Here is a 113,649-nt window from a genome sequence, read left to right on the forward strand (position 1 = left end):
ATAGTTCCGTTGTTGAAAGGTTTTGGTGGGCTTGCGTAACCCGGAAGTCCCCGGTTTTTGCCCCGCAAAGGGTTGGGTCACAATCGTATGAATGTTCATGGTGCCAGTACCTCAAATGAGTTTCGGTGAATTTAGGATTTGGGCGTGTAACGAATCTCGTGGGGGCAAGGGCGACCCGCCGCAAAATCGCTGATATTACTAATGGTTGTTGTAGCAATATCCGTGAGGGCTTCCTGGGTAAAAAACGCCTGATGCCCCGTGACCAAAACATTGGGAAACGTCAGCAAACGTTGAAATATATCATCCTGGATAATTTTGAAGGATAAATCTTGGAAAAATAAGTCCTCTTCCTCCTCATAGACATCCAACCCCAAAGCCCCAATTTTTTGGGATTTTAACCCCTCAATCATCGCCTCCGTATCAATTAAAGCCCCCCGACTCACATTGATTAAAATCACCCCCGGTTTCATTTTTTCCAGGGCAGAAGCATTGATCAAGTGATGGGTTTCCGGGAGCAATGGGCAGTGGAGCGAAATAATATCCGCCTGGGCATAAAGTTCATCCAAGGTAACGTATTCCGCCCGGTTAAACTTCGGAAAATTGGGATTCGGATAGGCATCATACCCCAACAACCGACAGCCAAATCCCTGTAAAATTTCCGCCAAGACCATGCCAATTTTGCCCGTGCCAATGATCCCTACCGTGCGGGCGTGCAGGTCAAAACCCAACAACCCATCCAGGGAAAAATTCCCCTCCCGTACCCGGTTAAAAGCCCGATGATATTTGCGACTCAAACATAAAATCAAACCCACGGCGTGTTCCGCCACCGAGTAGGGAGAATAGGCCGTCACCCGCACCACCGTTAACCCCAATTCCCCAGCGGCTTGTAAATCTACGTTGTTAAATCCCGTACACCGCAGGGCGATTAATTTTACCCCGCATTGGTGGAGAATTTCTAACGTAGCTCGATCCAAAACATCATTCACAAACACGCACACCGCCGGGGCATTTCCCACCAAAGGTGCCGTACTGGCATCTAATTTAGAGTCGTAATATACCAACTCATGCCCCACCGCCTCGTTGGCCGCATTGAGGAACGTTTTGTCGTAGGATTTACTACTAAATACCGCCACTTTCATACCTGATTTTCTCCCGAAAAGAATCACACAAAGAGGGGAGTTAGCCCTGAGCCTCCTCCCCCAATGTTACGGAACCCTAGTAAGGCCAGCGCCAATTTACAACCTCGGGAATATCCACCCCGTATTTGTAGGCATAGTTGCGGCAATCAATCTGCATATTCAGGAATTTCTCCTTCGCATGGGCACCCGCCACCTTGAGTTTGGGCACCCGATTGATCACATCCATCGCCAGGGTAAACCGGTCAATATTATTGGCAATCGCCAACTCCATCGGCGTGTTGATATTCCCCTCTTCTTTGTAGCCCCGCACGTGCATATTGTTGTGGTTATGCCGCCGATAGGCTAAGCGGTGAATCAACCAGGGATAGCCGTGGAAATTGAAAATGATCGGCTTATCCAGGGTGAATAAACTGTCAAAATCATGGTCGCTCATGCCGTGGGGATGCTCCGTATCCGGTTGTAGCCGGAACAAGTCCACCACATTGATAAACCGGATTTTCAAATCGGGAAACTCCCGGCGCAGCAGATCGGTCGCAGCCAAGGCTTCCTGGGTGGGAATATCCCCGCACCCCACCATCACCACATCCGGTTCACTGCCCTGGTCATTGCTGGCCCAATCCCAAATGCCCAGCCCCTTGGTACAGTGCCGAATGGCATCGTCCATATTCATATATTGCAGGTGCATTTGCTTATCGGACACGATCACATTCACGTAATCCTTGCTCCGCAGGCAGTGATCCGCACAGGAAAGCAGGGAATTCACATCCGGGGGCAAATAAATCCGGGTGACCCGGGAACTCTTATTCACCACCACGTCTAGGAAGCCGGGGTCCTGGTGGGTAAACCCATTGTGATCCTGCCGCCAAACCGTAGAAGTGATCAACAAATTCAACGAAGAAATGGACTGCCGCCAAGCAATGTCATGGCAAATATCCAACCATTTGGCGTGTTGGTTGAACATGGAATCAATCACATGGACAAACGCCTCGTAGGTGGAGAAAAACCCATGCCGCCCGGTCAACAAATACCCTTCCAACCACCCCTCTAAGGTATGTTCGCTCAGGTATTCCATCACCCGCCCGTCGGTGGACAACTCGCCCCCATCCGCATCCTCCGGGAAATATTCGGCAATCCAGAACTTTTTACTCACCTCATAAATCGCATCCAGCTTATTCGAGGTATTTTCATCAGGGCCAAACACCCGGAAATTGGTCATATTGCGAGCCATCACATCCCGCAGAAACACCCCCAGGGGCTTGGTGTTCATCGCCTCGATGGTGCCCGGTTTGTCAAAGTGGATGGCATATTTCGGGTCACGGAAATCCGGCATCCGCAAATCCCGCCGCAACAGCCCGCCGTTGGCATAGGGGGTCGAACCCAGGCGTTTGGTGCCCGTGGGAGCCGCCGCCATCACCTCCGGTTTGGGTGCCCCGTGGTCATCAAACAGTTCCTCCGGTTTGTAGCTCCGCATCCATGCTTCTAAGATGCGTAAATGCTCCGGGTTATTTTTCATCCCCCCCATCGGCACCTGGTGCGCCCGCCAAAACCCCTCGATTTTTTTGCCATCCACATAGGCAGGACAGGTCCAGCCCTTGGGGGTACGCAGGACAATCATCGGCCAGCGGGGGCGGGTCACATTGCCGGTCGAACGGGCTTCGGTTTGAATCCGGTGAATCTCCGTAATACAGTGATCCATCGTGGCCGCCATCGCCTGGTGCATACTTTCCGGGTCGGAGCCTTCCACAAAGTAGGGCGTATAACCATAGCCCCGGAACAGGGCTTCCAGTTCCTCATGGCTGACCCGCGCCAAGACCGTCGGGTTGTTAATTTTGTACCCATTCAGGTGCAGGATGGGCAGTACCGCCCCGTCCCGGATCGGATTGATAAATTTATTGCTGTGCCAGGAGGTTGCCAGAGGCCCCGTTTCCGCCTCCCCATCCCCAGCCAGCGCCACCACAATCAGGTTCGGGTTGTCAAAAGCCGCCCCGTAGGCATGGGAAATGGAATAGCCCAACTCCCCCCCCTCATGGATGGAACCGGGGGTTTCCGGCGTACAGTGACTGCCAATACCGCCCGGGAAGGAAAACTGTTTGAAAAACCGCTTCATCCCCGCCTCATCCAAACTGCAATTAGGGTAGAACTCGCTGTAGCTCCCCTCCAGGTAACAGGGGGCAAGAAATCCCGGTGCCCCATGCCCCGGCCCGACCATGTAGAGCATATCCTGGTCAAATTTTTTGATGATCCGGTTCAGGTGCGTATAGACAAACGCAATCCCCGGACTCGCCCCCCAGTGACCCAACAGGCGATTTTTAATATGGTCACTATGCAGGGGTTGCCGCAGGAGGGGATTGTCCTGTAAATAAATCATCCCCACCGCCAAATAGTTCGATGCCCGCCAATAGGCATCCATCTGGTGCAGTTCCTCGGGGGACAAAGGCGTACCCGTGATCGTGGCGCGGGCAGGCCCAAAGGCACTGAGATTCCCCACTTCTGGCTTCGTCGGTGTCGCTACCATACCGAATTCCTCAAAAATGTTTCCCGGTAACAGTTTTCCTGGCGAGCTTGTCCCAATGACCAGCTACCCTTGCTAACACTCTAGCCCCGCTTGCCGGGAATCGGGATGTAATTTATACGGGTTTAAGGTTTCTGGCACCCAGGGTATTACGCCTATCCCCTAAACCGCCATTTTTACCGCTTTGCCAATATAAATCACGTCCGTATCGTCATTAATTTGTACTTTTAACGCCCTGCGGGTTGCATCACTTTGTAGCCCAGATAACAAAAGGGAAACCAAAGTTTTTAGATTGCCGCCATCCGTGAGGTCGAAGCCCCGGCAGGTGATGTCCCCGAAACCATTCTGGGTTAAAAAAGCAGTGAGTTCAGCGGGGGTAATGAATTTTTCCCAATCGTGAATCCCCTGGGGAATTTGCTGTAAAATGTCTTCCATCAGCCAAATCATCAGGATTTTGGATTTCCAGGTGCGGTTAATCGTATCAAATAAAAACAGCCCCCCCGGTTGCAATACTCGCCCGCATTCCCGCACCACCTGCCCCACCTCTTGCACGTGTTCCAGCACATCCACGCAGACCACCGCCTGAAACTGCTGGTCCCCAAAGGGGAGGGCTTCGCCGGTGCCTTCCCGGTACTCAATGGTCAGCCCCTGGGTTTGGGCGTGTTCCCGGGCGGTGGCGAGGGAGCGGGGGGAGGGGTCCACGCCAGAGACAATGGCTCCCCGTTGGGCAAGAAATTCGCAGGTCAAGCCGCCCCCACAGCCCACATCTAAGACCTTCAGCCCCCGCCAGTCGGGCACGTACTGGTCAAAAAATTGGAACCGACCGGGGTTAAGGTGTTGCAACAGGTTAAGGGTACCCCCCGGTTGCCACCATTGGTCGGCGTGCCGGTCGTAGTAGTCCAGGTCGTTGCGGATCACCATTGGGAATGATTGGCGGGATAATAATGCAGGTCGTTTTTATTATCAAAAAACTTGGGTCTAAAACCCCGTTCTTTCTTTAGGACGGCTTTATGTTCTGTATGCTAACATAAAAGAATGCTAGTCCTAGAATTCAAGCTAAAAGGAAAAAAAAGCCAGTTCGCATTAGTGGACGAGGCGCTCCGAACCGTGCAGTTCGTGCGGAATAAAGCCTTGCGGTTTTGGATGGACGGACACGGCAAATCGCAATACGACCTAAACAAGTACTGTGCAGTCTTGGCAAAAGAGTTTGAGTGGGCAAAAAAGCTCAATTCTCAAGCACGACAAGCGGCGGCAGAACGGGCATGGTCAGCCATTGCGAGGTTCTTTAACAACTGCAGGAAAGCTATTTCTGGCAAAAAAGGATACCCCAAGTTCCAGAAAGACAATCGCTCGGTGGAGTACAAAACTTCCGGGTGGAAACTTTCAAAAGACAGGACTGTCCTTACCTTCACCGATGGATTTGGCATAGGTAGTTTCAAGCTCTTGGGTAGCCGGGACTTGAACTTCTATCCGATTGACCAAATCAAGCGGGTGAGAGTTATAAGACGGGCGGATGGGTATTACTGCCAGTTTGGCATTCTAGTTGAGCGTAAAGTGGCGACTGAACCGACAGGAAAGGCTTTGGGGATTGACCTGGGGCTTAAGTATTTCTTGGCTGGTTCAGATGGTCAAACGCTCCAAAATCCTCAATATTTGCGGAAGTCTGAGCAACACATCAAACGGTGGCAACGGCAAGTGTCCCGCAAGCAGAAGGGTTCAAAGAACCGTATCAAGGCGAGAAAAAGACTAGCCAAAAAACATTTGCAAGTAGCAAGGCAACGCAGAGATTTTGCAGTAAAGACTGCCAGAGCGTTAATCTTGTCTAACGACCTGATCGCCTATGAAAACTTGCAGGTGCAGAACATGGTCAAAAATCATGTGTTAGCTAAATCAATCTCTGATGCAAGCTGGGGGATATTTGTGCAATGGCTTGGCTATTTCGGTCAGGTATTTGGCAAGGTTGTTGTGCCAGTACCACCGCAATATACTAGCCAAGATTGTGCAAACTGTGGGCAGAGAGTGCCTAAGACCCTGAGTACCCGTACCCATACTTGTCCTAAGTGCAATTACTGCGAGTGTCGCGATGTTAATGCCGCCCGAGTAATCTTGCAAAAGGGATTGAAATTAGCCTCTGAAAAGTACCCACGGGCAGTGGGAAACTTAACGCTTGGGGAGAGCTTGACCGCTACTTTGAGCAATGAGAATTGCTTGAAGCAAGTCATCTCGCTGAACCAAGAATCCCCGCACCTTTAGGTCGGGGAGTGTCAAGTCAGTATGTGGGTCTGGGTGATGGGTGTGGCGTTGCTGGGGTGGCTGGGGCTGTGGTTGGGACGGGGTGGGTTTTGGCGGGCGGACCAGGTGTTGCCCCCTCCGTCGGAACCGTTGACCGATTGCCCAGGGGTGGCGGTGCTGATCCCCGCACGCAATGAAGCCAACGCTTTACCCCAAACCTTGCCTTCTTTATTACAACAGCAGTATGGGGGGGCTTGGGAAATCTGGTTGATTGATGACCAAAGCGAGGATGGGACGGGGGCAGTGGCGGCGCAAATTGCCCAGGCGTTGGGGGGTACGGAACGATTACATATTCTCACGGGCAGGGCGTTACCGGCGGGCTGGTCGGGAAAACTCTGGGCATTGGAACAGGGCTGGCAAGCAGTACAAGCGCAGGCGCAAACACCGGATAAATTTAAGTATCTTTTACTAACGGATGCGGATATTTGCCATGCCCCGGACAGTCTGGCGCAGTTGGTCACCCAGGCGGAACGTCAAGGGTTGGGGCTGGTGTCCTGGATGGTGCGGTTGCGCTGTGAATCCGTTTGGGACTGCCTGCTGATTCCGGCGTTTGTGTTTTTTTTCCAGAAACTTTATCCCTTTCCCTGGGTGAATGACCCAACAAAACGGACGGCGGCGGCGGCGGGGGGCTGTATTTTGTTAGCCCAAACAGTGCTGGAACAACTGGGGGGCTTTGGCAGTTTGCAGGGGGCGTTGATTGACGATTGCACCCTGGCGCAACGGGTGAAGGGGTTGGGGGTGCCCATTTGGCTGGGGTTGACCAGTAGTACCTTCAGCGTGCGTCCCTACGGCACTTTGGCGAGTACCTGGGGCATGGTCAGCCGCACGGCGTTCACCCAATTGCACTATTCCCCCTGGCTGTTGCTGGGGACGGTGCTGGGGATGGGGTTGATGTACCTATTCCCCCCACTGGGATTGGGCTGGGGGCTGGTCCGGGGCATTCCCTGGCTGGTGGCGGTGACTGGCTTGACCTGGGGCTTGATGGGAGCTTTGTATCGTCCCACCTTACGTTGGTACAATTTACCGACAGTGTGGGGATTAACCCTACCCCTAGCCGCTGGACTTTATACGCTCATGACCCTGGATTCCGCCTGGCAACATTGGCGAGGACGGGGGTCAGCCTGGAAAGGGCGGGTCTATCCCAAGGGGAGTTGAGGCTCTTTGGGACGGGGGGGCAGACCATTCGCCGGGGCGGGGGCGGTTTCCGGCGGGTTTTCGATGGTCAACGCCTGGGGGCGGGCTTGACAAATTTCCCAGGTGATCCCCTCCGCCTGTTCCCCCATTAGGTCTTCGAGGTAGCCCGGTTGCGCCATCATCGCCTCCTGTCGGGTCGCAAAGGGTCCAAAGTAGTATTCACAGGCAGGGCGGGTCGTGCGAATCTTCACCCACCAAGCCAACCCCACCCGCTCCAACACCGAGGTAAACAATTCGCGAAACGAATCTTGGAATCTCATAGGAAAATACCACCAGTAACGCCACTGCTCGAGCCGCCCAACCCTTTGTCAAAATGGTTTTACCTAGATTCTACCGAAAGTGATACTAAATTTTTGTAATTATCCTTAAAGTTTTGTAACGATTTTCAGGAGCGAGACTCATATTGATGCGCTATATCAGTCTGATATTTTGTCCACCAACCGGGCGGGGGGGTGTTGGCGGCGCACTTCGTAGAGGGCAATGGCACAGGCGACGGCGGCGTTGAGGCTAGGGGTTTTGCCCGCGAGGGGGATGCACAGGGAAACGTCACAGTGGCGGCGCAGGTTGAGGGTCAGACCCGTGCCTTCGGAGCCGACGACCAGGGCGACCGGGCCGGAAAATTGCACCTGTTCCAGGCGGGTGGTGGCTTCGGGTACCAGGGCATAGCTCCAAAACCCGGCGGTTTTCAGTTCTTCGAGGGTGCGGGTGAGGTTGACGACCCGGACGATGGGCAGATGGCTCAAGGCTCCGGTTGCCACTTTGGCTACGGTGCTGGTGACCCCCACACACCGCCGTTGGGGAATGATCAGCCCTTGGCCGCCCAGGGCTTCGGTGGTGCGGATGATGGCACCCAAATTTTGCGGGTCCATAATGCCTTCAGCGACCACCACCAGGGGATGGGGATGGGGGCGGAGCCGTTCCAGAAATTGGGCTAAATCCCAATAGCGATAGGGGGCGACCTGGGCAACCACCCCTTGGTGCCTGGCGCCTTGGGTCAGTTGATCCAGACGGGTGGCATCCACCTGGTCAATGACCGTGCCCTGCCCTTGAGCTTGCGCCAAAAGGGTTTGGAAGCGATGGTCATAGCGCAGGGAGGGAATGATCCAGATGCGATTCAGGGTTTGTTTTTGTTCCAAAGCGGTCAGTACGGTATGCCGCCCATAGATATAGTCCGGGGGGTCGGGGATGGGGGTCAATTCCTGGTCGGCTGGGAGGGCCGATGGGGCTTGCGGTGCTGATTTCCGCACGGGACGGGGCAGGCGGGGGGCGGGCTGGGGACGCAGGTTTTTTTTGGACAGGACAGGGCGTTTCCGGGGGCGGGGCGGGGAAGGCATGACAACGGGCAAGCAACGACAGAATTTATAGTTTAACGGTTGGGCTGGGGGGGGCGGGCAAGAACTTTATACTGTCTTATGCAGAGGGGGCTGGGGTGGTTCCCTGGAGTGTTGCCGCCAATTCCAGAGCCGCTGTGGGGGTACAAATTCGCCCTTCGGCATGGGCAAGCGCCAGCCAGTGCAGGAGTTGACCGACCTGGGGGCCCGGGGGCAGGTGGAGCCGTTCCATCAAATCATGGCCGCTGACCAGGGGCAGGGCGTGGGCAATGGGGTCCTGGGGATTGGTAAATCGTTCCAGCCAACCTGCCACCACCGGCCAGCCGTAGTCATGGACTAATGCCACCGCTACCAATCCAGGGAGTGCCTGCCCTGCCTGTTGAAACAGGTCAAATTGCGCCGGGATCGGTGGGTTGGGCGAGGTGATTAATAGCTCGAATACGGGCCAAAGGGCAATCAATTTATCAATGTATTGCATTTCTGCACGGCTATAGCGCAACCGGGTCAAAATTTGCTGGGCAGTTTCCCGATGTTCTGGGAGTAAACAACGTAATTTGAGTTGGTGCAAGACGGAACGATCCTGGCGTATTTTTCGTTCTAATTGGGGTGCCAGTGCTGGATAAGCAGATAATCGTTCATCCCAGCGGGGAAGTAAGTGCAACCAATGGGGTTGAATCTCGGGAAACCAAGGGGTTAAAATCCCGTCCGCACTAGCCTGGATTAAATGGTTACTCCCCCGATGGGTATCGAATAATAAATGTAATTCATTTTGAACTCGTTCCGGCGCAACATTGATGAGTAATGATGCTAAATTTTTAATGGTTTGATGGGTCTCAGATTCAATGGTAAAGTTTAGTTGTGCCGCCAACCGATAGGCGCGCAATAATCGTAGGGGGTCATGGCGTAAATTCTGCGGCTGGATCATGCGAATGATTTGATTTTCCAGGTCGTTTTGCCCCTGATGGGGATCATGGAGTTCCTGGGTGTGATAATCCCAAGCAATAGCATTAATGGTAAAATCCCGCTGACTTAAATCCGTAGTAATATCCTCACCATACATTTGGCATAAATCTAATGTTAACTCTGGAAAAACCAGTCGAGCAATCTGACGTTCGGCATCTAAAATCACAAAACCAGCGTGATATTTTTGGGCAAGTTTCTGGGCGAAAGGAATCACATCAACGGCTAAAATAATATCCAAATCCCAGTGTTTTTTATGGCGGTGCAAGAGGCCATCTCGGACTGCCCCTCCCACCAGATAGCCTCCTGGGGGTAGATCAGTGAGGTGAAAAGGCCACGTTTTGGGTTCAAAGGGATGCAGATCAGACATATAGCAATCCTAAATGAATTGAGAATATCGGTCGCAGGGGGGCACCCCCGTCCTTGGTTCTGGAAAATTTCTGTATGCCTATGGTACGCACGCTAACGAGGAGGATTGCCCTATTTACTTAGACTTAATTTATTTTTTTTAATTTATTTTTATAGGTAGCTCTATTAATTTAAGCCAGCCAACCATCTCATCGTTAGCATACCCATTGCTGTTGGGAATTCGATGCAGGGTATTTTATAGCAATCCTAAATGAAATGAATTTAGAACAGGGGTCGCAGGGCACCGCCCCGCATTTGGTTCTAGGGAATCTCACTCCTCACTTCTCGTCGCCGGGCACCGCCCCCGTCCTTGGTTCTGGAACATTTTTATTTGCAAATCAAGTAGGATTGCTATAGGTACTGTAATAAGAATTGTGCCGACGCTTGACCTTGTACTTGAGTACAATCTCGTAGTGTAGTTGTAATCTCAACCTCACCCACCGATGCGCCCTGGAGGTATGGACAATGGCTAACGATATGATTGATGTTAACCATCCCGTGATCTGCCAAGTGCTGACCCTTAAACCGATCCAACGGCGGACGGAACACCTGCGGCGACTCTTGCAAATCCTGGATGCGGGGATCATTGAACGCAAACCTTCGTCAGCCCGTGGTTGAACTGGAATTAGACCTAACCTGGCACCAAGTTGACCCGACCGCCTGGAATTTACCCTGGCAGGGATGGTTGACCAACTGGCTAACGGCGTTGAACCCACCCCCGGCCCCCCGCTACGAATTGGGCTTGCGGTTCACCAATGACCAGGAAATCCAAACCCTCAACCGGGATTATCGGGGTCAGGATGCGCCGACGGATGTTTTAGCGTTTAGTGCCTTGGAAACGGGGGTACCCACCGCCCCGGATGCGCCCCTATTTTTGGGGGATATTGTCATTTCCCTCCCGACGGCCCAACGCCAAGCTACGGCAGGGCAAGTGACCCAGGAATTGGCCTGGTTGACGGCCCACGGGTTATTGCACCTCCTGGGTTGGGATCATCCCGATGACACCCGGTTAGCCCAGATGTTAACCCAGCAACGGCGATTATTAGAACAGGTTGGCCTGACTGCCCCACAGCCCGACCGCCAGGAGACCCCCCCCCAAAGCGTGTAACCCGACCGCCAAGGGCATGGCTCCGCCGCTGGCTGGACCTTCGTAGTGGTGCCACAAAAAGCTGACCAACCGCCAGGCTAGGGGAACACTGACCCAAAAGAGCAAGGCCGTCAGGGGTAAAATGCCCATGCCTACCCCCACCAGCGTCACCCCATAGGCAGGCAAAACCACCCAGGGATAAATCCGACTGGCTCGCCGGCCGCCCCATTGCACCACCGGGGAGCGTTTCCCCGCCCGGGCATCATCCTCCGCCTGGGGAAAATGGTGGGCAAAAATGATCCCCGTCACCAAGCACCCCACCACCAGGGAAGCCCAGAATGCCGTCAGGCTAAACCGTCCCAATTGGGCATAGCTGGCCGCTAGGGTTGCCAGAGGACCAAAAGCCACAAAAGTCATCGGTTCCCCCCAGCCCCGATAGCTGAAGCGAAAGGGTGGCCCCTGGTAGCAATACCCCAGTGCAATCCCCAGCCCGGAAATTCCCAAAATCCAGTTGTCCGCCAAATTTGCATTGACAATATAAATACACATCGCCCCCAAAGCCAAGCACGACCACGCAATAATTTGTAATAACATGGGTTGACCCGTCAGATTGACCAGGGACGAGGGTTTGTTCACATCTACCCCGGTGGCCGCATCATAGACATCATTGGTGATATTCAACCAAGCCTGCAGTAGGACGACCCCCGCTAGAACCCAGAGAAAAATATTTGTTTTAACCAATGCCGGGGCTTCGGCGTAGCTGGCGGCTGTCCCCACGAGGACGGGAATAACGGCGGCGGTATAAATCAGGGGATTCAGGGCTTGGAACCACAGGTCAGCACGGGCAGTCATCGGCGGGGCATGGGTAGGGGCATGGTGGAACTAACGCCTTCATTGTACGTGCAGGTGACCACCCGCTTCAAACCCTAGCCGGTTTCCCCAGGGCAGGATTGCTAGGGCTACAGAGAATGACCATATAGCAATCCTAAATGAGAATAGAATATTTTAGGGAAAGCAAATTTCTGATGACTTAAAGCAAAATTAAATAGCCATTTGACAGTGGAAAAAAATTGGAGTCGGTACCAAAAATTTCTCAAAAAATTCTTGCCATGTAACCACACATCTTCAACAGGGTTTGGCTCAAGACAATTTGGTGCAAGTAAAATACAAGTCAACTCCCACTCATTTTCTGCTTTGCCTTGGTTTACTGAGGCAAAAAATTCTTTTATCTCCCGTGATTTGTGATAGGTGGCTCCATCCCAAATTAACCCAATCCTTTTCCCACGAAACTTACTTCTCAGGTACTTCACAAAGGCGATAGTACTTGCTCCATTCGCACCATCATATTCCCGGAGAATAAATTCTTTTGTCGGATAGTTTAAAGCTCCAAAATAAGTTTGTCTATTGCGTTCATTTACGATAGGAATTTCTATCCTAATATCTGACCGCCCCCACACATAACCACAAACATCGCCCCAACACAAATGACACTCATCTGAAAATAGAACTACCAACCGTCCTGACCGGATTTCAGACTGATTGACTCGTATAAATTCTTGAATTTCTTCTGGTTTTTTTTACGACTTCTAGCTCGGTTTTGGGGTTTACTTTCTGAGACCTCTTCCAGGCAATTCCTGCTTCTGAAAACAAGTCATAATAACTTTGTTTAGATTGATAAATTACATCATAATTCGCGTCAATATGAGTTATTAGTTCATCTAAATTCCAGTACCCCTTTGTTTGTAGCCAGTCAATTATTTCCTGTCTTTCTTCTTTTAATAGGTGGCTTTTTCTACCATGATAACCAAGTTTAAGTCCCTCAATTCCTTTTTCATAAAACTCTTGTTTCCAGCGAGTAATAAACGACTTATAGACTTCTAATAATTCGGCAATTTCACTATAAGGTTTACCTTCTATAGCCATTTTGACTGCCAAGGCGCGTTTCAGTTCCCTTACATCAGAAGTACTGCGGATAAATTCCCCTAAAAGAGCAACCATTTCTGGCTTTGTACAGGTCAGCATTCTTAGCTCCTCAGTGGTGCCTCTCACAGTTTAATTAGTTAGTATAGCCCACTTAACCGTTCTAAATCAAACTAGGATTGCTATATGTTTTAGGATTCCACGCCAACGGGAATTTTCAAAGCATCCGGGAGCAAATTGGGAAAGAGGGGCAGCACCTCACGGGTAAAGGTTTCGGCGGCACGGGATTGGTAGCGATTGGGATTAAGAATTAACCAAAGAATCCGGCGGATGCTAATGTTTTCAATCCGTACCCGTTGTAATGTTCCTAGTTCTAATTCTTTGCTAATGGCTGAGTTTGAGACAAAAGCCGCTCCCAACCCGGATTGCACCGCATTTTTAATTGCCTCAATCGAATTTAATTCCATCTCCACTCGAAACCGGCTGGTATCAATACCGTACTGGCTGAGGATTTTATCAATCACCTTGCGGATGGTGGACTGGGCATCCAGGGTGATAAAACGCAGTTGGTACAGTTCGTCCCGGGTGATCACATCCCCCCGACTGAGCAGATGTTTTGGGGGCAAAATCAATACCAATTCATCCTCCGCAAAGGCGCGCACGTCCAGGGAATCCTGCAATTCCGGGGGCACTTCGCCGCCAATAATCGCCAAATCCAATTGCCCATTCGCCACACTCCAACAGGTACGCCGGGTGGAATGCACCTGCAGTCGCACCGACACCTGGGGATACCGCTGGCGAAAAATACCGATCAACCGGGGCATGAGATAGGTGCCCGTGGTCTGGGATGCCCCCACGATTAAAGTCCCCCCTTGCAGGTTTTGCAAATCCTCCAACGCCCGACAGGTTTCCTCGCACAGAGCGAGAATTTTATCCCCGTAGTGCAGGAGTAAATGCCCCGCCTCCGTCAGTTGCGCCCGCCGTCCCCCCCGGTCAAACAGGGGCACATTCAACTGCCGCTCCAAATTTTGCACCTGCAAACTCACCGCCGGTTGGGACACATAGAGCGTGTCGGCGGCCCGTTTGAAGCTCCCTTCGGCGGCAATCGCCTTGAGGATGCGGAGTTGGTCCAAAGTAAAGGGTAATTCAGTCATGGACGTTGAGCGGCAATCACTTATTCATACAGTACGGGTTTCGGTATCCGTTCGGGACATTTTTGTAAATTTTTTGGCATATAAACTGGCTCAATTCACCAAAATCCCGCTTGTTACCCCCTCGGTAAAAGCCACCCTGATGGCCCGCTCATAAACGCCCAAATCGCCGTTGCCGTTGCTGAAAAGCGACGAGGGCTTGGTGAAAACTCGCCCGGTCAAAATCCGGCCAGAGGGTCTCCGTGACGTACAACTCGGCGTAGGCAATCTGCCACAGCAGAAAATTACTCAGGCGCATCTCACCGCTGGTGCGGATCAACAAATCCGGGTCGGGACTCGATGACGTGTACAACTGCTGGGCAAACCGGGTTTCGTCAATGTCTTCCGGTGCCAGTTCCCCCCGTTGCACCTGTTGCGCTAGGGCTTGACAGGCACGCACGATCTCCTGCCGCCCGCCGTAATTGGTCGCTACGGTCAACCACACCCGCTGGTGATGTCGGGTCAACGCCACCGCTTCGCTGATTTGGGTCTGCAAACTTTGGGGAAGCGCCTGCAACTGCCCCACAAATTCAATCCGCACCTGCTCCCGGATCAACTCCTGCAATTCCTGGCGCAGTACCCGCTCAAATAGGGTGAGCAAAAATTCCACCTCCAAGCCCGGTCGCCCCCAGTTTTCTGTGGAAAAGGCGTAGCAGGTCAGGTGGGGAATCCCCCAATCCCGACAACAGCGCAAAAGTTCCTTGAGGGTTTCCACCCCCTGTTGATGCCCCATGACCCGGGGTAAATGCCGTTGCCGGGCCCACCGCCCATTGCCGTCCATGATCACCGCCACGTGCTGGGGCAAACGCTGGGGGTCTAAATCCGCAGGCAAGGTCCGCAGAGGGTGGGTAGCGGTGCTGGGTTGGGAATGGGTCATGCGCTGGTGCTAAAAACTAAAAACAAAATTAAGGGATGATGTGAGCATCATAGGCGATTTTTCCCCCGTTCCAGTTGTTCCCGCAGTTGCTCCAGGGTGAGATTGGTCAAGAGTTGACCCCGGCGCGCTAGGGCGACCTGCCCGGTTTCTTCAGATACCACAATTGCCAGCCCGTCCGGTTGGTATTCCGTTACCCCTAGGGCGGCTCGATGACGGGTGCCCAAGCCCAGAGCCATTGGTGCGGTCGAGATGGGGACAATCACCCCGGCGGCTAGCACCATGCCACTGCGTACCACCACTGCCCCATCGTGGAGTGGGCTGAGGGGAGAGAGCAAACTGAGTAGGAGTTCCGCCGAAAGTTGCGCCTGGAGTTTCACGCCGGGCAGGGTATGGGGCATATCCGCTGAGGGAGCCAGCCACACCACCAACGCGCCCCACCGTCTTTGCGTACATTCGGTAACCACCTTGAGAATCACCCCCGTATCCTGCGCAGGCGGTTGCCAATCCGTTCGTCCCCACCGCCACCGGGGGAGTACCCCCACCAGGATTGCCCCCAACCCCAACCCCTGGGCGGTCCAGGGCAGATGGTGCGCCTCCGCCCATAGAGCTAGTCCCGCCACCAGGGCTACAGCCAGCCCCCGCCACCCCAACAACAAGGGCAGACAGACCAACACCCCCACCACCAGCAGGGCATCCCAGGGTTCGCTCATCACCGTTGTGACTGCCCCCTGCCGGATGGGTTGACCGAACTAACGGGGCAAACAACCCGCACTGAACTTAAATCCCGGCATGACCAGGGGAAGAAGTTCATCCACAGCCGCCAATACCTGGGGTAAATTTTGGGCATCCGCCTGGATTTGCTTATAGATCGCCATTGCCTTTTGGGCATCCACGGTCATATCACCGGGGTAGTTTTTGATCAAATTGATGAGGGTGATGGGATTATTCTGGGCGGACTGACTCAACCCCGTTTTGATCGCCGCCACCCCGTCGCCCCCATTCACCGGTTGGATAAAAGTCGCCACTTGGCTGAGAATGATGTTCCCCACAAAACTATTGACTATTTTATCTAGGGTGGCTGGTTGCACCGGTACGGGGGTGGACAAAAATTTCTGGGCATCGGCGGCTTGTATCCCAGCTAACCCCAACAAGCTGGTCAGGCGTTCCGAAGCTTGTCCCGTCGTCGCCAAGGTTTGTAGGTCATTCACGGTCACTGGGGTACTAATCGGACCAAATTTCACCATGATCTGATCCGCCGCCCAACTGGGTAACGCCCATAACCCCCAAGCCAAGACCGCACCCACCAAACCACGCCGCAGGGTTACTCCCAGCATAGATATGCTCCTGTTTGCTCCGAAAAGTTCTGGTTTACATTAGCACTTTACCAGGACTATCCCTGGGGGGGGGAGTTCCCTGGATTTGCCACCCGCTCCCCTCGGGGGATAAAGTAAAACTATTCACAATTCTTAATAGTTATGACCACCACCATTAACTGTGCGGAAGCCTGTGTTAACGGTTGCATCCTGGGAGAAGATTGTCCCCACCGGGAGCATTTGGCGCAGGCGTTGAAATTTGTGGCGGAACACGACCTGGATCATTTGGTGGAGGTGGCGCAGAACAGTGCCCCCCAACGGATGTTGCGGCAGTTGGAGAAGGGGAACCTGCCGGGATACCCCCCTGCCTAGAACCGGAACCTGGGGCGTTGCGTATCAGAGACAAGGATTTCAGGGAGTACTTGGTTATGATTCAGCTTCGCCGGTTGATTGGGTCGCCCCCTTTGCCCACGCCTGGTTTCCCTTGGTGGGCGCTGGGAATGGCTCTGCTGGCGGGCTGGGGCGTGATCCAACTTTTGAACCTCATCCTGCCCCCGACCTGGCTGGCGGTGCCCGTGACGGAACCCTTGTCCCTGTGGGGGATCGCCCTCACCATTACCGGGGTGTGCTGGGCAATTACCCGCCTCTATCCCCGACCGGGCACTTGGTCACGCCTGATTCTGCTGGCAATCCTGCTGGTGTTGGCGGGGCGGTATCTGCTCTGGCGGGTGTTGGGCACCCTGCGCTGGGAATCCTGGGGGTTGGCAATGTTTTCCCTGGCGTTTCTGGCGCTGGAGGTGCTGAGTTCCGCCGGGGGCTGGATTCAGTTATTTTTGATGGCGCAAACCCGTGACCGGCGCGCCGAAGCGGATGTGTACAGTGTAGCGGTGACCGCAGGCAAATACCGTCCCACCGTTGATATTCTCATCCCTACCTACAATGAACCGGCGTTTATCCTGAAACGGACGATTTTGGGGTGTCAAGCCCTGGATTATGAACCGAAACGGATTTACCTGCTCGACGATACCCGTCGCCCGGAGATACGGACACTGGCGCAGGAATTGGGGTGCGAATACCTGACCCGCCCGGATAACCGCCATGCCAAAGCGGGGAATTTGAACCATGCCCTGCCCCTGACCCAAGGGGAATTGGTTGCTGTATTTGATGCGGACTTTATCCCCACCCGCAATTTTCTCACCCGCACGGTGGGGTTTTTCCAAAATTCCCAGGTGGCACTGGTGCAAACCCCCCAGACGTTTTACAACCCTGACCCGGTGGCGCACAATTTGGGACTGAGTGGGGTGCTGACCCCGGAGGAGGAGATTTTTTACCGACAGATTCAGCCCATGCGGGACGGGGTACAGGGGGTGATCTGCTCCGGGACATCCCTGGTGGTACGGCGGGCACCCCTGGAGGCCATCGGTGGGTTCGTCACTACCTCCCTGAGTGAGGACTATTTCACGGGGGTCGAGTTGGCGGCACGGGGGTATGAGGTGATTTACCTGCAAGAGAAACTCAGTGCTGGCTTAGCGGCTGAGAATATGGCCGCCCATATCAGCCAACGTCTGCGCTGGGCCCAGGGGACGGTGCAGGGCTTATTCATCCCCAGTAATCCCCTCACCATTCCGGGCTTAAATGTCAAACAGCGGTTAGCCCACTTGGAAGGCTTGTTAAATTGGTTTACTGCCTGGGCACGGGTAGGTTTTTTGTTGATCCCTGTCCTGGTTGCTCTGTTCAACACCCTACCATTTCGGGCAACATCTGCAGAACTTTTGTATTATTTTTTGCCCTATTATTTAGCCCAATTTATCGTTTATCCTTGGCTCAATGGCCGTAGCCGCTCCCTTCTCACAGCCGATTTGTACGTGTTGACCACCTGCTGGCCGGTAAGTGTGGCGGTATGGCAAACCCTAGTGCGCCCCTTTGGTCGGGGGTTTCGGGTCACCCCCAAGGGCTTGAGCAATTCCCAATTTACGGTGAATTGGCCGTTGATCACCCCCCTGCTGGTGTTTTTGGGGCTGAATTTCGCCTGCTTTGTGTGGTTCATGCTCACCCAGGGCTGGCAATGGGTCTGGGTCTGGAGTATTTACAATTTAATCATGTTGTGCTTGGCTTGTCTGGCTTTAGTGGATGCCCCCCAAGCCTCGCCCTATCCTTGGTTCCCCCTGCAGAAACTGGTGCAATTCCGGCAGGGAGAGCGTACCGCCTGGGGCGTGACCGAGCAGATGTCGGAACTGGGAGCCACTGTGACCCTGACCCAGGGACGATTAACCCGGGAACCCGTTACCGTGACCTTACCGGAGGTGGGGCTGACCCTCACCGCCCAACCGCACCACCAGGAGGCTGGACGGGTGACCCTCGCCTGGACAAACCTCACCCTTGAGCAGGAACGGCGGTTGATTCCCCTACTTTTTTGCCGTCCGGGACAATGGCAGGAGCGGCAGGTGCCGGGGGAATGGCGTTCTCTGGGGTGGCTGTTGCAGTCCTTAGTACGTTGGCCGTTGCGGGCACAGCTTAGGGATAGAGTCCCGGCGCATAGGCTTCGATGACCTGGCCGCTGGCGGCGTGGAGGATCATCAGGTAATCACAGTGGGGACATTCCGTCTCCAACCGACCGGACTCCGTCTGGAGGGAACGCTGGGCGTATTGGCCGCAGTTGGGGCAACGAACCAGTTCTGATGGCATTTTTGGTAATCCTCTAAAAATGGGTTTATTATCGGTTATCCTTGATCCCCATCATAAATAAGCCCATTCATTTTGTGGTTTTCTCTTAATGAATCTTTGGAGATATGTCCCACGTAGTACAGCAAATTTTAGGACATTTTTAGGTGTTCTACGGGTTTGTACCCCCAGCCAGGGATGGTAATCTCATCTGAATCGTGAGAAATATTTTAATTATTCTAAAATTATTCTAAAAATTTTATGGTTAGAAAATTAAAGTTTGCAAGACCACTGCCCCCTGGGTCGTATTGATGGATGATTTATGGAGGGCAAAAGATAAATGTTGTGATTTTAGATGAAAATATAGCAGTCCTAAATGGGAATAGAACAGGGGTCGCAGGGGCACCGCCCCCGTATTTGGTTCTGGAACATTTTTATTTGCAAATCAAGTAGAATTGCTATATGAATGTGGAGTTTCACAGGTAACCTATTTTATGCTTGTGAAATCACGGTAGTAGGTGAAGGGCATGGTCATGTTTGGGCAATCCTGGCGGTGGGGGCAACGGTTTGGCAGTACGGTGTTGCTGTGGGGACAGGTGCTGGTGCATCTGCTCCAGGGGCGGGTACATCGGCGCAATCTGCTCACCCAACTGGAAGTGGTGGGTCCCGAATCCCTGCTGGTGGTGATTCTCACGGGTTCGTTTGTGGGGATGGTCTTTACGATTCAGGTGGCACGGGAATTTATCCAGTTTGGTTCCGGGGATTTGGTCGGGGGGGTGTTGGCGCTGGCGCTGGTGCGGGAGTTGGCGCCGGTGTTAACCGCTGTGATCGTGGCGGGGCGGGTGGGAGCCGCTTTTGCCGCTGAGTTGGGTACCATGCAGGTTACGGAACAGATTGATGCCCTCTATATGCTTAAAACCGACCCGGTGGATTATTTGGTTTTGCCCCGAGTGTTGGCTTGCATTTTGATGGTGCCATTACTCACTGTGGTTGCCTTTGTGGTGGGGGTTACGGGTGGAGTTATGATTGCCAATAGTATGTACAATCTTAGTATATCTCAGTTTATGGACTCGGTACAGCAATTTATGGATGGCTGGGATATGGTCAAGGCGTTGATCAAAGGGGCAATTTTTGGGATGTTGGTGGCGACCATTGGCTGTGGCTGGGGTTTGACTACTACCGGTGGGGCGAAAGGGGTGGGGCAAGCGACGACGGCGGCGGTGGTGACGGGGCTATTAGCCATTTTTGTTTCGGATTTTTTCCTATCCTGGTTGATGTTTCGGGGCTTGGAGACCTCGGTGGGCTGATGGAGATAAAAATTTGTGGGTTGACCCGGGTGGATCAGGCGGTTGCCATTGCACGGCTGGGGGTAACGGCGGTGGGGCTGGTCTGTGTCTCCAACTCGCCCCGGTATGTGGCTCCTGCCCAACAACGGGCACTGAACCAAGCCCTCGCTGATTATCCGGTGTGGCGGGTGGGGGTGTTTGCCCGAAGCCCTTTGCCAGCGATCATCGAGGCGGTTCAGGGGAACGGGTTTAATGGGGTGCAATTGCATGGGGAAGAGTCCCCGGCGGATTGTCAAGTCCTGCGGGAAACTTTGCCTGAGGTTCTGCTGATCAAAGCGATTCGGGTGCGGTCTGCGGCGAGTTTAGGGTCAATTGCCGCCTATCTTCCTTGGGTGAACCGGGTGCTGTTGGATGCCTATCATCCGCACAATTTGGGGGGTACGGGGCTGGCTTGGGATTGGCAGATGTTGCGCAATCATGGGTTAAATGGGTCTTGGTGGTTAGCGGGGGGGGTCACGCCGGAAAATTGTCGGGTTGCGATTGCCCAAACCCAACCGGCTGGCATTGATGTATCGAGTGGGGTGGAAATTGCCCCTGGGGTCAAGGATTTGGCACGGGTGGCGCAACTGTTGCAGGAGGTCGCAGGGCATTAAAAAACCCCTGGTTGGGGGTTCGTGGGTTTTGATTTTTGATTTTTTGCACCGCCGCTTGAATGCGAGCCAGAGCTTGTTGTCGTTTCCGGGGTGTGCTTTTGCCCTTGCGTTTCCCAGGCCGACCCCGTGAGTCCACCCGCCAACCTGCTTGTTTCATCCGATTGCCCCCCCAATGTTTGCCATATATAACAATTCTACTCGATTAACGAACAGCAATTTTTCAGAACCAAGTACGGGGGCGGTGCCCCTGCGACCCCTATGTTTATTTAGGACTGCTATGGGCATTAGCAACGACTACTGGGACAATGCCCCTGCCACTCCTGTTCTATTCTCATTTAGGATTCTTCTAGCTTGAAGCAGGGAGGAGAACCAATTTGCCGACCAATCCCCCCCGTTCCAGATGGCGATGGGCCGTAGCCGCTTCCGCTAGGGGGTAGGTCTGGGCCACGTTTACCCGCACCCGTCCCGCCGCCACTAAATCTGCCAGTTGTTCTAAAATGCCGGTTTGGCGCACCTGTTCCTGGGGTAAATTGGCGGTTTGGGGGGTGAGCATCAGGGTATAGCCGACGGTCAAATTGCGCTGGCGGGCGATTTCCCATCCCTGTCCCGTGGGTGGGGGTTGCAAGAGGGTCACGACCCGTCCGTAGTACCGCACCGCCGCTGGGGTTTGGTGAAAGGTCTCGCCCCCGACCGTATCCAGGGCACAATCCACCCCTCGTCCTTGGGTGGCGTACTGCACTGCCTGCCCAAAGTCGGTTTCCCGGTAGTAGATCACCCCATCGGCTCCTAAATCCTGGGCAAACTGTCCCTTGGCGAGGGAACTGACGGTAGTAAGTACTTTGGCACCCCGATATTTAGCCAATTGCAGGGCGATATGCCCCACCCCCCCGGCTCCGGCATGAACCAGTACGGTTTCCCCCCCTTGCACCTGGCCCCGGTCAAACAGGGCTTCCCAAGCGGTAATGCCCACCAGGGGGAGCGCCGCCGCTTCCGCAAAACTGAGCCGTGCCGGTTTGGGCGCTAGGGCGGTTTCGGGCAGGACGATAAATTCCGCATAACTGCCGGTCATGCCCCCCAGTCCCCCCATGCAGTAGTACACCGCCTGACCCGGTTGAAATCGTTTCACCTGCGAACCACAGGCCACCACCACCCCACTGCCGTCACACCCCAGGATGGCGGGTTGCCCCGGATGTAGGAGCGTCCCCCGTCGCCGCAGTTTGGTATCAATGGGGTTGACACTCGCCGCCTTCACCTGGACGAGTACTTGGTGGGGAAATTGAATTTCCGGTCGGGGAACCGATTGATGGCGCAAAACCTCTGGTTCTCCAGGGTTGGTCATGACAATTGCCGACATTACAGACATGAACGTGACCCGGCGTTGCGTAGGCGCAATGGTAATTTTAACTTTATGATTGACCCGATGATGCCTGAATGCTCCCCACATCCCCTCTGGTTCTCGTAAACTGGTAAATTGGTGCCTAAAGTGATTTGCCCATGATGACCCAATCGTCCGCCACGGAACTCGATACTGCTGGGGTGCTGGCACTGCAACTCCTGCCTGACCCGGAACCTCCCCTTGCCCAGGGGCTGTGTCCGCCGGTGGTGGCGGGTAAATTGGATTTGCTGTTGCTGGCGATTGAAGCGTTGGATCGCACGGGGGCGGAACTGATGATGATGGTGGTCAAGGAGTTGGAACTCACCGCCGTAATCCCCAACCGGGTCCTGCTCTGGCAATTGCGGGGAGCCAATCCCCTGCGCCGTGCCTACAACCGCCGTTTATTGACCTTGAATCAAGCCAGGGCGTTGATTTTGGTGCTGGTGTATCTCGCCAAACGGCTTACCATTTTGATCCGGCAACTGCTGTTAGCGGGGGAACAACTGCAACAGCATGGGGTGGACATTCGCCATCACCCCCGTTTGGATGACTATTGCCAACGGTTTCGCACCCATTTTCGCAAGCGGATGAACCTGCGCCGGGAACGCCTGCAAATCTATCGGGATGATGCCCGGTTGAACCTACTGGCAATTGACCTTCTGCATCAGCTGTTGTTCTGCACCGGCACCTGTGGGGCACAACGGCTGTGGGCAAGTTTATTTATCGGTGAGGTGCTGTGAGTACGGTTCTGCGGGAATACCGTTTACCCCATTGCACCCTGATCCTGGAGGGGTTTACCACCCAAGCCGGGGGGCCACTGGCGGTATTGATCCAGATGGATTGTTACCTGCCGGGGCTGGAGCAACCCATGCGGGGGGGCAGTGAATTACTGGAGCAGTTGTCCCAGACGGTGAGCGAGTATGTGCAGAATTTTTTGAGCTACCGGGAACCCATCCCCGTCCATCCCGCCGGGCCAGTCGCCCTGGAACCGTTGTCCCAACATCAGCATCGCCTGCGGGTACACCCGGAACTCTTGCAGGACGCAAGGGAACCGGTACAACTGGATTTGACCACCATTCAACTGTTTGACCTCTTGGAAGCCTGTGACCAGGGCATGAGCGACCCCCAAACCCTGCCGGACTGGACGCTGAACCTGGTGCCCCGCATTCCCCGGAGCCTCAAAATTTCTCAGCAGACCCTGCCTGCCGGAGTGGGGTTAGCCACCCTAGCCACTGCCGCCCTTGCCCTGGCATTATTGCCCACCCCGAAGATCGAACCCCCTCGGGAACTGCGGGAAACTGCGACTCAGACCAGTGGGGAACCAACGCCCACCGCCAGCCCTAGCCCGACTGTTACCCCGATAGCGACTCCAACGGCAACCCCCACCCCTAGTCCAACCATCACGCCGACCCCCAGCCCCACCGTCGCCTTGGAATCGGTGGATGCGAGCCGGTTACTCATCCAGGTGTACGAGGAAATCAACGCCGCCTGGACGGAGCGGATCACCCAGGACATGAGTTTCCGGGTGGGGGTCAATCGGGAGGGGAAGATTGTCAATTTCACCCCCCTGGGAGCCGCCACCGGGGAAGAACAATTGTTACCCCTAGAGAAGTTACGGCAACCGGGGCAAGTGGTTGCGGAATTTCGAGTGGTCTTTAGGCAAAATGGGGCACTGGAAGTCAGTCCTTATTAAGATTTGGGTCGTACCTTATATCGAGAACCAGACATGGGGAAAATACCGGTGTGACCGCTGGGCAGAGATGCCCTTAAAATAGGGGTATTGGTTGATAATTAATTGCCCATGAATTTATACCCTTGGTTATTACGTCCGTTACTTTTTACTCTTGACCCGGAATGGCTCCATCACACCCTGATTCAACAACTGCATCAACTGAGAAACCAAGCGGGTTTAAGAAGATTAGTTCATCAGCAATTTAGTTATAATCATTTGGCATTGCATCAACAAATTTGGGGTCTGCATTTCCCTAATCCCCTGGGCTTAGCCGCTGGTTTTGACAAAGACGGTTTAGCGTGGCATTGGTGGTCAGATTTTGGGTTTGGGTTTGCGGAATTGGGCACTGTAACGCCTCAAGCGCAACCGGGAAATCCCCCGCCCCGGTTATTTCGTTTACCCCAGGATCAAGGGATCATTAATCGCATGGGTTTTAATAATCAAGGGGTAGCGCATTTAGAACAACAATTAACCGGTAACTGGGGATCAAAAAACCGCCAAATTCCCCTTGGGATTAACTTGGGTAAGGGTAAAAATACGCCTTTAGACCAGGCATGGCGGGATTATTTATATGGGTTTCAATGCTTAAAAAACTACGGCGATTATTTTGTCATTAACGTTAGTTCCCCGAATACTCCCAATCTCAGGGATTTGCAGGTTCAGAGCTTGCTAAAACCGATTTTAGAAGCATTACAACAGGAAAATCAGGGCGCAAAACCCCTTTTGATTAAAATTAGCCCGGACTTGGAAAATGGGGCAATTATTGACCTGCTGGAATTAGTGACTACCTACGATTTAGCGGGGGTGGTTGCCACGAATACCACGATTACCCGCCCTAGCTTAAAAAGCCCTCACGCTCAGGAAACGGGGGGCTTGAGTGGTCGTCCCTTGACCCGGCGTTCCACCGAGGTGATTCATTTGATTTATCAACAAACCCACGGTCAATTGCCGATTATTGGTGTAGGAGGAATTTTCAGTACAGCGGATGCTTGGGAAAAAATTACGGCGGGGGCTTGTTTACTACAAATTTACACTGGTTGGGTCTATCAAGGACCAGGTATTGTGAAAGCAATTTTATCGGGCTTAGCAGAAAAATTGACCCTATTAAATTTTACTACCATGACCCAGGCGGTGGGTTTGGCGCATCATTCAGGTTAACAATCTACGCATTAGCCGCAGTATAGAGGGCAGTTAACAGTGTCTAAAAAGTGTTGCACTTTTTTCTGAAATAACTACAACTATGGTAATCCTTACTAAGTTTAGAATGGGGGTAGCAGAGGCACCGCCCCTTACTCAGTTTTTAAGGTTGCCATAGCATTTCTGTAACGTGATTAATTAGGTGACAAACTCCGGCCAAGTTCTCCCGTAGGTCTCCAGTTCCGGGGCAGAACAGACTACGGTCAGGAAACTTCCTTTTTCACTACTGCGTAAGCGTGACAGAGCGACATAAATTTCAGCGAGATCGCTAGCTGTCATAGCCTGGCTGATGTGGACGACCAATGCCCTAGTTTCCCAGCCTTTGAAGCTATGCACTGTGGCTGCTTTTAGCCGCGGATCGCCCATCCAAAACTGCATCTTGAGCCTTTTTTGGGATTGATGATCCTTAGCAAATACATGACAAACTTGGATGTTTTTCTCTTTGAATTTATCAAGACAGCACATGCCCATTTTGTGGGTAGCGACCAGTAGGGTAATATCGGCCCAGGTGATATTGGGTGAGTTGCTGACCAAATCGCACACTGCTTGGACGCAGGCATCTACCGCATCCTGTTCCCGCACCTGCAACCAGCGGAGCGTGAGTGGTAACCAATCGCCTTGCACCTCTGTTGGCAGAGTTGGAAGATCGATGTCGCTACCGGACAAAAAGGTTTCGGCAAAACGCCGCAGGTAGGGAATCAGTCCCGGCGGCAACCGATAGCTCCCCTCCAGTTGGAACCAAGGGCCAGTAAAGCCCGCCCCGCGCATCTGCTCATCAGTCCAGTGGCAAGCCTGCCGGTATAGGTCTTGGGTGGCATCGGCAACCAAAAGCATTTCGCCGCCCTCCCGACGCACCTGGCGCAACAAATTCCACCACGTCAGGTTAAAATCCTGGCCCTCATCAACCAAAATGGCATCGTAGGAGCTAATGGATTCCGGCGCTTCCTTGAGTGCCCGTTCCACCAAGGCGGGAATGCGTTCTTTAAATAGGTCATCATGGGCGTCTGAATGTGCGAAAAGTTGCCTGTAATCCTGCCCCAAACCCACTTCCTGACAAACGCATCCGCACCATTCGTGAAAATGTAACCAAGTAATGTTCTGCATAAAATTCGGGACAGGCTGGCTAGGGTGGTCGTAACGCACGGCTAAATCCCGCAAATAGTGCCAAAGGGTGATATTGAATGTGACCACCAGGACTTCCTTGCCTTCGCCTGCCAGATGAGCCGCCCGCGCCGCCAACGCCAGGGACTTGCCAGCACCCGCTGCTCCTTTCACCCGGCGGTAGCCCGTCTGGGTACGGGTAGTGGCGATTTCTTTTTGCTTGGGGGTCAACGGCAGGGGCGTTCGCTGTTCGACAGCATGGTCAGGTTCCCGGAGCCAACTGCGCAGGTCATCCGCCAGGGCAGGGGTCATAAACCGGGATTGCTTTAACTTGGCACTGGGAAATATGGCGTTAAGATCACCCTTTGCCAGAGCGTCTTGACCCACAACGGGATGATATTTTTTAGCCTTGTCATCGAGCCAGCCAAAATGGTGCAAGAAGGGCTGAAACAGTTGGGCAACCTGCTCCGTACTGGCTTCTGTCATGATCACACCTGCGGTTATCACCGACAGTGCGTATGCCTGCTTCTTCACCAACAAGCCCAGTTTGGGGCAGTACAGGTCAAGGATTTTCTGCTGGTACCACACCACTTTTTCGACCGGGTTGTCTGGGTGGCGAAACTCTTGGCCATGTTTATCTCTGCTCCACAGGGAAGGAACACCATTGGTTTCCCGCACAAAATACGGCATGGCCTCCAAGTGCCAATCTTTGACTTCAAACACGGCAATACCAATCTGGGGATGGAGGAGCACAAAATCTGGACGTAACCCATTCAGGTGCGGTTGCACGTAAATTTCCCATCCCTCTGGCAGGTACCGGTCAAAGAACTCCAGTACCTGTAATTCACCCGCCGTTAGAGGAGTACGCAAGCTATCTAATTCGGTGCGTGAGGGGCAAATGAGGTGTGCCATTGGGCAACACTCCTTGTACCGAATAGCGGTTACATCTCACCCTAAATGGGGATTTTTTACCGAACTGATGAGGAAGTGCTTACACCCCCACCGCCACCTGCGGCCAACGTCCCACCGCCTGGGCAATCACCGCCAATTCCTCGCGCATTAAACGATCAAACCGCTCCGGCGTTAGGGATTGGGGACCATCGGAAAGGGCTTTGGCTGGGTTGGGATGGACTTCGATCATCAGGGCATCCGTACCCGCCGCCACCGCCGCCATCGCCATCGCTGGCACATACTCGGATTTGCCCGTGCCGTGACTGGGGTCAATCATAATCGGCAGGTGGGTGAGCTTGCGTAGGACGGGAATCACCGATAAATCCAGGGTATTGCGGGTGTAACGGGTGTCAAAAGTGCGAATCCCCCGCTCGCACAGGATCACATTCGGGTTGCCCCCGGCGAGAATGTACTCAGCCGCCATCAGCCATTCCTCAATCGTGGCGGACATCCCCCGTTTCAGCAATACCGGCTTGTTTTGGGCACCGATTTTTTTCAGCAGGGCAAAATTCTGCATATTCCGTGCCCCCACCTGCAACACATCCGCCACCTGAGCAATTTTGTCAATATCGGCGGTGTCCATGACCTCCGTGATAATTCCCAGCCCGGAAGCCGCCCGAGCCGCCGCCAACAATTCCAACGCACTTTCCCCGTGCCCCTGGAAGGCATAGGGAGATGTCCGGGGCTTGTAGGCTCCCCCCCGCAAAAACTTGGCACCAGCCGCCTTCACCCGCAGAGCCGTTTCCACAATCATTTCTTCGTTTTCCACCGAGCAGGGACCCGCCACCACCACCAAGGGCTGGGCTTCCCCGAACACCACCGTCCCATTGGGCGTGTCAATGGCAACATCACTGGGTTGCCCGTGGCGAAACTCCCGGCTCGCCCGCTTAAACGGCTGTTCCACCCGTACGACTTCGTCAATCCAGGGGCTGAGTTCCTGAATGCGCTCCGGCTGTAAACCCGCCGTTTCCCCCACCAGCCCAATGATTACCTTGTACTGACCAACAATCTTTTCAGGATGCAATCCCCAGGTACGGAGTTCATCGCTGATGCGCTCAATTTCCAATTCCGGCGCACCGGGTTGCATCACAATAATCATGGCAGTAGAAAGGATAAGTCAGGGCTTTTGTATTGTAACGAGGGAAGGGGTTCAAGTTGGGGCATTGTTACGATTTGCTTTAGAATTTGCCCGCAATCGCCCCCAATTGATGCGAAACTCCTGCCAGCCCAGCCAATGCCCCACCCGCTCCGCATCCCAACAGGTGGACAGGATGCCATAGCTCAAACCGACAATCCCTAGCCCAAAACAGCCCAGGGTGACGGCGACCACGGCGGCTACCGGAATTTTTAGCCCCTGTTGGATCAGGAAATAACTCATCGGAAAAGCCAGCAATCCCAGCCCGGTCGGCACCCCACAGAAAAAAGCCATCCGCCGCACCATCCGGTTGCTGACCACCTGGGGCATCCCTGGTTCTTCAATTTGTTGCCAGCCCCGTTTTTTGGGAGGGGGGGGTGGGGTACGCCGGTTTTTTTTCGCCATAATGACCTACGGTGCAAAACTATTCAAAAACTATCCAAAATTAAGAACGTAACCCCCGGATGCCAAGCCGCTTAATCACATTTTCATAGCGGTCAAAATGGTGTTTGCGTAAATACAAGAGCAACTGCCGCCGTTGGCTGATCAACCGCAACAGCCCCCGCTGGGAGGAAAAATCTTTTTTGTGGGTACGCAAATGTTCGCTCAGTTGGTTGATCCGGGTACTCAACAGGGCAATCTGTACCTCTGGGGAACCCGTATCCGTGGCGTGCATTTGATACTCGTTGATCAACGCTTGCTTTTGTTCTTGCAGTAGGCTCATGGAAAACATCGGCAATTGAAGGGGCAGTTAATTACGATACCACGATTAGCCCAGCCACCGCAAGGATAACCGAACCAATCACCCTAGGGCAGGGGGAGCAATTCATCACCGCCATGCCAATTGGCTTCGACCCAGGCTTCCATTTCGGCAACTTGGGCGGGACTCGGTTGCCAAAGGTGTGCGGAAGCGACCCCCAACCAGAGGGAAAGACCGGCGACCGCCAAGGCAGGGGGAAACCAATGCCACACGGGGCGGGGTTGGGGACGGGTGGCATTCAGAATCCGGGCTTCCAGTCCCGGCGAGGGCGGGGGCGCAGTGGGGGCGTACTGCTGGAGAAAATTCACCAAGGGGTCGGGGTTCATAGGGTCACTCCTTGCTGTTCCAAATGACGGCGCAGGGCGGCACGGGCGTGAAATAACCGGGATTTAACGGTGCCCACTGGGATGCGTAAAATCTCGCTGATTTCCTTTTGGGGCAGGGATTCCAAATCGTGTAGTACCAACACGGTGCGATGCTCAAAACTGAGGGTTTCCAGCCCCTGGCGCACCAATTCCTCGTAGTGCAGGTGCATCAAATCCGGGGCGGGCACCCGGTCAGGGCTGGTCTGGGTCAGGGTTTCCATCTGGGTACGTTTTTGGGCGCACTGCCGCCGGTAGTCTGAAGCCACATTCAGGGTAATCCGGTACAGCCAAGTGTTGAAAATATCCAATTGTCTCAGCCGGGGCAACCCCCGCCACACCCGCATAAAAACCTCTTGGGTCAGGTCATCCAGGGCGACCGCACCGCACAGACGATAAAGGGTTCCCCGCACCCGGGGCTGAAACCGGCGGTACAACCAGCGAAACCCCTCCGGGTCTCCCTGCTGACACCGTTGCACCAGTGCCAAATCGGGATGCAAAGGCGTTTCCGCCTGGGTCGGGCTGGGGTTGACGCACGCCGCTGGAATCATAAACACCCACGATAACGCTAAGAATTTAGACGGCTTCCCCTGGGGAGAGGTTCAAACGCTGCACCGGGGCAACGCCGCCTGCACCAACCCCCGGAACAGGGGATGGGGTTGACTGGGACGGGAGGCAAATTCCGGGTGAAATTGCACCGCCAAAAAAAACGGATGCCCCGGCAGTTCGATCATCTCCACCAACCGCCCATCCGGGGACGTGCCACTGATGCGATAGCCGCTTTCCAAAAACAAACTGCGGTAGGCGTTATTAAATTCATAACGATGGCGATGCCGCTCATAAATCACCGTTTCCTGGTATAGTTGCGCCGCCATACTCTCCCCCTGCAACCGACAGGGATAAAGCCCCAACCGCATGGTGCCCCCCAAATCCACCACATCCTGCTGTTCCGGCAAAAGATGAATCACCGGATGCTCCGTTTCCGGGTCAAATTCCGCACTGTGTGCCGTTGCCAACCCCGCCAAATGCCGCGCCCATTCCACCACCGCACATTGCATCCCCAGACACAGCCCCAAAAAAGGTATTCCCTCCTCCCGGGCGTAACGGATGGCGGCAATTTTCCCTTCCACCCCCCGAATGCCAAACCCCCCCGGCACCACCAGCCCCTGCACCCCCTGCAAATGATGCGCCACCCCGTCTTGCTCCACATCCTCCGCATTCACCCAGCGCAGTTTCACCTCAGTTTCCAGATGCATCCCCGCATGGCGTAGGGCTTCCACCACGGACAAATAGGCATCATTCAACCGCACATACTTCCCGACCAGGGCAATTTCCACCTGGGACTGGGGATGGTACAACCGTTCCACCAGCATCCGCCAGGGTGCCAAATCCGCCGGACGCTCCGGCAAATCCAATAGGCGCAACACCTGGGTCGCCAAACCCTCTTTCTCCAAATTCAGCGGTACTTCGTAAATACTGCGGGCATCCTGGGAGGTAATCACACAGTCCACCGGCACATCGCAAAAATTCGACACCTTGGCTTTTATCTCCGGCGATAGGGGTCGTTCGCACCGGCAGACCAGCATATCCGGCTGAATCCCAATCGAGCGCAGTTCCTTGACCGAATGTTGGGTCGGTTTGGTTTTCATTTCCCCGGCGGCGGCAATCCAAGGCACCAGGGTCACGTGCATATACACCACCCGTGCCCGCCCCACCTCATTGCGGAACTGGCGAATTGCCTCCAAAAACGGCAGGGACTCAATATCCCCCACCGTCCCCCCAATTTCCGTAATCAACACATCCGGGTGGGTATCGGCGGCGACCCGGCGAATCCGCTCTTTGATTTCATTGGTAATGTGGGGAATCACCTGCACCGTCCCACCCCCGTAATCCCCTCGCCGTTCCCGGTTACAGACCGCCTGGTAAATCGAGCCGGTCGTGACATTGTTCAGACGGGAGACCGGGGTATCGGTAAAGCGTTCGTAATGACCCAAATCCAGGTCGGTTTCCGCCCCATCCACCGTGACAAAGACTTCCCCGTGCTGAAACGGGTTCATGGTGCCCGCATCCACGTTGATGTAGGGGTCCAGTTTCAAAATGGCGACCCGATAGCTCCGGGATTTGAGCAGGCGACCGAGACTTGCCGCCACAATGCCTTTGCCAATGCTAGAGACGACCCCGCCGGTGACAAAGACGTAGCGGGTGGTGGATTCACCGTTGTTGACCACGGGTGCGGCGAAAAATTAATACGTTTCGATTATTCGATTATAGGATGCTTCTACGGCAATCCCAGACGGTCAATACAAGTAACCCATGGGAGTAACCAGGCTATGCAAAACTTGGGGAGATGCCCTGCAACCCGTAAGTTTCTGTAACCTTTGAGGTATCATTTTCCCTGGAATTCACATAGGGGTACCTCTATTTATTTACACCCATTGGAGGTTATCTCGCTGGAATGCCCATCCCAATGGCTACGCCACGCAGGCTATCGAGAACCAAAGCCGGGGGCTACGCCCCTGCGACCTATCTTTAGAAGTACCCATAGTTCAAACTTATGGGCACCTCTATTTATTTGCACCCATTGGAGGTTATCTCGCTGGAATGCCCATGTTATCGAAAACCAAGGACGGGGGCAACGCCCCTGCGACCTATTTTTAGAAGTGCCCTTACTTATGATCCAAATAAAAATAAAATTATCCTAGCCCTATCATGAATGTACGGCGGGGATGGTACAAACCTTTTGTCAAATCATTGGATTTGAATTTTAAATTGCCGGGGAAACGCCCGGTGCATGGGGACGGGGGCAACCACCTCCAACCCCAAGAAAGCCCCCCGAGACGGAATTTAACGCAAGAACACGAAACATAATTTAACAGAATCGGTGCTATTTATAAATTTATGTAAATTTTTGCAAATATATTTAACTATCCCTGGGGTAAAACGGTTGGGAACGACAGGGAGTTTAACTATTATTAACGCCCGGAACGAGAGGCTGTGGGGAGCCTATAATGCTGACTAAGTTGACGGTGTTACCGGGTTGGCGTGGGGGAGACTCCATGCTGGCTGAAGGGTGCAAAACTCCGTGATTTGGTAGCGGGGTCTTGCGCCGGGGGGCACCGGATTTATTCCTTGCCGTATTAGGAGAGGAGCGTTCTAATGACCATCAGTCCACCGGAGCGGGAAGCGAAGGTCAAGGTGACTGTGGATCGCGACCCTGTACCGACTTCATTTGAGCGGTGGGCGAAGCCGGGGCATTTTTCCCGGACTTTGTCCAAGGGTCCGAAGACCACCACCTGGATCTGGAATCTGCACGCCAACGCTCATGATTTTGACAGTCATACCAGCGACCTAGAGGATATTTCCCGGAAAATTTTCAGCGCCCACTTCGGCCATCTGGCGGTGGTGTTTGTGTGGCTGAGCGGGATGTATTTCCACGGGGCGAAATTTTCTAATTATTCGGCCTGGCTGGCGGACCCCTTGCATGTGAAGCCGAGTGCCCAGGTGGTCTGGCCGATTGTGGGTCAGGAAATTCTCAACGCCGATGTGGGGGGTGGATTCCAGGGGATTCAGATTACCTCTGGGTTTTTCCAACTCTGGCGGGCGAATGGGATTACCAATGAGTTCCAGCTGTACTGCACGGCGATTGGGGCGCTGGTGATGGCGGCGCTGATGCTGTTTGCGGGTTGGTTCCATTACCACAAGGCGGCGCCGAAATTGGAGTGGTTCCAGAATGTGGAATCCATGCTCAATCACCACCTGGCGGGTCTGCTGGGGTTGGGGTGTTTGGGCTATGCGGGGCAACAGATTCATGTGTCTCTGCCGATCAATGCCTGTTTGGATGCGATTGATGCGGGGGCACCGTTGACCGTGGGCGGCAAAGTGATTGCCACGGCGGCGGATATTCCCTTGCCCCATGAGTGGATTTTGCATCCCAATTTGATGGCGGATATTTTCCCCCATGTGCCCTGGGGTGTGCCGTCCGGGGTGATCCCCTTCTTTACCCTGAATTGGGGGGCGTACACGGATTTCCTCACCTTTAAGGGGGGGTTAAACCCGGTGACGGGGGGTCTGTGGCTGACGGATACGGCGCACCACCATTTGGCGTTGGCGGTGTTGTTCATCGTGGCGGGGCATATGTACCGCACCAATTGGGGGATCGGTCACAGCATGAAGGAGATTTTGGAAGCCCACCGGGACCCCCTGCTGATTGGCGGTACGGGGCACAAGGGGTTGTACGAAATCCTGACGACTTCCTGGCACGCCCAGTTGGCGATTAACCTGGCGTTGTTGGGTTCTTTGACGATTATCGTCGCCCAGCATATGTATGCCATGCCGCCTTATCCGTACCTGGCGACGGATTATCCCACCCAGTTGTCCATCTTTACCCATCACATGTGGATCGGGGGCTTTTTGGTGGTGGGCGCTGGGGCGCACGGGGCGATCTTCATGGTGCGGGATTACGACCCGGCGAAGAATGTGAATAACGTGCTGGACCGGGTGATTCGCCACCGGGATGCGATCATTTCCCACCTGAACTGGGTGTGTCTGTTCCTGGGCTTCCACAGTTTTGGGCTGTACATCCACAACGATACGATGCGGGCGTTGGGTCGTCCCCAGGATATGTTCTCGGATTCGGCGATCCAGTTACAGCCGGTGTTTGCCCAGTGGATTCAGGGGATTCATGCGGCGGCGGCGGGGGCGACGGCTCCCTATGCGACGGCGGGGGTGAGTCCGATTTTTGGTGGGGAACCCCTGATCGTGGGGGGCAAGGTGGCGATGATGCCGATGGTGTTGGGCACGGCGGACTTTATGGTGCACCACATCCATGCCTTTACCATCCATGTGACGGTGTTGATCCTGCTGAAAGGGGTGTTGTTTGCCCGCAATTCCCGGTTGATTCCCGATAAGGCGAATCTGGGGTTTGCGTTCCCCTGTGATGGACCGGGGCGGGGCGGTACCTGCCAGGTGTCCGGCTGGGACCACGTGTTCCTGGGGCTGTTCTGGATGTACAATTCCCTGTCTATTGCGATTTTCCACTTCTCCTGGAAGATGCAGTCGGACATCTGGGGGACGGTGGATGCGGATGGCACGATCAACCACATTACCAGTGGGAATTTTGCCCAGAGTGCGATCACGATCAATGGCTGGTTGCGGGATTTCCTGTGGGCGCAGGCTTCGCAGGTGATTGGTTCCTACGGCTCGGCGCTGTCTGCCTACGGGATTATGTTCCTGGGGGCGCACTTTATTTGGGCGTTTAGCCTGATGTTTTTGTTCAGTGGCCGGGGCTACTGGCAAGAACTGATCGAGTCCATTGTTTGGGCGCACAACAAGCTCAAGGTGGCGCCGGCGATTCAGCCGCGGGCGTTGAGCATTATCCAAGGACGGGCGGTGGGGGTGGCCCACTACCTCTTAGGGGGGATTGTCACCACCTGGTCGTTCTTCTTGGCACGGATTATCGCCGTTTCCGGCTAAGGAATAGGAGAGAACATGGCAACGAAGTTTCCTAAATTTAGCCAAGCCTTGGCGCAGGACCCGACCACCCGGCGGATCTGGTACGCTTTGGCGACGGCGAATGACTTTGAGAGCCACGATGGCATGACCGAGGAAAATCTGTACCAACGGATTTTTGCCTCCCACTTCGGCCATTTGGCGATTATTTTCCTGTGGACCTCGGGGAATCTGTTCCACGTGGCCTGGCAGGGGAATTTTGAACAGTGGATCAAGGATCCGTTGAATGTGCGGCCCATTGCCCACGCCATCTGGGACCCCCAATTTGGGCAGGCGGCGGTGGATGCCTTTACTCAGGCGCAGGGGGCGGCGGGCCCGGTGAACATCGCCTATTCCGGGGTGTATCAGTGGTGGTACACGATTGGGATGCGGACGAACGATGACCTGTATGTGGGTTCGATTTTCCTGTTGCTTTTGGCGGCGGTGGCTCTGTTTGCGGGCTGGCTGCATTTGCAACCCAAGTTCCGGCCTTCCCTGGCCTGGTTCAAGAATGCGGAATCCCGTTTGAACCACCACCTGGCGGGCTTGTTTGGGGTGTCGTCTTTGGCCTGGACGGGGCACTTGGTGCACGTGGCGATTCCCGAGTCCCGGGGGGTGCATGTGGGCTGGGATAATTTCCTGAGTATGCCGCCCCACCCGGCGGGTCTAGCACCCTTCTTCTCGGGGAACTGGGGGGTGTATGCCCAAAATCCCGATAGCCTGGAGCATACCTTTGGGACGGCGCAGGGGGCAGGGACGGCGATTCTCACCTTTTTGGGTGGGTTCCATCCCCAGACCCAATCCCTGTGGTTGACGGACATGGCGCACCACCACCTGGCGATTGCGGTGATTTTCATCATCGCCGGGCATATGTACCGCACCAACTTTGGCATTGGTCATAGCATCCGGGAAATCCTGAAAGCGCACCGGCCGCCTGAAGGTACGCCGTTTGGGGGTGCCCTGGGGCGGGGTCACGAGGGGTTGTACGACACGATCAACAACTCCCTGCACTTCCAGTTGGGGTTGGCGTTGGCTTCCCTGGGGGTGATTACCTCCCTGGTGGCGCAACATATGTACAGTCTGCCGCCCTACGCTTTTATGGCGCAGGATCAGACCACGATGGCCGCTCTGTACACCCATCACCAGTACATTGCTGGGTTTTTGATGGTGGGGGCGTTTGCCCACGGGGCGATCTTCTTCGTGCGGGATTACGACCCGGAAGCCAATAAGGACAATGTGCTGGCCCGGATGCTGGAGCACAAGGAGGCGATCATTTCCCACCTGAGTTGGGTGTCCCTGTTCCTGGGTTTCCACACCCTGGGCTTGTACGTCCACAACGATGTGGTGGTGGCCTTTGGGCAGCCGGAAAAGCAAATCCTGATTGAGCCAGTGTTTGCCCAGTGGATTCAGGCGGCGCATGGGAAAGCCCTGTACGGGTTTGATGTGCTGTTGTCGAATCCCGACAGCATTGCCGCCACCGCTTGGCCGAACTATGGCAATGTCTGGTTGCCGGGTTGGTTGGAAGCCATCAATTCTGGTACCAATTCCCTGTTTTTGACCATTGGACCGGGGGATTTCCTGGTGCACCATGCGATTGCGTTGGGTCTGCACACCACCACCCTGATTTTGGTCAAGGGGGCGTTGGATGCCCGGGGTTCTAAGCTGATGCCGGACAAAAAGGACTTTGGCTACAGCTTCCCCTGCGATGGGCCGGGGCGGGGCGGCACCTGCGATATTTCCGCCTGGGATGCCTTCTACCTGGCCATGTTCTGGATGCTGAACACCATTGGCTGGGTGACCTTCTACTGGCACTGGAAGCATCTGGCGATTTGGCAGGGGAATGTGGCGCAGTTCAACGAGTCCTCGACCTACCTAATGGGTTGGTTGCGGGATTACCTGTGGCTGAACAGTTCCCAGTTGATCAACGGCTACAACCCCTACGGGATGAACAATCTGTCGGTCTGGGCCTGGATGTTCCTGTTCGGGCACCTGGTCTGGGCGACGGGCTTTATGTTCCTGATTTCCTGGCGGGGCTACTGGCAGGAGTTGATCGAAACCCTGGTCTGGGCCCATGAGCGCACGCCCTTGGCGAACCTGGTGCGTTGGAAAGACAAGCCGGTGGCACTGTCCATTGTCCAAGCCCGGTTGGTGGGTCTGGCGCACTTTACGGTGGGATATATCTTCACCTATGCCGCCTTTTTGATTGCTTCGACCGCGTCCATTTTCGGCTAGGTTAAATCCCTAGTAAAAACCCAATCCCCTGCCTGTGGGTGGGGGATTTTTTTATGTATCCAAGGGGCTTTTGATCGCTCTCGCCCCCTTCTGCAAGACATGGGTATAAATCATGGTGGTTTTCACATCCTTATGCCCCAACAATTCTTGCACCGTTCGGATGTCATAACCCTCCTCAAGGAGATGGGTGGCAAAACTATGGCGAAGGGTATGGCAACTCCCATTTTTAGATATTCCTGCCCTTTGTATCGCTCGTTTCATGGCTTTCTGTACGGAGTCTTCTAAAATGTGGTGACGATGAATCGTGCCCGTTTGGGGGTTGATATAGCTAAGCATACAAAGGTTGACATGATATAGGTCGCTGGGCGTAGCCCCACATTGGTTTCTCAGAATCTTAAGGCGACAACCTTAACCTACCTAGCTATAGCATCGCATTCTAAATTTTTAGAGATGCCCTTTATCCAAATTTTCAGTGCATCTTTAGTGCCTTCCAAAGCAGTTCAATTTAATTAACTTAATGCCAGGATAGCGTCATGAAATTTGCCAACGATATTCAAATGCGATCCCAAACCATTCCCCACCTTGGGATGTCCATTGAACACGCTATCACCAAGGCGGAAAACCGGACAGCCAAAAATCCGTGGTAGTTTCTCCGGGAGTATGCGGATGTAGGGTTCATAGAGAAAGGGTGGCTCAATATACGATGCTTTTTGAGTATCACGCTCTCGGATTTGTTCAAAAAAATCTAAAATCCGCTGATCCAGGTGCAAATCCCTCCCATGCGCCATCATAAACGAGTGTAAGTCAGTTTTTTGGGTAAGAAAACGACCCAGTTGGTGATAATCGGCGGAGGAAAGATTAATTAAAATCAAAAGGCTATTGAGTTCCCTGCGAAGTTTACCAGGCCAAACATAAATCAAGCCATCACGATTATCCTTTTGCACGTGAGCCAGAAGCTGATCGTAAAGCTCTAAGGGTACATTGGTGAGCTTAAACATGGCAGATTTTAATTGTTTTTCTTCAAAACTGGGGTAAAAAAAAGACCCTTTTTGGTCAAATATCAAACGCATATTCGGCATATCATCAAAGTTAGTAATGGCAAAGCCGCTATACTTCCGACCAAATTCACGACAGGCGGATAAATTGACGGCGAAAGAAGCATTATCTTGGTCATTTGAGGTAATAAAATTCAACTTTCCGCCCGTGGCATCAATGACCATATCGGTTTCAGTCCCGTTGATCAGCGATAGTTTATAGCTATTTGTAAAATAAAATCGGACTCCCTGCGCTCGATTGGCAAGAAAAAGTAAGGTCTCCAAAATATTGAGAGGCACCCCCATATAATCCCCATTGCCAAATTCACGGAGAATCGTGACCACTCTAGGGTCAAAAAAGTCTTCATAAATGGGATTAGATAGATTGGTCAACCAATTGCGGGTGTAGGGCTTTTTAATATGTTTTGCTTGAATGCGATTTTCAATCACCAAAATATTGACTAATTCACCTAAGGAAGTTTTCAAGGTATTCGCTAAAGCCAACCCAACGCAACCCGCCCCAAGGATCAGAATGTTCAGTTTACCCCCACTCAGGGTTTGTTTGAGGGAATTGGATAATTCCAGGTCGCTCATATCAGCAAAATCATCGAGTAAAAGTTGATTATTTTGAGCCATGACTAGCTCATTCACATAGTGCCACCGGGTTTGAATATCAGTGATACTCAGAATTTGTTCTAGGTATTGGGAAGCGGTGTGAGGGGCTTTTGGTAAAATAATTTCCTGATTAATGTCCAGTTGTTTTTTCGGCAAAATCGCTTGTAATGAAGGGTCAATAAATGCCGAATCTATTCCCAGACAATATCGCCAGCCAAGCGATGCCATCGTAATAACATCTTTATAGATGGCTTGATATTCTTTTTCCAAAGCTACGAGAAATTTTTGTTTATCCTGCAAAAAAATAGAGCCATTGTTTTGAGCAATTTGCCGCAATAATTGACGGGTTGCGTAGTCCTCCGGTTGCTGGGCAAGAATTTGGTAAAGTCGGTATTTTTCCTGAGCAATATTCTCCTCATCGGGAAAAGATTGGCTGGTAGCGGTAACTTGTGCCACTTCTTCAGAAGTCATAATCAGTTCCCAGTCCTCGTTCCTTTAGGTTACCCGTAATCTTATACCATAGTAATCCTAAATGAGAATGGAACATGGGGTCGCAGGGGCACCGCCCCCGTCCTTGGTTCTGAAAAATTTTTGTATGCCTACGGCACGCAAGCTAATGCAAATCAAGTAGGATTGCTATATGGCAATTTTATTCGATGAACAGACAAAAACTCTATAAAACCAAGGTTTTAATCGCTTATATCCAAGGTGCAAACCGATTGAGTAAGTAGGCAGGAATCATAACTGGCATTCCCGCAACAATGCACATGAAGGCTTGGGTTACATCCATTGGCTGGGTGTTAAATAGGGGGTTGATGGCGGTCACCTGACTAAAGAATATTTGAAAAATACAAACGCAAACTACCCCAATTGCCGGAATATAAGCAACCGGGTGAGTGCGATCTCTTAAATAAGCAAATAGGGATGGTATCAATTGACTCATGCTTAACAAGTAAAAAGTTTCAGCCGCAACCAGGGTGTGAACGGACATGGTGCGAGCCAAAGTGATATTGCCTGTGGTTTGTAAAGTCCATTCAAACATACCAAAAACCACGATTAGATTGCAGATGGAAATGGTCAGGATACGCCACAATAATTTACCCGTGAGGAGGGGTTGATTGGGAGGAATAGGTCCTCGCGCCATCGTGCCCTGTGATTTTGGCTCAAAGGCAAGGGTCGCACTGAGCGCCACAGAACTCACCATATTGACCCAGAGAATTTGTACAGGCAAAATCGGCAAGGTAGTAGCAACAAGGATGCCTACCAAAATGGTCATGGCTTCGCCACCATTCACAGGTAAGATAAAGCCAATGGTTTTGAGGAGGTTGCGATAAACCGTGCGTCCTTCTTCGACGGCGGCAACAATGGATGCAAAGTTATCATCGGTCAACACCATATCCGCCGCTTCTTTCGCAACTTCTGTGCCCGTAATTCCCATCGCAATACCAATATCTGCCTGCTTTAAGGCTGGGGCATCGTTCACCCCATCCCCTGTCATGGCGACAATTTCCCCTTGGGCTTGCAAGGCTTCCACTAAACGCAGTTTTTGTTCAGGGGCAACCCGTGCAAACACGGCACTGGCGGTCACGGCATTGGCGAGGTCCCGATCATTCATGGTTGCCAGTTGTTGCCCGGTGCATACGGATGGGGTTTCCGGTTGCATCAGTCCCAATTGCCGGGCGATGGCTCCAGCGGTCAGGGCATGGTCCCCCGTAATCATCTTGACCCGGATGCCCGCCGATTGACAGGCTCGCACCGCCAGGATGGCTTCGGCTCTGGGGGGGTCGATCATCCCCTGCAATCCGATCCAGGTCAAATTGGCAATATCCCCGTGATCAATGTGATCCATCTCCCGCTGTGCCCCAGGTATCTCTTTTTTGGCAAACGCCAGTACCCGTAAGCCCTGGGCAGCCAGGTCGTGGGTGATCTGCTCAATTTGCTTGGGGTCGCAAGGGATGATTTGACCATCCGCCGTGAGTTGATAATCGCATCGGGACACCAGGGCTTCCATCGCCCCTTTGACGTAAATCACCTGGTAATCAGAGCGTTCCTGGTGCCGGTGCAAGGTTGCCATGTACTGAAACTGGGATTCAAAGGGGAGGGTATCCAGGCGGGGGTAAGTTGATTCCAGATCGGGGCGGCTAAGCCCCGCTTTTTGGGCTGAGACAATTAATGCGGCTTCCGTGGGATCGCCGACGACGGCAAGTTGCCCCCCCTGCATCTGGAGATGGGAATCATTGCACAACAAACCGCACCGCAAACACTCCCGCAAAGCCAGGTTGTGACCGATGTCCACAGCCTGTTCATTCCAGCAAATAGCGCCTTCGGCATGGTAACCCACACCACTCACCGTGTACGCCATGCCCCCGGCATAGACCGCCTGGACGGTCATCTGATTTTCCGTCAGGGTGCCGGTTTTGTCAGAACAAATGACAGTGGTACTCCCCAGGGTTTCGACCGCAGGCAATTTGCGGATAATGGCGTGTCGTTGTGCCATCCGACTGACCCCAATCGCCAGGGTTACTGTCATCACAGCTGGCAGTCCTTCGGGAATCCCACTCACCGCCAGGGCAACAGCTGCCTTAAACGCTTCCGACCACCGACCTCCCTCACCCAGCACCACCGCAAAGGTCAACGCCGCCAAGCCCAAAATCATGTACAAAAGCGTCTGGCTAAACCGTTTCATCTTGCGGGTGAGTGGGGTTTCCAGTCCGCTACTTTGCGCCATCAGCCGGGAAATGCGCCCCGTTTCCGTCTGGTTGCCAATCGCCACCACAATGCCTCGGGCTTGTCCAAAGGTCACCAAACTGCCCGCATAAGCCATATTGCGGCGATCCGCTAGGTTGGTTGCCAAGGGGAGTGGCTCACTGGATTTCTCGACGGGAACCGATTCTCCAGTCAAGGCGGCTTCACTCACCTGCAAGTCCCGCACCGCCATCAACCGCACATCCGCAGGCACCTTATCGCCAGAAACGAGCAATACCAAATCGCCGGGAACCAGTTCACGGGAATTGAGCCGTATTTTTTCACCGTTCCGTATAACGGTCGCCTCGGTGGTGACCGATTTGGCAAGAGCGGCGATGGCATTTTCTGCTTTTGATTCTTGGATAAAGCCAATCACGGCATTAATCAATGTAACGCCAAAAATTACCCCCGCATCCACCCAATCCCGTAACAGTAAGGTCACCGTACCAGCCACGAGCAAAATATAAATCAAAGGTTGGTTAAATTCCATTAGAAAGCGCACGATAGGACTTTTTCCCGCTTGCCCCTGTAGTTCATTCCAGCCATAACGCTCCCGACGTTGAGCGACTTCTGCCCTCCCTAGCCCCATTGCTAAATCTGTCCCCAAAGAGGCGGCAACATCGGCAATAGACATCTGGTGCCACTGCCCTGCGGATAGATGCTCACTCGCAGAAGATACCATACTCAAATACGGTAATAGAACTGGATTATTATAACTTCCAGACACCTTTATTCATTGATTTTTGCACGTACAAAGCGGCTCTGAGTAACCTCACCATAAGCCCCATTCCTGCGTTAGCAATTATCACGAAGTTAGGGGCATTCTCAATAGTTGTGAATCATATATGAGGGCACCTCTGAATTAAAATAATCACGCCATGACAAGAAATTTACTCCTAAAATTTTAGTGTTGATTCAGGACTTATTTTCTGAAATGATGAGTAATCCACTCTGAGATTTTAGGTGAGGTAACATCCTGTTTGCTCCAACAAACGCAACTGTTTATAATCCGTGACAGATGATTGCGCCATCTGCCACTTAGGGGTGATTGTGGGATAATCTATGCCTGCAAAGGTTTTGAGTATGGCATCAATAATGACTTTAGCGGCAAGGGGAGGTACAGCCATGCCGATCTGTCGCCGCACACTTTCCTTAGAACCATAGAACGTAAAATCATCGGGAAATGTTTGTAATCGTGCCCGTTCACGATTGGTTAAAGCTCGATGTTCTTCCCAATGATAAACATGAGTACCCCCACCCCCACTCCCTGTGATCGTGTAGGCTGGTTTATCTGGGTCTAAGCGTTTGTAGATTTGACTCATCGTTGCTCCTTTAACATTCAAGCGCAATTCTGGAGGAATGTTAGCCGTCCAAGCATTTTCGCCAGGAAGAATATGTTTCAGACGAGCCACAACCGATGCAGATTGCCTGGTAATTTCTTGATTGGCAACACCGGGTAAAATGGGGGGAGTTTCTAGGGCTTGGCGAGCAGTAATATGTTGATTGAGATGGGTTGGTGCAGGGACTAAAAATTTGAGATTTAGACATTTTTTAATACCGACAATAATAATGCGCTGGCGTATCTGCGGTACCCCATAATCAGCAAAATTATACAGGTGAGTGGTTAACTCATAACCTGAACCGGCACCCTGAAGTTCTGCTAAAATTTTCAAAAATGTTTGTCCTTGATTTGCACTCCGAAGTCCCCCCACATTTTCAGCGATAAACCAATCAGGTTCAAACTGATTAAGAACATGAATCCCATACTGATAGAGTGGACCGAATTTTCCATAAATACCTTGTTTCTCTCCCACTAAACTAAAGTCATTGCAGGGAAAACCAAAGGCGAATGCGTTGATTTTAGGTAAGATGGTAATATCAAAATTACGAACATCTGCACAAATAACCTTATGCTCTTCTTCAGGACAAAGACTATGGCGATAAGTTGCACAACTATCCGCATCATAATCAATCGCCCATGCGTGTTGGACTTGCCATCCTTTTGCTTCCCATTCCATATTGGCCAGTTTCACTCCTAGCCCCATACCCCCTGGCCCGCAAAACATTTCTCCTAATTGAAAAACTCTCATGGGAGTTGGCAAATGATTAACAATTACTAGCCAGAGTTTACCAGAAATTCAGCTACCCCCCCAAATACCGTTGAGTCGCTATGATTAATCCCACCACTGCAATTCCCCAGGCGTAGGGCAGGGTTTTGATTAATAAAACATTCACATCGGTTTTCACTTCGTTAGCCAGCCAAACATTGTGGGTATTGGTGGGGTCGCACACCCCCTGAATTACCCCTAGGGACATCAGTACCCCCATCACTGCCCCCCCCGGCAGTCCGGCACTCAGCATTACCCCACCCATGCCGTAGCCCAACCCCCACACATTCAACGGCCCCCGGTACAGTGCCAGGGGAGCCAGCAGGGCAAACCCCACCACATACTCCCAGGGCGAGGTGGGAATCAGGGGTGCAAGCAGGGGCTGAATGGCGGCCAACACCGGCCAGACCGCATCCGGGTGGGTCGTGTACCAAACGGCTCCGGCTCCCGTTTTGGTCGGCCCCAGCACCGCACTCAGGGTCATGCCAATCCCCATCATGAGGACAAGGGCGGCTACCACGCTGGCAGCACCTTCCAATATGGCTCCTGTCAACAGGTTAATCCCCCCCCGGCGCAGGGTCACGGCAAACCCGTAGGCTAACCCCAGCAGAAACGCCGGAATAAACGGCACCCCCAACCCCAGGATCAGGATTAAGGGCACTACTGGCGTGAGATAGGCATACCAAGCCAGACGGGGCGGTTGTCCCCAGCGGCGCAACCCTTGCCCCAGCCCCCACAGGGTCACACAGCCCAAACCCCACACCACTCCCCACCGCCAGCCCGGAACCGTCACCCAAGGGCGCAACACCCAGGGCACACCCACCAGCCCCAGCCAACCCACCGGTTCCCACCGCCAACCCGACCAGACCAACATCCGGGTGCGTGCCAATTCCACCCCCACAAAGGTCACTGCCCCCACCGCCATCACCCCAAACACCCCCAGGGCATAGCGACTCACTTCTGTGTCACTCAACCCCAACACCGTCTTGTACACCGCCCAATTCCCCGGATTGAGCAGTCCCCCCAAACTGATCCCAAACAACAGCACCCCCGCACTGATGTATTCCCGCAAGCCCAGGGAATGTAAAATCGGCAGAACCACCGTCCCCACCATGATCACCGCCCCCAAGCCCCCCACTGCCGAAAACAGCAGTGCCACCAGCCCCAACACCAGCACCGAGAGCAACCAAGGGCGATCCCCCGCCAGTTCCGCCCCCCCCCGCACCAGATTTTGGGCAACCCCGGTTTTTTGCAACCAACTGCTCAGCATCCCCCCTAGCATGGCAATCACCATCGGTTCCGCCAACCGCACCGCCCCATCCGCCCAAATCCCCAAAAACACATCCTGCCAAGTGAGTTGCCCCGCCCCCACCAGAAGCACCCCCATCCCCGTCGCCATCAACGGCAAAGCCAGCAGAGCCGGTAACACCCGTGCCACCATCAGCGCCGCCGCCGTCAGAAAGATGAACCCTATTCCCCAGCCCATCACTGGCGCAAACTCCCCACCATCACCCGCTCCAGGGTCAACAAATCCTGGTACAGCCACTCCTTGCACCACTGCCCCAGCGCATCCAAGGGACTAAATGCCCCTTTTTGCCCCCAATTCACCTCCAACCCCAAGGGCGTCAGGTGATTCCCGGTTAAATAATGCAACCGCAAGCCATCGGGAAACTTCTCCCGCAGAACCTCTGTCAATTGGGGCGTTTCATCCAACGTGTCATCGGCAAACCGAATCAACACATTCCGGGGCACCCGATACCGCCTGCGGATAAAATCCAAGGTTTCCTTCGGCGACGGGCTAAACTCCAGCGGCAGTTGATCCAACACCGGCACATGGCGCAACGCCTCCAGCCAGGGCAACGCCCCCTGCAACCCAAAATTGTTGTAACTAATGAATATCTGCCCCGCCCGCTCCACCGGGAACAGCCCGCCGATGAGTAAATGCAATTTACAGCCCAAACTGTGCCCCACCCCATACACCGGCAAATCCGTAGGCAGTTTTAACACCTGCACCACATCGTTAAACTCCCCGTAGGCTTTCGCCGCCAAACCCCGATGATCCAGGTCAGGAATCACCGATTTGGTAATAATAATGTACCCATGTGCCGCCAACCGCTCCAGCAACCAACGATAACTCCACTGGGGCAGTGCCCCCACAAACGCCCCCCCCAAAAAGTGAATAATTCCTTGAGGTTCCGGCGGGAGCAACACCTGCGATTCCCCCAAATCCTGCCACAGCCAATCCATGCGTTCACCTCCAGCCCCTCTCCCAGTGTAATTGCAAACCCCCAAAGCTGGCTTACAGCAAGCCCCGATACCGGATAAACACCAGCACCATTCCCCAGGAACCCAACGTCACCTTCACCGCCACCAGCACATTCAACACCGGAATCATCCCCCCACTCACCAAAGCCCCCACCTCCCCCTGGGGCAGCTCCCACCCCGTCAAAGTTAATACCGCCAGGACAATGAACACCAAGACCACCACCTTTTCCCAGGTGGGGATATGCCAGCGTTGGTAAATCCGTTGTAATAACTCCGGCGAAGAGGTCATGGCAATCAACCCAATAGCTGTCCCCCCCGCTACCCCAGCGGCAAACCCACCCCCCGGCGAGAGATGCCCCCGCAGTGCCAATTCCACCCCCACCATAGCAGCAATCGTCGCCCCCAACTGTGCCAGCACCACCGAGGGCGCATCCGTGAGTTGGTAAATCCGGCGCAAAGGTCGTTCATTCGCCATCAGCTTCTGCACCCCCATGATGGCAATCGTAAAGACAACGACTTCACACACCGTATCGTACAGCCGATTGCGGAGAATGATCGCCGACACCGTATTGGGAATGCCGCTATCCTGCACCACCGCCGCCACCACCGCCAGGGGAGATTCGGAGATGGGATGGGGCACTACCACCATCTTTACCCCAAACGCCAACACCGCCAGCACATACACCCACTTCGCCATCAGTGCCCCCCCGTTGCCGTAACCAGCGGTTGGTAATCAACCGTCATGGGAATTGTCCATTCCCTTTGCAGTATTTCGTATAAACGCAGGATGGGGGTGGTCGTGTGAATCCCCATCGGTTCCGAGCAGGTACACATGGCGTGAACCTCCTGCTGTGCCAACCCCTGCTCCAAGGCTGACGGTTCCGCATAGGTGACCCATTCCACCAAAAGGTGCTGTTGCCCCAACACCCGCCGCAGTTCGGTCATCAGGGTTTGCAACTCCTGACCCCGCCGTTCCAAGTCCGCCGTCAGCACCCCCAAACGCACCACCAGAGACGACCGCACCGCCACCGCATAGAGAATCACCGCCAGCAGCGTCCCCACCAGGGCTTCCGTCAACGCCACATCGGCGGCTCCCAACAGGGCATAGACAAGTGCCGCCACCGACCCCAAAATCCCCCGCACCACCAACGCCCGGTAGGGATTGGTTTGCAGAACCAGCAAGCCCGCCGATAGGGGTAATAACGCCGTCAGTACCAGCATCTCACTCGTCACGCTTTCGCTCCGGTGGGTGGGCGCAATAAGCCAACACATACCCCAGCACCGTATTCCACATCACCAGGGACAGCACCGCCAACAACCACAACGACCATTCCTGCGGACGGCGGATCACTAAACCCACCATCAACGCCAGGGAACCTAGGGTATCCGCCACCGATAGATAGTGCAACTTAAATAAAATCGAACGGCGGGTCAGCAGGATGGGCGTGCCCCACCACCAGAGAATCAGCCCGACCCCGAAACATACCCCGCTGGCAATCTCCACAGCCTACCTCCCTGTCTGCCCCATGCGCCGCAGTAAATGCGCCAACAACATAAACCCCGCATTCCCCACCGCCAGGGTAATCACCCCCACCAACCCCATCATCCAGTCATCCCGCATTACCGCCACCAGCAACATAATCAGCGACGACTTGGTTGCCACACTGGAAAGTGCCAACATGGTTTCCCAAATATCCCCCCGCCGGGTCATCTGATAAATCGGGATTAAAAACGCCCCGATCATCCCCCACAAAACCACCGTTAACATCAGGATTTTTGCCCCCCGGAATGATTGTCCGTTGGCGGGTATAAATGATGCACCACATACCCCTCCGGTTCTTGATAATTCAACACAATCGTTTTCGGCGTAAAGGTAATTAAAAATGTATCCAAAAAAATCAACCCCGGGGTGCGGTTGGGAGCCACTGGGTGTACCTGAATTTTCTCCTGGGTATGGGGGGTAACCATCATTTCCACCGCTTCCCGATAAGCCTGGGGAATCGCCCGTAGCATCTGCCCCAACCCCCGCCCCAACTCTGTCCAACTCCGCCGCACCCGCATCCCCCCCGGCAGGAGCACCGCCACCAGCAAGCCCACCAGCAGATTTACCCCCGTAAAATTCGCTGTCAGCAGGAGCCACAGAATCAATCGCAGGAGAATCGTCCCTACCATACCCACACCAACCCAAACAGCACCACCAAACCCACGCTCATCAACCCCAATATCTGCTCCACCTGTTCCCAGCCCCGGGGCAAAGCCACCTGCACCCGCCGCACTACCCCCCAATATAACCCCCATCCGCAGGCGATGATCACCAAAGGTTTCAGGATATTCTCCCAGGTAAACGCCTCGTAATACACCCCATTCGCCACCAACAAGCCCCCCAACAACACCCCCATCGCCCCCCAAAACCCCGGCGTTAATGGCACAGTCAGCGGTTGCCAAGCCAGAAACAACGCCCCCGCATAGATCGTCGCCGTCCCCACCGCCGCCCCCGTCATCCCCCACACCTGCCAAGGCAAAAGATTCTTCATCGTCAGCACCTTTGCCCCAAACCCCGCCAACAGAGGAAACCCGGAGATGGAAAAACACGCCAACGCCCAAGGGATGCCCAAGGTGCGGGGAATCCCCTGCTGTTGCAACACCCCCAGATTCCGGCTTGGTAACTGCCCCGCCAGGAGAAACAACGCCCCCTTCACCAACCCATGCGCCAGGGCATAAAACCCCCCCACCTCCGGCGCCGCCAAAATAAACCCCACCTGGGACGTGGTACTCCACGCCAGCACCCGCTTCACATCCCGCTCAAACATCCCACACCCCACCCCCAGCAATGCCGTGCCCACCCCCAGCAACCGCACCACCGGCTCCACCTGCGGCACCAGCAACGCACAGCGGATCAGGGCTAACACCGCCGCCTTCACCACCACCCCCGACAGCAGAGCCGACACCGGTGCCTCCGCCGTAGCATGGGTCATGGGCAACCACAACCCCAACGGAAACACCCCCCCCTTGACCAGCAACCCCAGCAACAGCAACGCCGCCGCCTCCGGGGGTGCCTCCCCCAACCCCACAAAATCAAACGAATGGTGCGATTCATACACCAACACCGCCCCCACCAAATAAAACAACATCGCCACATTACTCACCAACAAATACCGCAACCCCACCCAAATCACCCGCTCATTGCCTGGGTAAGTGACCAGCAAAAACGCCGCAATGCCCAATACTTCCAACGCCACATATAAACTGATCCAATCCGTGCTGGCAAACGCCACATTCACACTGCCATGCACCATCAAAACTTGGGCGAAAAAAAACGGGGTTTTATCACTCTCCCAAAGGGTAAATATCACCGCAATCGTGACCAGGGCATTGGTAATAATAAAAAAACTGGTCAAGTCATCCAAAAATAAACCCACCCCAAAACTATCCAGCAAACGCAAGCGCACCGGTTCCAATCGCACCGCCAAAGTCAAGCCATACCCCAAGGAAAAAAAGCCCTGCACCAAAGCCAAAGACCGGGTTAATTGGGGCAATAAATAGATGATAAATCCCAGGCAAAAAGCACTGGCGAGCCACACAATGGTTAGGGTATTCATCGGGAATTTTTTAACTCAATATCACGAACATCCAACGTGGGATAGGAACGGGACAACTTCATCACCCCCACCAACATCAACGCCTGAATGGATAAGCCAATCACAATCGCCGTTAAAATCACCGCCTGGGGCACCGGGTCAGCATAATCCACCTGCCGTTGCGGGATCAAAATCGGCGTGAACACCCCTTTGCGTGCCGCCGACAACACATAATAGGCAATCACCCCCGTACTCATCACATCCATGGCAATTACTTTCATAATCAGATTCCGTTTGTATAGTAAGCCTAAAAAACCCACCAAGACCGTAGCAAATACACAGATTTCTAAAACCATTATGACCCCCTCAAATCCAGAAATCAATGCAAAAATAAATACCCCTAGGAATGGAGAACTTTCTCCCCACTTCCCACCAAGGAATGGGATACGGGTATATTCAACTCCACCAAGGCTTTCGCCAGTGCCAAACGGCGTTCACTCACCAAATGATCCAGGGGTAAACGGTCTAACACCCCGAATTTTTGCAGGCGATTGTGGGTACTTCCCGCCGCCCCCACAATATACACCACCCGCCCCTGTTCTAAGGCTTCTAAAACCATATTTTCAATCGCCAAACAAGCCGTCACCCCCAACATGGGCACATCGGTTAAATCCAAAATAATTGCCCCGACATTTCCCATAGCGCTGTGTTCCCGGGCAATCGCTTTCGCCACCCCAAAAATCATCGGTCCACTCAGATAAAACAGCAACACTTGCCCATTGGCTTGATTGAGTAATTTTTTTTCTTCATCACTCAAATCAATCGCATCATCCGCATCAGTAATCGTTTTGACCTCCTGGGATTGCAAGGCTGACAACCGTTCAAAAGTGCACAATCAGAACTATGTACCAGTCCGGAAGTTAACGCTACCCTCGGCACAAACTACTTGGACATCACCATCTTCGGTCAAACTCACATCAGGAGCATCTAACTTGTCGGTTCCCGGATAGATAGCTTCGCAGAGACCATCCGGCATATCCACAGCAACCTCGGTTATGTCACCATTGGCAGTTTCGATAGTGATGATTTTATTGGTCACAACAACTACCCGGGCAGCATAGCCCTTCAAATCTTGGCTACGGCTCGTACCGAAGCCATCGACATTGAGAGCAGCCCCACCACCGGTTTGTTCATAGTCGTAATTCTTGGTTTGAGTCTCCAAGCCTAGACTAAGAGATGCCCAATCAGTAGAAAAGGCATTGTTGTCTGTGCGGAAGGCCTTTTGTGCCTTAGCCCAAGAACCTAAGGTACTACGAGCTTCGGACTGTTTGGCCTTGGCGGTCTGAGCCAGGAAGGAGGGCAGGGCAATCGCGGCCAGGATACCGATGATCACGACCACCACCAGCAGTTCCACCAGGGTGAAACCTTTGCTGTCGTTTTTCTTCGCCAAGTGCTGGAGCAGTTTTACCTTCAAGTTAGCGGCCATGGATGTACTCCTAAGAAAGTAATGGATGAATTGGGGTTTATTTACCCCATCGCTAAGTTACCCAGGGCATTCAGCGGATCGATCAGGGAAATTGATTATTTTTTCTTATCAGTGGTGCTTTACCCCCGCCGCCTCTTTGCCCTCACCCCCAGCCCCTCTCCCAGGACGGGCGAGGGGAGAGAAAATCCACTCAGTTCATATCGTCAATGTGGGCACTGATGCCACTGCCCAGCACCTGAATGAGTAAATCCAGGGTTTCCTGCGAGCAGGGGATGTGGGCATTGCTCTCCATCCGCATTTGTCCCAGTTGCAGATGCAGACCCCGCACCACCTGTTCACATTCCTGCGCCTGATGTTTGCTCCAGGATTCCCAATGGCTGAGCAGGTCGTAGATAAAGGCCATCCGGGTCACGGTGGAATCATCCATCTCTAACCCCTGGTACCACAGGGCACTGATCACCCGCATCAACGCCCGGGCATCCTCGCCGGTGTGGATCAAACTGCCGAGTTCCAAAATGGGGCGGGTTCCCGTTCCCCAGGTTTGGCAGGCTTCCCGAAAATTGGTCACGTTCATCGCCTCATGTCCCATTCCTAAGGTTACTTTACCCTGATGGGGGAAAAACTCTGTTACAGTTTTAAGCAGTTGCCCGTCCAGGTATCGCTATGGGACTTTTGGTAATTGGGAATGCGTTTGAACAGGATTTAGCCACCCAAGGGGCGTTGGCGGTTTGGGTGCCGCCGGAAGGGGGGCATGAGGGACGGTATCAGCGGCGGCTCAAGGGGGCAGGCTATCGCACCCTCCACATGACGGCCCGGGGGATGGGGGATTTGGAAGCCTTTTTGACCCGGTTTCATGGGGTGCGGCCGGCGCATTTGGGAAAAGCCCTGGCCCAAACGGCGGCGGTGGGGGATGTGTATTATTTCCCGCCTTTATTGGATAATGCCCTGGCCGCTTTGCCCCCCCAGGCGAAGGGTTTAGTCCTCTGGTTAATCGAAGGTAAGGTGTTATCCCGGCAGGAATTGCGCTATCTGAGTTTGGTGCCGTCTTTGAACCCCCGCTGTAAGGTGGTGGTCGAGGTGGCGAGTGACCGGGAATTTCGCTGGCAGTCCCTCTCCCAATTTCTCGCTTGAGGGTGGTTGATTCCGCCATTGTTTTGGAAGAGGTGGGGTTCGGTTGGTCGGAGGCACGACCGGCCTTGGTGTCCTGCAATTTGCGGGTACCCCAGGGGGCGTTTTGGATGCTCTTGGGGGCCAATGGCAGTGGTAAATCCACCCTGTTGAAACTGTTGGCGGGGTTGATCACGCCTACCCAGGGGCGGATTCGCTTGGCGGGGGCGGTGGGATTGGTCATGCAAAATCCCGACCATCAGGTGATCATGCCCAGCGTGGGGGCGGATGTGGCGTTTGGGTTGGCGGACGTACCCCCGCACCTCTGGCCCGAACGGGTGGAGCAAGCCCTGCGGTTGGTGGGGTTGTGGGAATTGCACCAGCGACCGGTCTATGCCCTCAGTGGCGGTCAAAAGCAACGGTTGGCGATTGCGGGGTGTTTGGCCCGGCGGGTACCGATTTTGCTGTTGGATGAACCCACCGCCTTTTTGGACCCGGAACAGCAGTTGGAACTGGCGCAACAGGTACAGCATTTGGTGCGGACAACGGGCATTACCGCCCTGTGGGTCACCCATCGCCTGGAGGAATTGGTCTATTGCGACCAAGCGGTACTTTTAGCCGAAGGACGCATTACCCAGCAGGGCACGGGGGCGCAACTACAGCAGTACATTCACCAGCACCATCTGGATGCCCAGACCGCTTGAAATGAGAAATGAAGCCCCTACCCAGTCCGCTTGACCCTTGGCCCGGGACGGAATCCCACCCAGACCCCCGCTGGCAGGCTCTTTACACCGCCATTTTACGGGGCAATGAGCAGATGAACCTCACCCGCATTACCACCCCGGCGGACTTTTGGGAAAAACATCTCTGGGACAGTGCCCAAGGGATTCGCCCCTATTTAGGAAATAATGAACCCTGGCGGGTGATTGATGTGGGCACGGGGGCGGGGTTTCCGGGTTTAGTGGTGGGAATTTTGCACCCCCATTGGCAAGTAACTTTATTAGATGCTCGCCAGAAAAAAATCCGTTTTTCAGCCCAGGTGATTGCGGATTTGCGCTTAGATAATGTGACAACTTTAACTGGGCGGGCGGAGGTACTGGGTTTGACTGCGCCCCATCACCAAAACTATGATTTAGTCCTCCTACGGGCGGTGGCACCTGCCCCCGAAGCGTTGAGTTATGGCACCCCCTTTCTCAAACCCGGCGGGCATTTGGTGCTGTACCAAGGGCATTGGACACCGGCGCAAACCGAGGCATTGAACCCCCAAAAATACCGGCTCAAATTAACGCAAATGGATGCCCAAACCACCCCGCTCACCGAAGGGGTACGCCATTATCTCCACTTCCTGGGGAACTTCCCGGCGACGGCTGATTCATAATGGGAGTAATCTTGCCGGAGGTGAATATGCGTGCGTTTGCCCTAGCCGTTTTTCTGGTGGCGGTCGCTGTCCCGACCCTGCCGACCCTTGCCCAGGCGAACCGTTTTGAAAGCATTGCCAACCTGAAGCGGGCCCAAAACCAAGCCCGTTTTGCCGGAGAACGAGCCAATGGGGGCATCAACGTCTATCGCACGGAACCCGCCATGCACCAAACCGTCGGCACCCTGGGGGAAGCCCGCTATGAAGATGTGGGGGATGCCTGGATTTTCACCTTCCGGGGTGGCTCGCCCGAGGAAACCGCCGCCGGTCGTTATTCCATTCGGACAGTGGTGCGGGTGGACAAAGGCACCTTCAAAACCACCATTCTCAGTAACGAACGGATTTAGTACCAATTAACCGGACAAGGGGGTAGGCATGAAAAAAACCGGGTTAGCCATCTTAGCGGCGTTGACCCTGTGGTTGACAACAGTGCCTGCCCAGGCGGGCGACCCGTTTCGGCGGAAACCACCCCGACCGATTGACAGCCAGACCGAACAGGTGTTTGAGCAGGTATTTATCTATGGCAACTACCCCCAAGCCCGCAATACCCTGACGGAATTATTAACCAAAAACCCCACAGAACCGCTGGTGTATGCCCTAGCCGCCTCGATGGCGTACTTAGACGGGGATTTGACCACGATGGGGCAGTTTGCCGCCCAGACCATGAAAACCGCTGAAGCCCTGCAGGCTACTGACCCACTGCGGGGGCATTTGTATGTGGGGGTGGCGCATTTTTTGGAAGGGGGGGTGATTGCTACGGAAAACCGCAAAAATTTACTGCCCGTGGTGCCCCAACTATTGGACAAGGTGCGGGTGGCGTTGGAGTCCTTTGATAAGGCGGCTTTGGTCAATCCCAACGACCCGGAGTTGAATTTAATTCGGGGATTTGCAGATTTACTCCTGGCGGTCAACATCCCCTTTAGCAATGTGGGAGATGCGGTGAATCGCCTGCAAAATTCCGGTGCCCCGCCCTACTTGGTGCATCGGGGTTTAGCCTTAGCCTATCGGGATTTGAAACAGTTTCCCGAAGCTCTAGCGGCAGTGGACAAAGCCCTGGAAGCCGCCCCCAACCACCCGGAATTGCATTACCTCAAGGCGCAAATTTTAGTAGGGCAACAAAACTACATCGAAGGGGTGAAATGGTTTGACCAATCCCTGGCGATGGAAGCCCAATTACCCCCAGCGTTGGTGCGGCAAATCCGGCGGGAACGGGAACGGGCACAGCGGCGGGTGATGGCTACTGGTAGTGAAAAGTAAAACCACATCCCATCAAAACGAATCAAACTGCGTTCCGGGAAATCGCATTTTTATTTAACCTGGGGATGGGGTACGGGACTGGCCGGAATTGAACCGGCGGCCTGTCACTTAGGAGGCGACCGCTCTATCCTGCTGAGCTACAGCCCCAAACAATTCCTGATTCTAACCCCCAGTGCCCACATCCAGCCACATAGCAATTCGAGATGATCCATGTGAAAATAAATTCTCTGAAATTTCCTGAGAACCAAAACGGGGCGGTGCCCTGCGACCCCAGATTTTTTAAGTGTATGGCAATCGCACCTGATGAAGGTTAGCTTGCGTGCTGTAGGCATATAAAAATTCCTGAGAACCAAAACGGGGCGATGCCCTGCGACCCCGATTCTCATTTAGGATTGCTGTAGTTAATCGCTGTTACAATCAAGTCATTCCATTGTACTGGTACATCTATGAAATCCTGGTGGTGGGGTATCGGCGCAGGGCTGGTGGTCAGTGGTTGTCAACTGGGCACTCGTTGGCAAACCCTAGAGGGAGATGGGTTTCAGGTGAATTTTCCCGGTACGCCCCAGCAGGAACAACGCACCCTGGAAACCGGCGTGGGGGAGGTGGTAACCCAAGCCTGGGGAGTGAACCGCCCCAAGGGTTCCTATGCGGTGGTATTTAGCCAGTATGACCAGCCGGTGGCTCGCTTAGCCAATTCCCCCCTGGTGTGGGAGCAACTCAAAGCCCAGGCGCAACAACGGGTACAGGGGCAGGTGACCCAAGAACGCCAAGTCACCCTCAATCGCCATCCGGGGCGGGAAATGACCGTGACCATCCCCCCAGAACGCTTGACCGGCGGTGGTGTCGCCAAGGTGCGGTTTTATTTTGTCGGTCAGCGAGTTTATGGACTGTACGCCATCGTGCCCCAGGAGCAAGAGGCAGATTTGGCACAATTTTTCGATTCCTTTCAAGTGATAGAAAATCCCACCCCTCCTCCGGCAAATTGAACTACATTAGGAATCAGGGCAAACCCACTTGAGGAATGGTCAACCCGTGACCCGCCGCACTTGGTTAGAAATAACGGAATATGGACTGGTGCTGGTGTCCCTGGTGGGAACTGTGGTCGCCGCCGTCTCCCAGCAGGTGGTGCTTGCCGCCCTACCCATGTCCTTGGCGCTGTTGGTAAATCTGATCCACCGCAACCAGTTGGAAGCCAGCCAGCAACAATTGCTCCTGACCGCCCTGGAAAGCCTCAACCAACGCTACAGCACCGACATCAAGTTTTTGCGCCGCCGCCTCCAGGATGTGCTCCTCCTGCCCGAACCGGTGAACCTCACCCCCCTGGAACAATCATTACAGGAATTGCAACAGGCGTTGGGCAACCTCCACCAGGAAATGGATCAACGGCTGGAAACCGTAGAAGGCTTGAATCTGCAACCCCTGCAAACCCAACTCGCCCAACTCCAAGAGCAGTACGTTAGCCTCCGCACTGGGCTGGGGGAACTAAGTCAAAATTTGGGGGAATTTCCCAGGGCAGAGCAGGTCGCCCAGATGGAAAAAGGATTGGAGCAACTGCAACGCCAAGCCGCCCAACTGCAAACCCAGGTGCAGCAACTCCGGCAAACCCCGGTGGTGGATGTGCAACCCCTATCCGCCCAATTGCAGTACCTCAGCGAACAGATCACCGCCCCCCAAGCCCTCAAAACCCAAATTGCCACCCTTGAAACCGCCACCCAACGCCTCCAGTCCGCCGTCGAACGGTTGGGGCAGGATGTCGCCGCCAGCCTCCAGGTACGAGAAGCGGTGGGACGGTTGGAGCGGGAACTCCACAGCCAAACCAAACTGGCTCCCCTGATCCAAAAACTGCAACAGGATTTGGCGCAGGTGGTCAGCCAACACCAACAACAGCAACGGTTGACCCAAAAAGTCAGGGAAGAACTCCAGCAACTCCACGCCCAGCAAGCCCAGGTTGCCTCCTGGGAATCCCGGTTGAGCCAATTGGAGCAACAAACCCAGGCGATCCAGGCATTGCACGAGCGGGTGAATCAACTCCACCAACAAACCCGCAGTCAGGTCAGCCGCGCCGCCCTTTTGCCCCTGGTAACCGCCGTAGAGCGACTGCACCAGCAACAAATCCAACAACAAAACCAGCTTGCGCCCCTCGCCAGCACCCTCGGCACCCTCCAAAGCGACCTCACCGAATTACAAAATGCCCCCGAACCCGCCGCCCTCACCCAAGTCCGCCAGACCCTGACCCAACTCAGCCAGCAGATGGAAGCCCTCAGCCAGGGGCACACCCAACAACTCCAACAGGTCAAACAGGAACTCAGCCGCACCCAAGCCCAACTCAGCGGGTTAAAAGACCTGCCCCACCTGCAACAGCAACTCACGGAGATGGCGCAACTGGTCAGCCAGATTGACCACAGCCACGGCGACCTACGGGAATCCACCCAGACCCTTGCCAGCCGCCAAAGCCAAATGGAACAGCAGTGGCAGACCACCCAAGCCCAACTCCAGCAGATTCCTGACCAAGTCGCCGCCGCCATTCAGGACTGGGCTAAAACCATCAATCAGCAATTGGAAAAACTCCCCAACTATCGCTATGAACTGGTGACCGACCGGTTTGGGGGGCGGGAAGTCCTGCACCAGGCGCTGACCCAAACCACTCAAGAATTAATCATCGTTTCCCCCTGGCTGAGCCAACAAGTCATTGACCGCCCCTTTTTGCAAGCCCTGCGGCAGTTACTCGCCCAAGGGGTGCGGGTCTCCATCGGTTGGGGGGATGCCCAGGACATCAAAACCCAGGAACTTTGCCGCAACAAACGCAACCAATGGCGGGAAGGACCGGGGCGATTCTCCTGGAAATACAACGCCCTGGGGGATTTGGAACAACTGGAACAGGAATTTCCCGACCACCTGCGCCTCAAAATCATCGGCACCCACGAGCATTACCTGGTCAGCGACGACCAATTCGCCCTGGTGGGCAGTCATGCGCTCCTGGGGGGCAGTGGCACCAGCCGGGAAGTGAGCTTAAAAACCAATGACCCCCACCTGATTCAGGATTTGCGGAAACGGTTTCAACGTGCCGCCGATTTGGATGCAATTAACTGGTCATAAGGTGGCAGAAGGGCACTTCTAAAAATGGGTCGCAGGGGCACCGCCCCCGTCTGTGGTTCTGGGAAATCTCTGTTCACTAATCAAGTAGGATTGCTATATATGAGAAAAACTCAAAGCCCTCTCGCCTTCACCCCAAATCTGGACGACGGTTTTGGGTACGTTCCCGCTGTTGGGCTAAACGCCACTCGGCAATCGCCTGGTGATTCCCGGAACGAAGCACCTCTGGCACTGACCAACCCCGAAACTCCGCCGGACGGGTGTATTGAGGATATTCAAGTAGGGGTTCACTGAAACTTTCCGAAATTAAAGAGGCGGATTTACCAACGGTTCCAGGTAATAAACGCAGTACCCCATTAATAATCGTTAAAGCGGGAATTTCGCCACTGGTTAACACAAAATCCCCCAGGGAAATTTCTCGGTCGGCTAAATAACGAATTCGCTCATCAAAACCTTCATAAGCACCACAAATTAACACCAATTGCTGATAGTTTGCCCAGTTTCGGAAGTGAGATTGGGTGAGGCGTTCCCCCTGGGGCGTAAGTAGGATAATTTCCCTGGGTTCCAGACGGGGCAAGGATTCCACGGCGGCAAAAATAGGTTCCGGTTTGAGTACCATGCCCACCCCACCCCCATAAGGTTCATCGTCCACCCGCTGGTGTTTGTCTGTGGTAAAATTCCGGGGGTTCGTATAAACCACGGTGGCAATTCCCTTCGCCAAGGCTTTACCAACCAAACCCTGAGCGAGGGGACTGGTGAAAAATTCTGGGAACAAAGTCACCACATCAAAGCGCATCAGGATTCACCAAAGCTAGTGCGGATAAATGTGCTTTTCGGCAACCTTCCAATAGCGGGAAAATCGTTTTAAGTCCAGATATTTTTGGGGTGGAATCAGCGGTGGTATTGCAAGAATTTCCAAGGTAAATTGCCGGGATAATTCCTGACAAATGTGCTGAAACCGAGGGCTGGGACTTTGGGTAGTGACTAATTTTTGGGCACCATATTCTTGCATCAATTGGGTTAATTTCTCCATCACATTCCCCCGGTGAATTTCTACGGGCAATTCTAATAGACATTCATAGATAAAGACAATGCGTTTGCGGCTGATTTGCCATTGGTTCAATAACTCCTCGTCCCACACCCACACCGCCGGGGCATCGGGGTAAGCTAACAACGCCGGATTCGTCGGGCTGAGGCTATCGCCGTGTACCCAAACGAGAGTGGGACTGGGGCAATTCGGCATGGGGAAACAGGCGTTTGTGCAATTGTTCGTAACTCCCCCAAAAGGGGCAGGTTTTCGCAAGATGTGGGCAGGACATACACCATTTTTTCTGGGTATAACGGGCTAAATTTTCCTGATTGAAATAGTAGGGTTTGACGCTAAAGGTACTCGCCACCCATTGCCAGGATAAATTATTACTCGCCGGATCCCCATCCAACAGGTGCATCAAAAACCACGCCGCCCCGGTTTGCCATTTGACCCTGCGCCAGTGAATGATATAAGCCGCCAACCACAACCGGACATGGTTATGCAGGTAGCCGGTGGTCTGCAATTCCTGGCTAAAACTGTCCATACAAGGTAAACCCGTTGTCCCGTTGATAATCTCTTCCGGCAGTTCCTCCCCGTAGTCAGCGGCGGTAAAACCGGTTTTGTAGGGTTCCCGATCCTGCCAAATGCCCTCCCCCCATTGTTCGTACAATTTCTGCCAATAGTCCCGCCAAGCCAGTTGCCGCAGGAACGGTTCCACCACCGACCAGGGGTAGCCCTGGGATTGCAGATAGTCCCGCACCTCCGCCAAAGTGAGTACCCCATGCCGGATATAGGGCGATAAGCGGGTGACCGCCCCATCCAGATAGTTGCGGGTGTCGCCGTAGGAATGGGGTTGCAGTTGCGCTAGCTTGTACAGAGCCGCCCGTCTGCCCCCCACCGTTTCACTCACCGCCCCCTTTGCCCCCGGAAAAACCTGGGTCACATAGGCAATCAGGTCTTCCCGGCTGGCAAATTCCCGCTGCATGGGTTAGACCGTGGCGACTTCACTCCGGCGTTTGCGGGTGCGGCGGTTGACTTCCTCACTCGGACTGGCGGTTGATACCGTGGTTTGCAGGAGGAAAATCAACAGGGGATGACTTTTGAGTTCCCGGCGGATCAACCGTTGCAAGGCGGCTTCCATCGCCTCCCGCAGACCTGTCCAGTCCACATCCGTGCCATTCACGGCAAACTCCGACCAGCGTTCCCGCACGGTTTGCGCCAGGGTATCCTGCACCAGACGACGCAGTACGCCCAACTCCACCGCCGTCACCACCCCCCGCACATGGACTTCTGGGATCGCCACCAGTTGCCCTTGCCCATCCAGGGTAGCCGCCACCGTCACCACCCCTTCGTCGGCGAGGCGTTGCCGCTCCTTCAGCACCTTCCCGTCCACCACCCCGTCCCCGGAGGTGTCCACCAGTTCAATCCCTGCCTTGACCCGACCCACCACCTGAATCCGGTCGGGGGTGAGTTCGATCACATCGCCGTTGTCCACGATCACGATGTTTTCCGCCGGTACCCCCAGGGCTTGCGCCGTTTCGCTGTGTTTGACCAGCATCCGGTGTTCCCCGTGAATCGGCACAAAAAACTTCGGCTTGGTCAACGCCAACATCAGCTTTTGATCCTCCTGGCTCCCGTGCCCGGACACGTGAATCCCCCGCTCCTTGCCGTAGATGACCTTCGCCCCCTGCGCCATCAGCTTGTCAATCGTATTCACCACCGCAATCGTATTGCCCGGAATCGGGTTGGCGGAAAAGACCACCGTATCCGTGGGGCGAATTTGAATCTCCTTGTGCTCCCGGTTGGCAATCCGGGTCAACGCCGACAGCGGCTCCCCCTGGGAACCCGTGGTCAAAATCACCACTTGGTCATCGGGTAAATGCCGGATCACGTGCATGGGTTGCAGTAAATCATCAGGACATTGGATATACCCCAGGGTGCGGGCATGGGCAATCACATTCAGCATCGAACGCCCCAACACCGACACCTTGCGTTTGTGTTTTTGCGCCAACTGCAAAATGATATTCACCCGATGCACCGAGGAGGCAAAGGTGGTGATCAGCAACCGCCCCGGGGCTTCCGTAAACGCCCGGTCTAACCCCGGAATCACCGCCCGCTCGGAGGGGGTAAACCCAGCCAACTCCGCATTGGTGGAATCGCTCATCAAACACAGCACCCCCTTTTCCCCATGTTCGGCGAGGCGTTGCAGGTCAAACCGCTCCCCATCAATCGGGGTGTGATCCATCTTGAAATCCCCAGTGTGGATGACCACCCCCACCGGCGTGTGTAATGCCACCGTAAAGCTATCGGCGATGGAGTGGGTATTGCGGATAAATTCCACCAAAAAGGAACTGCCAATCCGCACAAAATCCCGGGGACCAACGGGGTGGAGTTGGGTGCGATTCGCTACCCCCGCTTCCTCCAATTTGGCTTGCAGGAGGGCAATCGCCAGGCGGGGACCGTACATGATGGGAATGTCAAGCTGTTGCAGATGGAAGGGAATGCCGCCGATGTGGTCCTCATGTCCGTGGGTGATGATCATCCCCTTGATTTTGTGGCGATTTTCCCGCAGGTAGGTCAAATCCGGCAGTACCACCTGCACCCCGTGCATGGCTTCCGTGGGAAACGCCAACCCCGCATCCAGCAGGAGGATTTCATCGTTGATTTCAAACACGCAGGTGTTTTTGCCAATTTCGTGCAGACCCCCCAAAGGAATGATCTTCAGGGCGGCATTGGTCTGGGCATGGGCTTTGGTCATAGGCTCCTTTAGATAAAACAACAGCACAAACGAGCACGATTCACCTCTGGTCAAGAGGGAAACTTTTAAGCCAACAGATGCAACTCCTGCATCACGGGGCGTAAAATCTGATCCACCGCCGGGTCAGCCCCCACCAAGGGTAAACGAGGGGCACCTACCGACCAACCCATCAATTCTAAGGCTCGTTTCACCGGAATCGGGTTGGTGGTCGCAAACAGGGCTTTGAAGAGTGGATATATTCTATTGTACAGTGCCTGCGCCCGTTCTGGTTGCCCCTGGAAAAATGCCTGCACCATAGTTTGGATTTCCACCCCCACCAGATGGCTGGCGACACTCACCACCCCCACCGCCCCCATCGCCAACAGGGGCAGGGTCAGGCTGTCATCCCCGGAGTAAATCGCCAATCGTTCCGGGGGCACCAACCGCCGCAATTGCGCCACCTGTTCCAGATTGCCGCTGGCTTCTTTGATGGCAATGATATTCGCCTCTTTGTCCGCCAATGCCGCCACGGTTTCCGGCAGGAGATTCACCCCTGTACGCCCGGGAATGTTGTACAGCATCAGGGGAAAATCCGGCACCGCCTGGGCAATCGTGCGAAAGTGCGCCAGCAGACCCGCCTGGGGGGGTTTGTTGTAGTAGGGCACCACCTGCAAACTGCCATCCAGCCCCAATTCTGCCGCTTTCACCGTTGCTACCACCGCTTCCCGGGTACTATTCGCCCCCGTGCCCGCCAAGACCTGCGCCCGTTCCCCCACCGCTGTTTTCACCACCCGGAATAGCTCGTACTCCTCCTCCCAAGTGAGGGTCGGGGATTCACCCGTCGTTCCCGCTACCACCAGCCCATCGCTCCCGTGCGCCACCAGATGCACCGCCAGCCGTTCCGCCAATGCATAATCCACCTGTCCATCCGGGGCAAAGGGAGTGACCATCGCCGTCAGCACTCGTCCGAAGCGGGGCATCCCAGCCCGATTTCCCTGTTCACTCACCACGCCATTCGCTACCCATAAGCACGAAAAGAATTACCACCAGCAGACGGCTGAACCGTAGGCAGTCTTCCCTTGAGTTTATCGCAAAGACCACAGGTTGCGGGACGGGTATGGGATTCATCACTCCCCTGCCAATGGGAAAAACATATCACCAGCATCAGTAACAATCGGGCACCTCTACAAATTCAAAGTTAGCAGTAGCAGGGGGCACCCCCGCCCTTGGTTCTGGAGAATTTTTGTATGCCTACGGCACGCCAGCTAATGCTAATCTAATAGAACTATTATATGTAGAGCCAGTAGTGTTGAATGTTAACGAAAGGGTGGAAAAGGGAGACTAAAAATGGTATTTTAGATTGGTAGAAACCACGAGTAACAGTATTTTTATGAGACGACAAATTCAGGGACTTATCAAGCCCTTGCTGAACCTTCTTCCCAAAAACGACTATCCAGTCTTGGATACTCGCTTGTTTGTACTCATATGGATGCACTTCATTTTAGATGCAAGAGTCGCCACCATGCGGGGCTTATTCTTCCTCTTGAATCATCTCAATTTTAAAGTTGACATATCAACGTTTTCTAAGGCGTGTAAACATCGTAGCACCGAGCCGTTTCAAGTGATCCTAAGAGAACTGCAAAAACGGCTTAAACATCATCAAGGTGAATTTAAGCACTTATTCCCATTAGATTCTACCATTATCACCCTGACCAGCAAATTATTCTGGCACTACAAGCAGGTAAAATTGACGCTTGGCCTGGATATAAATGAGGGCAATATCGGTGACGAATCAATTATATTTGGAAAGACTAATGACCATAAAATTGGGCATCTTGTGATTGGGACGATACCTGAGAATGCCGTTGGTATCATGGATAGGGGTTTTGCTTCCTGGAAATTAATGGACGAAATGTGTAAACGAAATACATTGTTTATTGTGCGGATTAGAAATAATATGAAGTTGCAACCTGACAATCCGGATATTCGGGTAATTCAATTTTTTAATGAAGAGGAAAACACAGAATATAGGCTAGCGACTAACGTGACTTCGATGACGGATGAAGAGATTTGTTCAGCCTATCGTTTGCGCTGGCGAATTGAGTTGCTTTGGAAGGCACTAAAGATGCACTTGAAATTGGATAGAATCATTACCAAGAATGAGAATGGTGTGCGGCTACAGATTTATGCCGTATTGATTGGTTATCTAATTTTAAGATTGCTGGAGATAGGTCACAATAAGACCTATGAATTGATTGACAAGTTGCGATATTTACAAATAGAAATAGGCCGACACTGTAGCTTCATGGAACTCGTAGGGGTAGAGCCGCTCGTAGGATAACCCTGACCCCTTATGTTAAGTTTTATTACGGACATTCAACACTACTGATGTAGAGCATCTCTAAAAATAGGTCGCAGGGGCGTAGCCCCCGTTTATGGTTCTCGATAATATCGGTATTCCAGTGCGATAACCTTCTGGTAAGGCAAATAAATAGAGGTGCCCTTAAGAAACTAATTAAGAGGCAAGCCTATGGCTTTTCAAATTTTGACAACTTCCGGGCGAGAACCTTAGCCACATTCTCTAATTAGAAAAAAATCATCACCCTAAATCTAGGAGAGCCTGGCAGTCATTGTTTTGGTAGCACGCAGTAATTGTTTACCAAATTGAGTACCTTTGATGTCTGATGTTTATATAGCAATCCTAAATGAGAATAGAATAGGGGTCGCAGGGGATTGTCCCCGTCCTTGGTTCTGGAGAATTCTTGTTTGCTAATCAAGTAGGATCGCTATAGTGTATTAACTACAATTGCACCGGGGCAAATAATTGCAGTCGGAGGCTCCCAATAAATCGCACCAGTGACGCAACTTAATAACCCCAATGCCCCCAACCCCCCAAGAAGTTATTTGCAAGTGTTCAAGGTTATCTGCTGGGATTGCTATGGGATTTAGGATACATTATACTACCATTAGTTAGAAAAAATTTACCTGGAAAAGCAAAATGAAAGTCGCCTACATCTTCGCCACAAACCTAGCCAGTACCTTCAAATTGGCTACCATGATTCTGCCCCAATTGGAACGGGGTGAACACGGTGCCCAAGTCGTAGGCATGATGTTTTTCGATGACAATATTTTCTGCCTGCGGGTGGGGGATCCGGTGGGGGAAAGGCTCGCCCATATTGCCAAACAAAATGGGATGTTACTGATGGTCTGCGACCAATGTGCGGTGCGGCGTGGTTTGGCGGAAGGAACGTTTGATCAATGCGGCACTGGCTCCGTCAAGGCAAAGGGTTTGGTGGAAGGGGTGGTGTGCGGGTGTTTCCCCCAACTTTATGAGGCACTCGCCGAAGCCAAGCCTGACCAAGTGATCACCCTATGAAAAACCGGTGTTGCTGATTGCCAAAAACCGTATAACGAAAACTCCAGGCTGAATGAATAACCTGCGTGGACTTCGTACCTTAAGTCAGCAACGCCTGTCCTTTATTCCTACCCTAAAATAATTGCATAACCGCTTTTACTGCAAACCTATTCAGGTTTCGACATGAACAAAGAAGCTGTTAATTTTGGCATACTCACTTGCCCCAGTTGTCACAGCCGCTCGGAGGTTGCTATGCCCACCCATGCCTGTGTGATTCTCTGGCAGTGTCCCCAGTGTGATATGGAGCTACAACCCAAGCCGGGTGATTGTTGTGTTTTTTGCAGTTACGGTGACACTCCCTGTCCGCCCATTCAACGGGAGAAAACTCTACAACAAGAGCATTGCTAAAAATACGTCGCCGGGGGCTTAGTTCTTCAAAATCTCTGCCTTCCAGGGATGAATTCTTCGCATGGTTTTAATAGAATCAAAGATATAGTCTATTTGTCAATTAAAGGATACAAAAAGCCTTGATAATTCTAAAACTTCAGCATGATTGACCTACGGCAAGTGGGGTTCAACTGTATCCCATAACTACTTAAAAGACTGTACCTCGATTTATTCAAAAATGGAGTGCCCTAAATTTTTTCCCATTGGCGGATGGGGGCGGGGGGAGGATGCCAATCTGCCTGCTCCGCTGGGGATGGGGTATTCAGACCAATCACCCGCAGGGCCGTGGGGGGTAAATGCACCTGCACCCGTTCCCCGACTTGGAACCCACCCCCGGCTTGGCGTACTTGCAGGCGGATGCCCCCCGGCAGTTGCACCCAGTAGCGGCTGTCCACACCCAGGTAGTCCACGTCGGTGATCCAAGCGGCGGATTCCCCACTGGTGGCGGGTTGGAGTTGCACCTGTTCCGGGCGGATGACCAATGTGACTGCCGCACCCAAGCTCAGATGCCCGCCGGGGTGATGCACCCGCACCTGCTGGTCATGGGGCAAACGCACCTGTATCCAAGGGCAACCCAGTTCCACCACCTGGCCGGTCAAAAAGTTGGATTCACCGATGAAATCCGCCACGAAATAACAGTTGGGCTGTTCGTACACCTCCTGGGGGGTGCCCACCTGCAGAACCCGTCCCCCCTGCATCACGGCGAGGCGGTTGGAGAGGGCAAGGGCTTCCTCCTGGTCATGGGTGACGTAGAGAAAGGTCAAGCCCAACTGCTGTTGCATCTGTTTTAATTCGCTCTGCATTTGCTTGCGAAGTTTTAAGTCCAGGGCACCCAGGGGTTCGTCGAGCAAAAGGACTTGGGGTTTTTGGATCAACGCCCGGGCCAGGGCGACCCGCTGTTGTTGACCGCCGGAGAGTTCCCGGGGATAACGGTGGGCCAAGCCGTCCAACCGCACCAAAGCCAGCATTTCCCCCACCCGGGAGCGGATTTCCCCCCGGCTCACCCCCCGCACCTCCAACCCAAAGCTGATATTCCGGGCAACGGTCAGGTGGGGAAACAGGGCGTAGTTTTGAAAAACCGTATGCACCGGGCGTTGAAAGGGCGGCACCCCCAGCAGGGAACGTCCCCCCAGGTGCAGTTCCCCCTTGTCCGGGGTTTCAAATCCGGCAATCAGGCGCAGGGTCGTGGTTTTGCCGCAACCGGAAGGACCCACCAGGGAGAAAAATTCCCCCGGTTGAATCTCCAGGTCAATCCCCGCCACCGCCGCCCGGGCCTCCCGACCGTAGGTTTTCCACACCTGGGTCAAGCGCAACATCAGCCTTTGCTCACCTGGAGTTTGACCGCATTCCAAGCCGCCTCGTAGAGCTTGAGGGTAGGGGCGGGCAGGTTCTTGAGAATGTACAGTTTGCGCATCACCGCTGGCGGGGGGTACATGGCCGGGTTGGTCAAATCCTCCGCCCGGATCAGTTTGTCCTGGATGGCGGTTTGGTTGGGGGTGGCATAGCGGGTGTAGTTGGAAATTTGGGCGGCCACCTGGGGTTCCAGCAGATAATTGATGAATTGGTGCGCCAATTCCACCTGGGGTGCCCCCTTGGGAATCGCCATTGTATCCACCCACAAAATGGCTCCCTGCTTCGGAATACTGTAGGCCAGGTCGGGGTTTTCCGCCATCACCTGAAACACATCACCGCTATTTTCAAACGCCAATACCACCTCCCCCTGATTGAGCAGTTCCTCCCCCGTATCCGGGGCAAAGGCGACGATATTCCGCTTGTGTTGGATCAGCCAATCCCGGGCCCGGTTGATCTCGCTGGCTTCAGTGGTATTGGGGTCCAAACCCAGGGCAATCAACACCGCCCCCAAAGTCGCCCGGGATTCCTCCTGCCAGGAGACCCGGTACTGGGGGTCAAACATGGCCTCCCAACTGTCAAGGGAGCGACCAATCTTTTTTTTGTTGTAGCCAATGCCTTGGGTGCCCCACTGGTAGGGCATACTGTAGCGGTTGCCGGGGTCGTAGGCCGGGTTGCGAAAGGTTTCCCCTAAATGCACCTGGTTGGGAACTTGCGCCTGATCCAGGGGCAATAGCATCCCCTCGTTGATCATCCGTGCCACCAGGTAATCCGAGGGAAAAATCACATCATAGCCAGGGTTCCCCGGTTTCAGCTTGGCGTAGAGGGTATCCGGGCTGTCAAAAGTGTCGTACTTAATCCGTACATTGAACCGCTTTTCAAACTCGCTCAACGCCTGGGGGTCAATATAGGTCGCCCAGTTGTAAATACTCAAAGTCGCCGTAGGGGAGGATGGGGTCGAAGGAGCGTTCACACCCGTACATCCCAGAGGCAGGCAAGCGACCAGCCCCAAGGTCAACAACCCCAACCACCACCGTCGCCACCAGGATTTTGTCCCCATCACCCCTTACACCTCCTTCGGCTTACCGTTCCCCCGCTCCCCCTGCATCCACCAGGCCACCAGCACCAATAGGGTCGAAGCCAAGAGCATCAGGGTAGAAATGGCATTGATGGCGGGAGTTACTGAAAATTTAATCATGCCATAGACAAATACTGGTAGCGTTGTAGCGCCAACCCCCGCTGTAAAAAAAGTCACCACAAAGTCATCCAAAGAGAGGGTAAACACCAACAACGCCCCGCTCCCGATGGCCGGAGTCAACCAGGGCAAAGTAATCCGCCAGAGGGTCTGCCAGGGATTCGCCCCCAAATCCATCGCCGCCGCCTCCCACCGGGGGTCCAATTCCGCCAACCGGGCCCGCACCACCAACGTGACAAAGGAAATCGCAAACGTAATATGCCCAATCGTCACCGTAGGCAACCCCAGGGTCAGTTTCCCGCCCCCCCAAGCCTCCCACAGCCGGAACCCCCAGGTAAAAAACACCAGCAGGGACACCCCCTGGGCAATCTCCGGGATCACCAAGGGCAACAGCACCAACGCTTCCACTGCCATCCGCCCCGGCCCCCGCCCCCGCTCCAACCCCAAAGCCAAGGCCGTGCCCAGCACCGTCGCCACCCCCGTCGTCACCACCGCCACCACCAGGCTATTGCCCAGGGCGTGCATCACCCCATTGGCACCAAACCCCACGGTTTCAGGAAAGGCCCCCCCTTCCCCGGTGAGCAACACCCGATACCAATCCCAGGTAAACCCCTGCCAAACCCCGGTGAAACGGGAATGATTAAACGAATAGACCACCAAGACCAGGATGGGCAGGTAAATAAACCCCAAGCCCAGCGCCGCCCACAGCCCTAGCCCCCATTTCGGCCAGCCTAACCCCGATCCGATGATTCCTGCCCCTCGCTATGGCCATGCCGCCCCACAAAATCCTCCGGTCGCAGTTGGGCAACAAACTCCCGGAACGCCTCCAACTCCGCCTCATCCGCCTCCCGGTCCACCGGAATCGAGGCATTGGCCACCACCTCCTCCATCACCCAAATCGGCAAGTCCGCCTTCAGGGCCAGGGCAATGGCATCGCTGGGGCGGGCATCCAACTGGCGCAACTCGTCCCCCCGGTACAGGTACAGCACTGCGTGAAATACATTGTCATGCAAAGAATGGATCACCACCCGCTTGAGGGTGACATCCCACAATTTCCAGCCATTGAGCATCAAGTCATGGGTCAGGGGGCGGGGTAAATCCTCCCCCTCCAGGGCACTGATGATGGCCTTGGCTTCCGCCTGCCCAATCCAAATGGGGATAGCCCGCCGTTCGGTGGTATCCTTGAGGAGTACAATCGGATTACGGCTCAGGGCATCCAGGGCGATCCCGGCAACCTTCATCTCAATCATGCTTGGGTCGTGCCGCCTTCGGGTTAACGATGGATTTGCTGTATTTACTATACTAAGACGGAATGACCGCTGAGGTGATCCCCCCATGTTTACCGGGCTGATCCAGACCCTGGGGCAGGTGATTGCCCAGACCCCCGACCGGCTCACGGTAGCGACGGAGATGCACCATTTCCCCGACTTGGCTGTGGGGGACAGTATCGCCGTGGATGGGGTTTGTCTGACGGTCACACAGTATGATGGGCAGGGGTTTACGGCGGCGACTTCCCCAGAAACCCGCCAGCGCACCTGTTTGGGGCAACGCCCCTGGGTGAATTTGGAACCGGCCTTACGGGTGGGGCAAAAGTTGGGGGGGCATTTTGTCAGCGGCCATGTGGATGGGGTGGGGACGTTAACCCGCCGTGAGCAGGTGGGCGGGGATTTTTGGGAATTGGACTTTAGCGTGCCCCCGCTGGTGCGCCGTTATCTGATCCCCAAGGGCAGTATTGCCATCAATGGGGTGAGTTTAACCGTTGCCCAGGTGTGGGCGGATGGCCTGCGGGTGGCGGTGATTCCCCTGACCTATACAGCGACCAATTTGCCCTACCTGCGCCCTGGCGACCCGGTCAATTTGGAAGCCGACCTGTTGGGTAAATATGTGGAACAATTGCTCCAGCCCAGGGTGGTGGAGACCCCCATTTCTCAGAATTTTTTAATGCAACACGGGTTTATGGACAGCGGGGCAAACCTGGTACAGTAGGGGTGCCGTCTCCCCAGGTGCCCCCGATGAATGACGTTGCCGCTCTCCCCTTGGCGCATCCCAGCCACTTTATCAACCGGGAAAAAAGTTGGCTCTATTTCAACGACCGGGTGCTGCACGAAGCCCTCGACCCCCGTACCCCCCTGTTGGAACAGGCGAAATTCCTGGCCATTTTTAGCACCAATTTAGATGAATATTTCATGGTGCGGATTGATGCCCTGCGGGATCAGGTGGAAGCCAATGTGACCACCCCCAGCCCCGACGGTCTCACCCCCCAACAGCAACTGGATTTGATCAGCGCCCATCTGGCACCCGTGATTAGCCAACAGCATGATTATTTCGCCCAAAATCTGCGCCCCCGTTTGGCAGAAGCCGGGATTATGATCGCCGATTACCCCACCCTCACCCCGGAACAACAGGCCTATTTGCACAATGATTTTCTGCGCCAGGTGTTTCCCATCCTCACGCCCCTGGCGGTGGACCCCGGCCATCCCTTTCCCTATATGTCCAATTTGAGTCTGAACCTGGCTGTATTACTTGAGGATACGAAAACCGGCCAGCACCATTTCGCCCGGGTGAAGGTGCCCACCAAGGCGGCGTCCAACCCTGGGGGTAAGGCGTTGAAACGGTTTGTCACCCTGCCGGAGCCGTTGCGGCCAGCGGGGGTGCGGTGGTTGGGGGTGCCCCTGGAGCAGGTGATCGGTCACAATTTGGGGGCACTCTTTCCGGGGATGGCATTGGTGGGCTGGTATCCGTTTCGGGTCACCCGGGATGCGGATTTGGAAATTCGGGAAGATGAGGCGGGGGATTTGCTGGCGGAAATTGAAAAAGAAGTCCGGAGCCGCCGCTACGGCCGGGATGCCACCCGTTTGGAAATTGCTAAGTCCGCCCCGGAGTTGGTGCGGGAGACCCTCACCCAGGGGTTGAAAATTCAAGCACCTTGGATTTATGAAATCAACACCCTGTTGAATCTGGGGGATTTGATGGAGTTGGCCTTTTTGCCCTACCCGGAACTGCGGGACCCGGATTGGACCCCGGTGATCCCCGCCCTATTTGAGGAAAAAGCCTACAGCGAAGCCCAGGGGGGGGTGGATTGGTTTAGTTTGATCCACCAGGGGGACGTGTTGGTTCATCATCCCTACCATTCCTTTGCGGGGACGGTGGAACGGTTTATTGCCCAGGCGGCTACTGACCCGGAAGTCCTCGGCATCAAAATGACCCTGTACCGTACTTCGGGGGATTCGCCCATCGTCCAGTCCCTGATTACGGCGGCGGAAAATGGCATCCAGGTGGCAGTATTGGTGGAATTGAAAGCCCGTTTTGATGAGGAAAATAACATCCTCTGGGCCCGGCGGTTGGAGCAGGCCGGGGTACACGTGGTGTATGGGTTGATTGGTCTAAAAACCCACAGCAAATTGGCCTTGGTGGTGCGCCGGGAGGGGGAAGGGATTCGCCGTTATATGCACCTGGGCACGGGGAATTACAATTCCAAAACCGCCCGGATTTACACGGATTTGGGGATTTTGACCTGTCGGGATGACCTGGCCGCCGATGTGACGGAATTGTTTAATTTCCTCACCGGTTATTCCCGCCAACGGCAGTATCGCCATCTACTGGTGGCGCCGGTGAATATGCGGGAGGAACTGGTTCGGTTGATTCGGCAGGAAGCGGCCCACGCCCGAGCCGGACAACCCGCCCGGATTTTTGCCAAGATGAACGCCCTGGCGGACACGGGCATTATTTTGGAACTCTACGAGGCGGCGCAGGCGGGGGTGGAAATTCGCCTGTTGGTGCGGGGGATGTGTACGCTCCGGCCAGGGGTGCCGGGCTTAAGCGAGCGGATTCAGGTGGTGAGCATTATTGGGCGGTTTTTGGAGCATTCCCGGGTATTTTGGTTCCACAATCAGGGGCAGGAAAATCTGTACATTGGCAGTGCGGATTGGCGTACCCGCAATTTAGACCGGCGGGTGGAAGCCCTGACCCCGGTGCTGGATGCGGGGATCAAACAGCAGTTGCAGGAGATCATGGAACTGATGTGGACGGACAACCGCCAGGCGTGGGATTTGCAACCCGATGGCACCTACATCCAACGCCAGCCTGCCCCCGGGGAGCCGGAACGGGGTTCCCATGCCCTATTGATGCAAAAAGCCTTGGCGGAGGCCACCCCAGTGGTGTAGCTCCCTAATTCACAATCCGTCCCAAAGCGGGCGGAGAAACGGGGGACTGGGCCCGGAAATAGGCTTCCCAGGCGGCCATATCCGTCACCCCCCCCACCCGTTCCTGTCCCTGGCGCAAAACGGTGAAATTGTCCCCCCCATCTGCGAGAAAACTATTTACCGTCACCCGATAGGTTTGCTCCGGGCGAATGGGCTGGCCGTTGAGGCTCATGTCCTGCACCCGGTTGCCTGGGGGGGCCGTGGGCGACCAACGGTAACGAAAGCCCTGGGAGACCTGGAGAATGCGGTTTTGTCCGGGTGTCGGGTTATCAAACTGCTGTTCCAAAAGTGCCTTGATCTGCGCCCCCGTCAGGCTCATCGTCACCAAATTATTGCCAAAGGGTTGCACCGCAAAAGCCTGCCCATAGGTCACCTGCCCCCCCGGTGCCAAGGTCAACTCCGCCCGAATCCCCCCCGGGTTCATGAACGCCACCACCGCTCCCCCTTGCTCCGGAGCTTGGGTAGCCGCCAACTGGGCATCGGCAATCAGATTCCCCAGGGGCATTTCCCCACTCGGGCTGGCAGTACGAAGTATATCCGCTGTAATTTGGCCAATCACCCTGTTTGCCAACGGGTCCGCCAGGGCTTTGTAACGGTTGATTAAACGGGTGAGCGCCCCATCCGCAGGCACGTCCCGGGTGACAATCAGGTTCTGGGCCTGAATCGCCCGCACATCTTTTGTCCGACGGTCAAGAGTGAGCGTGATTGCCGTCAGCAACCGCCCAAAGGAAGCGGCACTGGTCACCACCCGTCCACCCAGCACGCAATTGTAGGCTTGATGGGTATGCCCCGTAATGAACAAATCCACCGCCGGGTCAGTGCGTTGGACAATCTCCACAATCGGCCCGGCAATACTCGGACATTCATTGTACCCCCCGGTGGGCAGCCCTCCCTCATGCACCAGCACCACGATTGCCTGCACCCCTTGTTTTTGCAATTCTGGCACCAGGGCATTTACCGTATCCGCTTCATTCTGAAACCGCAACCCCTGAATCCCACGTTGGGAAACAATTTTCGGAGTCCCTTCCAAAGTCATCCCAATAAAGGCAATTTTTACCCCATCAAATGTGTAAATTTTATAGGCAGGTAAAATTGGTTGACCCGTTTTTTCATCAATCACATTCGCCGCCAAATATTGAAATTTTGCCCCTCTAAATGGCTGATTGTCCCGACAGCCATCCTGGGGATGACACCCCCCTTTTTGTAAGCGGAGTAACTCGGCTGTCCCCTGGTCAAATTCATGGTTGCCCACTGCATTGACCGCCAATTGCATGACATCCAGGGCTTCAATGGTCGGTTCATCATGGAAGAGGGCAGATAGCAAAGGACTGGCACCGATAGAATCCCCTGCCGAGACCAATAAAGTGTGGGGATATTTGCGCCGCAACTGCTGAATATGACTGGCTAAATATTCCACCCCGCCCGCAGGAATGCGCTGTCCATCGGGTAGCGTAAAGGTTAAATTAGCCGGTTCCAAATTGCCATGCAAATCATTAAAAGCAATCAATTGCACCGTGACGCTCTCACTCTGAGCGACAATCCTAGGCACAAAGACCAGGGTTAAAACCAGGGAACATAAACCTACCAAGAGTATTTTGAACATTTGATTCATCACCTGAGCACCTCCATCACAATCTGTATTGAATTGATAGTAATTTTAAGACATTTTTGCTCCCACAGCGTCATGATACTCCTGTCCCGAAACGCTCATTGGAATAACTATAGCAATCCTAAATGAAAATAGAATAGGGGTCGCAGGGGCACCGCCCCCGTCCTTGGTTTTTTAGAATTTCTGTATGCCTACAGCACGCAAACTAACGTCACTCGAATTAGGATCGCAATATATAGTCATTTTGATTTAGAATGCGACACTTTTTAGGTATTTGTAATCGCTCTATCTCCTGGGAACCTCTATTTATTTGAACCAATCATCAATCCCATCGTGGGAATGCCCATATTACCCAGAACCAAGGGCGGGGGTGCCCCCCTGCGACCGCTAACTTTGAATTTATAGAGGTGCCCTCCTTTTAGGACAGGGTTTTTAAGTAAAAGCGAATGTCGCAAACTTGTTTGAAACTACTATATCAGTAATCTGGGAATATGCTCAAAATTACGCCACAGTTACAGCCCATTCAGTATTTGCGGGATATGGTTAAACTGCACCCTCGAAAAAATGATGATCAACCCGATTTATTGCCTCTGCCATTGGTTACCAGTTAGGACAAATTTTTGGTCATAAACTTCATCATCCCTCGATGAAACCTGCCTGATGATTACATTATCTTTAATCGTCCATTTTTCATCCCATCTATTATTTCGATTCAGGTCAATTTTAACACGATTCCAGCGATTGAATCCCGCATCCCGATAAAGATTAACCTTGTAGTTACGACCTGGTAGTGCATCCTTGATCTTATCAGTGTTGGCGTTGGGACTCCGGATTAAATCCAAAACCTCCCTATCAACTGTTCGGAGATGAACGCTCTGAGCATAGGCGGGAGAATTGAACTTAAAAATATAGGACTGATTACTCGGAGAATGTACAATAATTAAGTCGGTTATGAATAGTGCTACAAAACTCCCAACAATACCTACAGCACTGTTAACAATACTTGCTCTAGTTAGTTCCATAACCTACTCCTTGATAAACATCATGTTACGTTCAATCGGAACAGTACAGTTACAGTAACTGTACAAGCAAGGGCGAGGCGTGTCAAACAATTGTAAAGAACCTGCAAGAATGTTACCTAAATACTCTTTTCGGTAGCGTCTCGCAGGGTAACACCGCCATGCCTCTCCCCGATCATCTAAGGTAAAATACCTGCTACCAGCCCAACACAATCTTCCCTTAAAATTAAACACTATTTCCTGTAATTGATTATGACCACCTAATTTTTTTAATAACAATTCTTCTTCGGGAGAATATTTGATTACTTCACGATCCTGTTTTTCTGGTTGAATCTTAAAGGTAATTTGATGTGAGGTAAACCAGTTATGTAAAAACACCAAATGAGGCAAATTATCTCTAGTAGCGACACAGGTCACATTGACACTAGAATGTATGGGTATATGAGACTGTAACCAATTAATTTTATTGGTAAACTCCAGTAGGGCTGATTCAGTATTGACATACTCTCTATGCAAACTGATAGAAAACACCTTGAGATGATCACCTACGGCTCCTAAAAAACTGCTCAGCCTAGAAATGGTGGCAGAAAAGTTAGAAACAATGCTTACATAGTGCCCTAAACTAACAATCCCCGCTACCAATTCAGTTAATTGCGGATGCAAAAATGGTTCTCCCCCAGATAACTTTATCTCCCATTTACCTGATAATTGAGCAAAAGTTCTCAAGAAAGCCTCTATTTCTCCCCCCCGTCTCGTTCGATCTTTCAGATGACGTTGTGTACAGTAGGAACAACGATAGTTACACGCTGTATTGATATTCCAGGTAATTACCCCTCCTAAAGATTCAGCAAAATCCTTACTGTTCATATTCAATCATCCCTCGATTAGCAGGTACAGTGCAAGGACAAATGGTATAGGGACAGGGTTGGGAATTATTCCACAATTTGACACTTTCTTGGAAAACATTACCTAAATAGCCTTCTTTATAACGCTTAGCAGTGCGACAGGACCAAGCATTACCAAACTGGTCTAGGATAAAATAATCAACACCTGCCCAACATTGATAGCCATAGTAACTAGGAGATAAATTTGCCTGTTTGGAATTTGGTTTATCGCCAATAAGTAGTGGCAAAATCTCTCGGTCGGATTCGCTATAATTAAATGTTCCTGTTTTAGTCTTTAACCACTGAGGGAAATAAATAAAACCTGCCGACTCGATTTCATTTTTTACTTCTAGTAATTCTGCCAAAGTTGTGGGCACGAGTACGCTATTGACTACAATTGTTACTTCCTGGGGTAATAAGGAACGTAAGTATTTTAGTTTAGTTAAGAAAGGTTTGAGACTGACAAATTCACGATGCAGACTCGCAGAAATGATATTAATTTTGTGTCCTATTAGTTTGCAAAATTTTGATAAAGTATGAGGAGAAGCAGATAGATTAGTCAGTACAGAAATACGATGATTTAGCTGAGCTAACCCAGGTATAACTTGATTCATAAAACCAGGAAAAGCAAAGGGTTCGCCTCCAGACATTTTAATTTCCCATTCCCCTTCTAGGTGGCTAAAGAATCTTAAAAATTTATCTATTTCTTCAGATGTAGGATAACCTTGACGATATTTAGGGGATTGGATGCAATAAGAACAATTATAATTGCATATTCCATTAGTTTGCCACTCGATGGTGCGCTGACGTTTCATGTTGACTCTGCCTCCAACCGTTGTTTCCATTTGAAATTCTGATTTAACTTACCGCACTGATAACAACTATTAAAATAGTTCCCCCCCCTTAGTCGCTCCCTCAATTCTTGCCACTTTTTACCATACCAATGTTGAGAAAATGGAGCTTCCGCCAGAGAACCTACCACAACTTCTTTTGAACAGCAGTATAAAATGGTTCCATCCACCGTAATACGACTGTAAACCCAACCCATATAACAACCAATTGATTCAATCGGGGCAGTTGCTAGAGACCCAGTGGTAACCTGCTGTTCAAATACATCCAAATTTGTTTTTACTTCTAATTTTTTAGCTATATTTTTAGCCAAGGGAATTAACAGGGTTAATAATTCTTCTCGTTGCTCGTTGCTGATCGTCCAAATCTCAGTCCCCTCTCCTAAACTAGCGAGCTTAAAAGTAATTTGGGAGGCTTGGTAGTCATGGGCAAATTTGACCATTTCAACTAACTCTCGATAATTTTCATTTATTATTACCTGGACTTGTTTGAATCTCTTTCCTGCTGATGCAAATTCTCTTAAAATTTCGCACAATCGTTCAAAATCTTTAGGCGTTAAGTTTGGATGAAATGCGGTGTATGATTTGGGAGTAACACCATTTACTGAAATCAATAGCATATCTACATTAGATACTAAAACACGTTCTGGATCACACTTTAAGGCATTAGTCAAAACTGTAGTGTGCCAACCGTATGCCTTACATTGAGCAATCATTTGGTAAATATAAGGATTGAGAAACGGCTCTCCCATTCCTGATAAAATTATAGCTTGTACAGAGTTCATCCTCGCTATATCCTGTGTGAGAGAATCAAACATTTCCCAAGACATTTGTTGCTTTTTCCAGCCGTGAGAACGGGGTGTTTTTAGTGAAGGTGAGTGATCCCAACAAGTAACACAATTTGTATTACACGCATTGGTAATATCAATATGAACTGTTTGTGGCCCAGTGTAAATACTCCCAGTTTTCATACCCAGAATATACAGATGATTTTTCATACAGCTTTAATCTCCTCTCTGCTCAGTTGAAGTGACATTGATAAATTGGCATCAGTTTGGTTCCAGTAGCGATGAAATACACTTAAACCTCGCCATAAACTCTCATGTTTGTCCAATAGGGTTTCTAAAAATTGGCTTACAGATGTGACGAAATTCTTATCAATTGAGAGTGGCAAAAGTCTTAAAAAAGATCGCACACCGTTATCATCATTAAAAGATAATAATAGAGGTAACCATTCTCTAAAAGCTTCGTATACAATTTGATAGTCATGTGCTTCTAGTTTCCATCGTTTTGACCATAACAGCCACCAATCCCAACCTGTGGTTATCTGTCCTTGAGGCATACGTTCTATAAGTTTGTAAAATACTGTTGCTTTCATTTCACTGTCTTCTAACATTGATAACCCTTGATGAACAAGCTCCCAGTCCAATCCTGTTTTCTCTACTGCTTGGCAGAAATCTATAGTTAATAATTCATCAACCTCTTCTAAAAATAGTTTGGGGGCGAGCAAATGCGTAACTATTTTGGCAGTATCTTTAGCATAGTTTTTAGGTACAAAACTTTTAGCTCTTTGAGAGAGTTCTTCCCTTTTTTTATCATCTTTCATCTGTAGGACTAAATTGTCAATATCGTCCAGAGCTAACGCAGCACCTGCTTTTACAGCAGTATTAAGTCGTTTTTGTTGGTCGTCTGCTGTCTTAGATTGACTGTAGAAGGCGGTAGGGACTCCAACATGAAGAAGTTCATAATAGCTGTTAAAGCCAGCGGCAGAAATTGCCCAGTCTATTCCAGGGAATAAATTAACTGCCAAGGGATCATTTAACCAGGTAATGTTTCCTCCTCTGATAGGCGTACCACGGTATAAAATTCCTGCACCAATCACTAGATGTAAATGATGATAACTTTCTAGTTGTTTGGCGAGACGATTCAATAAATACTCAGCTTGGGAATCTCCGCCGCCGCCAGCACTCAGCCATACGGCTTGTTTCCCCTCGGGTATGCCTAAAATCTTCCGGGCTTCACTTCGTGATAGTAACTCTTCTCTTTCTCTCAGAAAGATAGGACCAACGATATCGAGTCTGTCTTTTATCTCATCAGTAAATTCTACAGGGGGTAATTCAGATTCCTTAGGTATAATGATCCGATTGTAATAGGGCAAAAAGTTATATATATCTGCTTCTTCAGCAAATTCCGGCTTTACAGACCGGAGAATAAGTACCTTCTTCGGGACACTATCAAGAATTTGATATAATTCTCCAAAGGTGCCACAGGGAAAGGTGTCAACAATTAGAAGATCAGGATTAATTAACCCAATTGAGTGCCATATCCACTGCCTAGCGAGACGCAAATAATCTTCTTTCACAAGTTTACCTAGTTGCGCTACAGTCTTGCTCGGTATCTTAAAAGTAGCAATCCCTTCCTGAGTAGCCAGTTGAATTCCTTCAGAAGATGTGAGCAAGTAGATTTGTGGTTTTATGCCTAACAAATACAGGTATCTTTTTAGCCAGCGTAAAATACTACAAAGACGAGTAAGATGTCCTAGTCCAGACCCATTGACTCCATAAGCAACTATTTTACAGGTATTCATCAGGAAATATCTCCTTCATAGATAGAACGTGAAGATTCTCTGCGTCTTATGATGCGCCTTGAGCGTCGCCTAGAACGTCGTCTAGGAATATCATCAGTAATGGTACGTTCCTGAAGGAATTCTGGATCAGAGGTGTAATCATCAGGGATTCCACTTTCCTCAAAGGATTCTAAATCAGAGATGTCATCTAAATCTAAATTAGGATCATCATGAGTCATAACTGTCCACCAAGGAACATTTTGATTGTAGTCATAGAGTTCATAGTCTCTGAAATTCACAATTGATTCTCTAGCTTGTGTGTAGCGCATGGAATTTTCCCTAATCCTCTGGGCAGGATTTTTTATCCACATATTTGCATCACTCGCAGGGATGTTCACATCCTGATTTTTTGTGCGAGAGTATTTGGTAATTTTTTTGCGTAATTTCTGTAATTTTGTTTCTAATTGAGAGATGCGGGGTTGGAATCCTTTTTGTGCTATTTCATCCATATATTCTGCTTTTTTCTCTAGTCCATGCAGACACTTAATCATATTGGCAATTTCTGGTTCTGCCTGCGCACGTCTGCATAATTCACTGCGGTCAATATACTGTAAATGATCTTTTAATGCCTGACGACACTGGCGCAGATAGACTTCTTCTAAGGTATTGAGTTCTCTAATTACTCTCTCTCTTTGTTTGACATTATCTTCAATAGCTCTTATTTGGGCTTTAATTGGTTCAACAATACGATTCATTTCATCTAAGCGACTTCGTAAATCACGATAGTGGTTGGCTACATCGATAAAGGATTTTTGGTTGAACTTCCTGGCTGTCAAAATTGCCCAAAGCCAATGTTGGTAATAGGTTATATTCCACCACCTCCCGGTGTAAGTATAGCTATTGGTGCCGTAATTACAACGATAGAGGGTCATAAAACGTCTGTCATTCTCGTAGAGGTTAACCGCTCGCATCAATGGAGAAATCGTTTGGTTATATTCTGCTAGTTGCACTTTTAGTTGTCCACTCGGCTCTACTTCTCTGCGTCTTTGATACAATTCACTAGTCTCAAGCATCTGCAGTTCGTATTCTAAATTTCTTCTTGTTTGCTCCAAACTAGCGATAGGATTTTCAAAATCAAATCTACTGTAGCCTGTCAGCGGATTTATTCTGGCAATTACGTCTGGGTCTAGAGATGGCAGATACGAATTAACTAAATTAGAAAGTGTTAGTTGAATATCACTGTTTAATTTTCTTTCTGTCTCTATGGTTTCATTATATTCTCGTTTTAGGGAATTTAATAATTCAGCTATTTCTGTTTCTATGCTACGGGCTCTCCTGACAAATTCTGACCCTCTGACGTATCTATTGGAAAAGTAACCATTACCCCGATTAGTGCCTTCCAAATTCCTGCGGTCACCTCTAGCAGAAGAGCGTAAATATTCAACGAAAATTCCTATTACAGCAATTAATAAAAAAATAATAATAAATCCCATGATGGCTGTCCCGCAAAGTTGTAGTGCATCTTATGATATGCTAGACTTAAAACCTATAGTAATGTGATTTTTTTACTTTCATTTTAGATTTATTAGATTTAGTGCTTGCATTACAGCCCATTCATAAATTAGTTGAGCATCTACAGAATTCAAACCAATGGGTTTGTAACTGTATCCCGTAACTACTTAATAGGCTGTACCATATCTACAATCTTTAGGGCACTTCTATTTATTGCCACCACTGGAAGATTATTTCGCTAAAATTCCTATATTATCGAGAACCAAGACGGGGGCTACGCCCCTGCGACCCATTTTAGAAGTGCCCTTTAGAGAGTGCAATATCAATACCAGATAGTGCTATTTACAGTGGTCAAAATTAAGAATAGCGTGCCCTTGTCGTCATCGGTCAGGGTTGTATAATTGCATTTATGACCCTAGCTCCTTGGCGTGTCCCGCTTGCCCGTGCCCTACATCGCAACCGCTCTTTGGTCTATAGCCGTTATGCTCAATTGGCTACGGTTGATGCCCAAGGTCGTCCCCACAATCGCACTATTGTGTTTCGTGGTTTTTTTGGGGATAGCAATACTCTGGAATTTATTACTGACCAACGGAGTGAAAAAATCAGCCAAATTCATCAGCAACCCTGGGCAGAATTGTGTTGGTATTTCCCCCAAACCCGAGAGCAATTTCGTTTGGCAGGATTGGTACAAATCATTGATAGTTCACACCCTGACCCTGTTGCCCAAATGGCTCGTCACCAACGGTGGTATAGTCTATCGGATGCGGGTCGTCAGCAATTCACCTGGCCGCACCCTGGACAACCCCGCCAGGGCAATTTACCAACGGAACCTACCGATCCCCACGCCCCGCCTGCCCATTTTTGTTTGCTCTGGTTGTGTCCCCAGCAGGTAGATCACCTGGAATTGCGAGGAAATCCCCAAAATCGCTACCTTTATCACCACAATGCAGACCAGGAATGGACAGTACAGGAAGTGAACCCCTAGGGCTGATCCCATGCTCTAGCGTAAGATTAATGGGCAGGTGAGTTCATACAAAGTAAGCGTTCACAAGGGCGCAACGCCGGTGTCCCTAAAGTTTGGCAAGACCAGAAATCAATTTTTATTAGTTCCAATAAATAATGATGTCCTTATGACCGCTTAGATATAGCAGTCCTAAATGAGAATGGAACAGGGGTCGCAGGGGCACCGCTCCCGTACTTGGTTCTGGAAAATTGCTGTTTGTTAATCAAGTAGGATTGCTATAGCTTTGATTGACTTATTCGTTACGATGTCCTAGGATGTGGTCAACTAAATCTATATGCAATTGTCTGCATGGTGTTAAGGAGTTTAATATGCGTCATTTACTTTGTGGCACAGTTTTAGGTGGGTTAATTGTAGTACAAGGTGGGCTAGCGTCTGCCCAACAGATTGTTCCCAACGGGCTAGGGACGCAGGTAACGGTGAATGGTCAGCAGTTTGACATCACGGGCGGTACGAGGGCGGGGGCGAATCTCTTTCACAGTTTTGCCAAGTTTGGGTTGAGTCAGGCGCAGATTGCCCATTTCCTGTCCAACCCGGCGATCCGCAACATTCTGGCACGGGTGACGGGCGGCGAAGTGTCGGTGATTAACGGGTTGATTAAAGTCACAGGCGGCAATAGCAATTTGTACCTGATGAACCCGGCGGGGATTGTGTTTGGGCAAGGGGCGAGTTTGAATGTGCCTGCTTCGTTTACAGCTACCACTGCTGACCGGATTATGTTTCCGGGTGGGAGTTTTAATGCTGTTGGGGTGAATGACTACAGCAAATTGGCGGGGGAACCGATTGGGTTTGCTTTTGACCGCAAAGACCCGGCGGCGATTGTCAATGAGGGAAATTTAACGGTTAATCCAGGGCAAAATGTGAGTTTGATTGCCGGTCAAGTGATTAATACGGGGACGATTCAAGCATCGGGGGGGAATATCACCCTAGCTGCCGTGCCTGGGGAAAATCTGGTGCGGTTGTCCCAAGCGGGGCAATTATTAAGTTTGGAATTTAACCCCCAACAAGCCGCCCAAATAATGGATGGGGAGGGAAATATTCCTACCACTCGTCTGCCGGAATTGCTCACCGGGGGTGGGGTAACCACGGTTACTCAAAATAGCAATGGCACGGTGAGGGTAGCGGGTTCTAATGTGCAAATTCCTACAAGTACGGGCACCACAATTGTTTCTGGGGCGTTAGATGTTTCGAGTGCGAGTCAAATGGGGGGTAATGTGGGCGTTTTTGGCACCCAAATCGCCTTAGTAAACAGTGAAATTAACGCTTCAGGATTTACAGGGGGCGGTGAGATTTTAGTGGGGGGCGAATTTCAGGGCAAAGGGACGCAACCCAACGCCCAATATACGTTTGTGAGTCGTGATTCTCAATTAACTGCCGATGCGGTTAATGCTGGAAATGGGGGCAGGGTGATTGTGTGGGCGGACAAGGGGACGGATTTTCGGGGCAGTATCACCGCCAAGGGGGGACAAAACGCTGGGGATGGGGGATTGGTGGAAGTGTCGGGGAAAGAGAGTTTAAGATTCACGGGGAATGTGGATACGTCGGCACCTAAGGGCAAGACCGGTACCCTCTTACTTGACCCGAAGAATATTACTGTGATTGGTGCTTCCAGTGCGCCGGATGACAATGAGTTACCTACCATTTTCTCTTCTGAACGTCCAGAGGATAGTTTGACCATCAGCAACAGTGCCTTGCTTTCCCAGTTATCTACAAATAGTGTGACGCTCCAAGCAACGAACGATATTGAGTTCAACGCTGATTTGATTGGCTCAGGTAATTTTACCACCCTATCTGCTAATGCAGGCAATAATATCACTGCCACGGGTACCATTTCTTTGAGTAATATTGGTATCAATTTTGATGCGGGAAATAGTATTAGTACCGGCAATATCACTGCACGATTTGTTGAGCTAGATGCGGGTGGAAGCATTACTACTGGTAATATTACTGCAACATCATTCGTTGACATAGATGCTAATAGTAGTGTGACCACTGGTAACATTAGTTCGTCACAGAGTTTTGTGTTTGTATTTAACCGTAATGGTGATATAAATCTAGGCAATGTCACATCAGCAGGTCGTGTAGATATTTGGAGCGGTAACTTCTCTCTGAATTTTCGAATTGTTCCTCTTCCTGGTTCAAGCAGATTTTTAGAAGTTTTTGAGCCATCTACATTCTATAGTTTTTCCGGTAATGATGGAAATATTAAAGTCGGTGATGTTACTTCAACAGGTGTTGCGTCATTAGGTACCATTCAAATCAATACCAATGCTAATATCAAGACTGGTAATTTGAGTAATTCAGGTTTTTCGACTTCTGGTTTCAAGCTTATTAGTGCTTATGCAGGTGGTACAGTTGAAACTGGTTTTATTGATGCTCGCAATTCTGGTGGTGTCGGTGGTGATGCGTATGTGATCAGTCAGAATAGTGTTGTTCGTGTCAATGGCATTGGGCCGACGGGTTTCAGCATTGATGCGAGTGGTTCTGCAGGCGGGGGCGATATTATCATTTTCTACGGCGGGTCAAATTCTTTTGCGGTGGGCAGTGCGGCTGTCAATGGAACGGCAGGTGGTATTACAAATGGGCAGTTCTCTATCCTACCGTTCCAACAATTTAGTTCTCGTCAATTGGGAACTGTGCGACCGGGAATTATTAGAATTGGTTCACCTGAAGGGGAGGAGGCTTTGATTAACCAAATTCTCTTTGGTACACAATTTTTCGATCTCGATTTTGATCTAGGTTTAGATGCCATTGAAGACGTGGCATTAGGCGATTTTATCGCCCGTTTTAACATTGCCGAGGCGTTGGGTGCCGGGAACTTTGCGGCGATTTTGACCCTAGATACCCTATTTACTGGCGAGTTTGATCGCTTTTTGGGAGTCAATCCCATCAACGACTTAAACTCAGTGGAAGCGATTGGAAATATGCTCAGTCGCTTGGCTAAAGAAACGGGGAAAAGACCCGCCATTGTTTACCTGATGGTAGATGAACGGCAGTTGACGATTGCCGCCATTCCGCCGGGGAGTCGGGCAGGGATGGCTAGAGCAGGTTTGGTTGCATCCACTACCCCCTTTGCCCAGCGGGAAGCCAAAGTCCAGCCCGTGGTGCGGGGGTTGCCCGAAGCCAAACGTTCTCAGTTGATGCCGGTGGTAGAGCGGTTCCTCACTGCCCTCAAAGACCCCCGCCAGCGCACCAGCACTGCCTACTTAAAAGATGCCCAGCAGTTGTACCAGTGGTTCATTGCGCCCATTGAAAAAGAATTGCAAGCCCAGGGGATTGATACCCTGCTGTTCTCGATGGACAATGGCTTGCGGTTATTGCCCGTGGCGGCTCTGCATGATGGCAAGCAGTTTTTGGTGGAAAAATACAGCACGGCTTTGATTCCCAGCGTGAATTTGATTGATACCCGTTACCGCAACCTGCGGGATAGTCGGGTGTTGGCGATGGGGGCCGATACCTTTGCCAATCAAGCTCCTTTACCAGCGGTACCGGTGGAATTGAAGGTGATTACGGAGGAATGGCCGGGGCAGTCCTTTTTGAATCAGGAATTTACGGTGCAACGCTTGACCCAGGAGCGATTGCAGGGCGGTTATCCCATCATCCACTTGGCGACCCATGCGGATTTTGCCCCGGGACGAATAACCAATTCCTACATCGAATTTGGCAACAATCAACGGTTGAATTTACCCCAGGTGCGGGAACTGCCTTTGCGGGAACCGAATGTGGTGGAATTATTTACCCTGAGTGCCTGTCGGACGTCGGTGGGGGATGTGAGTGCGGAATTGGGGTTTGCGGGTTTGGCGGTGCAGGCGGGGGTGAAAAGTGCCCTAGCGTCCCTGTGGTATGTGTCGGATGAGGGCACCCTGGCGTTGATGACCGAGTTTTACAAAAATCTGCGGCAGGCACCCATCAAGGCGGAGGCATTGCGGCAGGCGCAAATTGCCATGTTGCAAGGGAAAGTCACGATTAAAGGGGGTGAATTGCGGGGGGTGCGGGGCGGCATTCCGGTGCCGTCAGCGATTGCCCAACGGGGGGATCAGGTGTTGAACCATCCCTACTACTGGGCGGCGTTTACCCTCATCGGTAGCCCCTGGTAACTATAGCCATCCTACTTGATTAACAAACAGCAATTCTCCAGAACCAAGGACGGGGGCGGTGCCCCTGCGACCCCTGTTCCATTCTCATTTAGGACTGCTATAAAATTGGGTTCCAGGGAGTTGGTTTACCAATGGGATCGCTTGAGGATGATGCTAACCAAACATTTCTTGAATCAAGTCGTGATACCGTTCCATCACCTGATTGCGTTTAATTTTTAAGGTCTGCGTCATCAATCCATTTTCTATGGTAAACGGTTCCGCAAGCAACCGAAAGGGCCCAATCTGCTCAAAGGGTCGCACACTCGGGCGGTTCTGGGAATGGGTTTTCAATTCCACCCGGTACAGTTCCAAAACCTCCGGCGTATCCAAGGTCCAAGCTCCCGGTACCGGTTCCTCATAGGGCATGGTGAGCGTATGTCCCTGCGCCTGCGCCCAAGCCTTGAGTGCCGTTTCATTGGGAACAATCAGGCACCCCAATTGCCGGGCATCTTGCCCCACCAAAATAATCTGGCTAATGTATGGACTTTGTAAACAAGCATCCTCAATCGGCTGGGGTTCAATATTTTCACCGCTACTGAGCACGATGGTGTCCTTGGCCCGCCCGGTCAGCACCAAATCCCCCTTGGGCGTGACCCAGCCCAAATCCCCGGTATCAAACCAGCCCTGGTCATCCACCACCTTGGCCGTCGCTTCCGGGTTGCGGTAGTAGCCCTTCATCAACTGGGGTCCCCGGGCCAGCACCAGACCCTTGTGGGTAGCGGGAAGCGGTTGGCGGGTTTCCGGGTCAACAATTTTGATCTCCGTTCCGGGAATGGGCAGTCCGGCGGAATAGCGCAAATTTCGGGTCACCCAGCGGGCGGTCAACACCGGGGAGGTTTCCGTCAAACCGTAGCCCACCAGGATGGTCAGCCCCGCCAATTCGTAAAAATCATCCAAATACCGGGCCAGGGCACCGCCGCCACTCGCCCCCTCCTTCAGCCGTCCCCCCACCGCCTGCCGAACCTTTCGATACACCAGCGCATCTCCCAGACGATGCAGGGGCCAAAGGCACAGCGCCACCAACCCGCCCCCCAACCGTTGCAGGGGACTGGGTTCCACCGGTTCCAGGGTCAACCCTTGCCAGAGCCGTTTGCCGTAGATGTAGCGTTTGCTGATGCCAATCAAACTCCAGATCAGCTTTTGTTTCCCAGGGGGCTGTTGCCGAAATTCCCGCTCGACCCCCTCGTAAATGGACTCCCACATCCGGGGCACTCCGACAATGTGATGGGGTTTATATTTGGTTAAATCCTGTTTGAAATGCCGCAGGGTGCTGTAAATTTGGTGAATCCCCCGGGAGAGCAAAAAATATTCCCCGGAACGCCCGTAGGTGTGCCAGGTGGGGAGCAAACTTAAGGCAATATTCCCCGGTTGCGGCGTAAAGACAACGTACAGATTTTCGATTTGATGTAATAAATTGCCGTGGCTGAGCATCACCCCCTTGGGTTTGCCCGTCGTGCCGGAGGTGTAGAGCAGGGTCGCCAGGGACTCGGGTTCCAGGTGAGGGGGCTTGAATTCCCATTGTTCCCCCCGTTGCATCACCTGGTCAAAGCTCAAGCTATCCCCCGTCTCCCCCCAGAGGGTGATCACCGCCCGGGGTTGCCATGCCCCCAGATAGGGAGCCAGCCGTTTGAGCACATCCGGGGTATCCACCACCAAAAAACTGCTTTCACTGTTGCGGTAGATAAAGTCTAATTCCTCCAGGGGTGCCTGCGCCCCCCGCACCACATCCACGCCCCCGGCGCACATAATCCCCTGATCCGCAATCATCCAGCGGGAGCTATTGTCCGCAAATAGAGCCACCCGTTCCCCCGGTTGCAATCCCAGCGCCTGTAATCCTTGGGCAAACCCCTGAATCTGTTGGGCTAATTCCGCATAGGTAAGCCGCACGGGGGGGTGCCGGTGGGGTTCCTCCAGGGCAATGTGGGTGGGGAACTTTTGGGCTAGTTCCGGCCAGAGGTCGGGCAGGGCAGACCAGGGAGCCATGATCAATTGGGATAAATTCAGTTTTTTATAGGGTAACGTGTTCTGGTGCCATCCCTGGCAATAAAACGTTATAATTTGCTCGGAATCTAGGGGGGATGCAGGTGGTGCTACGAGCCTTTTTCATCGGACGGGCGGCGGCCCAAGCCCTTTACGAACAGGTGGGCAATGTGGTGGGGGAAACCCTGGCCACCCTCGGTCGGTGGGATGCCCAGCAACGGGAAGTCCTGCGCCAACAGATTCAGGAAATTTTAGAGCGAGCCGCCCAGGAAGAACAGCAAATTACCCAGTCCAAACCCTTGGTCAAGGGGCAAAAACCCCTGGATTTGCAGACCACCATTGATGAATTGCGGGCGGAAATGGCTCGTTTGCGTACCGAACTCAAGCGTTATCGCCAGCAGAACTAGGGTGGCCGTCCTCGTCAGTAGCAAGCAGTACCGGTGGAATCGGGAACGCTATTCCCGTTGGCGACGCTCTTTGGACATTTGGGCGTTTGTCCTACGATTTTTAGCCGCCCAATGGCTCTACGAAAAAAGCTGGAGTTACCGGGGCGGGGCCACACCGGAAAAACGAGCCAATCGTCGTCGCCGCATTGCTATCTGGGTGCGGGAAAATTTACTGGATTTGGGGCCAACCTTTATCAAAGTGGGTCAGCTATTTTCCACCCGGGCGGACATTTTCCCGGCGGAATATGTGGAGGAATTGTCCAAATTGCAAGACCAGGTGCCCGCCTTTAGCCTTGAGCAGGTGGCGCAAATTATCGAAACGGATTTGGGCAAACCCCTGGAAAAATTATTTCTCAATTTTGAAGCCACCCCCTTGGCGGCGGCGAGTTTGGGGCAGGTCCATCGGGCGGAATTGCCCACCGGGGAAACGGTAGTCGTGAAGGTACAACGCCCCGGTTTGCGCCAATTATTTAACATTGACCTGGCGATTGTCAAAGATATTGCCTACTATTTTCAAAACCATCCCCGTTGGGGACCAGGGCGGGATTGGTTGGGGATTTATGAGGAATGCTATCGCATTTTATTTGAAGAAATTGATTACTTAAATGAGGGGCGGAATGCGGATGAATTTCGGCGCAATTTTCGGGACGTACCCTGGTTAAAAGTCCCCAGAGTTTACTGGCGCTATTGTTCTGCGCGGGTGCTGACCTTGGAGTATTTACCGGGGATCAAAATTAGCCATTACAGTGCCCTGGATGCCGCCGGATTGGACCGCAAGCGGATTGCCGAATTAAACGCCCGGGCCTACTTAGAACAGGTGCTGAATCATGGTTTTTTCCACGCTGACCCCCACCCCGGTAATATCGCCGTTGACCCGGATGGCAGTTTGATTTTTTATGACTTTGGCATGATGGGGCGGATTCACCCCCAAACCAAGGAAAAATTGGTGCAAACCCTGATGAGTATTGTTGAACGGGATGCGGATGGGGTGATCGAGTCCTTGGTGGAACTCAAAGCCCTGGTGCCCCAGGGGGATATGGGGCCGGTGCGCCGGTCGTTGCAGTACGTTTTGGACAATTTGCTGGATCAGCCCTTTGAAATGCAGTCCATTGGCACGATCAGCGAGGATTTGTACGCCCTTGCCTACGACCAACCCTTTCGTTTTCCCGCTACGTTTACCTTTGTGATGCGGGCATTTTCCACCCTGGAGGGCTTGGGGCGAGGCTTGGATCGGGACTTTCAGTTTTTTAGTATCGCCACTCCCTACGCTTTACAAATGATGGATAATCGCAGTAACGGAGACCTGTTGGGTCAGTTGGGTCGCCAAGCGGCCAAGATGAGCAATTCTGCCCTGAGTTTGCCCCGGCGGGTGGAGGAAACCCTGACCAAGATTGAGCGGGGGGATTTGGTGGTGCGGAGCCGCTCGTTGGAGACGGAACGGTTATTGCGCCGCCTCAGTGCCCAGCAGGTATCGGGCAATTATCATATCCTGACGGGCAGTTTTTTGATCTGCGGCACCATTTTGCTGGTGAGTGGTTACGGCTGGCTGTCCCTACTGGCGGGCATTCTGGCGGGAGTGACGGGCTGGCGGGGCTGGCGGGTGTGGCAAAAGCACGAACGGTTTGAACGGATGTTCTAGGGGTCATTCGCAATAGCCGTGAATTAATAGAGGTGCCCTTGTGTCACTTAAAATCAGGACAGTTCTATAGTAATTGCATACAATTCGTGTGAATAACAGGGCAATTTAGGACTAAAACAGTACTATAGCCATCCTACTTGATTAACAAATAGCAATGCTCCAGAACCAAGTACGGGGGCGGTGCCCCTACGACCCCTGTTCCATTCTCATTGAGGACTGCTATGGGACCCGTCCCTCTCAGCTTTCTAAGGATAAAGTTTCTGTTTACGATCATGCCGCACCCCCTGATGCACCAATTCCTGTGAACCAAAATTGCCCCATCCCCGTATAAACGATTGGCTACCATAGGAGGTAACGTAACACTAAGTTTTATGTACGGGCGCTGGCTGGGGCTGATGGTGGTGGGATTGCTGTCTCTGTGGGGAGGGTTGGGCATGGCTGGGCCCGCCCAGGCGGCGAGTCCCCGTTATGTGCAGGCGGAACTGGTGAGCGAGGTGCGGACGGTACAACCGGGAACGCCATTTTGGGTGGGCTTACGGCTACAGATCACCCCAGGCTGGCACGTCTATTGGCAAAATCCGGGGGATTCCGGGGATCGGGTGCGCCTAACTTGGCAACTGCCCCCAGGGGTGACGGCGGGGGAATTGCAATGGCCTTACCCCCAGCGGTTTCCCGTTGGCCCTCTGATGAATTTTGGTTACGAAAACCAGGTGTTGCTCCTCAGCCAAATTACGCCCCCAGCGGACCTCACCCCCGGTCAAACCTTGGATTTGCGGGCGCAGGCCAGTTGGTTGGTGTGCCAGAAAGATTGCATCCCCGAAGCGACCCCCGTGACCTTGAGCTTACCCATTGCCAGTTCTGCCCAGCCCAATCCAGCGGTGACCAGGGCGTTTGCACAGGTGCGGGCGCAACATCCCCAGCCGGCCCCTTGGTCAGTGGTCTATGGGGTTGACGGGGAAAAATTGACATTAAGTTTGCCGGTCGGTGGGGTGAAGGAAGCCCGGTTTTTTCCCCTGGCGGATGGGGTGATTACCAATGCGTCGCCCCAAACCTTGACCAGCAGGGGACAGGTCACCGAATTAACCCTACAGCGGGGCTATCAGGAACATTTAACGACGGTGGCGGGGGTGTTGGTGCTGACCACCCAGCAGGGAACCAACGCCTACACCATCCAGGCGCAACCGGGAACCCTACCCACTGCCGGGGGGATGGGCCATCTGGGACGGATTTTGGGGCTGGGCTTTTTGGGTGGACTGGTGTTGAATGTCATGCCCTGTGTCCTGCCGATTTTGTCCCTGAAAACCCTGCACTTGGCGGACAAGATGCGTCAATCTCCCCGGCAAGTGCGCTGGGGGGGGGTGAGCTACGGGGCGGGAGTGCTGGTGAGTTTTGTGGCGCTGGCGGGCGGGTTGCTCATCCTGCGGGGGCTGGGGCAACAGTTGGGCTGGGGATTTCAGTTGCAATCGCCGGGGATGGTCCTCCTATTAATGTATGTCCTGTTTGCGGTGGCACTGAACCTGTCCGGGGTGTTTCAGGTGGGCACGGGTTGGCTGGGGGTGGGGCAAACTTTAACGGAACGACCGGGGTATCTGGGGGAATTTTTCACCGGGGTGCTGGCAACGGTGGCGGCGACTCCCTGCACGGCTCCCTTTATGGCGACGGCGATTGGGGCGGCTTTGACGTTACCCCCCGGGGCGGCGATGGGAGTCTTTATCAGCCTGGGGGTGGGATTTGCCCTGCCCTACGTGGCTTTGTGTTTTGTCCCAGCTTGGCGCAAGTGGCTACCCAAACCGGGAGCCTGGATGCACACCCTGCAACGGCTGTTGGCGTTTCCCCTCTACGGAGCGGCGGCTTGGTTGCTGTGGGTACTGACCCTCCAGACCGGCACCGATGGCTTGGCGGTGGGACTGTTGGGGCTGGTGCTGTTGGGGTTGGCGGCATGGCTGTATGGTCAAAGTCAAGCGCAGATTGCAGGGCGTAGGCTTGCTATTTTTAGTACATTGTTAATTTTAAGCTTTTGTCTGACCCTGCCGAGTTGGTTGCCCAGTGGTAATGCTTTTGTTTATACGAATACCCCAGACACCCAGGGAGCAAGTTGGGAACCATTTACCCCCAGCCGGTTGCAGGCACTCCGTCAGCAGGGGCAACCCGTGTTTGTGAATTTCACGGCGGCCTGGTGTGTGACCTGCCAAGTGAACGAACGCTTGGTCTTCAGCCAGCCGGAGGTGCAACGGGCTTTTCGGGAGCGGGGGGTCACCCTCCTCAAGGCGGACTGGACAAGGCAAAATCCAGAGATTACCCAAGTTTTGCAGGGGTTTGGCCGCAGTGGGGTGCCCCTGTATGTCCTGTATCCGAGGGAAAATCAGCCCCCGGTGGTGTGGCCGAGTCAGCTTAGTCCGACTCAGGTCACGGCGTTGTTGTCGGCTCAACTAGGAGGTTAACTATGGCTCGGTTTTCTTGGTTCGTTCCTGCTACCGCCGCTGTGGTGATCGCTGGGGCAACCATAAGTACATTCACTGTCAATACATCTGCCACCGTGCGGGTGGGGAGTCCTGCCCCGAATTTTACCGCTAAGACCAGCGCCGGGCAGACGGTGAGCCTCAGCGACTACAAGGGCAAGGTGGTGGTTTTGGAATGGACAAACCACGAATGTCCCTTTGTGGTCAAGCATTACAGCACGGGCAATATGCAAAAACTCCAACAGGAGGCCAAGGCGAAGGGGGTGGTGTGGTTCTCCGTGGTCTCCTCCGCGCCGGGGCAACAGGGGTTTGTCACTGCCGAGCAAGCCAATGCGGTAGTGAAGGAGAAAAAAGCCAGTCCGACGGCGGTACTGCTCGACCCGGATGGCACCTTGGGGAAGCTGTACGGTGCCCGAACCACCCCCCATATGTTTGTGATTGATAAAGCGGGTCAATTGCAGTACATGGGAGCGATTGATGATGCCCCCAGCTTGGCAAACCAAGATGTCACCAAAGCCAATAACTACGTCCGTGCGGCGCTTGGACAAATCATGGCCGGTCAAAAGGTGACGACCAGTACTACCCAGCCCTATGGGTGTTCGGTGAAATACAAAAACTAAAAGAAATTCGCTAACACCCACTTTTGAGACATCCCTGAACCTAATTGAGGGGTGTCATTTTTTTGCGATAAAATCCTATGAAACTTGAGCAAAACAGTTCTCCGGGCTTTAGGGTGCAAGCTGAAGGGAAATAGTTTTGGGGCAATTCTAAAAATGGGTCGCAGGGGCACGGTTTCCGTCCTTGGTTCTGGGGAATTGCTTTTCACTAATCAAGTAGGATTGCTATATAAGTTTAGTATTAATTTTTATAAACATTTTGGCATGATTGTTAAATTTAGCAGGATTTCGTCACAACAAGCCGCCAAATGCGAAATTGAGAACTAGGCTAAAGAAATAGAGGTATGCGATTGGGGTTATGAATACGGCAGAATTGTTGGTTCACTGTTTGGAAAATGAGGGTGTGGAATACATTTTTGGCCTGCCTGGAGAAGAGAATTTAGACCTCTTGGAGGCCATCAGTCATTCTTCAATTCAATTCATTACCACCCGCCATGAACAGGGGGCGGCTTTTATGGCTGATGTCTATGGTCGTTTAACCGGGCGGGCAGGGGTTTGTTTATCCACTTTGGGCCCCGGCGCCACTAACTTGATGACCGGGGTGGCAGATGCCAATTTGGATGGGGCACCTTTGGTCGCCATTACGGGGCAAGTGGGCACGGATCGGATGCACATTGAATCCCATCAATACCTGGATTTGGTGGCGATGTTTGCCCCCGTAACCAAATGGAATGCCCAGATTGTACGCCCTAGTATTACGCCAGAAATTGTCCGTAAAGCCTTCAAAATTGCCCAACAGGAAAAACCGGGGGCGGTGCATATTGATTTGCCAGAAAATATTGCCGCCATGCCCGCCGCTGGCCATGCCTTGAAACAGGATCGTAAGGAAAAAGTTTATGCTTCTTTCAAAGGTATCGAACTGGCCGCCCAGGCGATTGAAAATGCCAACAATCCCTTGATTTTAGTGGGCAATGGGGCAATTAGAAATCATGCCCATCAGGCGCTTACGGAATTTGCCGAAGCATTAAATATTCCCGTCGCTAATAGTTTCATGGGCAAAGGGGTGATTCCCTATACCCATCCCCTGGCTCTGTGGAGTGTGGGTTTACAACTGCGGGATCATATTAACTGCGCTCTTGAACATACGGATTTAATCATTGCCGTTGGCTATGACCTGGTAGAATACTCTCCCAAAAAATGGAATCCTCAGGGCACGATACCGATTATTCATATCGCTCAAAATTCTGCGGAAATTGACAGCAGTTATATCCCAATTGTGGAAGTTGTGGGCGATATTTCCGACTCCCTCAAAGAGATTCTCAAGCGCACCCATCGTCGGGGCAAACCGGAACCCTATGCCCTGCAATTTCGGGATGAAATTTGGGCGGACTATCAGCGTTATGCCCAGGATGATGAATTTCCTATCAAACCCCAAAAACTCATCTATGATTTACGGCAAGTGATGGGAGCCGATGACATTGTGATTAGTGATGTGGGTGCCCACAAGATGTGGATGGCACGTCATTACCATTGTCTGCAACCCAATACTTGCTTGATTTCCAATGGCTTTGCCGCTATGGGCATTGCGGTACCGGGGGGCATTGCCGCCAAATTAGTGGCTCCGAACCGGCGGGTGGTGGCGGTCACCGGGGATGGGGGATTCATGATGAATTGTCAGGAATTGGAGACTGCTTTACGGGTGAAAACCCCTTTTGTGACGATTATTTTCAACGATGGGGGTTACGGTTTGATTGAGTGGAAACAACACCAACATTATGGGCATAGCGAGTATATTAAATTCGGCAATCCTGATTTTGTGAAACTCGCCGAAAGCATGGGCTTAAAAGGCTATCGCATTGAAAAAACGGCGGACTTTATCCCAACCTTAAAAACCGCTCTGGAACAAACGGTTCCCACAGTCATTGATTGCCCGGTGGATTATCGGGAAAATCTACGGTTTACCCAACGGGCGGGGGATTTGGTCTGTCATATTTGAGCCTGGTCAAACTTAACCAAATTCGAGGGGCAGAGAAGCGCTGAAAAATACCTGGTGGGCATCTCTAAACATGGCTCGCAGGGGCGGGGTTATTAAGAAATCCCCGGATTGCTGACAATCGCTACGGCCGGGACAGGCTTTATGGCTCGGTGCGCAGACCCTCTGTGTACGTGCAAAAATCAATGGGACTGGATGCCATCCCCGTCCTGTGCAGTAGATCACAGATTCAGGGGCAGTAGCATCACTTGACCTTCCCTGGGGGTCACTTAGTATATAGTCAGGGACAAACAATGGTTCCTCGCTGAAAGTCCACGCTTCTCAACCCTCGTTTCCCTCAGGAGTTCACGCAGTATGCTTCGCCTCAAGTTTGCGGTTATGCTCGGTGTTTGTGCTGGTGCTTTGGTTACGACTCCGGTTCAGGCGAATCCACTCCAGGCATGGACAGGCCGCCTGTTGGACTGGGGACAAAAACGACCTGTGGCTACTGTGACGACTGTCGGGTTTATTCCGCCTACGGGGGGATTGCCTGCCAACCGGGAGGGTGGTTCCGCTCGAGGCGGTATGTGTCCCAATAGTCCGCAACGGCTGACCGCTCTTTTGCCTAGCTCGTCCCTGGGACTGACGATAGCGGCTCGGCCGAGCTTTTTTGCTTATCTGCCCCCAACCGGAGGTCGTCCGGTGGAACTGATGCTGCAAAATGCTCAGGGGGAAGTCTTGCATCTTTCCAGCTTTCAGACCAACAAAGTCGGGTTAGTACGGGTGGATTTACCCAACAATGCCCCAGAACTGACCGTGGGAGACACCTACCGCTGGTATCTGTCCATCATCTGTGACCCCAACGATAGCAGTGCCAGTTTACATGTGGGCGGTTGGGTGCAACGGGTGGCTTTGTCGGACAATCTACGGCAACAACTGGTGAAAACTCCGGTGGCTGACCGTCCTTACCTGTACGCAAAGGCTGGTCTATGGCATGAAACTTTGGTTTCCCTCATGGAATTGCGCCAAAGTCAACCCGGCAATGCGAGCCTGCAAACGGATTGGACATCTCTACTGAAGTTTGAGGGTTTGGAACAGGTGGCTCAAGAACCTTTTGTCGGCAATTTGTAGCCAATGATATAGCAATAATCCTACTTGATTAGTGAACAGAAATTTCCCAGAACCAAGGACGGGGACGGTGCCCCTGCGACCCCTATTCCATTGTCGGCGTTACTGATTGAAAGTATGAAACTACGTACGTTGTTAATTCAACCGTCGCTGTAGGTGGGGTTTTCCCCGTGTGGTTTTTTGAAAATCATACCCAGATTCAGCAACGCCCACTTGGTTGATGTCCGTAACGCATTGGAACAGTTAAAATAGGGAGAACTGCTAGATTTCTCAACCCTCGATTGCGTTCATGGGGCATATTGGAAACCCTATACTAATCCCTCGATAAAATCGGCGACATACCAGCCCCGGACGTGGCTTGGTGCCTCTTGTATCGGCAATAGTTCAGCCCTGGGAGAGGGATTCTTCGGGATTGAGATTAAATAAGGTGTGTAAGGTTTGTAACGCACGTTTACGGGCGGCAATATCCCGTTGGGCCCGCAGTTGTACCATCGGGTCGTGCAGAATTTTATTGACAATTCCCTTAGTCAGGGCTTCAACCACTTCCCGGTGTTTGCCGGTCAAATCCGCCCCCAAGCGGGAAAGGGCTTTTTCCAATTCCTGTGCCCGGATCGCTTCCACCTTGTCCCGCAGTTGATTTAAGGTGGGCACGGTTTCCAGGGATTGCCACCAGCTATCAAAAGCCTCCAGTTCCTCCTCCAAAATGGCTTCCGCCTCCAAGACCAATTGCCGCCGCCGCTCCTGGTTGCGGTTGACCACCTCCCGCAGGTCGTCCACATTGTAGGTATGGACATGGGGCAATTCATTCACATCGGCGGCCACGTTGCGGGGGACGGAAATGTCAAAGAGCATCAGGGATTGGTTCGGTGCCAGCCAGGATTGCAGTAAACCCCGATGCACCAGGGGTTCGGTCGCCGCCGTACTGGTAAACATCACATCGGACTCGGGGATGGTTTGGGCTAAATCCTCCAGGGCAACAATGTGGACTTGGGTCTCGGGAAATTGGCTGACCAATTCCATCGCCCGCTCCGCCGACCGATTCACCAGGGTCAACCGATTCACCCCCTTCGCCACCAGATGGGTGAGCAGGAGCCGTGCCATTTTGCCCGCCCCCACCACCGTCACCCGGGCCCGGTGCAGATGGGGCACCCGCAGATAGGCCAACTCCACCGCCGCCGAGGAAATGGACATGGCACCGCTACTGATGCTGGTCTGCGCTCGCACCCGTTTCCCCGCCTCCAGGGCACCCCGCAGTAAACGGTTCAGCACCGTCCCGGTACCCTTGGCATCCTGGCCGAGTTTATGGCAATGCTTCACCTGCGCCAGAATTTGCCCCTCCCCCAGCACCAAACTGTCCAACCCGGCGGCCACCCGCAGTAGGTGCATCACCGCATCCTGGTGCAAGAGAGTGAAGAGATAGGGGCGCAACTGGGTCAGGGGAATGCCGCTGTGTTCCGCCAAAAAAACCGTCACCTCCCGAATCCCCTGGGTGGCATCCGGCGTGACCAAATACACCTCCAGCCGGTTGCAGGTGCTGAGAACCGTGGCTTCCTGGATGTGCGGATAGCTACACAACTGCTGAATCGCCGCCACCCGCCGCTCCTCCGGGATGCTCAACTTTTCCCGCACGGCCACCGGTGCGGTTTTATGACTCAACCCGACCACGACTACCGGCATTGCCCCACCCCCTAACGTAGTTGAATGACCTTGGGTTGCCCTGTCAGATGGATCGTGTCCACAAAGCGCGCCGTCCGGGACTGGGTAGAAATCACCAGGGTGGAAGTCCGCACCCCGCCCGTGAAAAAGCGCACCCCCTCCATCAATACCCCCGGCGTAATCCCCGTAGCCGCAAACAGCACCGTCTGACCGCTGGCCAATTCTTCGGCATTATAGACCTTATCCGGGTCGGTAATCCCCATTTCCCTGAGCCGTTGGATATTCCCTTCTCGGGTCCATTTCTCGCTTTCCGGGGTTTTGACCACCGCCGGGTCATAGACCAACTGCCCCTGGAAATGGCCGCCCAGACAACGCATGGCCGCCGCCGAAATCACCCCCTCCGGTGCCGCCCCAATCCCCATCAGGGCATGGATATTCGTCCCCGCAAACGCACAACACAGGGCCGCCGACACGTCCCCATCGCTGATCAAGCGCACCCGGGCCCCCGCCGCCCGAATTTCCGCAATCAGTTCCTTGTGCCGGGGACGGTCCATCACCACCACATTCAAATCCTCCATCGCCCGCCCTAGACATTCGGACAGGATGCGTAAGTTTTCCGTCGGCGTTTTGCGAATATCCACATGGTTGCGGGCCGCCGGGGGAGCCGCCAGCTTATTCATATAAAAATCCGGGGCGGCAAACAATCCGCCTTTTTCCGAAATCGCCAGCACCGCCATCGAGCCATTTTGCCCTTTGGCCACCAGGTTGGTGCCCTCGCAGGGGTCCACGGCAATATCAATTTCCATCAATTCTTCCACCGAACACACCTCAGCGGCATTGGGCTGGGTACAAATCCCCACCTCTTCACCGATGTAGAGCATGGGGGCTTCATCCCGTTCCCCCTCCCCGATGACAATCCGCCCCCGCATATAAATCTGGTTCATCCGGGCGCGCATGGCCTCCACCGCCGCCTGGTCCGCCCCATCCTTGTCCCCTTTACCCATGTACTTGGCCGAAGCAATCGCCGCCTGCTCGACCACCTCAATAATCTCTAACCCAATCGTGCTATCCACAAATTTCCCTCAACGGATGTCCCCTGTTCCAGTCTATCAGGGGCCAGAAAACCGGGAACCCTGGCTAAATATTAAACTTTGTAGCACTAGGTAAATAATTTTCACAATTTCTTTGGTTTACCCGCATCATCTGCTAAAAGTCCCAGCACCCGTAAGTCCTAGCGGCTCAGAATCCCCGACCATTGCACCTGGGTTTTCCCGTCCCGGCGGTAGGAATAAAACCGTTCCGGCTCAGCGTAAGTACAATGGGGGGACACGGCGATCTGGTCAGGCTGGATGCCCAACTGCAATAACTGTCGCACCTGCACCCGGCGCAAATCCAACCGCCACCGTTCCCCATCCGGTCGGAGCAATTCCGGCTCGGTTCGCCATTGGGCAATCACATCGGTCATCGTGGGTTGGTCTGGAGTCACCACCGTAGTTGCCAGTGCCGCCACCACATCGTCCTGTACCTGATAATTACCGCCGCTGATGGCTGGACCGAGGGCCATGCGTAAGCTGGACAATTCACTGCCCTGGTGGAGCAATTTTTGTACTGCTGTGGGAATGATCTGCGCCGCCGTCCCCCGCCACCCCGCATGGAGTGCCGCCACCGTCCCCGTGTGCAGACAGCCGATCAGCACCGGCACACAATCCGCACTGCACACCCACAAGGCTTGACCGGGTTGGGTCGCCATCAGCCCATCCCCCGCACTCCCCGACTGCCTATCCATTGGGGACAGCACCAAGCCGCTGTGAATCTGCCGCAACCGGTAGTTTTTCACCCCCGGGAACTCCCGCTCCCCCAACCGCCCGCCAAATTGGTGCCGCCAACTCGCCAACAGGTCACAGGTGAGGTGCGTCTCCCCCTGCCAATGCCATCCTGCCGCCATCATCGCTGGACGTACCAGTTAGTGGGAATCACCATAGAAAACTCAGATGTGATGAACATTATGGTAGCGAAAAATTTTGCCCGCACCCCTGACCCAATCGGTGAAAACGTTCCTGTATCATAAATAAAGGCACTTCTAACAATAGGTCGCAGGGGCGTAGCCCCCGTCTGTGGTTCTCAATAATATTGGCATTCCAGCGAGATACCCTTCTGGTAATGCAAACAAATAGAGGTGCCCATAAGTTAAATAATGCTGACTAACTGCTGTCTTTTCCCCATGACTTTAACCGTTTATAACACCCTGACCCGCAAACTCGAACCCTTCCATCCCCAACAACCGGGGGTCGTGACCATGTATGTCTGTGGTGTAACGGTTTATGATTACTGTCATTTGGGGCACGCCCGTAGCTACATTGTCTGGGACGTGGTACGCCGATATTTAGAACATTTAGACTATGAAGTCCGCTATGTGCAAAACATCACCGATATAGACGATAAAATTCTCAAAAAAGCCCAAGCTGAACAGGTACCCATGCAGGTGATTACCGAGCGATATATTCAAGCCTGCTATGAAGATATGGGTCGCTTAAATATCCTCCCAGCTTGGCAAAATCCCCGGGCGACCGAATCGATCCCTGACATGATCCAGTTAATCCAAAACCTGGAATCCTTGGGTTATGCCTATGCCGCCGCTGGGGATGTGTACTATGCGGTAGAGCGTTTCCCCACCTACGGAAAACTTTCCCAGCGCACCCTTGACCAAATGCAATTAGGAGCCAGTGGGCGGGTCGAAAAAGGGGAATTTGAACGCAAGCGACATCCCCTGGATTTTGCCCTGTGGAAAGCCGCCAAACCTGGGGAACCAGCGTGGGAATCTCCCTGGGGTCCTGGTCGTCCGGGCTGGCACATTGAATGCTCAGCGATGGTGTACAAAACCTTGGGGGCAAGCATTGACATTCACGCCGGTGGTACGGATTTGATTTTTCCCCATCATGAAAACGAAATTGCCCAATCGGAACCAATCACTAAAAAACCCCTCGCCCGCTATTGGTTACACAATGGTTTTGTCACCGTGGATGGGGAAAAAATGTCGAAATCCCTGGGGAATTTTCGCACCATTCGGGATGTCTTGAACCACTATGAACCGATGGCATTGCGGTTGTTGATTTTGCAATCCCACTACCGGCAACCCATCGAATGCACGCCCGCCGCCCTCCAAGCCGCCCAATCCGGTTGGCATACCCTCCAACAAGCGGCACAAATTTACGATTTGCAGGCGGATTTTACCGGGGATAAAAGCGATTGCGACCCGGAAATCTTAGCGCAATTTGAACGGGGCATGGATGGGGATTTTAACACCCCCGCCGCCCTCGCCGTTCTGTTTGGTTTAGCCAAAAAGTTAAAGGGAGCCAGGGATAGGGTTACGCCCGCATCTCGGAACATTTGGCAGACGTTTGTTTATCTCGCCCAGAATGTTTTAGGGTTAAACTTTACCTCCGCTGAATTGCCATCAACAGCGAACAAAACTGAGCAAGATAGAGCAACCCCACAATCCCTGAGTGAGGAAATTCAAGTCCTAATTAAAAAACGCAAAGAAGCCCGTTTATCCAAAAATTATTCAGAAGCTGACCGCATTCGCCAGGAATTGGCAAAAAAGGGCTGGCGATTGATTGACCAACCCAATGGGGAAACCCTGGTTGAGGCGTGTTCCGAGTGAAGCCCATTATCCTGGTGGGAGCCGGTCCCGGTGCCCCGGAACATTTAACCTTCGCCGCCCGGGAAGCCCTTCAGCGAGCCGATGTGGTGATTTATGACACCTTGATTGATCCCCGCATTTTGGCACTGCTACCCCCCCAGGTGGAAACCCGTTCTGTCCAGGGTTTGTCCCAGGATGAAATCAATTATTTGTTATTACAACATTATAACAATGGTCAGCGGGTGGTACGTCTCAAAAGTGGTGACCCCTTTATCTTTGGCAAAGCCACCCAGGAATTGCCAGCCTTGGATACAGCTAATTGTATGTACCATGTCATTCCGGGCATCAGTACCATCACCGGGGCGGCAACCCTGGCGGGGATTCCCCTGACGGACCGGGACTGGGGGCGCACCATCGGGGTTTTTACCGCCCATGCCCCAGAAAATTTAGACTGGTCAGCCCTGGCTCGCATGGATACCCTGGTGGGCTTGATGGGGGTTGGTCATCTGGCTCATATACAGACAAAGTTATTACAAAACGGTCGGAGTCCTGAGACCCCCGTCGCCTTGGTGCATCGAGCAGGGCAGGTGGGGCAGAGCGTCTGGCGGGGAACCCTAGCCCAATTAACGACCCAAGCGGCACAGGCACCCAGCGTTTTGATTGTGGGAGCGGGGGCGAACTACCATGCCCAATCCCGTTTGCCATTACAAGGTAAAAATATTTTAATTACACGGGCAGTAGGCAGTGGTAGCGAATTGGAAGAATTATTGCGGGAGCAGGGAGCGAGTGTGGTGAGTATGCCCACCTTGGTGGTTCAGCCGCCGCCGGATTGGGCACCCTTGGATCAGGCAATTGGTAATCTTCAGGAATTTAATTGGCTGATTTTGACCTCTGGAAATGCGGTGGATTATTTTTTGGATCGTTTGTGGTATCACCAGCGGGATGGGCGGGCTTTAGCTCACTTAAAAATCGCAGTGGTGGGGGAAAAAACCGCTTGGCATTTACAACGCTGGGGGCTGAAAGCGGATTTGATTCCCTCGGAATTTGTGGCGGATCAATTACTCGCTGAATTTCCCCAAGATTGTCAGGATTTGCGGGTCTTATTCCCACGGGTGGCGACTGGTGGACGGGACGTTTTGGTGCAGGGATTACAACAGCGGGGAGCGCAGGTATCGGAAGTTGCCGCCTATGAAACCACTTGCCCGCAGGAAATTCCCAAGTTTATTTTAGATTACTTACGCCAAGGATATATTGATGTCCTCACGTTTACCAGTTCCAAAACCGTGGCGCATTGTTATCAATTATTAGAACAGGTTGCCCCTGGACAGTGGCAAGATTGGCTCAAATCCAGTCGGCTGGCGGTGATTGGTCCCCAAACGGCTCGCACCTGTGAACGTTATTTTCAACGGGTGGATATGGTGGCGAAGGAATATACATTAGCAGGTTTGGTACAGGCGGTCATTGATTATTGGAACCCATGATTAAAACCCTTGTGGGGTGATGGTTGGCAACCTTGGGTTTTCTCAAGATAAAAAAATCTTTACTCACAATTGATGCGGGGAACCTCTATTTATTTGCACCAATCATCAATCCCATCCTGGAAATGCCCCTATTACCCAGAACCAAGGGCGGGGATCGCTAACTTTGAATTTAATTTATAGGGGTGCCCTGCGCTAATTACCAAGAATGATAGGGTGTGAGTGCTTTGGCTATGGAGCTAATTTTTAGAGGTATCCACCCGTCAAACCCGATGCTGATATGACACAATGGATTCAGCCCTGTTGAAGTACTAAAAATTCCTATGACTGTCGCCCTCAGTGCCCGTGACCGCTTCCAGCAAGCCTACGAAAACCGCTATACCTGGGACGAGCAATTTCCCGGCTATACCGCCCGTGTCTCCTGGCAAAGTGGGGAACAGCAGGTCACCGCTCAGGTGCGGATTGAACGGGATTTATCTGTCGTGATTGAGGGGTTGTCGCCCGACCAGCCGCAGTACAAAGAATTGCTGGGGTTGATGCGGGATGTGGTCACCCACCGGCAGAGACGGGATTTTGCCACAGCGCATGGGCAGAATGAATTTACCGCCGAGTCCCCCCTGCCCGATGGAAGCGTGCCGATTCGGGTCACCGGGGATGCGATGGGTTCCCACTACCAGGTGCGGGGGTCGGTGATTACCCAGGTGAGTCGGGTGATGGGCGGCAGTGCCTTTACCATTGATACGCTCTCGGTGGAACAGACGGCGCAGGGCTATTTCCCGCTCCACTACCGGGTGCAATTTACGGATGCGGCGACCGGCGAACCCCAACAGGTGGTGGATATTCGGGAACGGTATGCCTTGGTGGATGGCTACTATCTGCTCCAGGAACGGCGGCAAACGGCGACCAAAAATGGGGTAACGACGGAAACGGTGATTGAATTCACGGATTTGCAGTTGTTGACGGCATAACCGATGCCCTTTGCGGCGCATCCCCCTAACCCCGGCGATTGGGAATTAGCGAACTATAATTACGCCCTGCCCCCGGAACTGATTGCCCAGTGTGGGATGGAACCCCGGGATCATGCCCGGCTGTTGGTTGTTTACCCAGACCACCACGAACACCGGCGGTTTGATGAATTGCCAGAACTGCTTCGACCGGGGGATTTATTAGTATTAAATAATACCAAAGTACTACCTGCCCGGTTGCTGGGGACTCGTCCAGGCGGTGGGTTAACCGAGTTTTTGCTTTTGGAACCGGGGGAAGCCAATTGCTGGCGGGTGTTGGTACGTCCAGGGCGGCGGGTGGGGGTGGGGACAGTGGTGCGATTTCCGGCGAGAGAAAAAACTAAAGTGCTTGGGGTCGTCCAGGAACGGGATGAAAGCACCGGCGGGCGGTGGGTACAATTTCAGACCCCGGACGGGCAGGTGATTGACCAAACAAAATTATTACATTTACTGCACGACCTGGGGGAATTGCCCTTACCTCCTTACATCCAGAGGTTTCAGGGCGATCCCAACCAATATCAAACTGTGTATGCCCAGGTATTAGGTTCAGTAGCGGCACCCACAGCGGGATTACATTTTACAGAAGCATTACTGCAAAAATTAACGGCGCAGGGGATTGCCCAGGCGATGGTGACGCTCCATGTGGGCATCGGCACATTTCGCCCGGTGAGTACAGCGGATGTACGGCAACATGAATTACACAGCGAATGGGTGGAGGTGTCCCCAGCAACGGTGGCGCAGATTCGGAACACTCAAGCCCAGGGTGGACGGGTGATAGCGGTGGGCACGACGGTGGTACGGGCGTTGGAAGGGGCGGCGCAGGGGGGGGAATTGCAGGCGATGACCGGTAAAATTAACTTATACATTTACCCTGGCTATACCTGGCGGGTGATTGACGGGTTGATTACCAATTTTCATTTGCCCCAGTCCAGTTTGCTGTTGTTGGTGAGTGCGCTAATTGGGCGGGAGCGGTTATTACATCTTTATCACGAGGCAATGCGGGAACGCTATCGGTTTTATTCCCTGGGGGATGCGATGGTGATCCTACCGGCGGGGGATGTTCGCTAAATATGGCAAACTAGGGTAAACGCTCCCCGGCATAGTGATGGCAACGGTGGCTTTTTCGCCTGCACACGTTTGGAAATCGCTCCGCTTTTGGGTACAACAGGTGCCCGTGTTGGATCGGTATTTGTGGCAGTTATTTCTCGCCCCGTTTTTGTTCGGGATGGGGGCATTTAGTTCCATCGGTTTATCGGTGGGGGCGTTGTTTGAAACCGTGCGGCGGGTGGTGGAATCCGGCTTGCCCCTGACGATTGCTTTTCAGGTGTTAGCCCTCAAAAGTCCCTACTTTATTGGGTTGGCATTTCCGATGGCGACTTTGTTAACCATGTTGCTGACCTTTGGGCGTTTGGGAAGCAATAGTGAGTTGATCGCCCTGCGTGCCTGTGGGGTACAAGCCCGGCGTTGGGTGATCCCAGCCATCCTCTTTAGCTTGGTCACAACCGGCTTGACTTTTGTGGTGAATGAAGCGATTGTGCCGGTAACCAATCATCAGGCAACGGTAATTGTGCGGCAGGCGTTGGATAAGGACCGTCCCCGGGTGGAGCGGCGGAATATCACCTATCAGGAATTTGACCAGGAAACGGGTAAAAAACTGCAACGGTTATTCTATGCCAGCCGTTTTGATGGGCGGTATATGCGGGGGTTAACGGTGCTGGATTTTTCCCAGGAAGGTCTGCAACAAATTTTGAGTGCAGAAACGGGTTTTTGGAACGAAGAACGCAAAACCTGGGAGTTTGAAAATGGCACGATTTATCTGGTTGCCGCCGATGGCAGTTACCGCAATATTATTCAATTCAACAAACAGGAAATTACCCTGCCCCGTGCCCCTTTAGATTTAGCCACCCAGCGACGTACCCCGGAGGAAATGAGTATCCTGGAGGCGCAGGATTATTTACAAATTTTAGAGCGCAGTGGCAATCTCACCAAAATTCGGGAGTGGCAGGTACGGATTCAACAGAAAATTGCCATTCCGTTTATTTGTTTGGTCTTGGGTTTGGTGGGAACGGCTTTGGGCAGTTTACCACACCGCAGTTCCGGGGGGTGGGCATTTGGGCTGAGTGTGGTGATTATTTTTGTCTATTACCTGCTGATGTTTGTGGGGGATGCCCTCAGTCAAACGGGGGTGTTGGCACCAGTGGTGGGGGCTTGGTTTCCCAATGTTTTGGGGCTTGCTACCGGCATTTACCTACTACGCCAAGCGGATCGTTAAATACTCGCTAAAGGGTCAGGAATCGTGGGGGAAGGGGCGGTAAAACTACCAGTTAACACAAATTCCAAACGCAGTTTCAAAAAGGTGGCAAAGTCCGGGTCAGTCGTAATCACTGCCGCCGCCGGTTGGGGGCATTTGACTTTAATTTCTGCAAATTCTGGGGCTTCTAAAAACGCCGGTCGTTTCACCAGAAAAAAATCAATTTCTTGACCTTTTTCCTGATAATGACGGGTGCGCTCCCGTAGCACTTCCTCTAGGGGTTCAATCTCGGTGAGAAATTTTTCGCTGGCGAGAACGTAATAGTAATTCATGGGGATCGCTCAAGTAGTCATGAAAAATGGTAACGGATCGGGTAGAGAATTTGACCAGATAGCATGGGCTTGTAATAACTCGAAAACTTTGAGGGCGCAGGGTTTTGTCTGCTCCCAAAGCGATGAGTCAAAGCTCCCCTCGCATGGCTCGTTTCATATCCCGCACCGCCTGGGTCAATCCCACCAATACCGCCCGACTGATAATACTATGACCGATGTTCAATTCCTCCATACCGGGGATGCAAGCGACCGGATAAACATTTTGATAGGTCAACCCATGCCCCGCATTCACCCGCAGACCCAATTCCTGGGCGAGTTTTGCTCCTTTTGTTAAACGCTCTAATTCCTGATGACGCTCAGGTTCTTGCTTGGCTAAAGCATAGGTGCCCGTGTGCAATTCAATCCACTGGGCTGTGGTTTGTTGGCTGGCACGAATTTGCTCCGGTTCCGGGTCAATAAATAAACTCACGGGGATGCCGTGATTTTGCAATTCCTGTACTGTTTTAGTCAATTCTTTTTCAGATGCCACCACGTCCAACCCGCCTTCGGTAGTAATTTCCTGCCGTTTTTCCGGGACTAACGTGACATAATCCGGGCGAATTTCCAGGGCAATTGCCACCATCTCTGGGGTAGCCGCCATTTCCAAATTCAGGTGGGTTTGCACCGTTTGCCGCAGACAACGTACATCCCGCTCCTGGATGTGACGGCGATCCTCCCGCAAATGCACCGTGATCCCGTCCGCTCCCCCCAACTCCGCCAAAACTGCGGCGGCAACTGGGTCGGGTTCCGTCGTGCGCCGTGCCTGCCGGACTGTGGCAACATGGTCTATGTTCACGCCCAGGGTTAGCACCGTGTCCGCCTCCCAACTGTTCTCTGCTATTGTACCGTTCTGGCGCAGGCAATCCCCCACCCAACGGGTATTTTTACTCATCGGTGTGAGCTTGGTGCTGGTGTATGCCTTGGCGGCGATGGGGGCGGATTGGTTCGTAGCTTGGGGTTTACCAAAGCCCCAGGAATTTTTAGCCCATGTACCCCAGCAACCCCCCAGTCCCCAACATTGGTGCGGCACCGACCGCCAGGGCTACGATGTCCTCAGCCGGGTGATTTTTGGGGCAAGAGCGGCTTGGCAGGTGGTTCTCCTCGCCACCGGGTTGAGCTTGGGGGTGGGGTTTCCCCTGGGTGCCCTCAGCGGTTATTGGGGGGGTAAAGTAGATAAATTATTATTATTTATTATGGACACTATTTATACATTGCCAGGGTTATTACTATCTTTAACGGTGGCGTTTGTGGTGGGACGGGGGGTGGTGAATGCGGCGATTGCCCTCAGTATTGCCTATATTCCCCAGTATTATCGGGTGATTCGCAACCATACGCTTAGCTTAAAAAATGAGGTATTTGTCGAAGCGGCGAGGGCGTTGGGGGCGGGGAGTCTGGGGATTTTGATCCGGCATTTGAGTGGACATTTGAGTCGCAATTTGCCGGTTTTATTCAGTGTCAATAGTGCCGATGCGGTACTGACATTAGCAGGACTGGGATTTTTGGGGTTGGGCTTGCCCCCGGAGGTGCCGGAGTGGGGACACGAACTGGCGCAGGCGTTGGACAGTCTGCCTACGGGCATTTGGTGGACGACCCTATTTCCCGGTTTGGCGATGACGGGGCTGGTGGTGGGTTTAGCCCTAGTGAGTGAGGGGTTGGGGGAATCCTGACGGCACGGGAAGGAAGCATTACCATAGAGAAAAAAAGCAACCAAAAGAAAAGGTTAAGATTCATGGGGCAGGATGATTTGCAGACCGAACTGAGTTTACTGCGGCGTGCCAATGAGTTATTGCGCCAGGAAAATCAGGATTTGCGGTTGGGGCGGGAGGTGCTGTTGGGGCGACTGCGGGATTTGGAGGCGGTCACCCATCCCTGTCAAAACTGTTTGGCGATGGGGGAACAATGGCTCCTCCAGGCTTCGGGGGTGAATTATACGGCGTTGAAGGAATTTTTAGCCCAACAGGACTGGGATAATGCGGACCGGGAAACCCAACGATTGTTATTAAAAATTGCCGGGAAAAAAGCGGAAGAACAGGGGTTTTTAGACGCAACCCATATTGATCATTTGCCCTGCATTGATTTGAAAGTGATTAATAAACTGTGGAGTGTGTATTCTAATGGCAAATACGGCTATATTATCCAACAAAAAATCTGGTCACAAAGTCGCAGTACGGCTAATCTTTGGGGGCATCCTGATTTTGATGGCTATTACCCGATGCGGGAGGGGATTGGCTATTCCTTAGCCCAGCGTTTGTTGCGGTGTGCTTTGGAGAGTTTTTAGCGGATGCAAAAAACCAATCGCTGGTGGATTATTGGGTTAATTATCCTGCTGGTTGCCAGTGTTTTAACTTTTTTATTTGCCCCGGCAGGAAATGAACTCAAACGGGGTTCCACCTACAGCCGTAGCCCGGATGGGTATGGGGCTTGGTATCAATTCATGAAAGAACAGGGTTATCCCATTGAACGCTGGCAAAAACCGGCGGATGAATTAATTAATTTAGAGGAAAAAATTACGCTTCTGCGGGTGGGGCATGAACTGTCTGCCTACGGTCATGGGTATATTGACCCGGATTGGTTGGCAGAGGGAAATGTGCTGATGGAACTGGGGATTGAAACCCCGGTGACCGGTGCGCCCTTTACCACCCAGCATCCAACGCAGGTAGGGGCAGTAAAAATCCAAACTCGGCGGCGTTTTGCGGATGAACAATCCCCACCTGGTTCAGAGGTGGATCACATCTCGCCAATCTTACAGGACGATTACGGGGTGATTGTGCGGGAAAAACAGATTAAAGAAGGGCAACATCTGGAAGTGATTACCCCCCATTTGGCGGCGAATGCCTATCAATCAGAGCCAGGGAATTTTGAGTACCTAAAATCCCTGGTCACTCAACCGGGATTACCTATTTATGTAGATGAATTTATTCATGGTTACAAAGATGAGGAAACTCTGCAACAAGAACGCAACCGTGGCTGGCTGGATTACCTATCCCAAACCCCTTGGCGGGCAGTATTCATCCAGGGCATTTTGGTGTTAATTATTTTCCTTTGGGGACTGAATTGGCGATTAGGTTCACCCGCATCCTTACCTACCCCTGAACTGGATAATAGTCGGGTTTATATGGATGCCTTATCAGCGGTTTTAATGCGGGCGGGATGTACGGAATTGGTGATTGAACTGCTTAAACAGGAAGAACAACGTTATCTGCAAAGACAATTGGGACTCGGAGATGAACTATTAGCACTAGAACAATTCGCCTCAATTTGGGAAGAAAGAACAGGACAAAATGCCTTAGAATTAATCACGATTTTAGGTTTAACACCCCAACGCTTCAATGACAAGCAATTGGCTCACTGGCTAGAAAAACTTCAGCAATTGCGGAATAAAGTGCAGATGGCAATCACGGCAATCTGAAGTTACAGTCTTTTAAGTAGTTATGGGATACAGTTGAACCCCGTTTGCCGTAGGTCAATCATGCTGAGGTTTTAGAATAATCAAGGCTTTTTGTATCCTTTAATTGACAAATAGACTGTAATTGCGCTTCATGCAAGTAGGGGAACCGTGACCCTGCGACCTATTTTTCGGAGTCTCTTTGGGACGAACGGCGCAGTTTTTGTACCCGGCGTTGTAAATGCTGAAAATACTCAGTTTCGGTAATTTCTTGCACCTGCCGATCCCGTTTTTGCTGGTCAATGGTTTGATGAAGTTCCTCAATTTGCCGTTGTAAATTCTCCTCCTGTTTTTTGCGTTCGGTGATGTCCCAAAGGGCACTGAGTACCGTATTTTGCCCCTGGAAAATAAAGGGTTGCCAATTCAATAAAGCCCATAGGGTCGAACCATCCGCCCGTTGCACGAGCAATTCATAATTGGTAACACTCCCCTGGGTGGCATAAAGTTGTTTTAAGCGGTTCACATCTTCTGGGTCGTGGCAAAAGTCCCGCCCCCGCAACGTCCGTGCCAGGGTATCGGGCGTGATCCCCAGCAGGGCAATCGCCGCCGGATTGCGGTAGAGAATTTGCCCCGTTTCCAAATGCAGGATCAGCAGTGCCACCGGGTTCGCCTCGACCAGGGTACGAAATTGCACTTCACTTTGCCGGAGGGCGGTCAGTGCTTCCGCCTGTAACTGGTCTGTAACCGTATCCGCATGGGCGGTCATGGTTTCTAAAATTAACTCCAGGTCCGCTTTTTCCTGCTCAATAGTTGTTAATAAATGTTGCAGTCGGGACTCGGACATTTGTAAATCCCGTTCTGCCCGTTCGTGTTGCAGAATTTTTGCCGCCAGTTGTTGGGTAATGGCATCGGCATGGGCGGTCGTATTTTCTAGGAGAATTTCCAGGTCTTTTTTTTCCTGTTCTAACTGACGAATCCGAGTTTCTAGTTCCGCAATTTTCGCTTCAGGACTCATGGTAAAAATCCAACTCAAGGGTCGGGAGTAACCGTTGTAAATTCACCAGGGATTTATGTTGCCAAGGAATCCCTTCGTTACAGCGGACAGTCAGATGGATATTGCCTTTTTGCCGCACTTGAATCACAAAACGGGACAGGACATTGATGCCAGAACTATTGAGAAATTTCAGTGACCGGACATCCAAAATCATCTGGGGAGGTGCCGCCGCCACAATCTGCCCCAACCAATCCGTCAGGGGTTGGTATTCCGCCATGCCATTCAAGCGCAGAGACCCCTCGAACACCAACCGGGGCGGTTCCGGTTCCCCATAAATTCGGTAGCCCACACCGCTCAATTCCTGCGCCCACCAGTTCATCGTTCACCTCGGGGATGGGACAATTGCACCAAAGTGGTCACCCGCCAGTCCGGGATGCCCGGTAAAATTTTCCAACCCAGGCGGGCTTGATAGTCATTCAAGATGGTTAAATATCCTAAGCCAGAACTTGGGTGTTCCTCAATGGCATTGGCTTCCAACTTTTGTAAATATAACTCCTGGGGGGAATGGGATAACAATTGATCAATCACTTTTTGTAACCGTTCGGCACTGTCTGGACTAATGGCATTTTCCACCCGAAAGATCAATTGTTCCGGGTAAATTTCCAGGCTAATGGTTACCGGGGAAATCGAATCGGGGGTGCAAAATTTCATCGCATTTTCTAACAGTTCATTCACAATATAGTTCACTGCCCCATGCAGGTCAGCCAAGCCATAACTGAGCAGTAAGGGCCATTGACCACCCGGAAATAAATGGGTCACATAGTCCGCCATAAAATTGGCTGAGATACTATTGGTGCGCCAACGCTCAGATAAGGGCACGGTCAGGGGCGAAAATACCAAGGTTAGGTACTCCCGACAATCACCCAGAGGTTCCACAAAGGTGCCGTAAACCCCAGTCATGGACTGTCCTGTTTTGTTCTAGGCTACCACAGGCGTTCATTCCCCAGGCATTTTGCTATGATATTAAATAAATGTAAACTTTTCTGAGAGCCATACCCTTGTATGATTTTGGCTCCCATTGTTCCTAATTGTTTCAGGAGGTCATGGTCATGTTGGCTGGACTGGTGCGGTGGCTGGTGGTCGGGTTAACCCTGGTTTTGACCTGGTTGGGGACGGGTCAAGCGGCGTTTGCCCAAACCTATCAAATTAAAATGGGTGCGGATAACGGTATGTTAGCCTTCCAACCCGCTCAATTGACAATTAAATCTGGGGATACAGTGGAATGGCTGAATAATAAATTACCCCCCCACAACGTGATTTTCAGCACGGTTCCCAACGGTGATAAGGCGTTAGCGGAGCAGTTATCTCAACGGGGTTTGGTGTATAAAGTGGGGGATAGTTTCAGCATCACTTTTGGAGGTGATTTACCTACGGGAACGTACACCTATTACTGTACTCCCCATCGGGGCGCAGGGATGCAAGGTAAAATCATCGTGGAAGGTTAATGCGGAGTTCCTACGGTGTTCACTAACCCAAACCTATCCTTGGTTGGTTTATTTTGGGTAGCCCTTGTCCTGTTGGGCGGGGTCACTTTGGGGGTAGGGTATTTGACTTGGGCGGAATGGCGGGATCGGCGGCGACAACAGGAACAAAGTCGTTCCCGCACTCCTTCTCCAAAGCGACGTTAACGTTTTTCAGCAAATAGGAACTAAGTAATCAATCACGATGGTTTTATCCGGTTTCCGCCGGTGGCAAAGTGTTAGGTAAAACAGGCTTAGCTAATAATGGATTACAGGCAAACATGAATTCTTCCACTGGTTTGCCTCCTAACAGATGTTCTTGGATAATGCGTTCACAGACCTCTGGTGTCACATGACCGCATTTTTTAGTTTAACTCAGAACCAAAAACCAACCTGCACCCCAGTGACCACTGTTTACCATTCAATAAAAGTATTTTATCCAGAGCTAGTCTGCTATAATATTAATCTGTGACGTAGGGGCTTGTAGCTCAGTGGATTAGAGCACTTGACTACGGATCAAGGTGTCGGGGGTTCGAATCCCTCCAGGCCCGTCCCTATTTCCAGCCACTTTCCCCCACCATAACCCGCACTCCACCGTTTTCCCATTAGTACACATCGTCTAAGTTTAGGTGCAGTTAGGGTATCTTGGGAGTGTAAAAACTGGCTAAACGATATGGCTAAAGTTGAGTGGGTGAAGGTTGAGGATGGGTTGTACTGGTTGCGGTGGAGTTTTCAGGATAGTGCTATCTTTGTAATGCTCAAGAAATGGTAACAAGGATTCTCAGCCAGGTGGGTGGCTTTGTCTCTCCAGGGAGAAGCGTCACGGGGTAGGATTAGACATTGCTCAAATACCGATGAGATAAGGCTTTGCGAGAATTTATTACCTAGAACTTAGAGAGCCTATCGTCTGGAATGGCAGACACTCCTTTGGGAAGGCATGGCACTAATTGTAATAAAAAGGTCGTTTGTCTTAAATCTTTAACGCGTCCTGGAGGACTCGAACCCCCGACATCCGGTTTTGGAGACCGACGTTCTACCAACTGAACTAAGGACGCAGATTACTTAATTATATACACATAGCAATCCTACTTGATTAGTGAACAGAGATTTCCCAGAACCAAGGATGGGGGCGGTGCCCCTGCAACCCCTATTCTATTCTCATTTAGGACTGCCATATTACTGGATACCTCTAGGGAACCTCTGTTTATTTTTTGAACCAATCATCAATCCCATCGTGGAAATACCCCTATTACCCAGAACCAAGGGCGGGGTGCCCCCCTGCGACCCCTGTTCCAAATTCATGTGGGATTACCATATATCCATATTGATTCACGTTAT

General features: G+C 52.7%; 105 protein-coding genes, 3 tRNA genes and 1 pseudogene (1 of these 109 running past the window's edge). 44 read left to right on the forward strand and 65 right to left on the reverse strand.

The window, feature by feature from the left end; all coding sequences use genetic code 11:
• The 4 genes from MLD66_RS13270 to ubiG all read right to left on the reverse strand — a co-directional run.
• Window positions 1–99: the 5' end (the start) of an alpha-D-glucose phosphate-specific phosphoglucomutase gene (locus MLD66_RS13270; RefSeq protein ID WP_247218628.1), read on the reverse strand. 1,536 nt of this gene lie to the left of the window's left edge; 99 of the gene's 1,635 nt are visible here — the first part of the coding sequence; the start codon lies at window positions 97–99; its stop codon lies beyond the left edge, outside the window.
• Between the two features lie 32 nt (window positions 100–131).
• Window positions 132–1,139: a 2-hydroxyacid dehydrogenase gene (locus MLD66_RS13275; RefSeq protein ID WP_247218630.1), complete on the reverse strand. Its 1,008-nt coding sequence runs from the start codon at window positions 1,137–1,139 to the stop codon at window positions 132–134.
• Between the two features lie 76 nt (window positions 1,140–1,215).
• Window positions 1,216–3,654, reverse strand: a complete 2,439-nt coding sequence (locus tag MLD66_RS13280) for a phosphoketolase family protein (RefSeq protein ID WP_247218631.1) — start codon at window positions 3,652–3,654, stop codon at window positions 1,216–1,218.
• A gap of 159 nt (window positions 3,655–3,813) precedes the next feature.
• Window positions 3,814–4,572: a bifunctional 2-polyprenyl-6-hydroxyphenol methylase/3-demethylubiquinol 3-O-methyltransferase UbiG gene (gene ubiG, locus MLD66_RS13285; protein ID WP_247218633.1), complete on the reverse strand. Its 759-nt coding sequence runs from the start codon at window positions 4,570–4,572 to the stop codon at window positions 3,814–3,816.
• Between the two features lie 114 nt (window positions 4,573–4,686).
• Between ubiG and MLD66_RS13290 the strand changes: the two genes are divergently transcribed.
• Together MLD66_RS13290 and MLD66_RS13295 are read left to right on the forward strand one after the other, a co-directional pair.
• Window positions 4,687–5,904, forward strand: a complete 1,218-nt coding sequence (locus tag MLD66_RS13290; protein ID WP_247218635.1) for a transposase — start codon at window positions 4,687–4,689, stop codon at window positions 5,902–5,904.
• Window positions 5,905–5,925: 21 nt separating this feature from the next.
• The gene (locus MLD66_RS13295; protein WP_247218638.1) at window positions 5,926–7,098 is read left to right on the forward strand and encodes a glycosyltransferase; all 1,173 of its coding nucleotides are present in this window, start codon (window positions 5,926–5,928) and stop codon (window positions 7,096–7,098) included.
• Here the strand turns inward: MLD66_RS13295 and MLD66_RS13300 are convergent.
• The 3 genes from MLD66_RS13300 to MLD66_RS13310 form a co-directional block, all read right to left on the reverse strand.
• Window positions 7,080–7,397 (reverse strand): DUF1816 domain-containing protein, encoded by a 318-nt coding sequence (locus MLD66_RS13300; protein WP_247218639.1) that lies wholly within the window; start codon window positions 7,395–7,397, stop codon window positions 7,080–7,082. The genes MLD66_RS13295 and MLD66_RS13300 overlap by 19 nt on opposite strands.
• A gap of 156 nt (window positions 7,398–7,553) precedes the next feature.
• Entirely contained in the window at window positions 7,554–8,471 is a 918-nt protein-coding gene (gene rlmB / locus MLD66_RS13305; protein ID WP_247218641.1) for a 23S rRNA (guanosine(2251)-2'-O)-methyltransferase RlmB, read from the reverse strand.
• A 76-nt stretch (window positions 8,472–8,547) separates the two neighbouring features.
• The gene (locus tag MLD66_RS13310) at window positions 8,548–9,798 is read right to left on the reverse strand and encodes a CCA tRNA nucleotidyltransferase (RefSeq protein ID WP_247218643.1); all 1,251 of its coding nucleotides are present in this window, start codon (window positions 9,796–9,798) and stop codon (window positions 8,548–8,550) included.
• 503 nt (window positions 9,799–10,301) lie between these two features.
• Here MLD66_RS13310 and MLD66_RS13315 point away from each other — a divergent pair.
• Together MLD66_RS13315 and ybeY are read left to right on the forward strand one after the other, a co-directional pair.
• A complete protein-coding gene (locus MLD66_RS13315) occupies window positions 10,302–10,454 on the forward strand; it encodes a hypothetical protein (protein ID WP_247218645.1) in 153 nt (50 codons plus the stop codon).
• The gene (gene ybeY, locus MLD66_RS13320; protein WP_247218654.1) at window positions 10,411–10,944 is read left to right on the forward strand and encodes an rRNA maturation RNase YbeY; all 534 of its coding nucleotides are present in this window, start codon (window positions 10,411–10,413) and stop codon (window positions 10,942–10,944) included. Before MLD66_RS13315 ends, ybeY begins: the two co-directional genes overlap by 44 nt.
• On the opposite strand, the gene menA is transcribed toward ybeY, so the two are convergent.
• From menA to MLD66_RS13350, 6 genes are all read right to left on the reverse strand, one after another.
• Window positions 10,879–11,775, reverse strand: a complete 897-nt coding sequence (menA, locus tag MLD66_RS13325) for a 2-carboxy-1,4-naphthoquinone phytyltransferase (protein ID WP_247218656.1) — start codon at window positions 11,773–11,775, stop codon at window positions 10,879–10,881. The genes ybeY and menA overlap by 66 nt on opposite strands.
• A gap of 107 nt (window positions 11,776–11,882) precedes the next feature.
• A protein-coding gene (locus MLD66_RS13330) for an IS630 family transposase (protein ID WP_247218657.1) occupies window positions 11,883–12,945 on the reverse strand; the annotation gives its coding sequence in 2 pieces (ribosomal slippage) (window positions 11,883–12,498 and window positions 12,497–12,945; 1,065 coding nt in all).
• 89 nt (window positions 12,946–13,034) lie between these two features.
• Entirely contained in the window at window positions 13,035–13,997 is a 963-nt protein-coding gene (locus tag MLD66_RS13335; RefSeq protein ID WP_247218659.1) for a LysR family transcriptional regulator, read from the reverse strand.
• A gap of 148 nt (window positions 13,998–14,145) precedes the next feature.
• Window positions 14,146–14,910, reverse strand: a complete 765-nt coding sequence (locus tag MLD66_RS13340) for an isoprenyl transferase (protein WP_247218660.1) — start codon at window positions 14,908–14,910, stop codon at window positions 14,146–14,148.
• A 47-nt stretch (window positions 14,911–14,957) separates the two neighbouring features.
• A complete protein-coding gene (locus tag MLD66_RS13345; protein ID WP_281438479.1) occupies window positions 14,958–15,620 on the reverse strand; it encodes a DNA integrity scanning protein DisA nucleotide-binding domain protein in 663 nt (220 codons plus the stop codon).
• 39 nt (window positions 15,621–15,659) lie between these two features.
• On the reverse strand, window positions 15,660–16,244 hold the full coding sequence (locus tag MLD66_RS13350) for an alpha/beta hydrolase (RefSeq protein WP_247218663.1): 585 nt from the start codon (window positions 16,242–16,244) through the stop codon (window positions 15,660–15,662).
• A 141-nt stretch (window positions 16,245–16,385) separates the two neighbouring features.
• Here MLD66_RS13350 and MLD66_RS13355 point away from each other — a divergent pair, with 141 nt between their 5' ends.
• Together MLD66_RS13355 and MLD66_RS13360 are read left to right on the forward strand one after the other, a co-directional pair.
• Window positions 16,386–16,595 carry a hypothetical protein gene (locus MLD66_RS13355; protein ID WP_247218665.1) on the forward strand — a complete coding sequence of 70 codons (210 nt, stop codon included), beginning with the start codon at window positions 16,386–16,388 and terminating at the stop codon, window positions 16,593–16,595.
• A 56-nt stretch (window positions 16,596–16,651) separates the two neighbouring features.
• Window positions 16,652–18,772: a cellulose synthase catalytic subunit gene (locus MLD66_RS13360; protein ID WP_247218667.1), complete on the forward strand. Its 2,121-nt coding sequence runs from the start codon at window positions 16,652–16,654 to the stop codon at window positions 18,770–18,772.
• Here the strand turns inward: MLD66_RS13360 and MLD66_RS13365 are convergent.
• Complete coding sequence (locus MLD66_RS13365; protein WP_247218670.1) at window positions 18,738–18,908, reverse strand: replication restart DNA helicase PriA; 171 nt, start codon at window positions 18,906–18,908, stop codon at window positions 18,738–18,740. The two genes, MLD66_RS13360 and MLD66_RS13365, sit on opposite strands and share 35 nt — an antisense overlap.
• A gap of 509 nt (window positions 18,909–19,417) precedes the next feature.
• Between MLD66_RS13365 and MLD66_RS13370 the strand changes: the two genes are divergently transcribed.
• Complete coding sequence (locus MLD66_RS13370) at window positions 19,418–20,191, forward strand: MlaE family lipid ABC transporter permease subunit (protein WP_247219153.1); 774 nt, start codon at window positions 19,418–19,420, stop codon at window positions 20,189–20,191.
• Window positions 20,191–20,823, forward strand: a complete 633-nt coding sequence (locus tag MLD66_RS13375; RefSeq protein ID WP_247218672.1) for a phosphoribosylanthranilate isomerase — start codon at window positions 20,191–20,193, stop codon at window positions 20,821–20,823. Before MLD66_RS13370 ends, MLD66_RS13375 begins: the two co-directional genes overlap by 1 nt.
• 346 nt (window positions 20,824–21,169) lie before the next feature.
• On the opposite strand, the gene MLD66_RS13380 is transcribed toward MLD66_RS13375, so the two are convergent.
• Entirely contained in the window at window positions 21,170–22,186 is a 1,017-nt protein-coding gene (locus MLD66_RS13380; protein ID WP_339397010.1) for a zinc-dependent alcohol dehydrogenase family protein, read from the reverse strand.
• A 131-nt stretch (window positions 22,187–22,317) separates the two neighbouring features.
• On the opposite strand from MLD66_RS13380, the gene MLD66_RS13385 reads away from it, so the two are divergent.
• From MLD66_RS13385 to MLD66_RS13395, 3 genes are all read left to right on the forward strand, one after another.
• Window positions 22,318–22,938, forward strand: a complete 621-nt coding sequence (locus MLD66_RS13385) for a DUF3038 domain-containing protein (RefSeq protein WP_247218674.1) — start codon at window positions 22,318–22,320, stop codon at window positions 22,936–22,938.
• Entirely contained in the window at window positions 22,935–23,891 is a 957-nt protein-coding gene (locus tag MLD66_RS13390; protein WP_247218683.1) for a DUF4335 domain-containing protein, read from the forward strand. The genes MLD66_RS13385 and MLD66_RS13390 overlap by 4 nt, the downstream gene beginning before the upstream one ends.
• Before the next feature lie 108 nt (window positions 23,892–23,999).
• A complete protein-coding gene (locus MLD66_RS13395) occupies window positions 24,000–25,088 on the forward strand; it encodes a quinone-dependent dihydroorotate dehydrogenase (RefSeq protein WP_247218685.1) in 1,089 nt (362 codons plus the stop codon).
• Window positions 25,089–25,265: 177 nt separating this feature from the next.
• Here MLD66_RS13395 and MLD66_RS13400 read toward each other — a convergent pair whose 3' ends face one another.
• The 7 genes from MLD66_RS13400 to MLD66_RS13430 all read right to left on the reverse strand — a co-directional run bounded on the left by MLD66_RS13400 (window position 25,266) and on the right by MLD66_RS13430 (window position 31,664).
• Window positions 25,266–27,140, reverse strand: coding sequence for an NERD domain-containing protein/DEAD/DEAH box helicase (locus MLD66_RS13400; protein ID WP_247218687.1), 1,875 nt, complete (start codon window positions 27,138–27,140; stop codon window positions 25,266–25,268).
• Window positions 27,141–27,219: 79 nt separating this feature from the next.
• A complete protein-coding gene (gene aroF / locus MLD66_RS13405) occupies window positions 27,220–28,278 on the reverse strand; it encodes a 3-deoxy-7-phosphoheptulonate synthase (RefSeq protein WP_247218689.1) in 1,059 nt (352 codons plus the stop codon).
• Between the two features lie 51 nt (window positions 28,279–28,329).
• Window positions 28,330–28,719: a PAM68 family protein gene (locus MLD66_RS13410; protein WP_247218691.1), complete on the reverse strand. Its 390-nt coding sequence runs from the start codon at window positions 28,717–28,719 to the stop codon at window positions 28,330–28,332.
• 40 nt (window positions 28,720–28,759) lie between these two features.
• The gene (gene rpsO / locus MLD66_RS13415) at window positions 28,760–29,038 is read right to left on the reverse strand and encodes a 30S ribosomal protein S15 (RefSeq protein WP_247218693.1); all 279 of its coding nucleotides are present in this window, start codon (window positions 29,036–29,038) and stop codon (window positions 28,760–28,762) included.
• Window positions 29,039–29,121: 83 nt separating this feature from the next.
• A complete protein-coding gene (locus tag MLD66_RS13420; protein ID WP_247218694.1) occupies window positions 29,122–29,400 on the reverse strand; it encodes a hypothetical protein in 279 nt (92 codons plus the stop codon).
• Entirely contained in the window at window positions 29,397–29,987 is a 591-nt protein-coding gene (locus MLD66_RS13425) for a sigma-70 family RNA polymerase sigma factor (RefSeq protein WP_281438480.1), read from the reverse strand. The genes MLD66_RS13420 and MLD66_RS13425 overlap by 4 nt, the downstream gene beginning before the upstream one ends.
• Before the next feature lie 51 nt (window positions 29,988–30,038).
• Window positions 30,039–31,664: a CTP synthase gene (locus tag MLD66_RS13430; RefSeq protein ID WP_247218703.1), complete on the reverse strand. Its 1,626-nt coding sequence runs from the start codon at window positions 31,662–31,664 to the stop codon at window positions 30,039–30,041.
• A gap of 928 nt (window positions 31,665–32,592) precedes the next feature.
• On the opposite strand from MLD66_RS13430, the gene psaA reads away from it, so the two are divergent.
• Window positions 32,593–34,908: a photosystem I core protein PsaA gene (gene psaA, locus MLD66_RS13435; RefSeq protein ID WP_247218705.1), complete on the forward strand. Its 2,316-nt coding sequence runs from the start codon at window positions 32,593–32,595 to the stop codon at window positions 34,906–34,908.
• A 15-nt stretch (window positions 34,909–34,923) separates the two neighbouring features.
• Window positions 34,924–37,155, forward strand: a complete 2,232-nt coding sequence (gene psaB, locus MLD66_RS13440; protein ID WP_247218707.1) for a photosystem I core protein PsaB — start codon at window positions 34,924–34,926, stop codon at window positions 37,153–37,155.
• A 51-nt stretch (window positions 37,156–37,206) separates the two neighbouring features.
• Here psaB and MLD66_RS13445 read toward each other — a convergent pair.
• From MLD66_RS13445 to MLD66_RS13525, 16 genes and pseudogenes are all read right to left on the reverse strand, one after another.
• Window positions 37,207–37,476 (reverse strand): annotated as a pseudogene (locus MLD66_RS13445) (tyrosine-type recombinase/integrase); the annotation flags it as partial.
• Window positions 37,477–37,664: 188 nt separating this feature from the next.
• Window positions 37,665–39,275, reverse strand: coding sequence for a hypothetical protein (locus MLD66_RS13450; RefSeq protein WP_247218709.1), 1,611 nt, complete (start codon window positions 39,273–39,275; stop codon window positions 37,665–37,667).
• 226 nt (window positions 39,276–39,501) lie between these two features.
• Window positions 39,502–42,231, reverse strand: a complete 2,730-nt coding sequence (locus MLD66_RS13455; protein ID WP_247218711.1) for an HAD-IC family P-type ATPase — start codon at window positions 42,229–42,231, stop codon at window positions 39,502–39,504.
• 277 nt (window positions 42,232–42,508) lie between these two features.
• A complete protein-coding gene (gene dcm, locus MLD66_RS13460; protein ID WP_339397012.1) occupies window positions 42,509–43,639 on the reverse strand; it encodes a DNA (cytosine-5-)-methyltransferase in 1,131 nt (376 codons plus the stop codon).
• A 52-nt stretch (window positions 43,640–43,691) separates the two neighbouring features.
• The gene (locus MLD66_RS13465) at window positions 43,692–45,143 is read right to left on the reverse strand and encodes a hypothetical protein (RefSeq protein ID WP_247218715.1); all 1,452 of its coding nucleotides are present in this window, start codon (window positions 45,141–45,143) and stop codon (window positions 43,692–43,694) included.
• The gene (locus MLD66_RS13470; RefSeq protein ID WP_247218716.1) at window positions 45,143–45,904 is read right to left on the reverse strand and encodes a DUF1350 family protein; all 762 of its coding nucleotides are present in this window, start codon (window positions 45,902–45,904) and stop codon (window positions 45,143–45,145) included. The genes MLD66_RS13465 and MLD66_RS13470 overlap by 1 nt, the downstream gene beginning before the upstream one ends.
• Before the next feature lie 52 nt (window positions 45,905–45,956).
• Entirely contained in the window at window positions 45,957–46,619 is a 663-nt protein-coding gene (locus tag MLD66_RS13475; protein WP_247218718.1) for a Na(+)/H(+) antiporter subunit B, read from the reverse strand.
• Window positions 46,619–47,194, reverse strand: coding sequence for a DUF4040 domain-containing protein (locus MLD66_RS13480; protein WP_247218720.1), 576 nt, complete (start codon window positions 47,192–47,194; stop codon window positions 46,619–46,621). The genes MLD66_RS13475 and MLD66_RS13480 overlap by 1 nt, the downstream gene beginning before the upstream one ends.
• Window positions 47,145–47,426, reverse strand: coding sequence for a monovalent cation/H(+) antiporter subunit G (locus MLD66_RS13485; RefSeq protein WP_247218721.1), 282 nt, complete (start codon window positions 47,424–47,426; stop codon window positions 47,145–47,147). The genes MLD66_RS13480 and MLD66_RS13485 overlap by 50 nt, the downstream gene beginning before the upstream one ends.
• A 3-nt stretch (window positions 47,427–47,429) precedes the next feature.
• Window positions 47,430–47,690, reverse strand: coding sequence for a hypothetical protein (locus MLD66_RS13490; protein ID WP_247218723.1), 261 nt, complete (start codon window positions 47,688–47,690; stop codon window positions 47,430–47,432).
• Window positions 47,690–48,094, reverse strand: coding sequence for a Na+/H+ antiporter subunit E (locus tag MLD66_RS13495; RefSeq protein WP_247218732.1), 405 nt, complete (start codon window positions 48,092–48,094; stop codon window positions 47,690–47,692). Before MLD66_RS13495 ends, MLD66_RS13490 begins: the two co-directional genes overlap by 1 nt.
• A complete protein-coding gene (locus MLD66_RS13500; RefSeq protein WP_247218734.1) occupies window positions 48,088–49,521 on the reverse strand; it encodes a cation:proton antiporter in 1,434 nt (477 codons plus the stop codon). Before MLD66_RS13500 ends, MLD66_RS13495 begins: the two co-directional genes overlap by 7 nt.
• Window positions 49,518–49,859: a cation:proton antiporter subunit C gene (locus tag MLD66_RS13505; RefSeq protein ID WP_247219159.1), complete on the reverse strand. Its 342-nt coding sequence runs from the start codon at window positions 49,857–49,859 to the stop codon at window positions 49,518–49,520. The genes MLD66_RS13500 and MLD66_RS13505 overlap by 4 nt, the downstream gene beginning before the upstream one ends.
• Before the next feature lie 41 nt (window positions 49,860–49,900).
• Window positions 49,901–50,395, reverse strand: coding sequence for an STAS domain-containing protein (locus MLD66_RS13510; protein ID WP_247218736.1), 495 nt, complete (start codon window positions 50,393–50,395; stop codon window positions 49,901–49,903).
• A 6-nt stretch (window positions 50,396–50,401) separates the two neighbouring features.
• On the reverse strand, window positions 50,402–50,986 hold the full coding sequence (locus MLD66_RS14590) for a type IV pilin-like G/H family protein (RefSeq protein WP_281438482.1): 585 nt from the start codon (window positions 50,984–50,986) through the stop codon (window positions 50,402–50,404).
• Window positions 50,987–51,176: 190 nt separating this feature from the next.
• The gene (locus MLD66_RS13525; protein ID WP_247218738.1) at window positions 51,177–51,560 is read right to left on the reverse strand and encodes a hypothetical protein; all 384 of its coding nucleotides are present in this window, start codon (window positions 51,558–51,560) and stop codon (window positions 51,177–51,179) included.
• Window positions 51,561–51,649: 89 nt separating this feature from the next.
• On the opposite strand from MLD66_RS13525, the gene MLD66_RS13530 reads away from it, so the two are divergent.
• Genes MLD66_RS13530 through MLD66_RS13550 form a run of 5 tightly spaced genes read left to right on the forward strand, consistent with a single transcriptional unit; the run spans window position 51,650 to window position 54,767 of the window.
• Window positions 51,650–52,117: an NAD(P)H-quinone oxidoreductase subunit N gene (locus MLD66_RS13530; protein ID WP_247218740.1), complete on the forward strand. Its 468-nt coding sequence runs from the start codon at window positions 51,650–51,652 to the stop codon at window positions 52,115–52,117.
• Window positions 52,118–52,119: 2 nt separating this feature from the next.
• A complete protein-coding gene (locus MLD66_RS13535; protein WP_247218742.1) occupies window positions 52,120–52,797 on the forward strand; it encodes an ABC transporter ATP-binding protein in 678 nt (225 codons plus the stop codon).
• A gap of 8 nt (window positions 52,798–52,805) precedes the next feature.
• On the forward strand, window positions 52,806–53,471 hold the full coding sequence (gene rsmG / locus MLD66_RS13540) for a 16S rRNA (guanine(527)-N(7))-methyltransferase RsmG (RefSeq protein ID WP_247218744.1): 666 nt from the start codon (window positions 52,806–52,808) through the stop codon (window positions 53,469–53,471).
• Window positions 53,472–53,491: 20 nt separating this feature from the next.
• The gene (locus tag MLD66_RS13545; RefSeq protein WP_247218746.1) at window positions 53,492–53,857 is read left to right on the forward strand and encodes a hypothetical protein; all 366 of its coding nucleotides are present in this window, start codon (window positions 53,492–53,494) and stop codon (window positions 53,855–53,857) included.
• A gap of 28 nt (window positions 53,858–53,885) precedes the next feature.
• A complete protein-coding gene (locus MLD66_RS13550) occupies window positions 53,886–54,767 on the forward strand; it encodes a Sll0314/Alr1548 family TPR repeat-containing protein (RefSeq protein ID WP_247218748.1) in 882 nt (293 codons plus the stop codon).
• Window positions 54,768–54,840: 73 nt separating this feature from the next.
• Here MLD66_RS13550 and MLD66_RS13555 read toward each other — a convergent pair.
• Window positions 54,841–54,914 (reverse strand) — tRNA-Arg (locus MLD66_RS13555).
• A 299-nt stretch (window positions 54,915–55,213) separates the two neighbouring features.
• Between MLD66_RS13555 and MLD66_RS13560 the strand changes: the two genes are divergently transcribed.
• Window positions 55,214–55,753, forward strand: a complete 540-nt coding sequence (locus MLD66_RS13560; RefSeq protein WP_247218750.1) for a hypothetical protein — start codon at window positions 55,214–55,216, stop codon at window positions 55,751–55,753.
• A gap of 46 nt (window positions 55,754–55,799) precedes the next feature.
• On the forward strand, window positions 55,800–57,863 hold the full coding sequence (locus MLD66_RS13565) for a phospholipase D-like domain-containing protein (protein WP_247218752.1): 2,064 nt from the start codon (window positions 55,800–55,802) through the stop codon (window positions 57,861–57,863).
• A gap of 127 nt (window positions 57,864–57,990) precedes the next feature.
• Here MLD66_RS13565 and trmD read toward each other — a convergent pair whose 3' ends face one another.
• From trmD to dapA, 5 genes are all read right to left on the reverse strand, one after another.
• Window positions 57,991–58,656 carry a tRNA (guanosine(37)-N1)-methyltransferase TrmD gene (trmD, locus tag MLD66_RS13570; protein ID WP_247218753.1) on the reverse strand — a complete coding sequence of 222 codons (666 nt, stop codon included), beginning with the start codon at window positions 58,654–58,656 and terminating at the stop codon, window positions 57,991–57,993.
• Window positions 58,657–58,671: 15 nt separating this feature from the next.
• Window positions 58,672–59,103: a hypothetical protein gene (locus MLD66_RS13575; protein ID WP_247218756.1), complete on the reverse strand. Its 432-nt coding sequence runs from the start codon at window positions 59,101–59,103 to the stop codon at window positions 58,672–58,674.
• Entirely contained in the window at window positions 59,057–59,875 is an 819-nt protein-coding gene (locus tag MLD66_RS13580; protein ID WP_247218758.1) for an FAD-binding domain-containing protein, read from the reverse strand. The genes MLD66_RS13575 and MLD66_RS13580 overlap by 47 nt, the downstream gene beginning before the upstream one ends.
• Before the next feature lie 3 nt (window positions 59,876–59,878).
• Window positions 59,879–61,648 (reverse strand): ribonuclease J, encoded by a 1,770-nt coding sequence (locus MLD66_RS13585; protein ID WP_247218760.1) that lies wholly within the window; start codon window positions 61,646–61,648, stop codon window positions 59,879–59,881.
• A 65-nt stretch (window positions 61,649–61,713) separates the two neighbouring features.
• Window positions 61,714–62,607 (reverse strand): 4-hydroxy-tetrahydrodipicolinate synthase, encoded by an 894-nt coding sequence (gene dapA, locus MLD66_RS13590; RefSeq protein WP_247219167.1) that lies wholly within the window; start codon window positions 62,605–62,607, stop codon window positions 61,714–61,716.
• 410 nt (window positions 62,608–63,017) lie between these two features.
• On the opposite strand from dapA, the gene MLD66_RS13595 reads away from it, so the two are divergent.
• From MLD66_RS13595 to MLD66_RS14595, 3 genes are all read left to right on the forward strand, one after another.
• A complete protein-coding gene (locus MLD66_RS13595; RefSeq protein WP_247214935.1) occupies window positions 63,018–63,968 on the forward strand; it encodes a transposase in 951 nt (316 codons plus the stop codon).
• A gap of 657 nt (window positions 63,969–64,625) precedes the next feature.
• Window positions 64,626–65,003 carry a SaoD/DsrE family protein gene (locus MLD66_RS13600; protein WP_247218762.1) on the forward strand — a complete coding sequence of 126 codons (378 nt, stop codon included), beginning with the start codon at window positions 64,626–64,628 and terminating at the stop codon, window positions 65,001–65,003.
• Window positions 65,004–65,165: 162 nt separating this feature from the next.
• Entirely contained in the window at window positions 65,166–65,390 is a 225-nt protein-coding gene (locus MLD66_RS14595; protein WP_281438483.1) for a GDCCVxC domain-containing (seleno)protein, read from the forward strand.
• A 227-nt stretch (window positions 65,391–65,617) separates the two neighbouring features.
• Here MLD66_RS14595 and MLD66_RS13605 read toward each other — a convergent pair whose 3' ends face one another.
• The 4 genes from MLD66_RS13605 to MLD66_RS13620 are packed head-to-tail and all read right to left on the reverse strand — an operon-like array spanning window position 65,618 to window position 69,224.
• The gene (locus MLD66_RS13605) at window positions 65,618–66,745 is read right to left on the reverse strand and encodes an ABC transporter ATP-binding protein (protein WP_247218764.1); all 1,128 of its coding nucleotides are present in this window, start codon (window positions 66,743–66,745) and stop codon (window positions 65,618–65,620) included.
• Window positions 66,745–67,839 (reverse strand): spermidine/putrescine ABC transporter substrate-binding protein, encoded by a 1,095-nt coding sequence (locus MLD66_RS13610; RefSeq protein WP_247218765.1) that lies wholly within the window; start codon window positions 67,837–67,839, stop codon window positions 66,745–66,747. The genes MLD66_RS13605 and MLD66_RS13610 overlap by 1 nt, the downstream gene beginning before the upstream one ends.
• Window positions 67,840–67,845: 6 nt before the next feature.
• Entirely contained in the window at window positions 67,846–68,664 is an 819-nt protein-coding gene (locus MLD66_RS13615; protein ID WP_247218767.1) for an ABC transporter permease, read from the reverse strand.
• 41 nt (window positions 68,665–68,705) lie between these two features.
• The gene (locus MLD66_RS13620; RefSeq protein ID WP_247218769.1) at window positions 68,706–69,224 is read right to left on the reverse strand and encodes a bifunctional nuclease family protein; all 519 of its coding nucleotides are present in this window, start codon (window positions 69,222–69,224) and stop codon (window positions 68,706–68,708) included.
• 85 nt (window positions 69,225–69,309) lie between these two features.
• Between MLD66_RS13620 and MLD66_RS13625 the strand changes: the two genes are divergently transcribed.
• A complete protein-coding gene (locus MLD66_RS13625; protein WP_247218771.1) occupies window positions 69,310–69,960 on the forward strand; it encodes a riboflavin synthase in 651 nt (216 codons plus the stop codon).
• 26 nt (window positions 69,961–69,986) lie between these two features.
• A complete protein-coding gene (gene ppk1, locus MLD66_RS13630; protein WP_247218773.1) occupies window positions 69,987–72,137 on the forward strand; it encodes a polyphosphate kinase 1 in 2,151 nt (716 codons plus the stop codon).
• Window positions 72,138–72,141: 4 nt separating this feature from the next.
• Here ppk1 and MLD66_RS13635 read toward each other — a convergent pair whose 3' ends face one another.
• The 7 genes from MLD66_RS13635 to MLD66_RS13665 form a co-directional block, all read right to left on the reverse strand.
• Window positions 72,142–73,779, reverse strand: a complete 1,638-nt coding sequence (locus tag MLD66_RS13635) for a bifunctional metallophosphatase/5'-nucleotidase (protein WP_247218774.1) — start codon at window positions 73,777–73,779, stop codon at window positions 72,142–72,144.
• A 587-nt stretch (window positions 73,780–74,366) separates the two neighbouring features.
• Window positions 74,367–74,807 (reverse strand): hypothetical protein, encoded by a 441-nt coding sequence (locus MLD66_RS13640; protein WP_247218777.1) that lies wholly within the window; start codon window positions 74,805–74,807, stop codon window positions 74,367–74,369.
• A 3-nt stretch (window positions 74,808–74,810) separates the two neighbouring features.
• A complete protein-coding gene (locus tag MLD66_RS13645; protein ID WP_247218792.1) occupies window positions 74,811–75,671 on the reverse strand; it encodes a radical SAM protein in 861 nt (286 codons plus the stop codon).
• Window positions 75,661–76,503: a radical SAM protein gene (locus MLD66_RS13650; RefSeq protein ID WP_247218794.1), complete on the reverse strand. Its 843-nt coding sequence runs from the start codon at window positions 76,501–76,503 to the stop codon at window positions 75,661–75,663. The genes MLD66_RS13645 and MLD66_RS13650 overlap by 11 nt, the downstream gene beginning before the upstream one ends.
• Window positions 76,500–77,534, reverse strand: a complete 1,035-nt coding sequence (locus MLD66_RS13655; RefSeq protein ID WP_247218796.1) for a radical SAM protein — start codon at window positions 77,532–77,534, stop codon at window positions 76,500–76,502. Before MLD66_RS13655 ends, MLD66_RS13650 begins: the two co-directional genes overlap by 4 nt.
• Window positions 77,531–79,123 (reverse strand): hypothetical protein, encoded by a 1,593-nt coding sequence (locus MLD66_RS13660; RefSeq protein ID WP_247218798.1) that lies wholly within the window; start codon window positions 79,121–79,123, stop codon window positions 77,531–77,533. The genes MLD66_RS13655 and MLD66_RS13660 overlap by 4 nt, the downstream gene beginning before the upstream one ends.
• Window positions 79,123–80,595, reverse strand: a complete 1,473-nt coding sequence (locus MLD66_RS13665) for a hypothetical protein (RefSeq protein WP_247218799.1) — start codon at window positions 80,593–80,595, stop codon at window positions 79,123–79,125. The genes MLD66_RS13660 and MLD66_RS13665 overlap by 1 nt, the downstream gene beginning before the upstream one ends.
• A gap of 428 nt (window positions 80,596–81,023) precedes the next feature.
• Here MLD66_RS13665 and MLD66_RS13670 point away from each other — a divergent pair, with 428 nt between their 5' ends.
• Window positions 81,024–81,599: an Npun_F5749 family FMN-dependent PPOX-type flavoprotein gene (locus tag MLD66_RS13670; RefSeq protein ID WP_247218801.1), complete on the forward strand. Its 576-nt coding sequence runs from the start codon at window positions 81,024–81,026 to the stop codon at window positions 81,597–81,599.
• A gap of 347 nt (window positions 81,600–81,946) precedes the next feature.
• The gene (locus MLD66_RS13675; protein ID WP_247218803.1) at window positions 81,947–85,732 is read left to right on the forward strand and encodes a CHAT domain-containing protein; all 3,786 of its coding nucleotides are present in this window, start codon (window positions 81,947–81,949) and stop codon (window positions 85,730–85,732) included.
• A 153-nt stretch (window positions 85,733–85,885) separates the two neighbouring features.
• On the opposite strand, the gene MLD66_RS13680 is transcribed toward MLD66_RS13675, so the two are convergent.
• Window positions 85,886–87,754 (reverse strand): AMP-binding protein, encoded by a 1,869-nt coding sequence (locus tag MLD66_RS13680; RefSeq protein WP_247218805.1) that lies wholly within the window; start codon window positions 87,752–87,754, stop codon window positions 85,886–85,888.
• A gap of 95 nt (window positions 87,755–87,849) precedes the next feature.
• Here MLD66_RS13680 and MLD66_RS13685 point away from each other — a divergent pair, with 95 nt between their 5' ends.
• The 6 genes from MLD66_RS13685 (at window position 87,850) to MLD66_RS13710 (ending at window position 96,015) form a co-directional block, all read left to right on the forward strand.
• Entirely contained in the window at window positions 87,850–88,158 is a 309-nt protein-coding gene (locus MLD66_RS13685) for a DUF6825 family protein (protein ID WP_247218807.1), read from the forward strand.
• Between the two features lies 1 nt (window position 88,159).
• On the forward strand, window positions 88,160–89,836 hold the full coding sequence (locus MLD66_RS13690) for an AarF/ABC1/UbiB kinase family protein (protein WP_247218809.1): 1,677 nt from the start codon (window positions 88,160–88,162) through the stop codon (window positions 89,834–89,836).
• A 371-nt stretch (window positions 89,837–90,207) separates the two neighbouring features.
• Window positions 90,208–92,277, forward strand: coding sequence for a protein-disulfide reductase DsbD domain-containing protein (locus MLD66_RS13695; protein ID WP_247218811.1), 2,070 nt, complete (start codon window positions 90,208–90,210; stop codon window positions 92,275–92,277).
• A 2-nt stretch (window positions 92,278–92,279) separates the two neighbouring features.
• A complete protein-coding gene (locus tag MLD66_RS13700; protein WP_247218813.1) occupies window positions 92,280–92,915 on the forward strand; it encodes a thioredoxin family protein in 636 nt (211 codons plus the stop codon).
• A gap of 355 nt (window positions 92,916–93,270) precedes the next feature.
• The gene (locus MLD66_RS13705) at window positions 93,271–94,908 is read left to right on the forward strand and encodes an acetolactate synthase large subunit (RefSeq protein ID WP_247218815.1); all 1,638 of its coding nucleotides are present in this window, start codon (window positions 93,271–93,273) and stop codon (window positions 94,906–94,908) included.
• 351 nt (window positions 94,909–95,259) lie between these two features.
• The gene (locus tag MLD66_RS13710; RefSeq protein ID WP_247218817.1) at window positions 95,260–96,015 is read left to right on the forward strand and encodes a DUF928 domain-containing protein; all 756 of its coding nucleotides are present in this window, start codon (window positions 95,260–95,262) and stop codon (window positions 96,013–96,015) included.
• A 381-nt stretch (window positions 96,016–96,396) separates the two neighbouring features.
• Here MLD66_RS13710 and MLD66_RS13715 read toward each other — a convergent pair whose 3' ends face one another.
• The 3 genes from MLD66_RS13715 to pgeF all read right to left on the reverse strand — a co-directional run bounded on the left by MLD66_RS13715 (window position 96,397) and on the right by pgeF (window position 99,616).
• On the reverse strand, window positions 96,397–97,689 hold the full coding sequence (locus MLD66_RS13715; protein WP_247218818.1) for a glutamyl-tRNA reductase: 1,293 nt from the start codon (window positions 97,687–97,689) through the stop codon (window positions 96,397–96,399).
• 11 nt (window positions 97,690–97,700) lie between these two features.
• The gene (glpX, locus tag MLD66_RS13720) at window positions 97,701–98,741 is read right to left on the reverse strand and encodes a class II fructose-bisphosphatase (RefSeq protein ID WP_247218820.1); all 1,041 of its coding nucleotides are present in this window, start codon (window positions 98,739–98,741) and stop codon (window positions 97,701–97,703) included.
• Between the two features lie 158 nt (window positions 98,742–98,899).
• A complete protein-coding gene (gene pgeF / locus MLD66_RS13725) occupies window positions 98,900–99,616 on the reverse strand; it encodes a peptidoglycan editing factor PgeF (protein WP_247218822.1) in 717 nt (238 codons plus the stop codon).
• A gap of 273 nt (window positions 99,617–99,889) precedes the next feature.
• Between pgeF and cysS the strand changes: the two genes are divergently transcribed.
• From cysS to MLD66_RS13750, 5 genes are all read left to right on the forward strand, one after another.
• Window positions 99,890–101,329: a cysteine--tRNA ligase gene (gene cysS / locus MLD66_RS13730; protein ID WP_247218824.1), complete on the forward strand. Its 1,440-nt coding sequence runs from the start codon at window positions 99,890–99,892 to the stop codon at window positions 101,327–101,329.
• A complete protein-coding gene (cobA, locus tag MLD66_RS13735; protein WP_247218826.1) occupies window positions 101,326–102,789 on the forward strand; it encodes a uroporphyrinogen-III C-methyltransferase in 1,464 nt (487 codons plus the stop codon). Before cysS ends, cobA begins: the two co-directional genes overlap by 4 nt.
• Window positions 102,790–103,109: 320 nt before the next feature.
• Window positions 103,110–103,754 carry a DUF3386 domain-containing protein gene (locus MLD66_RS13740; RefSeq protein ID WP_247218828.1) on the forward strand — a complete coding sequence of 215 codons (645 nt, stop codon included), beginning with the start codon at window positions 103,110–103,112 and terminating at the stop codon, window positions 103,752–103,754.
• Window positions 103,755–103,757: 3 nt separating this feature from the next.
• Window positions 103,758–104,858: a tRNA preQ1(34) S-adenosylmethionine ribosyltransferase-isomerase QueA gene (gene queA / locus MLD66_RS13745; protein WP_247218830.1), complete on the forward strand. Its 1,101-nt coding sequence runs from the start codon at window positions 103,758–103,760 to the stop codon at window positions 104,856–104,858.
• Window positions 104,859–104,895: 37 nt separating this feature from the next.
• On the forward strand, window positions 104,896–106,062 hold the full coding sequence (locus MLD66_RS13750; protein WP_247218832.1) for an LptF/LptG family permease: 1,167 nt from the start codon (window positions 104,896–104,898) through the stop codon (window positions 106,060–106,062).
• On the opposite strand, the gene MLD66_RS13755 is transcribed toward MLD66_RS13750, so the two are convergent.
• Together MLD66_RS13755 and MLD66_RS13760 are read right to left on the reverse strand one after the other, a co-directional pair.
• Window positions 106,059–106,373, reverse strand: a complete 315-nt coding sequence (locus MLD66_RS13755; protein ID WP_247218839.1) for an MgPME-cyclase complex family protein — start codon at window positions 106,371–106,373, stop codon at window positions 106,059–106,061. The two genes, MLD66_RS13750 and MLD66_RS13755, sit on opposite strands and share 4 nt — an antisense overlap.
• A gap of 127 nt (window positions 106,374–106,500) precedes the next feature.
• The gene (locus MLD66_RS13760) at window positions 106,501–107,223 is read right to left on the reverse strand and encodes a pyridoxine 5'-phosphate synthase (protein ID WP_247218840.1); all 723 of its coding nucleotides are present in this window, start codon (window positions 107,221–107,223) and stop codon (window positions 106,501–106,503) included.
• Between the two features lies 1 nt (window position 107,224).
• Here MLD66_RS13760 and MLD66_RS13765 point away from each other — a divergent pair, with 1 nt between their 5' ends.
• The 3 genes from MLD66_RS13765 (at window position 107,225) to MLD66_RS13775 (ending at window position 109,821) form a co-directional block, all read left to right on the forward strand.
• Window positions 107,225–108,079, forward strand: a complete 855-nt coding sequence (locus tag MLD66_RS13765; RefSeq protein WP_247218842.1) for an ABC transporter permease — start codon at window positions 107,225–107,227, stop codon at window positions 108,077–108,079.
• Window positions 108,080–108,141: 62 nt separating this feature from the next.
• Window positions 108,142–108,690, forward strand: coding sequence for a GUN4 domain-containing protein (locus MLD66_RS13770; protein WP_247218844.1), 549 nt, complete (start codon window positions 108,142–108,144; stop codon window positions 108,688–108,690).
• A 3-nt stretch (window positions 108,691–108,693) separates the two neighbouring features.
• Complete coding sequence (locus MLD66_RS13775; protein ID WP_247218846.1) at window positions 108,694–109,821, forward strand: DUF4350 domain-containing protein; 1,128 nt, start codon at window positions 108,694–108,696, stop codon at window positions 109,819–109,821.
• Window positions 109,822–109,981: 160 nt separating this feature from the next.
• Here the strand turns inward: MLD66_RS13775 and MLD66_RS13780 are convergent, their stop codons facing one another.
• Genes MLD66_RS13780 through MLD66_RS13790 form a run of 3 tightly spaced genes read right to left on the reverse strand, consistent with a single transcriptional unit; the run spans window position 109,982 to window position 111,751 of the window.
• Complete coding sequence (locus MLD66_RS13780) at window positions 109,982–110,812, reverse strand: PAS domain S-box protein (protein WP_247218848.1); 831 nt, start codon at window positions 110,810–110,812, stop codon at window positions 109,982–109,984.
• Window positions 110,802–111,170, reverse strand: a complete 369-nt coding sequence (locus MLD66_RS13785; protein WP_247218850.1) for a hypothetical protein — start codon at window positions 111,168–111,170, stop codon at window positions 110,802–110,804. Before MLD66_RS13785 ends, MLD66_RS13780 begins: the two co-directional genes overlap by 11 nt.
• Window positions 111,167–111,751 (reverse strand): ATP-binding protein, encoded by a 585-nt coding sequence (locus tag MLD66_RS13790; RefSeq protein ID WP_247218852.1) that lies wholly within the window; start codon window positions 111,749–111,751, stop codon window positions 111,167–111,169. The genes MLD66_RS13785 and MLD66_RS13790 overlap by 4 nt, the downstream gene beginning before the upstream one ends.
• A 143-nt stretch (window positions 111,752–111,894) precedes the next feature.
• Here MLD66_RS13790 and petE point away from each other — a divergent pair, with 143 nt between their 5' ends.
• From petE to MLD66_RS13805, 3 genes are all read left to right on the forward strand, one after another.
• Entirely contained in the window at window positions 111,895–112,296 is a 402-nt protein-coding gene (petE, locus tag MLD66_RS13795) for a plastocyanin (RefSeq protein WP_339397017.1), read from the forward strand.
• A gap of 15 nt (window positions 112,297–112,311) precedes the next feature.
• Window positions 112,312–112,479: a hypothetical protein gene (locus tag MLD66_RS13800; RefSeq protein ID WP_247218854.1), complete on the forward strand. Its 168-nt coding sequence runs from the start codon at window positions 112,312–112,314 to the stop codon at window positions 112,477–112,479.
• Window positions 112,480–112,788: 309 nt separating this feature from the next.
• Window positions 112,789–112,862: transfer RNA gene (locus tag MLD66_RS13805), tRNA-Arg, on the forward strand.
• 431 nt (window positions 112,863–113,293) lie between these two features.
• Here the strand turns inward: MLD66_RS13805 and MLD66_RS13810 are convergent.
• Window positions 113,294–113,366: transfer RNA gene (locus MLD66_RS13810), tRNA-Trp, on the reverse strand.
• Window positions 113,367–113,649: the final 283 nt, after the last annotated feature.

Origin of the sequence: Synechococcus sp. C9, assembly GCF_022984075.1 — a bacterium.
Taxonomy (GTDB): Bacteria; Cyanobacteriota; Cyanobacteriia; order Gloeomargaritales; family Gloeomargaritaceae; genus Gloeomargarita.

Bases quoted from the DNA above. Each gene is read 5' to 3' on its own strand.
- trmD (WP_247218753.1), bottom strand. From the start codon at position 58,656: ATGCGCTTTGATGTGGTGACTTTGTTCCCAGAATTTTTCACCAGTCCC.
- MLD66_RS13770 (WP_247218844.1), top strand. From the start codon at position 108,142: ATGGGGCAGGATGATTTGCAGACCGAACTGAGTTTACTGCGGCGTGCC.
- pgeF (WP_247218822.1), bottom strand. From the start codon at position 99,616: ATGATGGCGGCAGGATGGCATTGGCAGGGGGAGACGCACCTCACCTGT.
- MLD66_RS13345 (WP_281438479.1), bottom strand. From the start codon at position 15,620: ATGAGCGAACCCTGGGATGCCCTGCTGGTGGTGGGGGTGTTGGTCTGT.
- MLD66_RS13575 (WP_247218756.1), bottom strand. From the start codon at position 59,103: ATGCCGAATTGCCCCAGTCCCACTCTCGTTTGGGTACACGGCGATAGC.
- MLD66_RS13640 (WP_247218777.1), bottom strand. From the start codon at position 74,807: ATGGAACTAACTAGAGCAAGTATTGTTAACAGTGCTGTAGGTATTGTT.
- MLD66_RS13600 (WP_247218762.1), top strand. From the start codon at position 64,626: ATGAAAGTCGCCTACATCTTCGCCACAAACCTAGCCAGTACCTTCAAA.
- rsmG (WP_247218744.1), top strand. From the start codon at position 52,806: ATGAAGCCCCTACCCAGTCCGCTTGACCCTTGGCCCGGGACGGAATCC.
- MLD66_RS13400 (WP_247218687.1), bottom strand. From the start codon at position 27,140: ATGGCACACCTCATTTGCCCCTCACGCACCGAATTAGATAGCTTGCGT.
- MLD66_RS13670 (WP_247218801.1), top strand. From the start codon at position 81,024: ATGACCCTAGCTCCTTGGCGTGTCCCGCTTGCCCGTGCCCTACATCGC.
- menA (WP_247218656.1), bottom strand. From the start codon at position 11,775: ATGACTGCCCGTGCTGACCTGTGGTTCCAAGCCCTGAATCCCCTGATT.
- MLD66_RS13375 (WP_247218672.1), top strand. From the start codon at position 20,191: ATGGAGATAAAAATTTGTGGGTTGACCCGGGTGGATCAGGCGGTTGCC.
- MLD66_RS13280 (WP_247218631.1), bottom strand. From the start codon at position 3,654: ATGGTAGCGACACCGACGAAGCCAGAAGTGGGGAATCTCAGTGCCTTT.
- MLD66_RS13360 (WP_247218667.1), top strand. From the start codon at position 16,652: ATGATTCAGCTTCGCCGGTTGATTGGGTCGCCCCCTTTGCCCACGCCT.
- MLD66_RS13650 (WP_247218794.1), bottom strand. From the start codon at position 76,503: ATGAAACGTCAGCGCACCATCGAGTGGCAAACTAATGGAATATGCAAT.
- MLD66_RS13680 (WP_247218805.1), bottom strand. From the start codon at position 87,754: ATGGCTCCCTGGTCTGCCCTGCCCGACCTCTGGCCGGAACTAGCCCAA.
- ppk1 (WP_247218773.1), top strand. From the start codon at position 69,987: ATGAATGACGTTGCCGCTCTCCCCTTGGCGCATCCCAGCCACTTTATC.
- MLD66_RS13475 (WP_247218718.1), bottom strand. From the start codon at position 46,619: ATGGCGAAGTGGGTGTATGTGCTGGCGGTGTTGGCGTTTGGGGTAAAG.
- MLD66_RS13355 (WP_247218665.1), top strand. From the start codon at position 16,386: ATGACCACCACCATTAACTGTGCGGAAGCCTGTGTTAACGGTTGCATC.
- MLD66_RS13335 (WP_247218659.1), bottom strand. From the start codon at position 13,997: ATGACTGAATTACCCTTTACTTTGGACCAACTCCGCATCCTCAAGGCG.
- MLD66_RS13370 (WP_247219153.1), top strand. From the start codon at position 19,418: ATGTTTGGGCAATCCTGGCGGTGGGGGCAACGGTTTGGCAGTACGGTG.
- MLD66_RS13585 (WP_247218760.1), bottom strand. From the start codon at position 61,648: ATGACCAAAGCCCATGCCCAGACCAATGCCGCCCTGAAGATCATTCCT.
- MLD66_RS14590 (WP_281438482.1), bottom strand. From the start codon at position 50,986: ATGGCCGCTAACTTGAAGGTAAAACTGCTCCAGCACTTGGCGAAGAAA.
- MLD66_RS13625 (WP_247218771.1), top strand. From the start codon at position 69,310: ATGTTTACCGGGCTGATCCAGACCCTGGGGCAGGTGATTGCCCAGACC.
- MLD66_RS13710 (WP_247218817.1), top strand. From the start codon at position 95,260: ATGCTTCGCCTCAAGTTTGCGGTTATGCTCGGTGTTTGTGCTGGTGCT.
- MLD66_RS13395 (WP_247218685.1), top strand. From the start codon at position 24,000: ATGAATTTATACCCTTGGTTATTACGTCCGTTACTTTTTACTCTTGAC.
- MLD66_RS13310 (WP_247218643.1), bottom strand. From the start codon at position 9,798: ATGTCTGATCTGCATCCCTTTGAACCCAAAACGTGGCCTTTTCACCTC.
- MLD66_RS13695 (WP_247218811.1), top strand. From the start codon at position 90,208: ATGTACGGGCGCTGGCTGGGGCTGATGGTGGTGGGATTGCTGTCTCTG.
- MLD66_RS13605 (WP_247218764.1), bottom strand. From the start codon at position 66,745: ATGTTGCGCTTGACCCAGGTGTGGAAAACCTACGGTCGGGAGGCCCGG.
- MLD66_RS13655 (WP_247218796.1), bottom strand. From the start codon at position 77,534: ATGAAAAATCATCTGTATATTCTGGGTATGAAAACTGGGAGTATTTAC.
- MLD66_RS13550 (WP_247218748.1), top strand. From the start codon at position 53,886: ATGAAAAAAACCGGGTTAGCCATCTTAGCGGCGTTGACCCTGTGGTTG.
- rlmB (WP_247218641.1), bottom strand. From the start codon at position 8,471: ATGCCTTCCCCGCCCCGCCCCCGGAAACGCCCTGTCCTGTCCAAAAAA.
- MLD66_RS13660 (WP_247218798.1), bottom strand. From the start codon at position 79,123: ATGAATACCTGTAAAATAGTTGCTTATGGAGTCAATGGGTCTGGACTA.
- MLD66_RS13480 (WP_247218720.1), bottom strand. From the start codon at position 47,194: ATGTGTTGGCTTATTGCGCCCACCCACCGGAGCGAAAGCGTGACGAGT.
- MLD66_RS13775 (WP_247218846.1), top strand. From the start codon at position 108,694: ATGCAAAAAACCAATCGCTGGTGGATTATTGGGTTAATTATCCTGCTG.
- ubiG (WP_247218633.1), bottom strand. From the start codon at position 4,572: ATGGTGATCCGCAACGACCTGGACTACTACGACCGGCACGCCGACCAA.
- MLD66_RS13635 (WP_247218774.1), bottom strand. From the start codon at position 73,779: ATGTTCAAAATACTCTTGGTAGGTTTATGTTCCCTGGTTTTAACCCTG.
- MLD66_RS13525 (WP_247218738.1), bottom strand. From the start codon at position 51,560: ATGAACGTGACCAATTTTCGGGAAGCCTGCCAAACCTGGGGAACGGGA.
- MLD66_RS13450 (WP_247218709.1), bottom strand. From the start codon at position 39,275: ATGACTTCTGAAGAAGTGGCACAAGTTACCGCTACCAGCCAATCTTTT.
- MLD66_RS13665 (WP_247218799.1), bottom strand. From the start codon at position 80,595: ATGGGATTTATTATTATTTTTTTATTAATTGCTGTAATAGGAATTTTC.
- MLD66_RS13595 (WP_247214935.1), top strand. From the start codon at position 63,018: ATGAGACGACAAATTCAGGGACTTATCAAGCCCTTGCTGAACCTTCTT.
- ybeY (WP_247218654.1), top strand. From the start codon at position 10,411: ATGCGGGGATCATTGAACGCAAACCTTCGTCAGCCCGTGGTTGAACTG.
- MLD66_RS13560 (WP_247218750.1), top strand. From the start codon at position 55,214: ATGAAATCCTGGTGGTGGGGTATCGGCGCAGGGCTGGTGGTCAGTGGT.
- MLD66_RS13780 (WP_247218848.1), bottom strand. From the start codon at position 110,812: ATGAGTCCTGAAGCGAAAATTGCGGAACTAGAAACTCGGATTCGTCAG.
- MLD66_RS13790 (WP_247218852.1), bottom strand. From the start codon at position 111,751: ATGACTGGGGTTTACGGCACCTTTGTGGAACCTCTGGGTGATTGTCGG.
- MLD66_RS13425 (WP_281438480.1), bottom strand. From the start codon at position 29,987: ATGATTCCAGCGGCGTGCGTCAACCCCAGCCCGACCCAGGCGGAAACG.
- MLD66_RS13470 (WP_247218716.1), bottom strand. From the start codon at position 45,904: ATGGATTGGCTGTGGCAGGATTTGGGGGAATCGCAGGTGTTGCTCCCG.
- MLD66_RS13755 (WP_247218839.1), bottom strand. From the start codon at position 106,373: ATGAATTACTATTACGTTCTCGCCAGCGAAAAATTTCTCACCGAGATT.
- MLD66_RS13675 (WP_247218803.1), top strand. From the start codon at position 81,947: ATGCGTCATTTACTTTGTGGCACAGTTTTAGGTGGGTTAATTGTAGTA.
- MLD66_RS13365 (WP_247218670.1), bottom strand. From the start codon at position 18,908: ATGCCATCAGAACTGGTTCGTTGCCCCAACTGCGGCCAATACGCCCAG.
- psaB (WP_247218707.1), top strand. From the start codon at position 34,924: ATGGCAACGAAGTTTCCTAAATTTAGCCAAGCCTTGGCGCAGGACCCG.
- MLD66_RS13300 (WP_247218639.1), bottom strand. From the start codon at position 7,397: ATGAGATTCCAAGATTCGTTTCGCGAATTGTTTACCTCGGTGTTGGAG.
- dapA (WP_247219167.1), bottom strand. From the start codon at position 62,607: ATGCCCCGCTTCGGACGAGTGCTGACGGCGATGGTCACTCCCTTTGCC.
- MLD66_RS13620 (WP_247218769.1), bottom strand. From the start codon at position 69,224: ATGATTGAGATGAAGGTTGCCGGGATCGCCCTGGATGCCCTGAGCCGT.
- MLD66_RS13750 (WP_247218832.1), top strand. From the start codon at position 104,896: ATGGCAACGGTGGCTTTTTCGCCTGCACACGTTTGGAAATCGCTCCGC.
- MLD66_RS13580 (WP_247218758.1), bottom strand. From the start codon at position 59,875: ATGCAGCGGGAATTTGCCAGCCGGGAAGACCTGATTGCCTATGTGACC.
- MLD66_RS13295 (WP_247218638.1), top strand. From the start codon at position 5,926: ATGTGGGTCTGGGTGATGGGTGTGGCGTTGCTGGGGTGGCTGGGGCTG.
- MLD66_RS13715 (WP_247218818.1), bottom strand. From the start codon at position 97,689: ATGCCGGTAGTCGTGGTCGGGTTGAGTCATAAAACCGCACCGGTGGCC.
- MLD66_RS13685 (WP_247218807.1), top strand. From the start codon at position 87,850: ATGCAGGTGGTGCTACGAGCCTTTTTCATCGGACGGGCGGCGGCCCAA.
- MLD66_RS13705 (WP_247218815.1), top strand. From the start codon at position 93,271: ATGAATACGGCAGAATTGTTGGTTCACTGTTTGGAAAATGAGGGTGTG.
- MLD66_RS13495 (WP_247218732.1), bottom strand. From the start codon at position 48,094: ATGGTAGGGACGATTCTCCTGCGATTGATTCTGTGGCTCCTGCTGACA.
- MLD66_RS13350 (WP_247218663.1), bottom strand. From the start codon at position 16,244: ATGCTGGGAGTAACCCTGCGGCGTGGTTTGGTGGGTGCGGTCTTGGCT.
- aroF (WP_247218689.1), bottom strand. From the start codon at position 28,278: ATGATTATTGTGATGCAACCCGGTGCGCCGGAATTGGAAATTGAGCGC.
- MLD66_RS13645 (WP_247218792.1), bottom strand. From the start codon at position 75,671: ATGAACAGTAAGGATTTTGCTGAATCTTTAGGAGGGGTAATTACCTGG.
- MLD66_RS13410 (WP_247218691.1), bottom strand. From the start codon at position 28,719: ATGGCGAAAAAAAACCGGCGTACCCCACCCCCCCCTCCCAAAAAACGG.
- dcm (WP_339397012.1), bottom strand. From the start codon at position 43,639: ATGAGAGTTTTTCAATTAGGAGAAATGTTTTGCGGGCCAGGGGGTATG.
- MLD66_RS13465 (WP_247218715.1), bottom strand. From the start codon at position 45,143: ATGGGCTGGGGAATAGGGTTCATCTTTCTGACGGCGGCGGCGCTGATG.
- MLD66_RS13455 (WP_247218711.1), bottom strand. From the start codon at position 42,231: ATGGTATCTTCTGCGAGTGAGCATCTATCCGCAGGGCAGTGGCACCAG.
- MLD66_RS13610 (WP_247218765.1), bottom strand. From the start codon at position 67,839: ATGGGGACAAAATCCTGGTGGCGACGGTGGTGGTTGGGGTTGTTGACC.
- MLD66_RS13290 (WP_247218635.1), top strand. From the start codon at position 4,687: ATGCTAGTCCTAGAATTCAAGCTAAAAGGAAAAAAAAGCCAGTTCGCA.
- psaA (WP_247218705.1), top strand. From the start codon at position 32,593: ATGACCATCAGTCCACCGGAGCGGGAAGCGAAGGTCAAGGTGACTGTG.
- MLD66_RS13385 (WP_247218674.1), top strand. From the start codon at position 22,318: ATGATGACCCAATCGTCCGCCACGGAACTCGATACTGCTGGGGTGCTG.
- MLD66_RS13315 (WP_247218645.1), top strand. From the start codon at position 10,302: ATGGCTAACGATATGATTGATGTTAACCATCCCGTGATCTGCCAAGTG.
- MLD66_RS13340 (WP_247218660.1), bottom strand. From the start codon at position 14,910: ATGACCCATTCCCAACCCAGCACCGCTACCCACCCTCTGCGGACCTTG.
- MLD66_RS13420 (WP_247218694.1), bottom strand. From the start codon at position 29,400: ATGAACCCCGACCCCTTGGTGAATTTTCTCCAGCAGTACGCCCCCACT.
- MLD66_RS13740 (WP_247218828.1), top strand. From the start codon at position 103,110: ATGACTGTCGCCCTCAGTGCCCGTGACCGCTTCCAGCAAGCCTACGAA.
- queA (WP_247218830.1), top strand. From the start codon at position 103,758: ATGCCCTTTGCGGCGCATCCCCCTAACCCCGGCGATTGGGAATTAGCG.
- MLD66_RS14595 (WP_281438483.1), top strand. From the start codon at position 65,166: ATGAACAAAGAAGCTGTTAATTTTGGCATACTCACTTGCCCCAGTTGT.
- MLD66_RS13275 (WP_247218630.1), bottom strand. From the start codon at position 1,139: ATGAAAGTGGCGGTATTTAGTAGTAAATCCTACGACAAAACGTTCCTC.
- rpsO (WP_247218693.1), bottom strand. From the start codon at position 29,038: ATGAGCCTACTGCAAGAACAAAAGCAAGCGTTGATCAACGAGTATCAA.
- MLD66_RS13785 (WP_247218850.1), bottom strand. From the start codon at position 111,170: ATGAACTGGTGGGCGCAGGAATTGAGCGGTGTGGGCTACCGAATTTAT.
- MLD66_RS13500 (WP_247218734.1), bottom strand. From the start codon at position 49,521: ATGAATACCCTAACCATTGTGTGGCTCGCCAGTGCTTTTTGCCTGGGA.
- MLD66_RS13700 (WP_247218813.1), top strand. From the start codon at position 92,280: ATGGCTCGGTTTTCTTGGTTCGTTCCTGCTACCGCCGCTGTGGTGATC.
- MLD66_RS13380 (WP_339397010.1), bottom strand. From the start codon at position 22,186: ATGTCTGTAATGTCGGCAATTGTCATGACCAACCCTGGAGAACCAGAG.
- MLD66_RS13490 (WP_247218723.1), bottom strand. From the start codon at position 47,690: ATGTTAACGGTGGTTTTGTGGGGGATGATCGGGGCGTTTTTAATCCCG.
- petE (WP_339397017.1), top strand. From the start codon at position 111,895: ATGGTCATGTTGGCTGGACTGGTGCGGTGGCTGGTGGTCGGGTTAACC.
- cysS (WP_247218824.1), top strand. From the start codon at position 99,890: ATGACTTTAACCGTTTATAACACCCTGACCCGCAAACTCGAACCCTTC.
- MLD66_RS13530 (WP_247218740.1), top strand. From the start codon at position 51,650: ATGGGACTTTTGGTAATTGGGAATGCGTTTGAACAGGATTTAGCCACC.